A 114,064-nucleotide genomic window follows, 5' to 3' on the forward strand; every position below is an offset into this window, starting at 1 on the left:
GACGCCGTTGTGGTTCTCACCGGCGTAGGCGACGACGTCGAGCGTCGACATGACGAGTCCTGCACCGTTGCCGATGATTCCGACCTCGCCGTCGAGCTTGACGTAGTTCAGGCCGCTCTTCTTGGCCTTGGCCTCTAGCGGGTCGGCTGCGTCCTTGTCTTCGAGCGCCTCGTGCTCCGGGTGACGGATCTCGGAGGCGTTGTCGTCGAGCGTGACCTTGCCGTCGAGGGCGATGATGTCGCCCTCTTCGGTGCGGACCAGCGGGTTGACCTCGACGAGAGTCGCGTCTTCGCCCTTGTAGACGTCGAAGAGCTTGACGAAGACGTCGGAGACCTTCTCGATCAGGTCTTCGGGGAAGTTGGCGGCGCGAGCGATCTCGACCGCCTTCTGCTTGTCGATGCCCGTCAGCGGGTTGACCTCGACGCGCGCGAGCGCCTCGGGACGCTCGACCGCGAGCTCTTCGATCTCCATGCCGCCCTCGACCGAGCAGAGGCTCAGGTACGAACGGTTGGCGCGATCGAGCAGCACGGAGAAGTAGAACTCCTCGGCGATGCGCGCACCCTGCGCGACCATGACGCGCTTGACGATGTGGCCCTTGATGTCGAGACCGAGGATCGCCTTCGCGGCCTCGTATGCCTCTTCGGGGGTCTTCGCGACCTTGACGCCGCCGGCCTTGCCGCGACCACCGGTCTTGACCTGGGCCTTGACGACGACGACGCCGCCGATCTTCTCAGCGGCTGCCTTCACCTCCTCAGGGGTGTCGGCGACGATGCCGGCGAGGACCGGCACTCCGTACTTCTCGAAAACGTCTCGTGCCTGGTACTCGTACAGATCCACTGTGGTTCCTTCACTGGGCTGCTGTCTGGTAATTCTCTCGATGTCGAGACATCGACCAGTCGCCCAGCCTACTACCTCGAACTGAACGCTCCCGGCGGCCCAAGGGCCGCCGGGAGCGCATATCGGTATGGAGACGGGGTCAGCGCAGCGTGTCGCGGCTGCCCGCCTGGGCGGATCGCGACCGGGGCCCGGCTTCCTCGTCGTCTTCGAGCTTGGGGGCGATCGGGCCACCGAGACCGGAGCGGTCGCGACGCTTCTCGTCGTCTCCGGCTGCTCCGCCCATCATGCCCGGCGCCATCGAGCGGCCACCTGCACCTGCCGTCGTTCCACCGGCTGCGCCGGTCGCCGAGCCGGATGCCGAGCCCGCTGCTCCGAGACCGCCGGGTCCGGTCGCACCACCCATGCCGAGCAGTCCGCGTCCGGCCGTGGCCGCACCTGCACCGGCACCGCTTCCGCCACCGCCGAACAGACCGGCGCCGCCCGCGCCATTGAGCGACGCCGAGCGTGCACCCATGAGCGCCGCAGCTCCTGCGCCGCCCACGACCGCCGCGCCGAGCGTGCCCGAACCGCCGGATCCGCCGGCGAGCAGGCCTCCGCCGCCTCCGCCGCCACCGATGCCGGGGTATCCGGGCAGGGTGCCGCCGTTCGGCGAGTCGACGCTGGGGTTGGAGCCGCCGTTGCCGCCAGAACCACCGTTGTCACCGTTGTCCCAGCCGTTGTCTCCGATGGTGCCGGTGTTGCCGCCACCCGAGCCGCCGTTGCCGCCGTTGACCCAGCCGCCGTCGCCGCCACCGCCGGGAACCCACGTGCCGACCTGTGGCGGAGCCACGCTGCCAACGCCGGTTCCGCCCGGCGACGTGCCGGGACCGCCGGAGGGTCCGTTGCTGCCGACGGGAGGCACGCGCGAGTCGATGCCCTCGACATCGATCACGGGGAGCGGGACCGATGTCGTGTCCGCATCCTTGAGCTCAAGGTCGTCCACCCGGAAGTGATCGACGGCCTGGCCTGTGAGAGTCGATCGGATCTTCTTGAGCTCGTTCATCGCCGCAGTCTCGCGTTCGGCCGCCAACCTGGCTTCCTCTTGAGCGACCATCTCTCCGGTGTCCAGCACACCCCAGCCGTCGGTGACGTTCGAAAGGTTGCGGCCGGCATCAGCCAGGAAACCCTCGGCAGATGCGGACGGAAGACTGCTGAGGGCGGTGGCCGCGTCGCCGGAGACTGTCGATGTGGCGGCGTCCAACCGAACCCGCATGGCGTTGAGTTCCCTCTTGATCCGGTTGGCATTGTCTTCCATGCGGTCGAGGATGCTCTTCGCACTGCTCACCGACTCACCGCTCCAACCCGGAATCTCGCGCACAGCCTCGATCGCTTTGCGGAGCTCGATGACTGCCGCCTCGCGCCTGTCGAGATCAGGGTCGGAAAATCTCGCGCTCGTCAGCGCGCGGAGCTCGTCTTCGAACATCGTCGGCGTACACACATTGGGGTTATACAACTTCGTTCCCTCCACTCTTCTTACGGCTCGTAATGATGATGACGACGAGGACGCCTGCGACGAGCACCGCACCGCCACCGACGATCCAGGGGAGCATGACCGGCGTTTCACCGTTCACGTCCTCGGGAGTCTCGGTCGAAGGCGAGTCCATCGATGCATACACCTCGTCAAACGTCGGTACCTGCCCGTCTGTAAACAGTGGGTTTTCGTCCGGATATTGTGCCGGGTCCTCCTGAACAAGACGGGTCGCGTTGACGATTCCGTGGCCGAACGTGTCCGACCACTCCAGTTCGTGCGGGCTCGCCCCCGTGTTGCGGATGAGTGACTGCAGAAGCTGCGCAGGCGTTGCCTCAGGCCACTTCTCCTTCGCGAGCGCGAGCAGCCCGGAGACGATCGGCGTGGCCGCAGAGTTCCCCGACCATGTCGACATCCCCCAGCTGCCGTCGAATCCGACGCCCGCGACGTCGACACCGGGTGCAACGACATCGACGTCGCTATTGCGCATGTCCGAGCCGTCTCGCATTTTCGCCGCCTGCGCCGTGGCGTCCACGGAGGCGACGTTCACGACGCCGTTCACCTTGCCGAGTTCTGTATCCCATACCGTGTCGGCATTCGGAAGCGCGCCCACGATCAACACCCCCGCTCGCAGGGCGTCAGCCGCCGCCTCGGCGGTGGGTTGTGCCAGCTCTTCCGCCAGACGCGAGGACCCTCCCGACATCGAGACGATGTCAGCACCCTGAGCGACCGCGTCGTCGATCGCTGCAGCGAAGGAGTTGCCGTCGCAGTCAGCCTGCAACGAGCCGTAATAGAGGATCCGTACGTCGGGGGCGATCCCCGCAGGTCCAGCGCCACTATCCGATGTTCCGTTCCCGACGATTAGTGACGTGACGGAAGTACCGTGGCTCGACGCCTCGAACGCCGTCGGCACCGATGCGACCGGATCAGGGCACTGCTCAAGCTGCCGCACCTCTATGTCAGCGCCCCGAAGTGTCGCGACATCCGGGCTGATGCCACCATCGAGCACCGCGATCGTCACGCCCTCCCCCGTGATCCCGGCGTCATGGATGGCCGGAATCTTCATCGCATCCAGATACCAGAGCGGCCCACCGGCTGAGAAGTCCTGGGCCGAAGCCGCTGCAGGTGCAACCGCTCCAGCAAGGGCGAAAGACACCGCGAAGGCGGCAGCCGCCCACCGACGAACTGGCATCAGTAGCTGACCGAGTCGGTGTCGGCGTCCTCGGCGGCGACCGAAGAACTCTCCTCGCTGATCTGTCCGACTGGGGCGCCACCGGACTGCAACTGGGAACTCGGAGTGAGCGTGGGGTCGTCCACAATTCCCGCGACCTGAGCGAGTGTCGCCGAGAGGCTCTCTTCAGACTCCTGCTTCTGGTCAATCACAGCCTTGAGCGCATCACGGAATGCAGCCGCGTCTGCGCTGAGTTCAGCAATCATCTTCTCCAGGCCCGCTGTGTACAGCGTGGCGGACTCGAGATACGTCGAGGTCGTGTTCGTCCGCAGCCCTTCGATCTCCGTACCGCGCGACCCGACTCCGGCCGCTTCGATGCTCTTGACGAGCGTGTGGATGTTCTCGAGCATCTGCTCGAAGTCAGCACCGATCTGCGCTGCCATGATCTTCCCCTCCGTCAGGGACGCCAGCGCGTCCCACCCTCCGACGACCCATGATAGACGACGTCATGGACGGTGCACAGAACTCGTTGGCACCGAAGTGTTCTTCTCCCGGTCTCCTGGGTCGACAGCACCTCCGCGTCTTCTGCGGATGACGACGATGAGCGTCACCACAACGAGGCCCACGACCGCCCCACCACCTGCGAGCACCCACGGCAGTGCCCCCGGCCCCGTGCCCTTCTGCGCGTCCGCTGCGTCGGGCGCAGACGACTCCGGTGCCGAGTAGACCTCGTCGAACGTCGGCGCCTGGCCGTCTGTGAACAGCGGATTCTCGTCCGGATACTGCGCTGGATCCTCCTGCAGCACGCGCGTCGCGTTCACCGTCCCGTGTCCGAACGTGTTCGACCACTGCAACTCATGGGGAGCAGACCCCGTGTTGCGAATCAAGGACTGCAGGAGCTGTGACGCGGTCGCGTCCGGCCATTTCTCCTTCGCGAGCGCGAGGAGCCCCGCGACGATAGGCGTGGCCGCGGAGTTGCCAGACCAGGTGGACATCCCCCACGTGCGATCCCACCCCACGCCAGCAACGTCGACCCCCGGGGCCACGACATCGACATCGTCGTTCGTCATGTCCGAGCCGTCCCGTGACTTGGCCGGCTGTGCGGTGGCGTCCACGGAGGCCACGTTCACGACGCCGTTGATCTTCCCGAGCTCTCCTTCCCACGTCGAGTCCGCGTTGGGGAGACTCGCCACTACAACGACGCCGGCTCGCAGCGCGGCGGCTACTCCGTCTGCGGATTTCTGCGAGAGCTCTTCGACCAGTCGCCCGTTGCCGCCGGACATGGTGACGATGTCGGCTCCTTGAGCGAGGGCGTCAGCCAGAGCTGCGGGGAACGGATTACCCTCGCAGCCCTCCTGCAGCGAGCCGTAGTAGAGGATGCGGACGCCGGGGGCCAGCCCTACGGGACCCACGCCGCTGTCGGAGGTGCCGTTACCGACGATCAGCGATGTCACCGACGTGCCGTGCTGGAGTGCTTCGAAGTCCGATTCCGCCGCCGCAAGTGGATCCGGACACCCGTCGAGCTGCCGCACCTCAATGTCAGCACCCCGGAGTGTGGCGACGTCCGGGTTGAGCGCGCCGTCGAACACCGCGATCGTCACGCCCTCCCCCGTGATCCCCGCGTCGTGGATCGCCTGAATCTTCATCGCATCCATGTACCAGAGCGGCCCATCGCCCGAGAAGTCCTGCGCCGCCGCCGCACTCGGCACCAACACGACACCCAGCACACACACCATCGCGGCAACCCGAGCAGACCATCTACGCAGCACCATCGCCTCCCCCGTCCCCACGTCCACGCCCTCTCCGGAAAACGACGATGAGCGTCACCGCCACGACGACCACGACCGCCCCACCACCTGCAAGCACCCACGGCAGCACTCCCGGGCCCGCCCCGGCCTGCGCGTCCGGCGCCGCGGACGCAGACGGCTCCGGCGTCGAATAGACCGCGTCGAACGACGGCGACTGGCCGTCTGTGAACAGCGGGTTCTCGTCCGCATACTGCGACGGATCCTCCTCCACCAGGCGAGTCGCGTTGACGATCCCGTGGCCGAACTTGTTCGACCACTCCAGTTCGTGCGGCTTCGATCCCGTGTTACGGATCAACGACTGAATGAGCTGCGATGCAGTGGCGTCGGGCCACTTCTGCTTACCGAGAGCGAGAAGCCCCGAGACGATCGGGGTCGCCGCGGAGTTGCCCGACCACTCCGACATGCCCCATGTGCCGTCCCAGCCGACGCCTGCAACATCCACTCCGGGCGCAACGACATCGATATCGTCGTTCGTCATCTCGGATCCGTCCTGCCTCTTGGCTGCGTTCGCAGCGGAGTCCACCGAAGCCACGTTCACCACGCCGTTGATCTCGCCGAGTTCCCCCTCCCAAATCGAATCTGCATTGGGGACTCCGGCCACGACCAGGACGCCCGCTCGCAGGGCGTCTGCCACACTGTCGGCGGCTCCCTGCGAGAGCTCGTCAGTGAGACGTGCGGAGCCACCCGACATCGAGACGATGTCTGCTCCCTGTTCGACAGCATCGGCGATGGCCGCCGGGAACGCATCACCATCGCAGCTCGCCTGCAGCGAGCCGTAATAGAGGATCCTTGCTCCCGGGGCGATACCTGCCGGCCCCGAACCGCTGTCAGATGTTCCGTTGCCCACTATCAAGGAGGTCACGGACGTACCGTGTTGTGTCGCGGCGAATGCCGTCGGATCCGCAGACGCCGGGTCAGGGCACTGCTCGATCTGGCGCACCTCGATGTCGGCACCCTCCAGATTGACTATCTCCGTGTTCACTCCCGCGTCGAGCACCGCGATCGTCACGCCCTCTCCCGTGATCCCCGCGTCATGGATCGCCTGGATCTTCATCGCATCCATGTACCAGAGCGGCCCACCGCCCGCGAAGTCCTGCGCCACCGCCGCACTCGGCACCAACACGACACCCAGCGCACACACCACCCCGGCAACCCGAGCCGTCCATCTACGCAGCACCATCATCATTCATCCCCCCTGGACGCATACCCGCTCATCGTAGACGCAGCGTCTGCGGTGCTCGAAGCCGAGGTCTAGGCTCGTCCCATGCACGAATCCGCAGAACTGCGCACCGGCGTCGTGGCCGCTGCACTCGAGCTCTTCGCATCGCAGGGCTTCGACCAGACCTCCGTCGAGCAGATCGCGAAGGCCGCGGGGGTCTCGCGTTCGACGTTCTTCCGCCAGTTCGGCGGCAAGGAGGATGTCGTCTTCGCCGACCACGAGGTGCTGCTCGAGCAGCTGCGGTCATTCCTCGCCGAGGGACACGACGACCCCTGGGGCGCGGTGTGCGCGGCATCCGAGTCGGTCTTCGCCCACTTCGCGCACGACCCCGAGCTCGCGCGTCGCCGCTACCAGATCGTGCGCCAGGTGCCGGTGCTCCGTGAGCGCGAGATCATCACGGTGTTCCGCTACGAGCGGCTGTTCGACGACTATCTGCGCAGCTCGCTTCCCGGCATCGATCCTCTCGACGCGGTCGGGTTCTCGGCCGTCGTCACCGCCGTGCACAACCATGTTCTCCGCCAGCTGCTGCGCGGCAAGAAGAAGGTGCCACTCTCGACGCTGCAGACCGCTCTCGCCGACGTCCGCCGCCGATACGGTGTGCCCTCGGAAGCAGTCGCCGAGGCGCCGGATGACGTCGTCGTCGCCGTGTTCCCTCGTTCGATGCCGATCGCCGAGGTCACCCGGCGTCTGCGCACGCAGCTCGATTGAGCCGCACCGAACGGACTCGGAACCGGACGGAGGCGCAGCCTCTCCGACTCCGCGCGGGTTCCGACGCAACCGGAGTCGTGGAACCGAGTATCGAGGAGTACGATACTTGGTGCCACGAAGGAGTCACCATGAGCACCGCAGCCTCTCCCTTCCCCGGCGAGCGCGTCTCGTCGTATGACATCACCGGACGACAGGACAGCGACTATTACGCCGTCTTCGCCGACATCCCTGACGCCGACCGCTCGGCATGGGACCGCGCGAAGGCGTACATCGACGAGGTCGGCCCGCAGATGGCGGATGCTTGGGACCGCGCCGAGTACCCTCTCGACGCCGCGCGCCGCATGGGCGAGATGGATCTCGTCGTCGACGGCATCGAGCATCCGTCGCTCACCCGACTCTCGCCCCTCGCCGCCGGCCTCGTGAACATGGAGATCTCGCGCGGCGACGGATCGCTCGGCACCGTGCTCGCCGTGCAGGGCGGTCTGGCGCTGCGCACCCTCGCGCTCTTCGGTTCGGATGAGCAGCAGGAGAAGTGGCTGACATCTCTCGCCGACGGTTCAGTCTTCGGCTCCTTCGCCCTCACCGAGCCCGATCACGGGTCGGACTCCGTCTCGCTCGAGACGGTGGCCAGGCGCGACGGCGACGAATGGGTCATCCGCGGCGCGAAGAAGTGGATCGGCAACGGCGCCTCGGGCGGCATCACCTTCGTGTGGGCCCGCGTCGATGATGAGACCGCGCCAGAGCACGGCGCCGTTCGCTGCTTCCTCGTCGAGCAGGAGACCCCCGGATACACCGGCACCGCCATCCGCGGCAAGGCATCGCTGCGCGCCATCCACCAGGCGCACATCGTGTTCGACGACGTGCGCGTGCCGCTCGACGCCGTGCTGCCGGGGACGAAGAGCTTCAAGGATGCGTCGATCGTGCTCTACGCGACCCGCTCGGGCGTGGCCTGGTCAGCGCTCGGACACGCGACCGCCTGCTACGAGGCCGCCCTGGCCTACTCGAAGGAACGCATCCAGTTCGGCAAGCCGCTGGCGAAGTTCCAGATGGTGCAGGAGCGGCTCACCCACATGCTCGAGGACCTCACCGCGATGCAGCTCTACTGCCGCCGCCTCGCCGACCTCGAGACCGCGGGCGAGCTCCGCCCCACGCAGGCATCCCTCGCCAAGTTCCACAACACGCGTGCCGCGCGGCGGGTGGCGTCCATCGCCCGGGATCTACTGGGTGGCAACGGCATCCTGCTCGAGAACGGCGTGATGCAGCACATGGCCGATATTGAGGCGATCCACACCTACGAAGGCACCGAGAGCGTGCAGGCCCTGCTGCTCGGCCGCGACATCACCGGGATGAGCGCCTTCGCCTGACGCTCCGGGCAGGCACCCCGATCAGGTGTCGGGCTGCTCGGCGACCCCGACCGCATCGGACTCGGGCGTGAACCTCTGGGCACCGATCACCGAGAGCAGCCTCAGCTTCTGCGCACTCTCGCTTCCCGGTGCAGCCGTGTAGACGAGAAGCGCGTGCGACTGCTCCGGGTCGACGAGCGTCTGACACGAGAGGTCCAGACGCCCGAGCTCGGGGTGGATGAACCGCTTGGTGCCCGGCGGACGAAGCCCGACCTCGTGTCGCTCCCAGAGCGCTCTGAACTCCTCACTCCGGGAAAGCAGGAGCTCGACGTAGCGCGCGGCACGCGAGCCCTGTCCCCGAAGGGTGGCGATCTCTCGCAGTCCCGACACCCACAGTCGGGAGAGGAACTCGTGGTCGTCGGGGTCGTATCCCTGCCGCGTCGACGGGTCGGTGAACCACCGGTAGCCGATGCTGCGGGCTGGCCCCTGCAGACGGGTCAGATCCCCGACCAGAGCAATGCCGAGCGCGCTCTGCCGCAGTGTCTCCCCGAGTTCGGTGACCACCTCGGCAGGCGTGTCCTGCAGCCTGTCGAAGATCCGCAGCATCCCGGGGCTCACGTGGTCGCTCTCGGCACCTCTCGGCGGCGGCGTATGACCGGCGAGGGCGAAGAGGTGGTCCCGTTCGCCGAGCGAGAGATGCAGCCCCTGGGCGATCGCCGCGACCATCTGATCCGACGGGTGCGGCCCTCGCTCCTGTTCGAGTCGCGCGTAGTAGTCGGTCGACATGTGACTCAGCGCAGCTGCCTCCTCCCGGCGAAGCCCGCTCGTGCGCCGGCGCTCCCCTCGTGGCAGCCCGACGTCCTCGGGTTGCAGCGCCTCGCGGCGTCCGCGCAGGAACTCGGCCAGCCCCCGTCTGTCGATCGCCATGCGTCGCCTCCCCTGGTCGTATCCGTTGTACCAGTCGACCGGGGAATCGATCCACGGATCGACGATCCCTGGATGCCCAGCCATGCATCGCGAGAGCATCGACGTCGACAGAGAAGAGGGCAGACATGCCACGAAGGAACACAGACCTGGTCATCCCCGCGCAGCACGGCGCCCGAGCAGTGGTCACCGGAGCCAGCGATGGGATCGGCCTCGGCATCGCCAGCCGGCTCGCTGCTGCAGGCGCGGAGGTCATCCTGCCGGTGCGCAACCGGGAGAAGGGCGCAGCCGCGATCGCACGGATCCGCCGCGCGGTGCCGGAAGCGTCACTGTCGCTGCGCGATCTCGACCTCGCATCACTGGAATCGGTCGGCTCCCTCGCTGCGACTCTGCGCGAGGAGGGCACGCCGATCAGCATCCTCATCCTCAACGCCGGGGTGATGACGCCTCCCACCCGACGCACGACGGCCGATGGATTCGAGCTGCAGTTCGGCGCGAATCACCTGGGGCACTTCGCGCTCGTGGGTGGACTGCTGCCGCTGCTCATCGAGGGACAGACGCGTGTCGTCTCGCAGATCAGCGTCGCGGCCGACAGCGGCGCGATCAACTGGGACGATCTGCAGTGGGAGCGCTCGTACGACGGGATGCGCGCCTACAGCCAGTCGAAGATCGCGTTCGGGCTGTTCGGGCTCGAGTTCGATCGACGGAGCAGGGCTGCGGGATGGGGAATCCGCAGCCTGCTCTCGCACCCCGGTGTCGCGCCGACGAACCTGCTGGCCGCACAGCCGGAGCTCGGGCGCTCGACGCAGACGACGTCGCGTCGCGTCATCGACGCGCTGTCACGCCGCGGCGTCCTGTTCGGGACGGCCGAGACGGCAGGGCTGCCGGCCCTGTACGCCGCGACAGCTGCGGATGCCGTCGGCGGAGGGTTCTACGGCCCGTCGGGCCTCGGCCACCTGGGCGGCGGACCAGGGCTGCAGAAGCTCTACTCACGACTGCGGGACGACACCGCGGCCGCCCGCATCTGGCAGATCTCGGAGGAGCTCACCGGGGTGACGGCAGCCCACCCGTGATCAGTCGCAGCCGCAGCCGCCGGCCGGAGTCTTCACCATGAAGCAGACGTCGCACACGCCGTAGTCGCGCTCGATGAGCTTGGGGGCGCGCTGGACCTTCGGCGCCGCGGCGACGCGCGGGGTGGTCGATCGCTTGGCCTTGACGGGCGTGATCGGGCGGAACTCGCTCGGGTGCGTCACGTAGAAGAACGGTGCGCGGCCCTCGCTCGGGCGCAGACGCAGCGGCGTCGAGCCGACGACGACGACCTCGTCTTCCGTGAAGCCGTTGGTGTAGGTCTTGCCGATGTGCAGTGCGGCGCCCTCACCACGGCGGATCGCCTCGATGTACCGACCGCGGTCGATGAAGGAGGAGATGCCGACGGCATCCGTGATCGCTGCGATGAACTCGTGGTTCTCTTCGGCGATGCGGTGCGCGCGGAGTGCCTCCGCGAGGGTTCGGTACGGACGGGAGTTGCCTGTGGGGGTCGGGCCCTGAACTTCATTCATCTCTTCAAGGATCTCACGCCTGAGCATGGAAGACTGGCCGTATGGCTCGCGCGACGATCATCGGCTCCGGCCCGAACGGCCTCGCTGCCGCCGTGACGCTCGCTCGCGCCGGCTACGAGGTGCAGGTCCTCGAGGCCGCAGACACCATCGGCGGCGGTGTGCGCACCGCCGAATCCACGCTCCCCGGCTTCCGGCACGACGTGTGCGCCGCCGTGCATCCGGCCGCGCTGTCGTCGTCGTTCTTCCAGGCCTTCGGCCTCGCCGAGCGGATCGAGTGGATCACCCCCGACATCTCGTACGCGCATCCTCTCGACGACGGCCGTGCCGGCATCGCCTGGCGCGACATCGAGCACACGGCCGCCGGGCTCGGCGTCGACGAGCGCGCGTGGCTCTCGCTGCTGCGCCCGCTGAGCAGCCACGTCGAGGGAGTCGTCGACTTCACGGGCAACCAGATGCTGCGGATACCCCGCGAGCCGATCACGGCACTGCGCTTCGCACTGCGGATGCTCGACCAGGGCACACCGCTCGCCAACCGCTCATTCCGCACGGAGGAGGCCGCGTCGCTGATCGCGGGGGTCCTCGCCCACGCCAACACGCCACTCCCCTCGCTCGCGGGAGCCGCGGCGGGCCTGCTGCTGGCTGCGCAGGCGCATGCCGGCGGCTGGATGTACCCGCGCGGCGGAGCCCAGCGCATCGCCGACAGCATGGTCGCCGACATCGAGGCGCACGGGGGGTCCGTCGAGTCGGGTGTGCACGTCACCGACCTGAGTGCGCTCGACTGGGGCGACCCCGCGCGGGGCGACCTGCTGCTGCTGAACACGTCGCCGCGTCTGGCCCTCACCCACCCCGACATCCCCGCCGCGTACGCGCGCGCCATCCGCGGGTATCGCTACGGCCCCGCCGCCGCCAAGGTCGACTTCGCGCTCGACGGACCGATTCCCTGGACGAACCCGGATGTCGCGCAGTCGCCGACCGTGCACGTCGGCGGAACCGCGGCCGAGGTATGGGAGAGCGAGAACGCCGTCGCGCGAGGCCGGATCAGCGATCGACCGTACGCGCTCACCGTGCAGCCTTCGGTCTTCGACCCGACCAGGGCGCCGGAGGGCAAAGCCGTGCTGTGGGCCTACATCCACGTGCCGCAGAACTCCGACCTCGACGCCACCGAACTGATCACCCGTCAGGTCGAACGCTTCGCCCCCGGATTCCGCGACCTGATCCTGGCGCACCACTCGGTGCCGGCGTCGTCTCGGGAGGCGATCAACCCGTCGGAGATCGGCGGGGACATCCTGGGCGGCGCCTTCACGATCCCGCAGGCTCTGCGCAGGCCGGTGCTCGGCCCGGCACCGTGGCGTACGCCGATGCGCGGCGTGTACCTCGCCTCGGCCTCGACACCCCCCGGCCCCGGTGTGAACGGCATGGCCGGGTGGCATGCCGCCCGCACCGCACTGAAGGATGCCGGCACCCGCGTGACCCTCGACGACCTGTTCGACTGAGGCGCGTTCGCGAGCGACACCCCTTCTGCTGCAGCGCCACCCCCGCCAGGATGGACCCATGCGTTACGAGATCCCCTCCCCCATGCTGGCGAAGGCGGCAGCCTCCGTGCCCGACCCCGCGAAGACGACGGGCGGACTGCTGTTCGAGCCGAAGTGGGACGGCTTTCGCGGACTGATCTCGTGGGACGGAGAGACCGTCGAGATCGGATCGCGCGGGGCGAAGCCCCTGACCCGTTACTTTCCCGAACTCGTCGAGGCCATCCCCCGGGTGCTGCCCGGGCCCTGCCTGCTCGACGGCGAGATCGTCGTCGCCACCGGCCCCGACGGCGCACAGCGGCTCGACTGGGAGGCACTGAGCCAGCGCATCCACCCCGCAGTATCGCGCGTGGCCAAGCTCGCCGACGAGACTCCGGCGATGTTCATCGCCTTCGATCTGCTCGCCCTCGGCGACGAGGATCTGCTGAGCACGCCGTTCGCCGAGCGACGCGAGCGCCTCGAGTCGCTGATGGCCGACGTCGAGCATCCGCTGCACATCACCCGCACGACCCGTGACCGCGACGCCGCCGTGCGCTGGCTCGCAGAATTCGAAGGAGCAGGTCTCGACGGCGTCGTCGCGAAGCCCCTCGACCAGCCGTACGCCCCGGGCAAGCGCACACTCATCAAGATCAAGCACGCGCGCACCGCCGACGTCGTCGCCCTCGGCTACCGCATCCACAAGTCCGGCTCCGGCGTCGGGTCGCTGCTCGTCGGCCTGTACGACTCCGACGGCACGCTTCGCCAGGTCGGCGGTGTCGCGGCATGGAGCGACGTCCGGCGCAGACAGCTCGTCGACGAGCTCGCGCCGCTCGTCGAACGCGACGACGCCGGCGACGCCGTGACCGGTGCGGGAGAACGCTCGCGCTTCAGCGGTTCGAAGGACGTGTCCTTCGTGCGGCTGCGCCCCGAGCTCGTGCTCGAGGTGCGTTACGACCAGCTCGAAGGAGCGCGATTCCGCCACACCGTGCAGTTCGAGCGCTGGCGTCCCGACCGCGACGCGCGCTCGTGCACCTACGACCAGCTCGACACCGTCGCCGGATACGACCTCGCCGACGTCATCGGCTGACGGTCACTCGTCGACCGGTTCGCCGTTCTCGTCCCAGTTCGCGGCGACCTTCTTGCTGGGCTGCACGCGCGGGGGCTCGCCCGGCATCTTGGGGAACTCGGGCGGGAACGACAGCTCGCCGAGCCCGGCTTCCTTGTCGCGCTCCCACCATTCGAGCAGGGTGTCGATGCGCCCGGGCGCACTCTGCATTCCCGCCCACGGGTCGCCGACCTCCGCGAGCCGCTTCGGGATGCTGCGGACCGTGAACGTCTGGGGGTCGAGCCCGTCGAGCTCGTCCCAGTGCACGGGCGTCGACACCGTCGCCTCGGGGAGCGCTCGGGGGCTGTAGGCGCCGGCCATCGTGCGATCCCGATTCGCCTGGTTGAAGTCGATGAAGATGCGCTCTCCGCGCTCCTCCTTCCACCAGTTCATCGTGACCTGCTCGGGCATCCTCCTCTCCAGCTCGCGCCCGGCCGCGATCACCGCGTGGCGGACGTCGAGGAACTCGTGGGTCGGCTCGATCGGGGCGAAGACGTGCAATCCGCGGTTGCCGCTCGTCTTCACGAATGCGTTCAGCCCCACCTCGTGGAGCACCTCGCGCAGCGCGTGCGCAGCCGGGATCGCGTCGGCGAACTCGGTGCCCGGCTGGGGGTCGAGGTCGATCCGCAGCTCGACGGGGTTGTCGGGGTCTGAGGCGAGAGATGCCCACGGGTGGAACACGATCGTGTTCATCTGCGCCGCCCAGACGATCGCACTCGGCCGGTTCAGCACGATCTGCGGATGCCGCCGGCCGCTGTTGTACGTGACCGTCACCGCATCGACGTAGTCGGGCGTGCCCTTGGGCGGGTTCTTCGAGAAGAAGCCCTCGCTGCCCATGCCGTCGCGGAACCTCTCGAGAGAGACCGGTCGGTTGCCGTTGGCCTCGAGGAAAGGCTCACCGACGAGCTGGAAGTACTCCGCGAGCTCGGCCTTCGTGATGCCGACCTTTGGCCACACGACCTTGTTCGGACTCGAGAGCACGACCTCGCGCTCACCGTCCGGGTCGACGACGGTCAGGGTCACGCGTTCTGAGGCCATGCTCCGACCCTAGAGCGCACGTGCGGCGCGCGGAAGACCGTCAGGCGTCGAGGTCGACGGCCAGGATGAGCACCGACGCCAGCGCGTCGCGCTCGACCACCATGGTGGGTCCGGCCGGGTCGACGACCACACCTGCCATGTCGATGTGACTAGAGAGGAGCTTGGCGAGCTGCTCGGGCTCGAACGGCAGCGGGCGATCTCCGCGGCCGAGAGCGAGCACCTCCAGCGGGTGCGAGAACAGCTGCAGGAACCGCTTGCCGTCGGGGGTCTGCGCCTCGGCGATGCCGACCTGCCCGTTGGGGTTGCCCTCGTTGACGGCGACCCACATGCGCTTCGTGGCGAGCGCCTCGCCGAGCTTCGCTGCGGTGTCCTGCTCGCGCGGCGCAGCGACGATCGACTTGACGGTCATGTCGACGTCGGCCTGCTCGAGCGCCTTCTGCAGCAGCTCGGTCGGGAACACCACGCGGTGGGGAGCCGAGGCGTTGTCGACGATGAGGCCCGCGAACTCGCCCGAGACGACCTGCTGCAGCACCGAGGTCGTCGGCTGCGCGACAGCCGACGTCGCGGTCGGGTCCTTCTCGAGCTGCACCGAGTCACGCACGGCGGCGGCCGAGCTGAACGCGAGCATGAACTGACGGTCGCCGTCACGGACCACGGCGACGGCCAGGGGCTTGCCCTCGCTGATCTGGGCGCGGGCGTCGCCGTTCACCCGGATGTACAGGTGCCCCTGCAGGGCCTGGCGCAGAACGCCGAGGAGCTGATCGTTCGTGGCCCCCTGCTCGACCTGCTTGAGCGACTCGCGAAGCAGGACGTTGTCCTTCATGCCCGCGACCGTCTCTGTCTGCTCGGGCGGCAGTGCGGGTGCCAGCGGAAGACGCCGTTCGACTTCAGGAGCCGGAGTGGCAGTGGGAGCAGCGGAGGGCGCTGTCGGGGCCTGAGCAATGGTGGCTGCCGAAGATGCGGGAGCCGCGTCGGGGTCGGGGAGCGCGACCTCGGGGCCCGCCTGGGCTCCCACGCCGCGGAAGGCCTGCACGGAGATCCCGATGGTCGGGGCGGCCTCGGTCACCTCGGCGGCTGTGTCGGACTCTTCGGGAGCGTCGACGGCAGACTCCTCGGTCTCTGTCTGGGTCTCGATCTGGTCGGCGACGACGTCGTCAGCGGACTTCTTGCGGCGGGAGAACAGGGCCATATCAGCCAGCCTAACCCGCGAAACCGCTCAGATCTTCTCGATCGGCGCGACCTTGATCAGGAGCTTCTTCTGTCCGGCCGAATCGAAGCGCACATGCGCGATGCGCTTCGCGCCCTCCCCCGTGACCGCGTCGACCCGTCCCTCGCCGAAGTCGGAGTGACGGATGCGATCGCCCGCGGCCAGCTCGAGGTCGCCGTTGTCTCGCATCTTCGCCGTCACCCGGTTGGGGAACTTGTCCATCGCAGTCGACAGCGGCTTGAGCGAATCACGACCCGGCAGCTGCTTGACCGCGAAACGGTCGCCCGAACCAGAGCCGGATCCCGAACCGCCGAAGCCGCCGGCCCGACGGGCGTTGAGCGCACGCGACTGCATTCCGCCGCGCGAGTTCACATCACCCGGCGACTGGCGCCAGTCGATGAGACCCGCGGGGATCTCCTGCAGGAAGCGACTGGGCATCGCGACCGAGACCTCGCCGAACTGCGCGCGGGTCATCGCGAGAGAGAGATGCAGGCGCTTGCGTGCACGCGTGATGCCCACGTAGAAGAGTCGCCGCTCCTCCTGCGGACCGCCGGGCTCCCCGGCCGAGATGCGGTGCGGGATGAGATCCTCTTCGACACCCGTGACGAAGACGGCGTCGTACTCGAGGCCCTTCGCCGTGTGCATCGTCATCATCGAGACCGAACCGGACTCGTCGTCGAGGTCGTCGGCGTCGGAGACGAGTGCGACCTCGGTGAGGAAGTCGACGATCGTCCCGTCGGGGTTGTTGCGCGCGAAGTCGCGCGCGACCGCGACGAACTCGTCGAGGTTCTCGACCCTGGCCTCGTCCTGAGGGTCACGGCTCGCGCGCAGTGCGTCGAGGTACCCGCTCTTGGACAGCAGCACGCTCAGTCCGTCGGCGACCGTGGTCGGGGCGGGCACCTCGCCGGAGGCGGGGAGCATGATCTCGGTCGCCTCGGCGAGCACCGCGTCGAGCTGAGCGATCCCGGCCTGGATCTTCGGGCCGAAGCCGAGCTGGTCGGGCACCGACAGCGCCTGGCGGAACGTGATGCCGTGCTCCTCGGCGAAGCGCGCGATCGTGGTCTCGGTGACGTCGCCGATGCCGCGCTTCGGCTTGTTGAGGATGCGCCGCACAGCCATCTCGTCTGCGGGGTTCGCCACCGCGACGAGGTAGGCAAGTGCATCCTTGATCTCGGCGCGATCGTAGAACTTGGTGCCGCCCATGATCTTGTACGGCACGGCCGAGCGGATGAAGATCTCCTCCAGCGCGCGGGACTGCGAGTTGGTGCGATAGAACACGGCCATCTCGGAGTACGGCATGCCCGAACGACGCAGCGCCTCGACCTCGTCTGCGACGAACTGCGCCTCGTCGTGCTGCGAGTACCCGGTGAAGCCGACGATCATGTCGCCGGCTCCCTTGTCACTCCAGAGCTTCTTGTCTTTGCGGTCGAAGTTGTTGCCGATCACCGAGTTCGCGGCCGACAGGATGTTCTGGGTCGAACGGTAGTTCTGCTCGAGGAGCACGACGCGGGCTCCGGGGAAGTCCCGCTCGAACTCGCTGATGTTGCGGATGTCGGCGCCGCGGAAGGCGTAGATCGACTGATCGGAGTCGCCGACCACGGTGAGTGACGCCCCCTCGAGTTCGGGGCTGGTTTCGGGCTCGAAGATCATCATGCCGTTCGAGGCATACGGATCGGGGGCGTCGCCCGACACCGGCCGGGTGAGCTCGTGGATGAGCGCGTACTGGGCGTGGTTGGTGTCCTGATACTCGTCGACCAGGATGTGGCGGAAACGCCGGCGATACGTGTCGGCGACCTGCGGGAACGCGCGGAACAGGTAGACCGTCTGCCCGATGAGGTCGTCGAAGTCGAACGCGTTGGCCTTCTGCAGCTGTCGCTGGTAGTCGGCGAACAGCTCGACGAAGATCCGCTCCGCCGGATCGCTCATGTTGGCCTGGCGTGCGTACGCATCGGCATCAGACAGCTCGTTCTTGAGCTTCGAGATGCGGGACTGCACGGATGCGGGGGTCAACCCGTAGGCATCTGCCTCGTGCTCTTTGACGAGGCGCTTGAGCAGCGCGCGCGAGTCGCCGGAGTCGTAGATCGTGAACGATTTCGTGAACCCGAACTGCTGAGCCTCCCGCCGCAGGATGCGCACGCAGGCGGAGTGGAAGGTCGAGATCCACATGCCTCTGGCCGCGTCGCCGATGATCGCCTCGACGCGCTCGCGCATCTCGCCCGCTGCCTTGTTGGTGAAGGTGATGGCGAGGATCTGGCTCGGCCAGGCCTCGCGTGCCCGCAGCAGCGAGGCGATGCGGCGGGTGAGCACGCTCGTCTTGCCCGACCCTGCTCCCGCGACGATGAGCAGCGCGGGGCCGCGATAGGTCACGGCCTCGAGCTGCTGAGGGTTGAGGCCGGCGAGGAGATCGTCCTGCCCCTGCTCCCCTGTGGGGCGTGGGCCGACGGATCCGGGGACGATGAGGGGGGCTTCGGTCATGGCCTTATGAGTCTAAGCCGCGCCACCGACACCGACCGCGGGCGCGGGCGACAGCTCGGAGCGGGAGCTTGGCAACGCCGGGCGCCCGACCTATCGTGGAACCTGTCTGCTCGCCGCTCCGACGGGTGGACACGCAGATTTCGGGGGGAGCTCGACCGATGGCGGAGATCGAAGTCCACAGCGATGCCTACGAGGCCGCACGCAGCGCACTGACGGAGGCGGCAGCGAAGCTGGCATCGTCGCGCGGCAGCATCACCTCAGCCGTTCCAGGCATGGCGTTCGGTCCGATCGGGGCGTTCATCCCTCCGGTCCTCAACTCGATCGGCGCCGTCGTCGAGGGCGCAGCCGGATTCGTCGGGACGGTCTCGCAGCGCACCGCCGACGGTGTGCAGAAGGCCGTCGAGGGCTTCCGCACTGTCGACGACACCGGACGCGCCGACCTCGACCGCATCGCCGCGGAGGGATGACATGAGCACTGCCGTCCTCCCCGAAGCCGATGCCGCGGCATCCTCACTCGCCTCCGGCAGCTGGAGCAGCCAGCTCCCTCCGGCCGGAGGAGCCGGCGACGACTGCGGCGGCGGGCTGAGCGGGTTCGCGTCCGAGATCATGCAGTTCGTCCGCCCGTTGGAGCAATTGCTCGAGCAGGTGGCAGGAGATCCGGCCGGGCTCTATCAGGCGTCCCACGCCTGGGAGACCTATGCGGGCGACGTGCAATCGACCTCCGCCCTCTACCAGCAGGCGTTGACCCAGATCAGCGGCCACGTGCAGGGGATCACCGCGGTCGTCGTAGAGGGCTCGCTCCGAGTCCTCCAGTCGGCGACGCACTCGATCGCCGACTGGTCGAAGGTCATGAGCCAGGCCCTCCAGCTGTGCGTGCGCGCGGTCGAGATCATGCGCTCACTGGTGTGCGCCGGCTTCGAGCTGCTGTCCACCGTCGGCGGCAGCATCAAGGACTTCCTGTTCGGAAGCTGGCCGTGGGAGCTCGACAAGAAGGCTCAGGTCATCCGCGACTTCGCCGACAACTGCGCACAGGTGATCGCCGAGGTCACCTCCAACATCGATCGTGCACTGCAGGCGCTGCGGGAGATGGTTCGTCTGGCCACCGACCTCTACCGCGCAATCATCCCGTTCCACCAGCGTCTCGAAGACCTGCTCGGCGAACTCCTCGAGCAGTTCCCTCCCGGCAAGCTTCTCGGCCCTCTCGGCGGTCTGCCCGGAGCGATCCCGCCCGGCGGGATGGGCGACACCTACAACCCCGGCCCGACGCCGTACCCGGGCTCCGATCACGAGTTCGAAGGCGAGTACGACCTGGGCTATTCGCACCAGTTCGACCTCGGCGAGACCGACATGACCACCGAGCAGCTCAATCAGATGCTGCAGCAGGAGTTCGGCCACGTCTTCCTCCCCTCCCGCGAGGGCGACAACTCGCAGCTCAACATGCAGCTCACCGGAGAGGGGCAGACCATCCAGACTTCACTGTTCGGCATGGGCATCCCCGGCGTCACCGCGGGAGACATCACCGTTCAGCAGATCACCGACGACGGCTTCGTGATCGCCGCCCAACCCGGGCATCCGGAGTACCCGGGCGAGGTCGCCTTCCGCCTGCGCAACGTCGACGGCCGCGGAGTCTTCGAGGTCACGGGGGCCTACAACGAGACGATCCTCGAGGGCATGGGATTCTCCGGCAACACCAACCCCGCATACGCAGGTATCTCGGATGTCAGCATCTGGTCCGACATGCAGTACCGACTCGAGGACATGATGAACTATGGCCGCTAGGCGCTGGTCCGCACTCTCCGTCGTCGCCGTGGGCGTGCTCGCGCTCACGGGATGCTCCTTCGGGGGTGGCGGCTCTGACAGCGGGATTCCGCACGACGCCCCGTCGGGCGGGCAGACCCTGGCCGAGCTGCGCGAATCGTTCGACTCGATCCCCGGCATCGTGGTCTCCGACATCGCCGGCGGCGACAAGCCCAATGTGAAGGGCAACACCGGGTACGCGATCGGGCTCCAGGTCGAGCCCGGCTTCGCGATCGCCGATGGGGCCGCGCTGGTCGATTTCGTGGTGTCGTCGGTCTGGTCGGTGCGTGAGGGCTATATGCCGAATGCGCGCATCGACATCAGAGTGCGGACCTCGTCGAGCGGGGGCTTCGATGTGGGCGCCGCCGCGGCGCAGGCAGGTTGGGTGCGCGACTCCACCTCGTCGCCGAAGCCGTACAGCACGGCCGCCATCGACCTGACGGAGGACAAGGATCAGGGCGCCAGCAACCGCGAACGGCTCGGGTCGTGGCCGGGCGACGTGCCCGAGGTTCCGACCGGTGTGACAGTGCAGGAATGACGGAGGACGACATGAGCGACAACACATTCGGGATCGACGAGGGATTCGCCGCAGCCCGCAAACAGCTCGACGACATCAACCGGCAGGCGCAGCAGAACCAGGCACGCGCGCAGGCGCTGGCGACCGACGTCGAGACGCTCGTCGAGTCGGCTCGCAGCCCCAGAGGCGAGGTCACCGTTCGGGCGAAGGTCGGCGGAAAGCTCGCCGGACTCGAGTTCGGCCCCGCCGCCGAGGCGCTCACGCTGCAGGCTCTGGCCCAGGTGACGCTCGAGACGATCGCGCAGGCGCAGCACAACGCGATGTCGACCCTCGCCGATCGCAGCGCGGAGCTGTTCGGCGAGGAGTCCGACATCGCGGCGAGCCTGAAGTCGGATGCGCGACGCGGCTATCCGTCCCCCGGACTGGAGCGCTGACATGGATCTCAAGGTCGACCCCGACCGGCTCGCCGAAGCGGCCGCTAGCGGCGCAGCCTCCGCCGCCTCGATCGTCGAGTCGCTCGACTCCCTCGCAGGCACTTCGCAGGACCTCCGCAGCCGCTGGGAGGGTGCGGCCCAGAACGCCTACACGCGGCGTTCGTCGGCGCTCGACTCGCAGTGGCGCCTGCACGCGGGCACGCTGCGTCTCTCCGCCGAGCGGACCGCGCGCCTCGCCGAGGAGTACCGGCAGGCGGACTCCGACGGCGCCCGCGCCGTGCTGGGTCTCTGACGGAGCTTTCCCGCAGACCTCCCGCCCACGACACGACCCGCTGCGGGGCGTCCGGGTCGACGACGACATGACGACGGGGAGCGCACGCGGTCGTCCCGCGTGCACTCCCCGTCGTCATGCACGACGCGAGGGCGTCAGACGGTGCTCCGGCGACGGCGGACGATCACCGCACCGGCGACGATCAGCATCAGAGCCAGCGCGATCATCGCGACAGGCACCTCGGCGCCGGTCGCTGCGAGTCCGCTCGGGTCGGTGATGCGGATGTCCGCCCATCCGATCAGCTCGCCGGCTGCCGAGTAGACCGCGATGCGATGGGCGCCGAGCGCGGCATCCGTCGGAATCGTCACCGTGAGCGCACCGGACGCGGATGCCGCGCCCGAGGCCAGCTGCACGGGGTCGGAGTACATCCAGACCGAGATCCGGTCGCCGGCGGTGTCGCCGCCCGCCGTCACCGTCACCTGCGAGCCGCGTGCCGCGACCGCCGGGTTCACCGTGACGCCGTTGCGATTGGCATCGACGAGAGCTGTGCCGGGAAGCGGAGGGTTCTGCGCCCCGGGGGTGCCGCCAGGGTTCCCGCCCGGGTTCCCATCCGTCCCGGAAGGGAGCGTGCCGACTCGCAACGCCTCAGAGGCGAAGCCGTCGGCGAACCACCACACCGGCCGCTGGCCGTCGACCGACAGCGAGGCCGGAGCGGTGGCGAAGCCCTCGTTGTTGATGTCGGGCATGCCAGTGGGGCGCGCGAAGTGCGCTATCCCCGGCTGTGCGGTGCCGTTCAGCGTGATCTGCGCCGACTGCCCGTGGCATCCGTCGTCGCAGACGGCCCACAGCACATCGAGGACGCTGTCGTAGTCGAGTGCCATGACCCCCGCCAGACCGGGTGCGATCTCCGACACCAGCGTCGCCGTGCCGTCGGTGCCGAGCGCGAAGGCGTAGACGTGGCCGTCGTCCTCGACCGCGACGAAGAACAGGCCGTCGCCGTGACCCGCGTAGTCCGCGGGGTCGTAGGCAGCACCGGTGTTGGTGTCGAAGAGCGCGCCGTCGAGTGCGCTGTCGGGCACCCACTGCACGGCTTCCATGCCGAGGTTCGCGCCCACCGCGGGCAGCAGCGACGTGAGGTCCCACTCCTGCTGGGCGATGAGGTCGCCGTCGGCAGCCTCGGGGTCGACCTTCAGCACCGTGTTCTGATTCACGCCCTTGGCGCTGTTGTCTCGCTCCGAGGCGACGTAGACCGAGCCGGCGCCGTCGACCGTGATTCCCTCGGTGTCAGGACCCGCAGCACCCGGGTTCGCGGCATCCTTCTGGAACCGCACGCGTTTGCCGGATTCCCAGCCGTCGATCTGCGTGAACGAGCCGTCGGCGTGGGCCTCGAGCTTCCAGATGCGCCCCTCGCCGTTGTCGACGGCCCAGAGGAACGTGCCGTCGGCGGTCTCCTGCACGTCGAGACCGGAGCTGTCCTCGAGGAACGTCGGAACGGTGTCGAGCACGCGGACGTCGGCGGAACCGGGCCACGGCGCGACGGCGATCTCGCCGGCGCAGACGTTCGCCGCACCCTTCGTGCTCTCCGCAGTGACGGCGAAGGCGCCGGTGATGTCCGGGCATCGACCCCACGTGACCGCTGCGTGTCCTGTGCCCCAGGTGGTGGAGTCGATGAGGAGGTCACCGTCGAAGACCCGCACCGAATCGCCGTCACCGAGGCCGAAGCCGAGGTCGGCACCCTCGATGACGAGGTATCCGCCCGCGGCGATCGTGGTCGCGGCCGGGACGACGTAGGAATGGGTGTCGTCGTCGTCCTTCACGACGATGCCCGAGACGTCGAGGGCGGATGCCGTCGGGTTGACGAGTTCGATCCAGTCACCGGGCGATCCGCCGTCGGACTCGACCTCGTTGACGCGCACCGGATTGCCGCACGCGTTGCGCAGCCCCTTGGTCGAGACCGCGATGTCGACGAAGTCTCCGCTGCCGTCGGCACAGCGGGCGAGCACACCGGCCGCATGCGCCGCGTACACGTGCTCGTCGACGACGTTGAGGTTCGCATCGCGCAGCGTGACCATGTCGCCGTTGCCCAGACCGAACACGAAGTCCGTCGGCTGGTCGAAGACGAGGTGCGCGCCCGGCGCGAGCACCGTGCCTGCGGGCAGCGGCGTGACCTGCGCTGCGTGACCGACGGGGTCGCCGTCCATCACGGTCCAGCCGGCGAGGTCGACCGGGGTGCTGCCCGTGTTGACGACCTCGACCCAGTCGGTCGTGTCGCCGTTGGACTCGATCTCGTTGATCACGACGTCGGGCATGACGCACGAGTTGGCCGCCCCCGGGGTCGAGTATGCGAGCACGAAGTCGCCCTGGCCGTCGGGGCAGCGCGCGAGCGTCGCGGCGATGACGTCGCCGTCGATCGCGGCGTGGCCGCTCCACGGGAGCGTGTCGTCGATCAGGAGGCTGGCGTCGTCGAAGAGACGGATGCGGTCGGCACTGCCGATGCCGATCGGATCGCGGAACGCGGTCTCGACGCCGTTCACGAGGCCGATCGAGCCTTCCTCGACGACGAGGAACTCGCCGGCCGCGATCTCCGTTCCCGGCAGGAACTGCCAGCGGTGGTCGTCGGAGTTGTCGCGGATCTCGTAACCCGAGATGTCGAGAGGGGCATCGCCCGCGTTGTGGAACTCGACCCAGTCGGCCGGCTGCGAGTCGACCTCGTTGATGACGATGCTGCCGCCCAGAGGGTTGTCGGCCGCGAAGACGTTGACCGCGCCCTTCGTGGACTCGGAGGTGTCCGCCCATTCCACGGTGCCCGCGACGTCGCGCGCACCCCAGGTCGCTGCAGCGTGAGCCGCCCACGACGTCTCGTCGAGCAGCACGGCGCTCGGGTCGAACAGGCGCACCTGGTCTTCCTTGCCGAGCCCGAAGGTGAAGTCGCCGACGCCCGCAGCCACCTCGTCGATCAGGAGGTAGGCGCCGGGCTCGACGATCGTCCCCTCGGGGAACGTATAGGACTCGTCCTCGCCGTTGTCCTTGACGACGTAGCCGCTCAGATCGACGGCGACGGCGGACGTGTTGACGAACTCGATCCAGTCGCCGGGCACTCCCCCGCTGGATTCGACTTCGTTGATGCGGACACCGGATTCGGCGCCGGTGGCGGCGAGCGGAACGGCGAGCAGGGCGGCGGCGCTGAGGGCGCAGACCGTCGTGACCGCAGCCGCGGAGTGCAGGCGGGACATGGGGCTCCTGAGGGAATCAGACGGGTATCACCCCACATCACCGACATCGCATGGCTGACCGACGACCCACAGGTGCACGGATGGTGAACGGCCGGTGGCCATTCCCCCGACAGCAGCGAAGGGCGGATGCTCAGGCGTCGGTGCGAGGATCGTGTCGTGCGCACCATCCTCAACATCATCTGGCTGATCTTCGCCGGGCTCGCCCTGTTCCTCGGCTACATGCTTGCCGGAATCCTGCTGTGCATCCCGATCGTGACGATCCCCTGGGCAATCGCCTCGTTCCGCATCGCCCGGTACGCGATCTGGCCGTTCGGACGCGAGATCGTCAGCAAACCCACCTCGGGCGTCGGCTCGTTCCTCGGCAATGTGCTCTGGGTGATCCTCGCCGGCTGGTGGCTCGCCATCGGGCACATCGTCTCGGGTCTCGCGCTGTGCATCACGATCATCGGCATTCCGATGGGCATCGCCGACTTCAAGATGGTGCCCGTCTCGCTGATGCCGCTCGGCAAGGAGATCGTGTCGCGCAAGGGTGCATTCGATCGCACCCTCTGACGGATAGGCGCGTCCGATCTAGACTGACCGGGATGGATGCCGACCGCCTGATCGCCTGGGACGACGAGCTCCGCCGGGCGCACACCCGCCTCCGCGCGGCTCTGGATGCGACGCGAGCAGCGCTCGACGCCGACGCCGATGCCCCGGACGCCGCCTCGGAGCTCGCGCTGTTCTGCATCGGATTCTGCTCTGCGCTCGACGGACATCATCTGAGCGAGGACCGTGCACTGTTCCCCGCCCTCCGCGAGGAGCACCCCGAACTCGGGGAGGTGATCGACAAGCTCATGCAGGATCACTCGATGCTCGCGCACCTGCTCGGCGCGCTGCGCACCGCGGTCGAGAGTGGCGAGAGCGCCGAGACGATCGAACGGCACCTCGACGGCGTGGGGGCGATCATGGAGTCGCACTTCCGCTTCGAGGAGCGCGAGATCCTGGCGCCGCTGCGGGCGCTGCACCTGGATCGCGCCGTGCCGGACGTGCTCGGTCCGCTCTGAACCGGGTCAGCCGCGGAAGAAGCCGACCCCGAGGTCCGGGTGGTCCACGAACACTCCGTCGACGCCCGTGCGGGCGATGACGCCCCACTCGGCCTCGTAGTCGCCGTACGCGCCCTTGCCTCCGGAACCGCGGAACTCCGCGGAGAGGAACGCGTTCTCAGGACGACAGGTCCACGTGAACACCTTGAGCCCTCTGGCGTGGGCGTCGGGCACGATCGTGTTGCCTGCCTCGAGCAGCATCCGCTTGTTGACGCTGATTCCGTCGACCTGACCGACGAGACCGTCGAGCCCGGTCGGCGCGACCGTCGCCTTGTAGGTCAGCGCCTTCTTACCCTGCGCGACGAGCAGGTCGTAAGGGCGCCCCGACGCCTCGATCAGGTAGATGTACGAGGCTGCGATGCCACGAGCCTTCAGTTGCCCGAGGATGCTCGACTCGAAGCACTCGACGATCAGCGGCAGCTCGCCGTCGGCCCAGCCGGCCGCGCGCAGGTCGCGCTCGATCAGCGGTGCGAGATCGAGCCCGATGCTCGCGAAGTACGTCGCGTGCTTGACCTCGAGCACCACTCCGATCTCACGGCCGTGCTCGACCGAGCCGTCTCGCACGATGTCGAGCACGTCGGTCAGCCGGAGGATGGCCTGCGAGCCGCTGAAGCTCGCACTCGAGAGCCGCACCTCGGGGAGGCGCTCGCGGCTGCGCAGCGTCGTCAGCTCGTCCCACGTGAAGTCCTCGGTGAACCAGCCGGTCAGCGCCTGCCCGTCGACGCGCTTGGTCGTTTTGCGGTCGGCGAACTCCGGATGCTCTGCGACATCGGTCGTGCCCGAGATCTCGTTCTCGTGACGGACGATGAGCACACCGTCCTTCGTCGCGACGACGTCGGGTTCGACCGCATCCACCCCCATCGCGAGGGCGAGCTCGTACGAGGAGCGACTGTGTTCCGGACGGTAGCCGGGCGCACCGCGGTGCCCGATCACGAGAGGCGATTTCCTGGGCACGCTCTCAGCGTAGGACACCCTGATGGCCCGGCATTCCAGGTATCGTGGAGGAAAGCGACCCACAACCCACTTTGGAGTGAGGCCCACATGAGCAACTTCGCCTTCAACAATCCGGCGTTCCAGCAGCAGGATCCGCGCAACGTCGCGACCTACCCGGGTGCGCCGCAGGGCGCTCAGGGTGCACAGGCCGCGTCGTTCCAGCACGGCACGATGGATGCTGCCGCCAACGCGCAGCTCGAGGGAATGTACGCCGCTCCCCCGGCCGGCGCGATCGAGACCGACCGCATGTCGGTCGAGGACACCGTCTGGAAGACCGCCGGACTCTTCGGGATCCTCCTCGTCACCGCAGCCATCGGCTGGTTCGTGACGCTCGGCGGCGTCGCCGCACCCGAGCAGAACCCCTACGACCAGTTCCAGCCGAACATGCTGCCTTGGATCGTCGGCGCACTCGGCGGCTTCGTGCTCGCCATGGTGATCTCCTTCACCTCGCGCAAGAAGGTCCGCCCCGCGCTGATCTTCGCCTACGCCGCGTTCGAGGGTCTCTTCATCGGTGGCATCTCGGCGTTCTTCGAGGTGCTCTACCCCGGAATCGTGTTCCAGGCCACGCTCGCCACCGTCTCCGTGGTCGGCGTGACGCTCGCCCTCTTCGCCAGCGGCAAGATCCGCGCGTCGAAGAAGGCCACCAAGATCTTCATGATCGCCATGATCGGCTATCTCGTCTTCTCGCTGCTCAACGTGGTCCTCACGTGGACCGGCGTCCTGGGCGAGGGCGCGGCCTTCGGCCTGCTCAGCAAGGTCGAGATCCTCGGCATCCCGCTGGGGCTCATCATCGGCGTCCTGGTGGTCATCATGGCCGCATACTCGCTGGTGCTCGACTTCGACCAGATCCAGCAGGGCGTGCGCAACGGCGCTCCCCGCAAGTACGGCTGGCTCGGCGCCTTCGGCATCATGGTCACGGTCGTCTGGCTCTACGTCGAGATCCTGCGGATCATCGCGATCGCCCGCGGCAACAACTGACGCAGCGTCTCTCGAAGAGGCCCGTCTCCTTCCGGAGGCGGGCCTCTTTGCACACCCTGAGGCTCCGGCGCAAGGGGTTGGCTGATAATCAGCTGGGAGGGCACAGTGGTTCACACGAGCCCTGGCACCCCGGGGCTCACGATACAAAGGAGCTGAACATGAGCTTTCTCGGATTCCTTCTTCTCGGCCTCATCGCCGGTGCCATCGCGAAGCTGATCCTTCCCGGCAAGCAGGGCGGCGGATGGTTCATCACCCTCCTGCTCGGCGTCGTCGGCGCCTTCCTCGGCGGATGGCTCGGCAGCCTCATCCTGAACCGTCCTCTCACGGAGTTCTGGGACCTGGGCACGTGGCTCCTCGCCATCGGCGGCTCGATCATCGTGCTGCTGATCTACGGCCTGATCGTCGGTCGCGGCAGCAAGGCCCGCAGCTGACCACATCGCGCACCGCGCGGTGAACGGAACCGCCCCCGCCTGAAGCACTGCTTCGGACAGGGGCGGTTCTTCGTGCGGGTGTGCGTCAGCGCTCCGCGGCTCTGGCCTCGAGCAGCGCGCGCTCCCTGTCGTTTCTCGCGAGCGCGGCGGCGACGGCGAACTCGCTACGTGCCTCCTCATCACGGCCGAGACGCGACAGCAGCTCGGCACGTGTCGCGGGCAGCAGGTGGTAGCCGGCCAGAGCGCCCGATTCCGAGAGCCGGTCGATGATCTGCAAGGCGGACGCGGGTCCTGTCGCCATCGCCACGGCAGCCGCACGGTTGAGTTCGACCACGGGCGACGGCGCGATGCGGCCGAGCGCCTCGTAGAGCACCACGATGCGGTCCCAGTCGGTCTCGTCGACGCTCGCCGCGAGCGCATGGCACTCGGCGATCGCCGCCTGCAGACCGTATGGCCCGCGACCCGCGCCGAGCGCGTCAGCGGCTGCCAGCGCGGCACGTCCGCGCGAGATGCGCCCTCGATCCCAGCGATGCCGGTCCTGATCGGCGAGCAGCACTGGTTCGCCGTGCGCGTCGACCCTGGCCGGAAAACGTGCGGCCGTCAGCTCCATGAGCGCGAGGAGGCTGTGCACATCGCGCTCCCGCGGCATCAGCGCCGCCAGCACGCGTGTCAGCCGGATCGCCTCGAGGCTCAGCTCCGGTCGCATCCAGTCGGGGCCGCTGCTGGCCGCATGCCCCTCGTTGAAGATGAGATACAGCACGCCGAGGATCGCACCCAGTCGAGCCGGGTGCTCGTCGCGGGAAGGCATCTCGAACGGCACCTGCGCTGCGGCGAGGGTCTTCTTCGCGCGGACGATGCGCTGCTGCACCGTCGCCGTGGGAACGAGGAACGCCCTGGCGATCTCCTCGCTCGACAGACCGCCCACCACGCGCAATGTCAGAGCGACCTGCGCCTCTCGCGACAGCACGGGGTGGCAGGAGATGAAGATCAGCCGCAGCACGTCGTCGTCGACGGCATCCGGATCCCACGGCGGCGCATCCGCAGCCTCGGCCTGCTCACGCTCCAGGTCGTGCGCGAGCACCGCCATGCGGTCGTCCAGCCGCTCTCTTCGGCGCCATCCGTCTACGGCCTTGCGCTTCGCGACCGCCGTGAGCCACGCTCCGCCGTTGCGAGGGACACCGTCGATCGGCCACTGCCGCAGCGCATCCACCAGGGCCTCCTGCGCCAGATCTTCGGCGAGACCGAAGTCACCGACAGCCCGTGTCAACGTGCCGACGATCTTCGCGGATTCGATGCGCCACACGGCGGCGACGGCGCGCTCCGCGGCACCCGTGCCGGGTGAGGAACGCGCCGTCTCGCTGTGGTCGGTCATGTCACTGCTGGGCGCGACGCGCCTCTTCCTCTTCGCGCCAGCCCTTCTCCTTCTCGATCCACTCGTTGTCGGCCGGGAAGTCGGACTCGTCGGTCACGCGTCGCACCTCGAGGAAGGAGCCTGCGCCCAGAGGTGCACGGCTCGCCCACTCGGCAGCCTCCTCGCGCGTCGATGCCTCGATGATCCAGAAGCCGTTGAAGAGCTCCTTCGTCTCCCCGTAGGGGCCGTCGGTGATCAGGGGCTTCTCGGCGCTGAAGTCGACCACGAAGCCCTCCGAGGCGTCGCTGAGTCCCTCACCCGCGAGCAGGACGCCCGCCTTGATCATCGACTCGTTGTACGCACCCATGGCTGCGATGACCTGCTCGAACGGCATCTCCTTGTACGCCTCGACCGCGTCGTCGTTCGAGCGCATGATCAGCATGTACTTCATGATGTTCTCCTTGGTGGGTGGGGCCGTCTTTCGACCCTCTCATTGAAGACGTCGAACGGGAACGGCACGGATCGACACGCTCGACGAAGATTCTCGAGAATCTTTTTCCGAAGGGGTCAGCCGAGCTCGTCGATCGCCGCCCGGATCGCGTCGGCTGAGGCCCGCAGCAGGCTCAGCTCACGCTCGTTCATCGGCGTCTCGGCCAGCGGCACCGCACCCGCAGCGCCCACCACCGAGGGCACCGACAGCGCGACGCCGTGCAGCCCGTATTCGCCGTCGAGCACCGTCGCCACCGGAAGCACCGCCCGCTCGTCATGCAGCACCGCCTCGGCGATGCGGGCGCAGCTGACGCCGATCGCGAGGTTCGTGGCTCCCTTGCCTCGGATGACGGCGTAGGCCGCGTCGCGCACCTCGATCGCGATCCGGTCGAGCTCCTCGGCCGTGAACGGCTCCTCGGCAGGCCAATCGAGGATCGGCACGGATCCGATCGTCGCGTTCGACCACAGAGGGAACTCGGTGTCGCCGTGCTCGCCCACGATGTCGGCGTGGACGCTCGCCGTGCTCACCTGCGCCCGATGCGCGAGACGCCAGCGCAGACGTGAGGTGTCGAGAACCGTGCCGGATCCGAACACCCGGTGGGGCGGGAGGCCCGAGACGCGCTGCGCGACGACGGTCATCACGTCGGCCGGGTTGGTGACGATGATGAAGACGGCGTCCGGGGCACGCTCGACGAGCTGCGGCATGAGCTTCTCGAGCAGACGAGCGTTGATGCCCGAGAGCTCCATGCGGGTCTGTCCCGGCTGCTGCTTCGCGCCAGCCGTCACGACGATCACGTCGCTGCCGTCGACGACCGAGAGATCGGAGCCTCCGCTCACCGCGGCGGAGGTGAACTGCGTGCCGTGAGCGAGGTCGAGCACCTCGGCATCCACCTTGTCGGTGGCGATGTCGTAGAGAGCGACCTCGGCCGCGCTCCCCCGGATCAGCGCCGCATACGCGACGCTCACCCCCACACTGCCCGCACCGATAACCGTGATCTTCGTCCGCGCCTTGGTCATAGGCTCATCCTGCCCGAAATACCGCGAACGGGCACGGACCTGATGGCCCGTGCCCGTTCACCTGATCTGCGCGGGAGCGCCTACTCCCACTCGCCCGCTGGCGCGGTCGAGTGCCACCAGCGCCTATACGAGCGGGAGCTCCTGCGTCACTCCCACTCGATGGTCCCCGGCGGCTTCGACGTCACGTCGAGCACGACACGGTTGACGTCGCGGACGCCGTTGGTGATGCGGTTCGAGATCTTCGAGAGCACGTCGTAGGGCAGACGCGTCCAGTCGGCGGTCATGGCGTCTTCGCTCGAGACGGGGCGCAGCACGATCGGATGCCCGTAGGTACGGCCGTCGCCCTGGACGCCGACAGAACGGACGTCGGCGAGCAGCACGACGGGGCACTGCCAGATGTCCTGGTCGAGGCCCGCCTTGGTGAGCTCCTCGCGAGCGATCGCATCGGCCTCACGAAGGATCTCGAGGCGGTCCTGCGTGACCTCGCCGATGATGCGGATGCCGAGGCCGGGCCCGGGGAAGGGCTGACGGCCGACGATCGCCTCAGGGATGCCGAGCTCTCGACCGATCGCACGCACCTCGTCCTTGAACAGGGCGCGCAGCGGCTCGATGAGCTCGAAGTCGAGGTCGTCAGGGAGTCCGCCCACGTTGTGGTGAGACTTGATGTTGGCCGTGCCCGCACCACCACCGGACTCGACGACGTCGGGGTACAGCGTGCCCTGCACGAGGAACTTGACGGGTGCTCCGCCCGAAGCCTTCGCCTCGGCGACGAGGTCGAGCTGCACCTTCTCGAACGCGCGGATGAACTCGCGGCCGATGATCTTGCGCTTCTCCTCGGGGTCGGTCACGCCCTGGAGGTGACCGAGGAAGGTGTCGGCCGCATCGACCGTGATCAGTCGCACACCGGTGGACTCGACGTAGTCCTTCTCGACCTGCTCGCGCTCGCCCTTGCGGAGGAGCCCGTGGTCGACGAAGACCGCGGTGAGCTGGTCGCCGATCGCCTTGTGCACCAGAGCCGTCGAGACAGCCGAGTCGACACCGCCGGAGAGCGCGGAGATGACGCGAGCGTCACCGACCTGCTCGCGGATGCGCTCGATCTGCTCGGCGATCACGTTGCCGCTGTTCCAGTCGGACGCGAGCCCCGCACCCTTGTGCAGGAAGTTCTCGAGCACCTGCTGCCCGTGGTCGGAGTGCTTGACCTCGGGGTGCCACTGCACGCCGTAGAAACCTCGCTCCTCGTTCGCGAAGGCTGCGACCTTGGTGGCGTCGGTCGTGGCGAGCACGTCGAAGCCCTCCGGGGCCTTGGCGACCTGGTCGCCGTGGCTCATCCAGACGTTCTGCTCTGCCGGCTGGCCCCCGAGCAGAGTGCCGCCGTCACCCGAGATGACGGCATCCGTCGCACCGTACTCGCGCAGGCCGGTGTTCGCGACCTCGCCGCCGAGGGTCTGCGCCATGTACTGGAAGCCGTAGCAGATGCCGAGCGTCGGCACGCCGAGCTCGAAGACGGCAGGGTCGAGACGCGGGGCGCCCTCTTCGTAGACCGACGACGGACCACCCGAGAGGATGATCGCGACGGGGTTCTTCTCGGCGATCTCGGCGGCCGTGGCGGTGTGCGGCACGATCTCGCTGTAGACACCCGCCTCACGCACTCGACGGGCGATCAGCTGCGCGTACTGCGCGCCGAAGTCGACGACGAGCGCGGGGCGCTGCTGGGTCTCGGACTGTTCGGTCACCGGACACCTTCCGTGGCAGGGGCGGAGGCCGAGGCGGCCTCCCTCGAAGCGAGATAGGCCTTGACGTCGCGGGCGACGATGGCCTCCATGAAGAACGACAGGAGCGGGATGACGCCACCGAGCGCGAGCAGGATGAAGCGCAGGAACGGCCAGCGCATCAGGCTCCACATCCGGAAGCACGCGAAGAGGTACACGACGTAGAACCAGCCGTGTGCGACGAGGATCGAGAGCGAGATGTTGAGTCCGTCACCGGTCGACTCGAGGCCCTCGGGCCCCTCGACGACGGGAGCGAACCACAGCAGACCGCCGGATCCTCCCGCGAAGAGCTCGAGTCGGATCGGCGTGTACTTCAGCACCATCTCGGCGACCAGCAGGAGCAGCATGACTCCGGTGATGATCGACGCGACCTGGTAGAACTTCAGCGCACCACGGATCGCCGGAAAGCTGGCGACTTTCGGTTCGGGCATGACTCCAGTCTAGCCGGGCGCGTTACGCGTCGAATCCGGCGTCACGGTGCGGGTGGACGCGCCACGAGCAGTTCGCCCGTGCCTGTCGCCGCGAGCGCTCCGGCCGCGTGCGGCACGAGCAGGGTCGAGCCGATGCTCAGCCGCCGTCCGTCGATCTCGACCTCGCCGTCGTTCACGATCACGATCGAGAAGCCCTGATCGACGGTCGCTGCTCCGCGCACGGGAACCCGCTCGAGTCGGAAGTACTCGTCGGCGGCCTCGGGGAAGACTGACCCGGAATCGGGGGCTGCGGAGATGAGAACCGCGAGATCCGTGGCCGATCGTGCGGTCGAGGTGACCGCGGCGAGCGCGAGGTCGAAACCGAGGCCGAGATGACCGACCGCCGCGCCGTCGATCGCGAAGTCTCCCCACTCGAGAAGGATCGACAGGTCTTCCGGCTGCTGCAGCTCGAGCAGCAGGACGCCGGAGCCGATCGCGTGCAGCTCGCCCGGCGGCACCCAGACGACATCGCCCGCGGCGACCTCGACCTCATGCAGCAGACCGAGCAGCGTCGTCGCGTCCTGTCGCTCGACGAGAGCGGCCAGATCGGCTGCCTCGACGTCCTGCCGCAGGCCGACGTGCACAGTGCCGCCCTGCAGGATGTACCAGGCCTCGGCCTTGCCGTGCGCGCGGCCGAGATGCGTCGCCGCGAAGTCGTCGTGCGGGTGCGCGTGCACCGGCAGCCGCTGCCCGGCATCCAGCAGCTTCACGAGCAGGCGGGTGTCCGCGCCCCACCGCGCGACGTGATCGTCGCCGAGCCAGGCGACAGGGTCCTGCTCGATCGCGTCACGCAGCACGCGTCCGTCCGGGAGCGTGGTGAGACCGAGCGCGGGTTCGCCGTTGACCGTGGTCGTCGAGCCGATCCAGTCCTCGGGTTCCCGAGGAGCGGCGCCGTCTTCGCCGCGGAAGGCGCTGATGCGTGCGCCACCTCGATAGAAGCGCTCGGCGGGTCGATTCGACGGCAGCAGGACGGGATTCATACGTTCTCCTTCGATCGCACGGCTCCCGCGAGGAAGCCCCCGACGAACGTGTCTCCGAGGCCCACGGTGGTCGGGGTGGGGACGTCGAGCGAGAATGCCGCGACGCCCACGGCATCCGGCAGCGCCGCTTCCACCGCCGCGACGAGCGCATCTCCTCCGCCGTGGCGGGGCATCGCCGCGGTGTCGTCGACGTCTGCGGCCGTCACGCCGTCACCGACGCGATAGCGAGTGGCCGCGACGAGGACGGCACTGTCGAGGGCAGCACGGTGCCGAGCGGCATCGGGCCCTGTGGCGATCGCCCAGTAGCGGGTGTGCACCACGAGCGCGCGAGCGGGAATGATCATGTGCGCCTCGCGCAGGGCGCGGATGACGTCGGACTGGTCGAGCAGGTTCACTGACCGGCCGAGGTACTCCTGCAGCTCGTCCTCGTTCATGCCGTAGACGTCGATCTGCGGCAGCAGCCGGGCCCGAACGGTCTCGGCGAATCCTCGCGTGTAGAAGCCCGCGTCCTCGTAGTAGACGAGAGCGTCGCCCGGGAGGCTCGACATCGCGCGCTGCACCTCGATGAGCCGCTGCTCGAGCAGGTCGTGATCCTGCATCGTGTTGAAGCCCGAGACGAGGAAGACGCCGGCGTCCGACAGAGATGCCGGCAGATCGGCCGAGAGCAGCATCCGCCGGTTGGGCGGGTCGTTCGCGAAGATCAGCCGGTTGGGCGCGGGCGACAGCACCTCTCCGTCTACGAGGTGCACGTGCGCGCCGACCGGGTACTGCACGATCAGGTGCGGGTCGAGGGTGTCCTCGGTCGCCGAGCAGATGTACGAGATCGCCTCCGGGAGCAGCCGACGGACGTTGTCGTCGATGCTCACCAGGTGCTGCACGCTCGGGATGCCGAGGGCGTCGAGCACGAGTCCTGCCCGCACACCGGTGCCGCCGAGCGTGATCGCGTACTCGAAGTGCGACACGAAGTCCTCGATCACCTCGGACGAGGCGACGAATCGCTCAGCACCCGTTCCTGAGGCGACGAAGGCCAGCACTGCCACCAGCAGCGAGCGTTCGTCGGTGATCGGCGCCGTGGTCGTGAGCTCGTGGCGCCGCACGCCGTGCGCGTGCGCCAGCGTGTCGAACACCGATGAGTCCCACCTGAGCTCGTAGTCGACGGTGCCGCCTAGTCCGAGTACGAGCGTTCTGTCCACGTCGCCGATCATCCTCCCGAAGTCCGCAGTTCAGTACAGCGTCGCCTTGCCGTCTGCGCCGAACAGGTCGATCTTCTCAGCAGCCGTCACCTTCATGGCTTCGAGCGCCGCCGGCTGGATCGCGTTCGGCTCGCGCAGACGCTCGTCGGTGCCGAGCACCTCGCGCATGCGGTTGTGGTACGAGACCTTGATGTCGCTGGAGATGTTGATCTTGTTGACGCCCAGTTCGACCGCACGACGCAGTTCGGCGTCCGGGTTGGACGATCCGCCGTGCAGCACGAGCGGGATGCCGATCGCGGCCTTGATCTCCTCGAGCAGATCGTGACGCAGCTCGGGGTTCTTGTCGCTCGGGTAGAGGCCGTGCGAGGTGCCGATCGCGATCGCCAGGCTGTCGACCCCGGTCTCCTCGACGAAGCGCACGGCGTCGGCGGGATTCGTGTAGATGATCTCGGCCGCACCGGACTCGCCGTAGCTGTCGTTCGCGCCGATAGTGCCCAGCTCGCCCTCGACCTGGATGCCCACCGCGTGAGCCGCGTCGACGACCTTGCGGGTCAGCGCGACGTTCTCGTCGAACGGCAGCAGCGAGGCGTCGATCATGACCGAGGTGAAGCCCGCCTTGATGGCCGTGATGATCTGCTCGTAGCTTCCGCCGTGGTCCCAGTGGATCGCGACGGGAACGCTCGACCGGTGTGCGCGGGAGTGCATCGCCGCGATGAGGTCGGTCGTGATGTGAGACACCTCGTCGGGGTGGATGGCGATGATGACCGGAGCGGCCTTCTCTTCACTGATGTCCATGATCCCGTTGAACATCGCCCAGTCGCTGATGTTGAACGCCGGGATGGCGAAGTTGTTCTCATTGGCGACATCGAGGATGGATTTGCCGGTGTAGAGCACTTGATTCTCCTGTTTCGTGGTGGTCGTTGATCCGTCGGCACGACGTCAGCTCTTCACGGACCCCGCCGTGAGACCGCTGATGAAGTACCGCTGGAAGATGAGGAAGAGGATGAGCACGGGGATGGATCCGAGCACGCTCATCGCCATGATCTGGTTCCACTCGTACGAGTGCTGCCCCATGAGCAGCTGGATGCCGATGGGCACCGTGCGCATGTCGATCGTGCGGGTGAGCGTCAGCGCGAAGAGGTATTCGTTCCACGCGATCATGAAGGTGTAGATGCCGACGGACACGATGCCGGGGATCGAGATCGGCACCAGGATGCGCCACAGGGCGGTCATGGATCCGGCGCCGTCGACGCGGACGGCCTCGTCGAGCTCCTTGGGGAGGGTGTTGAAGTAGCCGGTCATCATGATGATCGCGTAGGGCAGCGTGAACACCATGTAGGTGAGGATCAGCCCGAGGTACGAGTTGTAGAGCCCGAGCGCCACCATCAGCCCGAAGTACGGGATCAGCAACGTGATCGGCGGCACGGCCTGCACACTGACGATCACGACGTTCAGGATGCGCTTGCCCCGGAAGTCGAAGCGGCTGAACGCGTACGCCGCCTGGATGGCCACGAGCAGCGTCAGGATCGTGACGGAGCCGGCGACGACGTAGCTGTTGAAGAAGAACCGCATCGTCTCGGGGTTCGTGAAGATCGCGATGTACGCGTCGAACGAGAACGTGTCGGTGACCAGCCGAGGCGGAAGCTCGAAGATCTGGGTGTTCGACTTGAACGAGCTCGAGAGCATCCACAGCACCGGGCCCGCCGCGAACACGGCACCGAGGATCAGCCCGATCATCACGCCGGTCTTGGCGACGCGACGCTGGTTCTGAACGGTGAGAGCCATGATCAGTCCCTCGCTTTCTGGTGACGGACGTAGAAGACGGCGAGCACCATCGACATGAGCAGGACCAGCACCGCGGAGGTCGCGGCGAGCGAGAAGTCGTACTTGGCGAAGGCGAGCTTGTAGGTGAAGGTGCTGAGCACCTCGGTCACGTCGATCGGTCCGCCGCCGGTGGTCATCCAGATGAGGGCGAACTGCTGAGAGGTCCAGATGAGATCGAGCAGCACGAGGCTGATGATGATCGGCCGGAGCTGCGGGATGGTGACGTTCCAGAAGCGCTGCACCGCACCCGCGCCGTCGACGGTCGCGGCCTCGTTCAGCTCGTTCGGGATGCCCTGGAGACCGGCCAGCAGACTGACCATGAAGAAGGGGTACCCGGCCCAGATGTTGATGAAGATGATGGTCCCGAGCGCGAGCTGCGGCGATGCGAGCCATTCGATGTCGGTGTTGAGCAGGAAGTTCACGACGCCGTTCGGGGCGAGGAGCATGCGCCACAGCACAGCGATCACGGCGACCGTGAAGAGCCACGGCAGCACGTAGAGGGCCCGGAAGAAGGAGCGCGAGAAGCGGCCGAGCAGCGGGCTGTTCAGCATCATCGCGAAGGCGAGACCGAGCACCAGGTGCGCGACCACACTGGTCACCGTGAAGAGGATCGTGTTGCCGGTGGCCTTCCAGAAGCGCGGGTCCGACAGGATCTCGACGTAGTTGCCGATGCCGACGAACTCGGGCGACTTGTTCAGGATCACGTTGTCCTGGAACGAATAGCCGATCACCATGACGATCGGCACGATCATCAGGACGAAGAGCAGGATGATCGTCGGCGAGAGGAAGGCGTACGACTCGGTGGTCTTGCGCAGCTGCCGCCGGCGACGCGACATCGCGACCCCGGTGACGATCACCTCGGTGTCGTCGGATGTTCTCAGACTCATGGGAAGCATGGCTCCTTGGTTGGTCGGGTGCCGCATCGCATCGGTCGCGATGCGGCACCCCGTTCATTCGGGAAGCGGGAGGTCAGAACTCCGCTTTCCAGCTCTCCTGCGCCTTCTTGAGCGCGTCGTCGATCGACTGCTGCCCGTCGAAGGCCGACTGCAGCTGCTCGCCGAGCTGACGCATCAGCTCCTCCGCGACGGGGAGTCCGGTGAACTCGTTCGCCGGGTATCCCGCCTGGTAGATGTCGAACGCCTGCTTGAACAGCTCGTCATCGTTCACGAAGTCGGGGACCGACTTCGAGTTGCCGGGGAAGGCCTTGGCCATGGTCGAGAGCTCCGAGTTGGTCTGCTCGCTCATCAGGAACTCGACCAGCTTGAACGCGGCGTCCTTGTGCTCAGAGTTCTCGGCCACGCCTATGCCCCAGGATGCGTAGGGGATGCCCCGTTCGCCGTTATAGCCGTCCTCGGCAGGAAGCGCCGAGATCGAGAACTTCAGGTCGGGGTTCGTCTCACGGATCAGGTTGATGTGCGCGAGCGAGTCGATCATCATGCCGACTCGGCCGTTGGTGAACTCCTCGACCTTGTCCTGCTCCTTCATGGTGAAGGATCCGGAGGCGATCGAGCCGTCATCCCACATGCCGCCGATGAAGTCGACCGCCGACGTGACATCGCCGTTGGTCAGATCGGGCTGACCGTCCTTCAGCATCGACCCTCCCGATGCCCATACCCACGACATGACGTCGTTCTGCACGCCGTTCGGCGCTTCGAGGGAGAGCGGGAGAACCCAACCCGAGACGTCGCCGCCGAGCGCCGAGACCTTCGATGCCGCATCCGCGAACTCCGTGCGTGTGGTCGGCGGGGCGGAGACGCCAGCGTCGGCCAGCAGCGTGTCGTTCGTGAACATCGGGTAGACGAAGTTCACGACCGGGATCATGTAGGTGCTGCCGTCGACCTGGATCTGGCTCGCCAGTTCGCTGTCGTCGTAGTCGTTCTCCTTCATCAGAGCGGTGAGGTCGGCGATGACGCCCTGCGAGGCGAAGTCGTTGACCCACGCGCCGTCGAGGCCGACCACGTCCGGCATGGTGCCGGAGGCCGCTCCGGCGAACAGCTGCTCCTTGGTCGATGCGTACGGCCCGCTCACGAGCTTGACCGTGATGCCCGGGTTGGCGTCTTCGAACTCGTCGATGAGCGCCCGGAACTCACCGTCGGGGAGCTCGGGCTCCCACCACTGTGCGAACTCGATGGTGACGTCTCCGCCATCGGATCCATCGGTGCCGCTGTCGCCTGCCGCGCAACCTGCCACGGCCAGGACTGTCACGGCTGCTGTCGCTGCGCCGGCGAGCTTCAGAATGCGTCGCCCTCGCCCCACTGTGATCATCACTTCTCCTCTTCGAGATCGTGCCGCACACGCGCTTCAATGCTTGTTCGTGCGGTTTTGAGCCATGTTATGCCGACATTTGCGGGAACGTCAAGCACTTATCTGCATTTGATCAGACATGTAACTACAGATTTCATGACTGTATCGCTGTTCTCCCCGGCGAAAACTCCGTTGGTCCCACCGGAATACAGGATGCCGTTATCTGCAGAAGTCTGCCGACTTATCTGCGTACATGTGCTAGAGATGTTGCATGGAAGCAACCGCACCGTCGCCGAAGCGCCGACTCCCCGCGGGTCGGAAGGCCGATCTCGCCGCCTACGTCGAGCAGATCGGAGAGGTCACCGTCGGAGGTCTCGCTGAGCACTTCCACGTGTCCATCGACACGATCCGGCGAGATCTCGACCAGCTCGATCGCGAGGGGGTCGTCATCCGCACGCACGGCGGAGCGGTCAGCGCCGAGGGCCAGCTGAAGGATCGCGCGCTCGATGTGCGCCTGCGAATGCAGACCGAGGAGAAGGAGAAGATCGCCCGCCTCGCGGCGGGCCTGATCGACGACGGCGCCGTCGTCATGCTCAACGCCGGGACCACGACCCTCGCTCTCGCCCGCGCCCTGCGGAACCACCGCGATCTCACGATCGCCACGAACAACCTGCGGATCCCTGCGGAGATCTCCCCCTCCGCTTTCCGCGACCTCTATGTCTTCGGCGGAGCGGTGCGGGCGATCACTCAGGCCACGACAGGGCCCGTCACGTTCACGATGACGCCGGGCGGGCCCGAGGTCGACATCCGGTGCGATCTCGCACTGATCGCCGTCGGAGCGATCGACGAAGCAGGATTCTCGACGTCGAACATGGGTGACGCGAACATGATGTCCGAGATGATCCAGCGCGCCGAACGCACCGCGATCCTCGCCGACTCCTCGAAGTTCGGCCGCCGCCTGTTCGCTCAGGTCACGACCCTCGATCGCGCGGACTACCTGGTGACCGACACTCCTCCGGAATCCTCCTTCGCGGCCGCTCTCGCACAGGCCGAGGTCGAGGTCATCTCCGCCTGACCGGGTCTGACCACTCGCACGCACGACGAAGGCCGCCGGGAGAGCTCCCGACGGCCTTCGCCTCTGTCATGCCTGCGTCACACGCCCGAGGGCTCAGAACCACCCGTTCAGGAGATCCCACAGCCAGTCGAGGATGTCGCCGATGATGCCGCCGATCCCGCCTGCGCGGTTCACGGTGACGGTGGCGGTGGCCTCGTCTCCGTCGGCCTGAGCGACCGCGACCGTGTACTTGCCCGGCTGCGTGCTCTTCGGCACGGTGACCGAGGTCGAGAACGTGCCGTCGTTCTTGACCAGGACGGTGCCGACCTCGGTGGCCGCACCCTTCTTGGGTCGCAGCTCGACCGTCACGGTCTCACCGGGCTCGTAGCCCTCACCGGTGATCTTCAGCTTCTTGCCTGCGGTCACCTTCGAGGATCCGAGGTCGATGGAACCCGCGAACTCCGCCGGTTCCTCACCCGCGATCGTGAACGGCACCTGCACAGTGGTGCCGGTACCTGCGACGGCGACGGTGAGCAGCTGCTCGCCGAAGACGCCCGAGGGAACCGTGAAGCTGAGCGACGCGCGCCCCGCCTCGTCGGTCGTGTCGACGATCGTCGGATCGACGGCCCCCGCGGCGAGCTGCGTGCCGCCGAGCGACAGGGTCACCTCACCGGGTGCCTGCTCGCCCGCACTGAACGCCAGCGACGAGAGCGCGACCGTCACCTGGTCGCCGGCGCTGTAGCCGTCGGCATCCGGCGCGCTGACCGAGACACCCACGGCACGCTGTGCGAGGTCGGGGGTCGCGGTCTTGTTGGCGTCGAACCAGTCGACCATGGACTGCAGGTCGATCTTGCCGGTGTCGCGCTTGCCCGCGCCCTCCTTGAAGGTGAAGAAATTGTCTCCACCCGCGGCGAGGAACGAGTTGGCTGCCACCGTGTAGTTCGCCGCCGGATCGATCGCGGTGCCGTTGAGCGTGATCGACGTGACCCGCGAGCCCTGCGCTGCGGCGGGGTCGTACGTGTAGACGAGCCCCTCCGAGACGCCGAGCTTGAGGAACGGGCGAGCAGAGCCCGCCGGCTGCCACTGCTCCTCGAGAACGCCCTTCAGCTGAGCGCCGGTGAGGGTCAGTGTCACCAGTGTGTTGGCGAACGGCTGCACCGTCGCCGCCTCACGGTAGGTCACGTTGCCGTTCGGGTCATTCGCGTTCGACGAGGCGTACGTCAGGTTGGCACGGATGCCGCCCGGGTTCATCAGCGCGATGTCCGCGCCGGTGGACCACTTCTGCACGTCGGCCACGAAGTTGCCGATGGTGGACTCGCCACCGCGGTTCTCCGACCCGTTCGTCTGGCGAGCGCGGTTGAAGTCGGCGGTGATGTCTCCGACCTTCACCGCACCGAGAACGTCCGCCTCGGCCTTCGCCTTCGCGACGATGTCGGCCACCTCCGGAACGGCCGGGTAGAGCGGCTGACCGGCGGCGGTGAGCGGCTTGATCTCATTCGTGATCGAGATCAGATCCTTGGTCTTCGGATCGACCTGCAGATTCATGAGACCCAGGTTCTCGCCGTACTGCCCAGCCGAGACGACCGGGCGGCCGTCGATGACGTGGTTGTACGCGAGGTGGGTGTGCGCCGACACGATCGCGTCGACGTCCTCATCGACCCCGTAGACGATCTCACCCAGGGGCGAGTCCGGAGTGATGCTCGACAGTTCCACGCTGGACGCGCCCTCGTGGACGAGGAGGATGACGACGTCCGCCTCACCGTTGGACGGATCCCCGTCGCGCAGGTCGTCGGCCACGGCGTTCACCGAGTCGACGATGCTGCGCACCTCGAGGTCAGCGATCCCCTCAGGGGAGACCAGCGAATCGAGGTCCTCGGTCACCGCTCCGACGAAGCCGACGCGCACGCCGTCGAGTTCCTTGACCCAGGCCGGGGCGAGCGCGGGCTCGCCGGTCTCGGTCACGAACACGTTCGACGAGATGTACTCCCAGTCCGCGCGGTCCTGCACACGGTCGCGCAGGTCCTCCCAGCCCTGGTCAAACTCGTGGTTTCCTGCCGCGCTGACGTCGAGCCCGGCAGCATTGAGCGCGTCGATCGTCGGGTTGTCGTCGTTAATGAACGAGGTGAACGTCGACGCGCCGATCAGGTCGCCGGCTCCGGCGAAGATGGTGTTCGGGTTCTCCTCACGGAACTGCTTGACGGCTCCGGCGACCACTGCGGCACCGGCGGCGGCGCCGTCGGCCTCGATCCGACCGTGGAAGTCGTTGATCGTGACGATGTCGATGCTCACCGGCGGGATCTCCGACGAAACTCCGACGATGATCGGGTCGTGGTCGCTCGAGCGGAACGGCGTACCCGCCTCGGTGGCGCCGAACGCGTACCCGCGGTCGCTCCACTCCGGAGAGTTGATGCTCCACACACCTGCACCCGTGATCGACGCGGCCAGCGACGGCGATGCCAGCACGTGGTCGAGCGATCCGAGCTCGCCGTCGAACGTGTAGGTGTGCTGGTCGGGGGCCTGCTCGCGAGCGACGTCACTCCACCCCGCCGTCGTGAAGACCTCGATCGGGTCTTCCTTGGCGTAGGCGTTGAAGTCACCGATCAGCAGGATGTCGCTGCTGCCGGTCGACTGCTCGATCTCCTCGGTGAAGCCCTTGAGCGAGTTCGCCTGCTTCACGCGGTCGGCGTTGAAGAAGCCCTGGCCGTCGGCCGGCTCCGCGCCACCGCCCTCGGGTGCAGACTTCGACTTGAAGTGGTTCGCCACGACCGTGACGACGCGGCCGTCGATGTCGAACGCCTGGGCGATCGGCTCGCGGGCGTTGCCCCACACGGTCTCGTCGGTCACGGTCAGGCTGTCGCCCACCGTCTCGACCGCATCCTTCTTGTAGATGATCGCGCTGGTGATGAAGTCCGTGGTGGCCGAATCGTTCAGCTCTTCGGGAGTGCGGACGTAGTCCCACTCGTCGCTGCCGAGCGCGTCGTTGAGCCCGTCGACCAGATCGGCCAGAGCCTCGTCGAGCGAGCCACCGAGCTTGATCGAGTTCTCGATCTCCATCAGCGACACGATCTCGGCGTCGAGTCCGTTGATCGCCGCGACGATCTTCGACTTCTGGATCTCGAACTGAGCCGCGTTCGCCGCACCCCGAGCGTTCGAGTTCTCGCTCTTGAGCGTCGTGAAGTAGTTGAAGACGTTGAACGACGCGACCTGCACGTCGCCGCCCACCGTCGGCGCCGTGTCGGAGCGCGGGTTCGTCGCCGTGAAGCCCACCTTCAGCTCGTCGGACGAGGTGTTGTCAATGGGCACGACCGGCTGCAGACGCCAGTCGTCGAAGCCGTACTGCAGCACGTATCCGTTGTCGCTGAAGTCGACGGTGTCGCCGTTGCGGACGACGAGGTCCTTCGTGAAGTAGGGCTGGTCGTTCGGGTGACCGCTGTTCGTGATCTGGATCGACCAGCCGTCGTCGAGGAGGATGCGGTTGGCGCGGTTAGCCGCGGCGATCGCCACCGCCTCGTCGCCGGGGCGGACGGTCTCGGTGCTCTTGACGTTGAGGTCGGCACCGGCGTTCAGCCAGAGCGCTCCGAAGTTGTAGAGCTGGTGGCTCGATGCGACGCGGTATGTGCCGGCGGGTGCGACGTACATGTTCTCGTACTGCTCGCGGTCGGCGCCCTCGACCGAGTCGGGAAGCGGCGTGAGCGCGGGAACCCCGACGCCCGCCTGCACCACGGAGATGCCGGACAGAGCCGCGGGGTTGATCTGCGTCTGGCCGAAGTACTCGCTGACCGATCCCGTGACCGAGACGAGGTCGCCGATCTCGAGGGTCGGAGCCAGCGCATTGAGGAAGACGAAGACGCCGTCGGACGCACCAGGCGTCGCGTCGGTCTCGCCGCCGGATCCCTCGGTCTGGATGACGATGCCCTTATAGCCGCCGGTGCGGTAGTCGGCCGTGACCACGCCCTCGACCGTGACGGTCTGACCGTTCAGCGGCGAGACGTCGGTCGTGCCCTGCACCTCGGCGATGGAGACCGCGGTCGGGTCGGGCTCAGGCTCCGGGTCGGGGTCGGGTACGGTGCCGGTGTTCTGCGGCGTGATGGTCGCGGACAGCGAGAAGTCCGCCCTGTTGTCGTCGGTGTCCTTGCCGTCGGTGCGGTTGAGCGACTTGACGTCGGTGTTACCGGTGGGCGGTGTCGCCGCCGTGGTCTCGAACGTGTTCGAGGTGCCGTAACCGAGAACGTCGATGACCCCGTCGACACCTGTGACCGAGCCCGGGGTCAGCGTGACCGCCGCAGTGCCGTTCACGAGGGCGAGCGTGCCGTTGGTGCCGCTCGGGTTGAGGGTGCTCACCGCGTCGGCCGTCGGCAGAGCCGCGCCGTTGGCACCGTTGCTGCCGGCCTGCACGAGGTAGTGCCCGCCTGCCGGGATGACTCCGGTCAGCGGCGCGACACCGTTGGAGCCACCCGTGCCCGTCGCAGATCGATACTGCAGCGAGAGTCCGTCGAGGGTGACGGGTGCCGCGGTCGGGTTGTAGAGCTCGACGAACTTGTTCGTGAAAGCCGCGCCTGCGCTGCCTCCCGAGAGGTACGCCTCGTTGATGACCACCCCCGTCCCTGCGACGTCGGCGGATGCGGGCGCTGCGATCAGGGCGCTGGCGCCGAGAGCTGCGACGCAGGTGGCGGCGAGGACGCCGAGACGCCCCCGACTTCTGCGATCTGACCCCGGAACCTCGCGGTTCACGGCGTCGGGAGCGGACATCATCTGTGTTGTCTCCTCGGGTATCGTCTGGCGACGGCTCTCGTGAAACCGTGGCTGCGCGCTCTCAGCTGACGCACATGTGAGCGAGCATACGGAGGCCCTCGGACAACCTCAACGGAGTTTTCCGATTGGTAACCAAGCCCTCACCGAACGTCGGAAACGACCCCTGACGAAGGTGGAATATCGCTTGCGTGCGCGCTCGGATGCGCAGGTGGCCGCGCGCAGAAGCGCGTCGGGATCAGACCGACTCGCCCGCCACGGCGTCTTCGAACTCCTCGACCTCGCGCTCCCAGGCATCCTTCGCGAGCCGGTACCAGAGGTAGAACGCGAAGCCCGCGAAGATCGCCCACTCGACCGCGTAGAACACGTTGAGCCAGTTCACGGGAGACTGCTCCTCCGGAGCCGGCGACGAGATGTCCGTCAGGCCGGCCGCAGCCGTCGTCGACGCGAGGTACGGCCGATACACGTCGAGCTGATCGATGTCGTGCCAGTGGCTGAGCAGTGCAGCCGTGGACATCTTGTCCATCCGCTGCGGATCGTTCTTGGGTGGCACCGACGGACCTTCGTCCGAGATGAGGCGTCCGGTGATCGTCGCCTCCGCCTCGCCCGCGTTCAGCTTCTCGACCGCGGCATCGGCGACGGCATGGTCGGCCGTCCAGCCGATCGCCACGGCGATCGAGGTGCGGTCGGCGACCCGCAGCTGACCGGTGACCCAGTAGCCCTCGACGTCGTCGTTGAAGCGGCTCGACACCACGAGGAAGTCATCCGGAACCCAGGTGCCCGACGTCTCGACCTTCTGCCCGACGAGCGGCTCGGGCAGGTAGACGCCCGGCTCGACCACGTCGGTCAGGGGACGCACCTCCTCGGTCGCTCCGGCGGGCGGCGGGTCGGTCTCGATCGCGCGCTCCAGCTGCCACTGACCGAGCCAGGCGAACACGCCGGCGACGACCAGGCACAGCACGAGCATCCCGATCCAGCGTCCCCGGAGCATGACCTCGCGAAGGGTCGGCGGGAACAGTGCGGGAGAAGTCACGGGACGAGCGGAGCCTCAGGCCTCGTAGGGGGCGAGGACGACCTCGACCCGCTGGAACTCCTTGAGGTCGGAGTATCCGGTGGTGGCCATCGACTTGCGGAGCGCACCGATCAGGTTCGCCGTGCCGTCGGCGACGGGTGCGGGACCGTAGAGGATCTCCTCCAGGGTGCCGATGCCGCCGACCTCGACGCGGCGACCGCGCGGGAGCTTCGGGTGGTGCGCTTCGGGGCCCCAGTGGAAGCCGCGGCCGGGTGCATCGGTGGCGCGAGCGAGCGCGACACCGAGCATGACGGCGTCCGCTCCCATCGCGAGCGCCTTGACGATGTCGCCGGACGTGCCGACCCCGCCGTCGGCGATCACGTGCACGTAGCGTCCGCCCGACTCGTCGAGGTAGTCGCGACGAGCGGCCGCGACGTCGGAGACGGCCGTCGCCATGGGCGCGTGGATGCCGAGCGTGGCGCGGGTGGTCGATGCCGCCCCCCCGCCGAAGCCGACGAGCACGCCGGCGGCGCCCGTGCGCATCAGGTGCAGCGCGGCCGTGTAGGTGGCGGCTCCGCCGACGATCACCGGCACGTCGAGGTCGTAGATGAACTTCTTGAGGTTCAGCGGCTCGTCGACGCTCGACACGTGCTCGGCCGAGACCGTCGTGCCGCGGATGACGAACAGATCGACGCCTGCAGCGGCGACGGTGTCGTAGAACTCCTGCGTGCGCTGCGGGGTCAGGGAGCCTGCGACGGTCACACCGGCCTCGCGGATCTCGGCGAGGCGCTGCGTGATGAGCGCGGGCTTGATCGGCTCGGCGTACAGCTCCTGCATCCGCACCGTCGCCTGGCCCTCGTCGAGGCCGGCGATCTCGGCGAGCAGCGGCTCGGGGTTCTCGTACCGGGTCCACAGGCCCTCGAGGTCGAGCACGCCCAGGCCGCCGAGCTGCCCCAGCATGATCGCCGTCTGCGGACTCACGACGGAGTCCATCGGGGCACCCAGCACCGGGATGCCGAAGCCGAAGGCGTCGATCGTCCAGGCGGTCGACACATCCTCGGGGTTGCGCGTGCGCCTCGACGGCACCACCGCGATGTCGTCGAACGTGTACGCGCGTCGCGCGCGCTTGCCTCGGCCGAGCTCGATCTCCATGGTCACCACGTAAGCCTACCGGGCGCGCGCGGAGGTGCCGACGGCTGGGACACTGGGACGAGGTCAGGAGGCAGTATGTCGGTGGATGCCGTGGAGATCGCCGTCGTCGGAGGCGGCGTGATGGGGCTCGCCACCGCGTGGGAGCTGACCAGACGCGGCCGTCGACCGGTGGTGTTCGAGCGCTTCGCTCGCGGGCACCGCGAAGGAGCCTCGCACGGGGCGACGCGCAACTTCAACAACGCCTACGACGAAGAGCACTACCTCGATCTGCTCGTCCGTTCGCGGAAAGGCTGGGATGCCCTCGGCCGTGTCGATGGCGAGCCTCTGCTGCGCCTGCACGGCCTGGTCACGCACGGCGATCTCGACGTGTCATCGGTCGAGCAGCGCCTGCGTGAGCGGGGCATCCACGCCGAGATCCTGTCCCCCGCCGAGGCGTCGTCCCGCTGGCCGGGCATGCGGTTCGCCGATCCGGTGCTGTTCTCCCGAGACGCGGGGGTGGCCCGCGCATGCGCCACTCTGCGGGAACTCGAGCGGCGCATCGTCGAGGCGGGCGGCGAGGTGCGCTGGGAGACCCCGGTCCTGCGGATCGACGAGACGGATGCCGGTGTCGAACTCGTGCTCGCAGACCGGCGGATCCGCGCCGAGGTCGCCGTCGTCACGCTGGGCGCCTGGACCGAGAGGATGCTCCCCGGCATCCGACTTCCTCGACTCGAGGTCACCGAGGAGACGCCCGCTCACTTCCGGCCCGCCGACGGATCGGCCTGGCCGTCGTTCAACCACTACGTCGCCCCCGACCGCTATCCGGCGACGGTGTACGGAATGCCGACTCCGGGCGAAGGCGTCAAGGTCGGCTTCCATCGGGTCGGCGATGTCGTCGACCCCGATGCGCGCCCGCACCTGACGACCCACGCCGGTGCGCTGGCCGACTACGTCCGCGAATGGATGCCCGGCCTCGACCCGGCATCCGCCGTCCCGATCAGCTGCACGTACACCTCGACGGACGACAGCGCCTTCGTGCTCGACCGACGGGGACGGCTCGTGGTGGGCGCAGGCTTCTCGGGTCACGGGTTCAAGTTCGCACCGGGAGTGGGGGCCACCCTGGCCGACCTCGCGCTCGACCCGACGGCACTCGCGGCCGAGCCTTTCCGCCTCCCCTGACCTGGGACTCAGCGGGAACGCGCGACGCGGCGCTCGTCCCACACGGGGGCGCCAGCCTCGTACACCTCCCCGTCCGAGCCGAACACGAGGAACCGATCGAACGACCGAGCGAACCAGCGGTCGTGCGTGACCGCGAGCACGGTGCCCTCGAAGCGCGCCAACGCGTCTTCGAGCGCCTCCGCCGACTCGATGTCGAGGTTGTCGGTCGGCTCGTCGAGCAGAAGCAGTGTCGCACCGGAGAGCTCGAGAAGCAGCACCTGGAACCGCGCCTGCTGCCCTCCCGACAGCGATTCGAAGGTCTGCTGCGCCTGACGCACGAGCCCGTAGCGGTCCAGCGCCGAGCTCGCGGCATCCCGCGGCATCCCTGCGCGCCGTTCGTCGCCGCGGTGCAGTATCTCGAGCAGCGTACGCCCCACGAACTCCGGGTGCGCGTGGGTCTGCGCGAACAGACCGGGAACCACCCGTGCACCCAGGGTCGCCCGGCCGGAGTGCGCCACCTCGGAGAGCTGCTCCCCCGTCGAGGTCACGTGGCCGAGTGTCGAGTCCGGGTCGCTTCCTCCTCGGGCCAGCAGGCGCAGGAAGTGCGACTTGCCCGAGCCGTTGGATCCCAGCACGGCGACGCGATCGCCGAACCAGACCTCGGCGTCGAAGGGTCGCATCAGCCCCGTGAGCTCCAACCGCTCCGTGACGACCGCGCGCTTGCCGGTGCGAGAACCGCGCAGGCGCATGTCGAACTCCTGGGCAGGAGGGCGCTCCTCCGGCGGCCCCGCCTCTTCGAACTTGCGCAGGCGGGTCTGGGCGGCCTGGTATCTCGAGGCGAACCCGTCGTTCGCCGAGGCCTTCACCTTGAGGTTGGCGACGAGGATTCGCAGCTTCTCGTGCTGCTCGTCCCACCGCCGACGCAGCTCGTCGAGACGATCCATCCGGTCGCTCCGCGCCTGGTGATACGTCGCGAAGCCGCCGCCGTGCACCCACGCAGACGCCCCGGCGCCTCCCGGTTCGAGAGTGACGAGCCGATCGACCGCGCGTGCGAGGAGTTCGCGGTCGTGCGACACGAGAAGCACGGTCTTCGGGGTCTGCCGCAGCTGCTCCTCGAGCCAGCGCTTGGTCGGCACGTCGAGATAGTTGTCGGGTTCGTCGAGAAGCAGCACCTCGTCGGGGCCGCGCAGCAGCGCCTCGAGCGCGAGCCGTTTCTGCTCACCTCCCGAGAGCGTGGTCAGCTCGCGGAAGCGCGCACGGTCGTAGGGCACGCCGAGTGCTGCCACCGTGCACTGATCCCAGATCGTCTCGTGCTCGTATCCGCCGGCGTCCGCGTACTCGGCGATCGCCGTCGCGTACGCCATCTGCGTGTCGTGTTCGTCGCGCTCGATCAGCGCGTTCTCGGCTGCTTCGAGCGCTTCCGCCGCCTGCCGGATCCGCCGAGGGGCGACGCGCACCAGCAGCTCGTGAACGGTCTGGCCCGCTTCGCCGTGTCCCACGAACTGATCCATGACTCCGAGGCCGCCGTCGATCGTGACGACGCCGGAATCGGCCGCCTGATCGCCGCGGATGATCCGGAGCAACGTCGTCTTGCCCGCACCGTTCGGTCCGATCAGAGCGCTCGTCGAACCGGCTCCGACGCGGAACGTCGCTTCGTCCAGCAGCGGTCTGCCGTCGGGGAGGGTCAGCGAGACCCCGGCTACATCGATATATCCCACCGTGCGTGGCCGTCCTTCCGCCCGCATGGCGAGCCGACCAGGATATCAGGAAGCAGGCCGGTCGATCGCACCTATCGGACGACCTGAATGGCTTCCGTGCGCGGGGCGGCGGGAAGGAGCATCCGGAACTCCGTGCCGACGCCCTCCTTGCTCGTCACGTCCATGGATCCGCCGTGGGCGAGCATGATCGCTCGGGTGATCGTGAGCCCTAGCCCCACCCCCGGGACCGCGTTCTGCGTCGCCGTCGATGCGCGGAAGAAACGAGTGAACAGCATTCCCTGCTCGTCTTCAGGGATCCCGACGCCGGTGTCCCTGACCGCGAGTTCGACCGCTCCGTCGAGCATCCGCAGGCTCGCTGTGACCCGCCCGCCGGTGCCGGTGAACTTGATCGCGTTCGAGAGGAGGTTGTCGAGAGCCTGACCGATCCGCCCCGAGTCGATCGACAGACGCACAGGAGCAGTCGGCACCTCGGCGACGATCTCGATCCCCTCGCGCTGCGCATGGGGTCCGGCGGACTCCACGGCATTGCGCACGAGCTCGACGACGTCGGCCTCTCGGCGCTCGAGTGGGAACCTGCCGGACTCGACCTGAGCGGTGAAGAGGAGGTCGCCGACGAGATTGAGCAGTCTCTGCGCGTTGCGCTCGATGATCCCGACGAACTCCTGCTGATCGGGCGTGAGCGGCTGCGCCGGGTCGTTCTGCAGCAGATCGAGGAATCCGATGATCGCGCTCAGCGGTGTGCGGAGCTCATGCGAGATCATGCCGACGAACTCGTCCTTCATGCGCGCGACCTCGACCGCCCGGGTCTCATCGGTGATCACGAGCAGGTAGCCATGTCTGGAGCCGTCCGAGTCCTGGTACGGGGTGACGGTCGCGCGGACTGGAACGGTTGATCCGCCCGCCGTCGCGACGTCGACGTGCGCATCCACCGGGAGACCGGCGTCGGCGTCGTCGAAGAGAGAGCGCAGGCCCGGGTGGAGTCCATCGACCTGTTCCGGTCGGCCTTCGGGCGCGAACTGCGCGAGCATGTGCGACGGGAAGAGACTGTCGACCCGCACCCCGGCGAGGGCGTCTTTCACGGGCATCCCGAGCAGACGCACGGCTCCGGGATTCCAGGCCGTGATGATGCCCCCGTTGTCGGTGGCGATGACAGCCTGGCCGGTGATCGAGTTCCACACGCTCGTGAACGACTCCGAGAGCGCACGGTACTGCTGCTCGCTGGCCTTCAGCTGCTCGAGGATCGCCTCGTTGGCAGCGAGGGCGGCTGTGCGCTCGACGACGTGCGCCTCGGCCTGGGAGGTACGAAGCCGCTGTTGACGCGACAGCTCGTTGACGATGGCGCCCACCGTGGCGAAGACCAGCGGACCGATCACCCCGCGAAGCCAGTCGGCGGCTTCCTCGGGCGGGTCGATGAGGTTCGGCATGATGAGGGCGATCGATGAGAAGACGGCCACGATGACGACCTGCCTGCGCCCCGGCGCCGCCGCGATCCAGATCACGGGCAGGAGGACGAAGGATGAGAAGAGAGATGCAGGGCCGCCGGTGCCGGCCCTGATGGCCCCCAGCCCGAGGATGTCGATCATCGGGACGAGCATCACGACCCAGCCCTCGTACACGCCGCGCACCGAGAGGACCGCGGCGAACGCCGTCGCCGCGGCGATGGTGGCGAGTCCGAAGATCGCGACCGCCGTATCCGTCACCGGGATCCCCGGAATCGTCCACATGAGCACGGCCGCGATGGCGACCGCGACCGCGGTCGGCCCCTGCTTCATGAGCGGAGTCGGGTTGTCGAAGTAGCGTCGCCAGCTGAGCTCCATCGACTGCTGCACGGTGTTCGTCGGGGTCACCGCGGCACGTCTCGCAGAAGGGCGCGCAGGTCGGCGCCGACGATCGGCTTGGGCAGTGCCCCGTCCGCCTCGGGGTAGTCGGCGACGTCGAGCACCGAACTCACGATCAGGAAGCAGTCGGGGAACCGGTCACGCACGCGACGAGAGCATTCCTCGCCGGTGACACCGGGCAGCAGGAGATCGATCACGGCGACCACAGGGCTGATGTCCGGGAAGGCGTCGATCGCGGTCTCGGCGTCGATCGCCGCGAACACGTCGAAGCCCTCCCGATCGAGGTACCGCTGCAGGAGGTCCCGCTGATCCGCACTGTCCTCGACCACCAGGGCCAGCGGCCGCCCGGTCATCGCAGGAACAGCTCTCGCACGATGACGATCACGACGACGATGCCGAGAGCGAGGAGCGCCTGCGGGATGAGGAGCTTCTCGCGGCGGGCGTCCGTCGCGATCTCCTCCTCTTCGCCGCTGCGCGAAGGTGCTTCGATCATGAGTCGACCCGTCCGATCTTCTCGGTCTTGATCCATGCGGCGTCGGCGTGACGCCATTCCTTGATGTACGAATCGACGGTGATTGCGCAGAGCAGAGAGCCGTATCCGCACACGTACAGCAGCAGCCCGGCGAAGAACCGTCCGCCGGGAAGAGGCTCGACGGTGCGCGCGAGCCAGATGCCGAGCATCGAGATCGGGCCCCAGAGGTAGAAGATGATCGCCCACGTGAATCGGGTCTGGTCGGTGACCGCGAGTCCGAGTTCGCTCAGCCCCGCCTCGAACAGCCCGGGGAAGAGCGCTATGGCCATCAGGATCAGTGCGCCGAGCCCCGGGAACATCAGAGCTTCACGCCACGACTGACGCCCGATCCGCGGATCCAGCTGCACCGCGTAGAGCATCGAGAAGAGGTAGATGCAGGCGGCGGCGATCCACATGAAGCGGAACACGAACTCGGCGATGTCGCTGTGCAGGAGCAGCAGGACGAGCAGGGCCGACGCCGCGAGGATCATGAAGACCGGGAGGAGCAGGATCGTGAACCACGCGAGCCCGAACGAGAAGCTCCCCAGGTTGTGCACCCGGCTGGGGCGGAACCACAGCGTGCGGTAGATCGAGGTCAGCTGCACATTGCCTCGCGCCCACCGGAGTCGCTGCTTCCAGAGGCTGTCGATCGTGCGGGGCTCCTCTGCGAGAACGACCGCGTGAGGTTCGAAGACCATCCGTCGGCCGGCGAGCTGCCCCTCGAACGTCGTCATGGTGTCCTCGGCGAGGGTGCCGGTCGGGATGCGACCGCCGATCGCCTCGAGGTTCGCGCGCGAGTGCAGCTGTGCGCCTCCCGCGAGGCAGGCGATCGCGCCGCCCACGTTCTGGGTCCGGCGCGCCGAGAGCTGGCCGATCACATACTCGATCGCGATGAAGCGCGTCAGATAGTTGCGGTCGCGGCTGCCCTCGGCGATGTACGCGGTGACCGCCCCGACCTTCTCGTCGGCGAGGTGCCGGCTCATCTTGCGCAGCGAGTCGCGCGCGAAGATGACGTCGGCGTCCATGATGAGCACCGCCTCGGTCCACTCGTCCGCGAGGACGATCTCGAGACCGTGGTTCAGCGTGTGCGCCTTGCCCTGGCCGCCCTGGTCGCGGCGCAGGTGCACGACGCGACCGGGGTACGCCTGAGCTTTTGCCGCCACGACCGCGGGGGTGTCGTCGGTCGATGCATCATCGATCACGAAGATCCGGAGTCGATCCGCCGGGTACTCCAGCTGTGTCAGACGATCGATCGCCTGGCCGAGCACGAGGCCCTCGTTCCAGGCGGGGATCAGCACGGCGATGCGCGGGTGATACGGAGCAGCCTTGCCGTAGTGATTGCGGAACGCGTGCAGGGGCAGCACGAGGAACTGCAGACCCGTGTTGATGACAGGCAGCGTGCCGACGAGCACGCAGAGCAGCAGGATGACGACCACGACGGTCTCGACCCAGGTGAGCTGCGGCATCAGCGCTGCGCCTCTCGCTCGCCCAGGAGTTCGGCGACGCGTGAATAGCGACCCACCTCGGACGCCTCGTGGCTGTCGGTGGAGGCCACGACGTCGGCTCCCGCATCGCGCAGTGCATCGAGCAGAGGGATGCCGGGGCAGCCCCACTTCTCGTTCACCTCGACCATCGTGTCGGTCTCGGCCGCGGCCCTCGCCCACGCGGTGACCCGCTCCGCGCCGAGGTCGTCTTCGGCCAACCCGATCTTCGGGAGGAGGGAGAAGCAGTGCGCCAGCTGGTTGCCCGGGTGGCGGCGCATGGCGGCGATCAGCGCGGACACCAGCTGGTCGAGTGCATCCTCCGCTCCCCACCCAGCGGCGATCCGCTCGCGGACGGCGCTCGGGCTGAGCGGCCCCTCAACCCCCGGGAACTGGTGGTCGGCGATCAGGATCCGATCGATCCCCGCGGGCAGCACGGGGATGTCGAGCTCGCCCGATGCATCCAGGATCTTCGCCTCCACGCCTGTCAGGACCGTGAGCCCCTCGGGGACGTGCAGGGCGCGAACCGCGCTGAGGTACTCGGGCACCCACGTGGTGGTGCGGCGGACGTGATCGACGAGGCGGAGCGTCTCGAGGCCCGCGGCGGACGCTGCTGCCACGTTCTCGGCGAGCGTCGAGACGGCGTCATCCGAGAACGTCGAGTGGACGTGGTGATCGCCTCGCAGCAGGGGGTGGGTCACTGCTCCTCCTGATGCCCGGCGTGCGCGGACACGAGCACCTCGCCGACCTCGACGATGATGTCTTCGAGGAAACGCACGGAGGCGACCTCACGGAAGGGGACGCTCGCGGGGATGTCGCGCCCGAGAAACAGATCCGCGACGAGCGAGGGGATGTCCACCCCTGCCGCGATGGTGAGCGGAAGCGCTCCGGGGAACCGCGGGTTGACCTCGAGCAGCACGGCCCGCCCCTCGCGGTCACGGCGCAGCTGCACGTTGGCGACGCCGACGAGACCGATGGCGCGCGCGATGGCGGCGGCGGTCTCCTCGAGTTCAGGGTCGTGCACGGTGCGGCCGGCGATGGCCACGCCCGAGTCGACTCTTGCGCGAGTGCGGGGCACGGCGGCGACCACGGTGCCTGCGGCATCCGCGATCACGTCGACCGAGTACTCCTCGCCCGGAAGGTAGTCCTGGACGATGAGTCCTTCGTCCAGCGGCAGCGACTCGAGCGCCGCGCGGTCGGCGACCAGGCGGATTCCCCGGCTGCCCGCGCCCTGACGGGGCTTGGCGAAGACCGGGAACACCCAGTCGACGGCGTCGGCGTCGGCCCCGGCGAGCACCGTGCGCGGAGTGAGACCGGTGGACTCGCAGCGTTCGGCGAGCAGCAGCTTGTCGAGCGCCACCGAGAGCGTCTCCTGGGACGGAGCTGCGAGCACGGCGGGCGCGAGCTCGTCGCGGCGACCGGCCAGCGCGATCAGCTCGACGTCGACCGTCGAGATCACGAGGTCGAGCCCGTCCTCGGCCACCATCCGTGAGATCGCGGGCACGAAGTCCTCGTCTCGCCCGGGCGGCACGAGACGACGATGCGTCGGGGGCACCAGATAGATGCCGCTCGCCCAGCCGTCCATGTCGGCGGCGAAGACCTCGAGGTCGGAGCGACGCAGGAGGGAGCGGATCACGGCGACCCCGGCGGGACCTCCCGCGCCGGTCACCAGTACGCGTGCAGACATCAGCTCTCCCGCCGCGCGAGTTCGTGGGCACCGATGAACTCGGCGGTCTCGCGCACGACCTCGAGCGGCTCCACGGCCACTCCCCCGCCGAAACGTGACCAGTATCGGGCGGTGGCGGTCACGAAGTCGGGCTCGAGGTAGTCCCGCATCGCGGTCTGCGAGGCGAAGCACTCGAGCAGCCGGAGCTTCTGAGGGAGATCCTGATCGATGCGGACGAAGCGTGTCGGCCGGAAGTCGATCGTCGAGGAGGGGCTCTGATAGCAGGCGACCGTACCGACCCGCCTGGTGGCGGCGACGGTCGCCTCGCTCACAGCCCGGTGGTCCTGGTGGCGGTCGTGACTGGAATGCGTGTAGACGATCGTCGGTCGCACCTCTTGCACCACTTCTTCGATGAGGCGCACCGTCGCGCCTCCACCGGAGATCTCGGTGTCGACGAGATCCTTGAGGAACAGGCGGGCGCCCAGCATGTCGGCAGAGGCCAGCGATTCGTGCTGACGGCTCTCCGCGTCTCCGCCGCGGGAGCCGCGAGAGAGAGTCAGCACCGTGATCGAGTCACCTGCGCGTGAGTGAGCTGCGAGGATGCCGCCGACGCCGATCTCGACGTCGTCCGGGTGGGCGCCGATCGCGAGAACCACCTCGCTGGAGCGGTTCGCCTCCCGACGAGCGCGGCCCTCCGCCGCGAGCCGTGTCACGGCCTCGACGAGTCGCGCATTGTCGAGCGGTTTGGTCAGGAACTCATCCGCCTGCGCTCGCAGCGCCGAGACCGCATACTCGACCGAGACGTGCGCGGTCATCACGATCACCGGTACGAGAGGGTCCTTGCGGCGCAGTTCCGCGAGAAGCTCGAGGCCGTCGAGGCCGGGCATCTCGATGTCGGTGACGACCACGTCCGGTGTGAAGACCGCCAGCCGTTCGACGGCGGAGAGTCCGTCCTCCGCGACCACGACTTCGCAGGCGGCGCGCCTCTCGAGCACGGTCTTGACGAGCAGGGCGACGTCAGGGTCGTCATCGACGACCAGGACGCGGGGTGCATCCTGAGGCATATCTTCAGCTCTCAATGGGGAGTTCCTCCCTGCCGGAAATGCTCGGCAGGCGGCTCGCGACGCCCTTCGCGTCAGGAGCCCGAGAAAAATCGAGCGGGTGTCCCTAAATACTGGCATACCGAGTCGTCACCGGACGCGACGAGATCCCTCCGGCATCCGGTCGCGTCAGGATGCGGTGCGCGCAGCCCGCTTCTCTTCCTGGAACACACGGATCGCCTCGTACCGCTCCGCCGAACGCGCGCGGCGTTTGGTCGCCTCGTCCTCACGATTCTTGCGCGGCGCGGTGGTCGTGAGCTCATCGACGAGCGCTCTGGTGGCGCGCGCGATCTCTTCGACGGCACGATCGAACACGTCCTGATTCGCCCGGGACGGGGTGGTGGTTCCGGCGATCTTGCGCACGAACTGCAAGGCGGCGTCGTGGCACTCGTGATCTGTGGCAGCGGGCTCGAGGTTGTTCAGCGGGACGATGTTGCGGCACATACCGGCACGGTACGCCGCCCTGCGGACATGCGGAAGACCCGGGGCGAGGGATGGCGCGCGCGGCGCGCGCCTCAGTACGCTCGGCTACGAGCGCGGCCACCCCAGCGACCGCCCACGCAGATCGGAGCGACCATGACGAACCCGCCCGGAGACCCTCAGTACACCCCGCCGGGATGGGACGGCACCGCCCCCGCCGCGGCCTCGTCCACGAATCCCGCCGCATACCCGGTCGCCAGCCCCGGCTACGCGACCCCGCCGCCCGCACCGGCCGGGAACGGACTCGCGATCGCCGGACTCGTTCTGGCGTTCGTGATCGCCCCGCTCGGCCTCATCCTCAGCATCGTCGCCGCCGTCAAGCTCAGCAAGGCGGGAGCCTCCAAGGGACTCGCCGTAGCGGGCATCATCGTCGGTGCCGTGATCACGATCCTGTGGATCATCGGCATCGTGCTGCTGGTGACGGTGTTCGCGAACCTGTTCTCGATGTGCGCCGAGCTCGGCCCGGGCGTCTGGCAGGTCGACGGAGTCACCTACACCTGCAGCTGAACGCGAGCATGGAAAGGGGCCGGATGCTCTCGCATCCGGCCCCTTCTCTTTCGTCTCAGCGCTTGTAGTTCGGCGCCTCGACCACGATCTGCACGTCGTGCGGGTGCGACTCCTTGAGTCCCGCAGCCGTGATGCGCACGAACTTGCCGCGCTGCTTGAGCTCTTCGATGGTGCGAGCGCCGACGTAGAACATCGACTGGCGCAGCCCGCCGACCAGCTGGTAGGCGACAGCTGCCACGGGGCCCCGGTAGGGCACCTGGCCCTCGATGCCCTCGGGGATCAGCTTGTCGTCGCTGGGCACGTCGGCCTGGAAGTAGCGGTCCTTCGAGTACGAGGTCTGCTTGCCACGGGTCTGCATCGCTCCGAGCGACCCCATACCGCGGTACTGCTTGAACTGCTTGCCCGACTGGAAGACGATCTCGCCCGGCGACTCGTCGGTGCCGGCCAGTAGCGAGCCGAGCATGACGGCATCGGCACCGGCGACGAGCGCCTTGGCGATGTCACCCGAGTACTGCAGACCTCCGTCGGCGATCACCGGAACGCCGGCGGGACGGGCGGCGAGCGACGCCTCGTACACGGCGGTGACCTGCGGCACACCGACTCCTGCGACGACGCGCGTCGTGCAGATCGAGCCCGGTCCGACACCCACCTTCACGGCGTCGACGCCGGCATCCACGAGCGCCTGAGCGCCCTCGCGGGTCGCGACGTTGCCGCCGATCACGTCGATGTGCGCGAAGCTCTCGTCGGCCTTGATGCGCTTGACCAGTTCGATCACGCCCTGGGACTGGCCGTTCGCAGTGTCGACCACGAGCACGTCGACGCCCGCGTCGCGCAGCGCCTCCGCGCGCTCCCATGCGTCGCCGAAGAAGCCGATCGCGGCGCCGACGCGCAGACGACCCTGGTCGTCCTTCGTGGCCAGCGGGTACTTCTCGCTCTTGTCGAAGTCCTTGATGGTGATGAGGCCCGCGAGCTTGCCGTCCTCGTCGATGAGCGGCAGCTTCTCGACGCGGTGATGCGCGAAGAGGGCGATGACCTCGCCTGCGGCGACGCCCACCGGTGCGGTGACGAGACCCTCGGAGGTCATGACGTCCTTCACGAACGTCGTCTGACGCTCGAAGCCCGAGACGAAACGCATGTCGCGGTTCGTGATGATGCCGACGAGGCGTCCGTCGGCATCGACCACCGGAAGCCCCGAGATGCGGTACTTGGCGCAGAGCGCGTCGACCTCTTCGACGGTCGCGTCCGGCGTCGTCGTGATCGGGTCGGTGATCATGCCCGACTCGCTGCGCTTGACGCGATCGACGTGGGCGGCCTGATCGGCGATCGACAGGTTGCGGTGGAGGATGCCGATTCCGCCCTCACGTGCCATCGCGATGGCCATGCGCGACTCCGTCACGGTGTCCATCGCGCTGGAGAGCAGCGGAGTCGCGACCGAGATACGGCGAGTGATCCGCGACGAGGTGTCGGCCTCGCTGGGGATGACGTCGGTGTGCCCCGGGAGGAGCAGCACATCGTCGTACGTGAGTCCGACGAAGCCGAAGGGGTCGTGCTGGTCCATGGATTGTCCTCCTGCGGGCGCGATCTGGGGCGAGGGTGTACCAATTCTAAGCGCGAGGCGGCTGAGGAAATTCCCGGGCCCGCCCCGACATCACCCTCAGGACGAGACCGCGCCCCATCCGGTATTTCGCAACTTCGTGATGGGATCGTTCTCACCGTGAGCAGATCGTGCCTTGGTTGAAACAGAGCCGACACATTACGCTCATACCGTCGTACATCAAGGCCGATGAACAACCCTGTCATGGCCTGTGTACTCGGCTGGAGGTTCTGTGCGTCCGACGATCTCGGCGAATCGAAGCGGAATGCGGTGGGTCATCATCCTTCTCGCGTCGCTGCTCGCCATCGCTTTCCTCTGGTTGCAGCCCCCGTCGGCAGCCTCCGCCGAAGAGACGGACGACGGCCAGGAGATCACCGACTTCTACTTCGCCGGCGTGATCACCTTCGACGACGACCCTGTCGAGGGCGTCGTGATGGCGATCAAGGGCAACGGCTTCGAGGGTGAGACCGAGACCGACGCCGAGGGCAAGTGGCGCCTGTACGTTCCCGAGAAGGAGACGTACACGCTCACCGTCGACGAAGAGACCCTCCCGGACGGCGTGATCGTCGATGCGGCGCAGTTGCCGGAGGGCACTCAGCCGATCGCGGGAACGACCGCGTCCTTCGAGGTCGAGTTCGGCCTGACTGGCACCAAGATCATGAACCTCTTCCTCGGTGAGGGAGAGCGCATGACGACGTCGTTCATCGATCAGCTCGCCTCACGACTCGTGGGTGGTCTCAACTTCGGCCTCCTGCTGGCCCTGGCCTCGATGGGTGCGGCGCTGATCTACGGCACGACCCGCCTGTCGAACTTCGCCCACGCCGAGATGGTCACCTGGGGCGGCCTGGTCGCCCTCGTGACGACGAGCTTCTGGCATCTCCCCCTGTGGCTCGGCATCATCGCCGCCGTGGTCGGCGGCGGCCTCTTCGGCTGGGCACTCGATGCCGGCATCTGGCGTCCGCTGCGGCGCCGAGGGCTCGGGGTCGTGCAGCTGATGATCGTCAGCATCGGTCTGTCGCTCGCTCTGCGCTACGCCTTCCAGTACATGATCGGCGGAGGCACCCGGCAGCTCCCAGGGGCAAGCCCCGAGCCGTTCCGATTCGGACCGATCTCGCTGTCGTACATCGATCTGATCGGCATGGGGGTGAGCATCGTCGTGATCATCGGCGTCGCGTTCTTCCTCACGCGCACCCGCATCGGCAAGGCCACCCGCGCCATCTCCGACAACCCGCAGCTCGCCGCGGCATCGGGCATCGACGTCGACAAGGTCGTCCGCTACGTCTGGATCCTCGCCGGCACGCTGGCTGCGATCTCGGGCATCCTGTGGGCGTACTTCCGCCCCGGCGTGAAGTGGGACATGGGCATGCAGATGCTGCTCCTCATCTTCGCCGCCATCACGCTCGGCGGACTCGGCACCGCATTCGGCGCCCTCGTCGGCTCGCTCATCGTCGGGATCGCGGTCGAGGTCTCGACCCTGTGGATCCCGTCCGACCTCAAGTACGCGAGCGCCCTCGTCGTGCTCATCGTGATCCTCCTGGTGAGGCCGCAAGGCCTGCTCGGACGCAAGGAAAGGTTGGGCTGACCATGGACTTCGGAAGCATCCTCTCCAACACCGCGGTCTATCTGCTCAGCCCGGTCACCATCGCCTATGCCCTCGCAGCAACGGGCCTCGCGGTGCACTTCGGCTATGCGGGACTCCTGAACTTCGGTATGGCCGCGTTCATGGCCGTCGGCGGTTACGGCTACGCCATCTCGGTGCTGACCTTCGGTCTCCCGTGGTGGATCGGCATGCTGATCGGCCTCGTCGGCGGCGCGTTCTTCGCCGTGCTCCTCGGCATCCCGACTCTGCGGCTGCGTGCCGACTACCTCGCGATCGCGACCATCGCGGCCGGTGAGATCGTGCGCCTGCTCTTCACGACGCAGATCTTCGACGAGTACACGAACTCGGCCGACGGACTCGCGCAGTTCAACGGCGGATTCCGTGACGCGAACCCGTTCCCCCCTGGCACATACGGCTTCGGTCCGTGGACGTTCAGCGCCAATGACCTGTGGAACCGCGTGTTCGGGATCATCGTCCTCGCGATCGCGATCCTCCTCGTGTGGGCGCTGATGCGCAGCCCGTGGGGTCGCGTCCTCAAGGGCATCCGCGAAGACGAGGACGCCGTGCGCTCGCTCGGCAAGAACGTCTTCGCCTACAAGATGCAGGCGCTCGTGGTCGGTGGAATCATCGGCGCGGCGGGTGGGATCGTGTTCGTCCTCCCCTCCGCCGTGGTCCCCGGCAGCTACACCACGTCGCTCACCTTCTTCCTGTGGACCGTGCTGCTCCTCGGCGGCGCCGCGACCGTCTTCGGCCCCACTCTCGGCGCGATCCTGTTCTGGGTCGTGTTCGCGTTCATGGCGAACCTGCTCCCGGCCCTGGCGAAGGCGGGCGTCCTTCCGATGTCCGACAGCCAGGCTTCGACGCTCGTGTTCATCTTCGTCGGCATCGCCCTGATGCTGCTCGTGATCTTCCGTCCTCAGGGCATCCTCGGAGACAAGAGGGAGATGACCTTTGTCAATTGAACCCACCCCCGACGAGAACGTCGAGGCGGCCCCCCAGACCGGGAGCATCCGTCGCCCCAAGACCACGGGGCTCGCCAAGGGACCTGCGGCCCCCGGAGTGCCGAAGGTCGACCCGATCCTCGTGGCAGACGCCGTGCAGCGACGCTTCGGCGGACTGACCGCCGTCGACGTCGACCACGTCGAGATCCCGCGCGGAGCGATCACCGCACTGATCGGTCCGAACGGTGCCGGCAAGACCACGCTGTTCAACCTGCTCTGCGGATTCGACAAGCCCAACAGTGGCACCTGGTCGTTCGATGGCAAGAACCTGTCGGGCGTCCCCTCCTTCAAGGTGGCGCGCATGGGACAGGTGCGCACGTTCCAGCTGACCAAGTCGCTGTCGCTGCTCACGGTGCTCGAGAACATGAAGCTCGGAGCCCCCGGCCAGCGCGGCGAGGGATTCTGGTCGAGCCTCTTCCCGTTCCTGTGGCGCAAGCAGGACCAGGAGATCGAGGTGAAGGCGCGCGAGCTGCTCGCCCGCTTCAAACTCGACGCCAAGGAGAAGGACTTCGCCGCATCGCTCTCGGGAGGCCAGCGCAAGCTCCTCGAGATGGCCAGGGCCCTCATGAGCGACCCGACTCTGGTCATGCTCGACGAGCCGATGGCCGGCGTCAACCCTGCTCTCACTCAGTCGCTTCTCGACCACATCCTCGATCTCAAGGGACTCGGGATGACGGTGCTGTTCGTCGAGCACGACATGCACATGGTCCGCCACATCGCCGACTGGGTCGTCGTGATGGCGGAGGGGCGCGTGGTCGCGGAGGGTCCGCCTGACGAGGTCATGGAAGACCCGGCAGTCGTCGACGCCTACCTCGGCGCCCACCAGGACGTCGACCTCGGCGCCGTGACCGGGCGCATCCCGGTGCTCGCCGATACGGCCGCCGTGAAGCTGCGCGAGCAGATCGAGGCTGAGGCAGAGGCAGAGCTCGCCGCCGAAGACACCGAGGAGGGACGCGCATGATCGATGACGCATCTGTGAAGACCGACGACATCGTCGTCGAGCTCAAGGACGTGCACGCCGGATACCTGCCGGGGGTGAACATCCTGAACGGTGCCAACCTCGTCGCACGCCAGGGCGAGCTGATCGGCATCATCGGGCCCAACGGCGCGGGCAAGTCGACGCTGCTGAAGTCGATCTTCGGCATGGTCAACGTGCGCAGCGGCGAGATCACCGTCAACGGCGAGAGCATCGTCGGGCTCAAGGCCGACAAGCTCGTCAAGCGCGGCGTGGCCTTCGTGCCGCAGACGAACAACGTCTTCCCGTCGCTCTCGATCGAGGAGAACCTGCAGATGGGGCTCTACCAGAACCCCAAGATCTACACGGAGCGTCTCGAGTTCGTCACCGGCATCTTCGCCGAGTTGGGCAAGCGGCTGAAGCAGCGCGCGGGCTCTCTCTCCGGCGGTGAGCGCCAGATGGTGGCGATGTCCCGGGCTCTCATGATGGATCCCTCGGTGCTGCTCCTCGACGAGCCCTCCGCGGGCCTGTCCCCCGTGCGTCAGGACGACGCCTTCATCCGCGTCTCGGACATCAACAAGGCGGGGGTCACCACGATCATGGTCGAGCAGAACGCGCGGCGCTGCCTGCAGATCTGCGACCGCGGCTATGTGCTCGACCAGGGCAAGGACGCCTACGAGGGCACCGGACGCGATCTGCTGAACGATCCGAAGGTCATCGGCCTGTACCTCGGAACGCTCGGTACCGACGCGGCCTGACCGCTCACCGCAGAAGGGGACGGATGCTTCGGCATCCGTCCCTTCTTTCGTCTCTGCGTGCGCCGGCTGCGCGCTCGGTCCCGGCTCGTCTGCGCGCCGACGTCGCCGGGCACGACGAAGGCCCCGGATGCACGGCACCCGGGGCCTTCGCTCGTGATCAGTTGGTGCGGGAGATCAGGTTGTCCGCGCCGTAGACGTACGTGCCGATCGAGGCGCCCTGCGGATCGCCGTTCTCGTCGAACGTGATCTCGCCGGAGTAGCCGTCGTAGTCGGCGGTGCCTCCGTCGTTGATGATCTTGGCGCAGTCGGCGAAGCTGGTGCACTTCTCACCGTCGCCGGAGCCACCCGAGACCTCGGCCATCTTGGCCGCGATGTCCGCGCCCTCGGTCGAACCTGCCGCGAGAGAGGCGAGTGCGACGAGCACGACGGCGTCATATGCCTCGGCCGCGTACGTGAAGTCGTTGACCTCGGGGTTGCCCTCACCCGTCCAGAACGTCTGCAGACGGTCGGTGAAGTCGTCCTCGAGCGCCGGCCCCGGCTTGGTGCCCTGTGCGCCCTCGAGCGAGAACGGGAAGTTCGTGTCGGGCGAGGAGCCGTAGTCCGACAGGTTGCCGTCGACGAGGTAGAACTTGTCGGGCGAGATGCCCGCGTTCACCAGCAGCGGCGCGATGGTCTTGAACTGGTCGAACGACACGATCGCGACGGCGTCGGGGTTCTGAGCCTTGATGGTCTCGACCTGTGCGTCGAACTGACCGTCACCGACGTTGTACGACGCGTCTGCGACGACCTCGCCGCCGGCGCCCTCGAACGTCGACTTGATGTTCTCGAACAGACCCGTGCCGTAGGCGTCGTTCTGGTAGATGACACCCAGCGTCTTGTGGCCGTCCTCGGCGATCAGGTTGCCGAGCACCTCGCCCTGCAGAAGGTCGCTGGGAGCGGTGCGGAAGTAGAGTCCGTTGTCGTCCCAGTCGGTGAAGTCGGGGCCGGTGTTGGAGGCCGAGATCTGCAGGATTCCTGCGGAGACGTTGCCGTCGAGGATCAGGCGCGAGACACCGGATGCGGCGGCGCCGACGATCGCGGTGACTCCTGCACCCTGGAGCTTGGTGATCGAGGTCTCGTACGCCTTGGTGTCGGTGTCGCCCTCGTCTTCTGCGGTCAGGTCGATCGTGACGCCTGCTGCAGCGTCGTTGACCTCCTTGACGGCGAGTCCGACGCCGGATTCCATGGGCGGGCCCAGGAACGACAGCGATCCGGTCTGCGGCAGCAGCGAACCCAGCTTGAGGGTGAGGTCGGCGGACGATCCGCCACCGTCGGACGGCTCGTCCGAGGGCGTGCTGCTGCAGCCTGCGACGACCATCGCCGAGACGCTCAGCAGCGCGACTCCGGCGAGGATCTTGGCGCTGCGCGAGCGCGTGAATGCGGTCATGATGCTCCCTTGCGTGACTGGCCGTGGATTGTGACCACGGTCGGGTGCTCTAACACTAGGACTGAAAGGTCTCGCGTAGGGGTCGCCGATGTTTCGGTGCGTTAACGATCCGACACCGGGTTTCGCAGTTGTTGATCCGCCGGTTCAGACGAGCTCGGGCTGCGCGCTCCTCCGCCCGCGGCGGGCGGCCAGGAGCAGGTCGATGATGAACACGGTGATCGCGATCCAGACGATGACGAAGCCGAGCCATCGCTCGAGCGGCATGGGCTCGCCCAGCACCGCTGCGCCGATGATGAACTGCATCACGGGAGTGACGAACTGGATCATCCCGATCACGGTGAGGTTGATGCGTCTCGTGCCCGCGGCGAACAGCAGGAGCGGCACGGCGGTGGCGATGCCCGCGAAGGCGAGCAGGACGGCGTGCCAGGCACCGTTGTTGCCCATCGTGATCCCGGTCGTCATCGCCACGACGATCAACTGCACGACCGCGATCGGGATCAGCCAGAACGACTCGAGGGTGAGTCCGCTGATCGCGTCGACCGCGGGGCCGATCTTCTTCTTGATGAGTCCGTAGACCCCGAACGACGCGGTGAGCGACAGCGCGATCCATGGGAATGACCCGTAGAAGAGGACGATCACGATCACCGCGACCGCGGCGATGCCGATCGCCGCCCACTGCAGCCTGCGGATGCGCTCCTTCAGCACGAACACACCGAGCAGCACCGTGGCGATCGGATTGATGAAGTAACCGAGGCTCGTCTCGATGACGTGCCCGTTGAGCGTGCCGATCAGGAAGACCTGCCAGTTGACGTAGATCAGGACTCCGGCGAGCGCAGTCCATCCCAGCAGCTGGGGCTGCCGGATGATCGCGCCGATCGCCTTCCATCCGCGCGTCACCGTCAGAAGAATGATGCAGAACACGAACGACAGCAGCACCCGCCAGGCCACGACCTCCCACGGCCCCGTCGGCACGAGCAACAGGAAGTAGAGGGGAAGCACGCCCCACAGCAGGTACGCCCCGCCGGCATACGCGACCCCGGCGGTCTGCGTCGCTCGGGCGGTGGCGGTGTTCGTCAGGGTCACCGCACAACCCTATTCCCGGCACGAAGCGGCTCCTCGCCGGGTGCCCGCCTCGGCCCGAGAATGGCAGGAATCGGTGGTCACGTGGCGGGATGCAGAAAGGGCCCGGATGCGAGAAGCATCCGGGCCCTTCCGAAGACGTTGTCTCAGCGGACGACGACTGCGAGCACGTCGCGCGCCGACAGGACGAGGAACTCGTCTGCGCCGAACTTCACCTCGGTGCCGCCGTACTTGCTGTACAGGACACGGTCGCCGACGGCGACGTCGAGCGGAACGCGGTTGCCGTTGTCATCGATGCGGCCGGGGCCCACGGCCACGACCTCGCCCTCCTGGGGCTTCTCCTTGGCGGTGTCGGGGATGACCAGGCCACTCGCGGTGGTCTGCTCGGCCTCGACCTGCTTGATGACGATGCGGTCCTCGAGCGGCTTGATGGAAACCGACACGGTCTACCTCTTCTTTCTTGACGCTGACAGGAAGACTTTTCGCACTCTCAACCCGAGAGTGCTAATCCAGTCTAGGCGCTTCGCTGGCACTCACGCAATGCGAGTGCCAATGCGCCGATCGGGCCGCCGCCTAAGCTGGACAGGTGGAGATCTCCGAGCTGCGCGCCCTGCTCACGCCCGAGGGCCTCGAACTGCTGGATGCGCTCGGCCCGGTCGATCAGGTCGCCGAGGTGGCCCGAGCCGTGTCGCGCCTGCGATCAGCCGGGCACTCCCCGGATCTCGTCTCGGCCGTGGTCGGGCAGGCGCACCTGCGGGCCAAGGCGAAAGCCAAGTTCGGAGACTTCGCGGCGAGGATGCTGTTCACCCGTGCGGGACTCGAGCAGGCGACGCGTCTCGGCGTCGCAGCCCGCCACGCGCAGCGGATGCGTCGGGCCGGAATCACGAGCGTCGCCGACCTCGGCTGCGGAATCGGCGGCGACGCCCTCGCCTTCGCCGGCGCGGGCCTCGACGTGCAGGCGGTGGACGCTGACGAGGTGACTGCCGCGATCGCGGCGTACAACCTCGCGCCCTTCGGCGAGAGCGCGGTCGTGACGCACGGCACGGCGCAGGAGAACGTGCCGTCCGAGGTGAGCGACACCGGCGCGATCTGGATGGACCCTGCTCGGCGCACCGCGGGGCACAGCGAGACGCGGCGGGTGTCGTCCGACGACTACTCGCCTCCGCTCGACTGGGCCTTCGACCTGGCATCCCGCCGACCGACGGGCATCAAGCTCGGCCCCGGACATGATCGTGATTCCCTGCCCGCCGACGCCGAGGCGCAGTGGGTGAGCGCCGACGGCAGCGTCGTCGAGCTGGTGCTGTGGACCGGAGCGCTCGCGCGTATGGGCGTCCACCGCGCGGCACTCGTCATCCGCGGCGAGCGCTCGCACGAGCTCACGGCCGGGGCTGACGCGGAGGACGTCGCGGTTCGCAGGCTCGGGGCCTTCCTGCACGAACCGGACGGAGCGGTCATCCGCGCACGGCTGATCGGAGACGTCGGGCGGAGCCTCGATGCGGGCATGCTCGATGAGCGCATCGCCTATCTGACCTCGGATGCCGCGCTGACGAGCCCGTTCGTGCAGTCGTTCCGGGTGCGCGAGACGATGCCGGCGAACCCCAAGGCGATCAGCTCCGTCCTGAAGGCGCACGACATAGGCACTCTCGAGATCAAGAAGCGCGGCATGGACGTCGATCCTGCGGCCTTCCGCAAGAAGCTCACTCTGAAGGGGAGTCAGCCGGCGACGCTGATCCTCACCAGGATCGGCGACCAGCGGCGGGCGATCCTCGCCGACAGGGTGCCGGCGGCGGACTGACCGCTCACCCTTCGGTGTCGTCGGACGGGATCTCCACCTGGATGGGGTCCTGGTACTCCCCACCCAGCTCCAGCGTCTCGCCGGGCTTCACAGTCGCCCCGGGTCTTGCTGTGTCAGCCGCCGACACGTCTCCCGCGATCACGAGGTACGGGGTCTGATTCGACGTGAAAGCCAGTGTGATGGTCCAGGACTCCTCGACGCTCCCCGAGACATCGGCCGTGATGCCGCCGAGGCTGAGGCCGGAGGACTGCGCCTCACCCAGAGGCCCGCACGCGATCCCATCGATCGCGTCGACCACCAGGCAGTCCTCGGCGGTCGCTCCCTCGAGACGCTGGCCGTACCAGATCGGCTCGTCGCGGAAATAGCCCACGACCGAGATGGAGTACTCCTGGAAGCCCTGCTGCAGGAGCTCCTCCGCCCGCACGCGCTCCTCACCCGGGAACTGCGACAGCCAGTCGTTCTCCGAGCTCGGCCACCGCTGGATGATCGCGACGAGCTCACCCTCTGTCGTCCGGACGGCAGACGCCCAGATCTGTTCGGCATCCCCGCTCTCGCCCTCTCCGGAATCGAGGTTCACCGAGACACCGACAGTGTTGCCGTTCTGGACGTCCTCGCTCCGCTGGCACTGCGTCGCGGAGTCCTGCGGGGTGTCGAGGATGAGGCAGACCATCTCGCCGTCCTCCTTGGTCGCATGCCAGACCAGGACGTCCTCCTCCTGTCCGATCGCCCGCAGGCTTCCGACGTCGTACCCGCCGTCGGCCTGGAGTTCGGCTCGACGTTCCTGTTGCTCCGCGGTGAGCTCGACTCCTCCCGCCCGACCGAACAGAACCCACCCGGCCGCGAGACCGACCACCAGCAATACGGCGGAGGTGGCGGTGATCGCCTTCCAGTGCCGTCGAAGGGCAGGGCGCAGAGCCGTCGTCTCGCGAGCCTGCACGTCGTCGGTCGGTGCGCTCGTGTCCGCCGCGTCCGCCGAGTCGCCGTCGACGACCTCCTCGGCGACGAGGCCACCGGTCGTCTCCGGTACGGCAGCACCCGATGACGCGGTCGCGGCCGGCTTCGACCCCCTGGTCGCCTCGAGTTCACGCAACCGCGCGGCATCCGCATCCGTCAGACCGCCGTCGCGTCCGTAGGCCTTCAGCTGCAGGGCGCGCAGCTCGTCGGCGTCACTCTCCTGGAGCATCGTCGGCACCCGGACCCTTCGTCACGGTGAGGTACTGCTGACCGTAGCTGAATCGATACTCGTAGCGCGTGATGTCGTCGTCATCGGCGCCGGTGACATCGAGCACCAGCGTGCGGTCGGCATCGGCGAGCATCAGGCTGTCATCGCACACCATCGGGGGATCCGGCATCGATCCGTCGTAGATGAGGCAGTAGCGCTGCGTCGACATGTCGATCCCTGTCCAGATCGGCACGTCGTCGTCGTAGCCGGCGACCATGATGCTGCGGCGGTCGAGACCGGTATTCTCGGCGAGGGTCGCCGCAGCCTCTGCCTCTGCCTGGCTGGCGAACATCGATGTCGACTGCGGAGACGTGATGAAACTGCGGGCGATGACCGCCGGTCGGCCGTCCGGGGTGAGGAACATCTGCGCCTGGATGTCGTAGCTCTGAGACGCGTCCACCGCCTTCGTGAGCGTCGCGTTCACACCCTGGATCGTCGCCTGCTCACGGGTGGTGCACGCGGGCGCGGTGGCATCGGCGCTGGCGAGCACGAGGCACACGTCTGCGCCGCTGTTCTTGGTCGCGAACGAGATGACGACGCCCTCCTCCTCCGCCATCGCGCGGAGAGAGCCCGAGTCGAAGTCGCCCGACGCGACGATCGTGCTCTGCCACTCCTGTTGCTCCGCCGTCAGCGGGACGGGGGCAGCACCTCGATCCGAGAACAGCAGCCAGCCGACCGCGACTCCGACGACGGCGAAGCCCACAGCGATCACGAGTGCGAGACGCCAATGTCGTCGCACGGTCGTGGCGAGGGGGTCTCCGTGCGCCTCCGCATCCGCGCCGGGACCATGACCCGACGGCGCGGCAGTATCAGTCCCGGCGAAGCGCGCGACGACCGAGGAGGCCGTCGCGGGCACCTTAGCCACCGTGGGCACCGTGGCCACCGACGGTGCCGTGACCGGGGCGATGACCTGCTCCGGCACCTGCGGCTGGGGCTTCTCCGTCGCCCGCAAGTCGCGCTCCGGCGTTCGCGCCGCCTCCAGCTCCCGCAGGCGCATCGCCTCGGCTTCACTCAGTGAACCGGCACGACCGTAGGCGCGTGTCTGCAGGGCACGCAGCTCGACGGCGTCCTCGGCGTCCTCGGCGTCGAGCATCCGCTAGCCGAGCCTCTCGAACTGCATGCCTGCCCACACCAGCCATCCGAGGCTGTACACGGTCGCGCACAGGCCGAGGACGAGCGCCCACCGCGCGATCGCGCGGCTCTCGACCGGCCGCCGCAACGACATGATCGCCGCGATCACCGCGACGACAGCGATCGGAACGCCCCAGCCGACGAAGAACGACGCCACCAGGGCCACGATCGCCGCCATCAGGGCCCACGGCGCGAGCCTGGTGTCGTCGACGGCTGCATCCGCGGTCGACGGCTGCCACTCGGAATCGTGTCCGATGTCGTCAGCGACCGGTCCGCTCACGACCACGGGCTCGATACCGACCGGTCCCGTGGGCAGCTTGGTGTAGCCGTCGCGCCGTGCACCCGGGATCCGCGCGGAGCCGGCCGGGTGCTCGACCTCACCGCTGGGCCCCTCGATCCTCGGACGAGGGAGGGCTGCTTCCGGCACGGCAGCGGGGTCGCCTCCGTGCGGGGCGGGGGTGCGGGGAACGTCGCTCATCACATCACCGAGACGCGCTCATCGACCTGGATCTCGGTGACGGGAAGGGTCGAGTCCGCGCCGAAGCCGAATGTCGAAGGGCGGTGCCCCGACGCGATCAGCTCGGCCGCGAGAGCGGCGATCATCGCCCCGTTGTCGGTGCACAGAGACAGCGGAGGGATGCGGACGGTGACCCCCGCGGCCTCGGCCCTGGCGAGCGCGACCTCGCGCAGTCGACGGTTGGCGATGACGCCGCCTCCGAGCAGCAGACGGGGGACGCCGAGGTCGGCACAGGCGGCGAGCGCCTTGGTCACCAGCACATCGACCACGGCCTCACGGAAGCTCGCAGCCACATCGGCGACCGGCACGGGCACGCCGTCTGCCTCGCAGCGCTCCACCCAGCGGGCGACAGCCGTCTTGAGGCCCGAGAACGAGAAGTCATAGCGATGCTTCGCCAGGTCCGACGCTCGGGAGAGACCCCGCGGGAATCGGATCGCTTTCGGATCGCCGTCAAGCGCTGCCCGATCGATCTCGGGCCCGCCCGGATACGGCAGCGAGAGGAGGCGAGCTACCTTATCGAACGCCTCACCGGCCGCGTCGTCCATGGTCTCGCCGAGCATCTCGACGTCGGTGGTGAGGTCCCGCACGTGGAGCAGCGACGTGTGTCCACCCGAGACGAGCAGCGCGATCGTCGGATATTCCAGAGGATCGGAGTCAGGGGTGAGGATGTCGGCCGCGATGTGACCCACGAGATGGTTCACCGCGTACAGCGGCTTGTCGAGCGCCACGGCGAGACCCTTGGCCGCCCCCACGCCGACCATGAGCGCGCCCGCGAGGCCGGGGCCGCTCGTCACGGCCACCGCATCGAGGTCGTCGAGTCGCACACCCGCATCGGCGAGAGCCGCGTCGATGGACGGTTGCAGCGCCTCGAGGTGCGCACGTGCCGCGACCTCCGGAACGACACCTCCGTATCGAGCATGCTCGTCCATGCTCGAGGCGATCGTGTTCGACAGCAGGGTGCGCCCACGCACGATCCCGATCCCGGTCTCGTCGCAGCTCGTCTCGATGCCCAGCACCAGCGGCTCGGTCATGCGGTTGCCTCCTTCTCGGCATCCGTGCTCGCCTCGTCCTGATGCGCGGAACGAGGGTGCTGCAGGGCGAGTCTCATCACGATCGCATCGACGTCATCGGGCTGGTAGTACCGCGGGCGGCGGCCGATCTCCTCGAACCCCTCTGACAGGTACAGCCCTTCGGCACTCGGGTTGTCGGCGCGGACCTCGAGGAAGACCTCACGGGCGCCTCTCTGCCCCGCGGCGTCGAGCAAGGCGCGCAGCAGCGCACGCCCTCGCCCCGCGCCTCGGTGGTCGGCGTCGAAGGCGATGGTCTGGATGTCGGCATCGCGAGAGCCCTCGAGGGCTCGGACTCCCCCGTAGCCGATGATCGCGCCGTCGAGCTCGTCGACCAGATAGCGCCCGTGCGGGCTGGAGAGCTCGAGAGCCATGGCCTGCGAGCTCCACGCGTCGGTGGGAAAGGAACGGTGCTCTATCGCCATGATCGCGTCGAGGTCGTCCGGCGTCGCTTCGCGCAGAGTCACCGGCCCACCTTCTTCGGAGCGCCGGGGACAGTCACATCGGGGTGTCGCAGATACAGCGGCTCGTCACCCGCGAGGGTGCGCCCCGCGGCCACGGCCCTGGCCCCCACCCGGGCGAGGTCCACGGCAGAGAGGGTCGCGACGTCGATGCGTCGGATGCCGTCGAGGTGCTCGTCCGCCTCCGCGCTGGGCACCAGCGTCGTATCGGCGGTCACGAGCGGGATGCCGTCGGCATCCGTCCCGTCGAACACGGTGATCGCGACCTCTCGACGTCGTGCGTCGGTGACGATCGCGAACGGCCCCGAGACGGCATCCCGTTCGATCGCGGTGAGCGCCGCGCCGAGATGGCTGGGCACGGGGACGACGGGAATCCCGCGTCCCAGGGCGAACGCGCGCGCAGCCGCGATACCGATGCGGAGTCCGGTGAAGGGCCCTGGGCCCATGCCCGCGACGACATGTCCGATCTCGCCGCCCCCGGTCTCGCTCAGCGCTCGGACCAGCAGATCTCCGATGACCTCGGCGTGACCGAGGGGGTCTGCGGCGGAGGCGTCGGACCGACGCGTGCCGTCGTCGTCGATGAGGGCGACGGCGGTGCCCAGGGAGGTGTCGACGGCGAGGATCACCTCTCCAGGGTAGTCGGCGATCAACCGACGATCGCTGAGCGTCCGCCGCGCGTGATCGTCACGTGCCGCGGAGCGTCGGCATCGAGCTCGGACGGGTCCAGATCGTCATCGCCGCCGACAGGGCGTTCGAGCTCGATGTCCCACCAGGTCTCGGCGAGGTCCTCGGCCAGCCCGCGCCCCCATTCGATCACGACGACCGAGCGGGCGAGGTCGAGATCGAGGTCGTCGAGCTCCGCTCCGGAGCCGAGACGGTAGGCGTCCACATGCACCAGCGGCGCACGTCCGACGAGTGAGGGGTGCGTCCGTGCGATCACGAAGGTCGGGCTCTGCACCGGACCGCGCACGCCGAGGCCTTCGGCGAGCCCTCGCGTGAACGTCGTCTTGCCGGCGCCGAGGGGGCCGGTGAGGATCAGCAGGTCTCCCGCTTCGAGCTGTTCGCCGATGCGGAAGCCAAGCTGCTCCATCGCCTCCGAGGTCTCGATGTCACGGCGTCCGAGGAAGCCCGGATCGACGCTCATGCCGACCGCCGGGCGACGCGTGCGCCTATGCGCGTCACGATCTCATAGTTGATCGTCGAGGCGGCGTTCGCCCATTCCGCCGCCGACGGGACTCCGAGGGTCGGGTCGCCGAACAGCACGACCTCGTCGCCGATCGACACGGGCGCGTCGCCCACGTCGACCACGAACTGATCCATCGCGATGCGGCCGACGTTGACGTGACGGCGTCCGCCGATCGACACGGGCAGCCGACCGGATGCGTGTCGGGGCACGCCGTCGGCATAGCCCAGGGGCACGAGGACCAGGGTCGTGTCATGCGGCGCGCGGTGGTCGTAGCCGTACGAGACTCCCGCGCCGGCCGGCACCCTGCGCACAGCGGCGATCGCACCACGCAGCGTCATGGCGGGGCGGAGTCCCAACTCGGCGGACGAGCGGTCCTCGAACGGCGAGAGTCCGTAGATGCCGACGCCGATGCGGACCGCATCCAGCCGCATCTCCGGCAGATCGATCGCGGCAGCCGTCGCCGCGATGTGGCGGATCTCCGGACGGATGCCGAAGGATGCCGCGGCCGTGACGCCCTCCTCGAACTTCGCCAGCGCGTCGCGGTCATCCTGCGCGGAGGTGTTCGACAGATGACTGAACAGCCCGATGATGCGAAGACGCCCGATGCGCTCGAGACGAGCCGCCTCCGCGAGCACACGACGCCAGTCGGCGGGCGCGATCCCGTTGCGAGACAGCCCCGTCTCGAACTTGAGGTGCACCCCCACCGGACGGTCGACGGATGCCGCGGCCCCCGCGGCCTCGAGCTGGTCGAACGACGAGATGCCGACCTCGATGTCCTGCTCGGCGGCCTGCTCGAACCGCTCGCCCGGCGCGTGCAGCCACGCCACGATCGGCGCGGTGATGCCCTGTCGTCGCAGCTCGAGGGCCTCGGGGATCTCGGCGACGCCGAGACGCGTGGCACCGCCGGCGAGCGCTGCGACAGCCGCCGCGGCGGCGCCGTGGCCGTAGGCGTTCGCCTTGACGACGGCGATGACCTGAACGCCGGTGAGCCGACGGAAGTGGCGGACGTTGTCAGTGATGGCATCCAGGTCGATGCGCGCTTCACGGAACGGAACGGTCACAGCGGCTCTCCTTCGGCGACGACGAATGCGGCGGCGAGCCCCGCGTCGTGAGTGAGTGTCAGATGCAGTCGGGTGATGCCACGCTCGGCGACCACCTCGGCTGTGGTTCCCGTCAACACGAAATGCGGTCGCCCTGAGGCCTCGGAGGCGATCTCGATCTCGATCCAGTGGACCCCGTCAGACCCACCGAGGGTCTTGATCAGGGCCTCCTTCGCGGCATACCGAGCGGCGAGGGACGCAAGGCGCAGCGTCCGCTCCCCCGGTGCGAAGAGTCGCTCCAGAAGCCGCGGCGTGCGCTCGAGTGTGCGCTCGAACCGCGGGATGTCCACGAGGTCGATGCCGGTCCCGATGATCACCAGTTCAGCCTAGTCGCGGCATCCGTCGGCGGCTGTCGTCACGGTCTGCTGACCGAGCAAGGGCCCACCGAGGACTACTCGACGGTGACGGACTTCGCGAGGTTGCGGGGCTGGTCGACGTCGAGTCCCTTCGCGGTGGCGAGCGCCATGGCGAAGATCTGCAGCGGCACCACAGCGAGAAGCGGCTCGAACATCGCACCCGCGAGCGGGATACGGATGACCTCGTCGGCGAACGGCAGCACCGCCACGTCGCCCTCTTCGGCGACCGCGATCACACGAGCACCGCGCGCGCGGATCTCCTGGATGTTGGAGACGACCTTCGAGTGCACCACAGCCGAGTGACGCGGCGAGGGCACGAGGACGAAGACGGGCTGTCCCGGCTCGATCAGCGCGATCGGACCGTGCTTGAGCTCGCCCGCGGCGAAGCCCTCGGCGTGGATGTACGAGATCTCCTTGAGCTTGAGCGCGCCCTCGAGAGCGATCGGGAAGCCCACGTGGCGACCGAGGAACAGCACGGAGCGGGTGTCTGCCATCCAACCGGCGAGCTGAGTGACGTGCTCCTGCTCGCTCGAGAGGACCTTCGCGATCTTCTCGGGGAGCGCCGTGAGCTCGGCGACGTCGACGGTGGCATCCTCGACGGATCCGCGTACGCGCCCCATGTGCAGGCCGAGCAGGAGCAGAGCGGTGATCTGCGCCGAGAACGCCTTGGTGGATGCGACAGCGACCTCGGGGCCGGCGTGCGTGTAGACCACGGCATCCGACTCACGCGGGATCGTGGCGCCCTGGGTGTTGCAGATCGAGAGCGTGCGCGCACCGCGCTCGCTCGCGTACTTCACGGCCATCAGGGTGTCCATCGTCTCGCCCGACTGGCTGATCGAGACCACGAGGGTGTCGTCGCCGATCACCGGGTCGCGGTAGCGGAACTCGTGGGCGAGCTCGACGTCGACGGGGATGCGGGCCCACTGCTCGATCGCGTACTTGCCGACGAGCGCGGAGTACGCGGCGGTTCCGCACGCGGTGATGATGATGCGGTTGATGCCGAGGAACAACTCGTCGAGACCCTCGAGCTCGGGGATGACGACCTGGTCGCCCTGGATGCGACCGCGGATCGTGTTGGCGACGGCCTCGGGCTGCTCGGAGACCTCCTTGGCCATGAAGCTCGACCATCCGCCCTTCTCGGCAGCGGCCGCGTCCCACGAGACGTCGAACGGCTCGGCCTCGACCGGCGTTCCGGCGAAGTCGATGACGGTCACGGCGTCAGGGGTGATCGAGACGATCTGATCCTGGCCGATGGCGAGCGCCTTGCGGGTGTGCTCGATGAACGCGGCGACGTCGGATCCGAGGAAGTTCTCCCCCTCGCCGAGGCCGATGACCAGAGGCGAGTTGCGGCGGGCGCCGACCACGAGACCAGGGTAGTCCTGGTGCATCGCAAGCAGGGTGAATGCACCCTCGAGACGGTTGACCACGGCGCGGAAGGCGCCCTGCAGGTCACCGCCGTTGTTGCGGTACTCACGCCCGAGGAGCGCAGCGGCGACCTCGGTGTCGGTCTCGCTGCGGAAGCTGATCCCGTCGGCGAGCAGCTCGTCACGCAGCGCGGCGAAGTTCTCGATGATGCCGTTGTGGATGAGCGCGAGCTTGTCGTCGTCCGCGAGATGCGGGTGCGCGTTCTCGTCGGTGGGGCCGCCGTGGGTGGCCCAGCGGGTGTGCCCGATGCCCGTGTTGCCGTCCGGCAGGGCGGCGTCCTTCAACGAGTCGCGCAGCATGGCGAGCTTGCCCGCCTTCTTGCGCATGCCTAGCGCGCCCTCGCCGTCGATGACGGCGACACCCGCGGAGTCATAGCCGCGGTACTCGAGCCTGGCGAGGCCGGCGAGCAGGATGTCCTGGCTGGGCCGCGGGCCCACGTATCCGACGATTCCACACATGTGGTCAAGAGTAAGCCGGGCTTTTTGCGAAGGTTCCGAACGAAACCCTCCGTCGGTCAGAGCTTGCGGAGCAGCACGCTCTCGACACTGTGATCGACGCCCTTGTTGAGCACCAGACGGGCGCGGTGCTTGGTCGGCATGACGTTCTCGACCAGGTTCGGCATGTTGATCTCGTTCCAGTAGCCGAGAGCCGTGGTGATCGCCTCATCATCGGTGAGATGCGCGAAGACGTTGAAGTACGAAGACGGGTTCGAGAACGCTCCCTGCCGCAGCGCGAGGAAACGATCCACGTACCACTTCTCGATGTGCGACGTGTCGGCGTCGACGAAGATCGAGAAGTCGAAGAGGTCGCTGACCGCGACGTCGTTGGGCGCGGGCGGGGGCTGGAGGACGTTCAGGCCCTCGACGATGACGACGTCGGGACGACGCACGACCACACGGGCGTCGGGAACGATGTCGTAGCGCATGTGAGAGTAGAAGGGTGCTCGCACCTCGGCGGCCCCGCTCTTCACCTCGGTGAGGAACTCGAGCAGCGCCCGCCGGTCGTACGACTCGGGGAAGCCTTTGCGCTCCATGAGTCCCCTGCGCTCGAGTTCGGCGTTCGGGTAGAGAAAACCATCGGTCGTCACGAGCTCGACGCGTGGTGTGCCCGGCCACCGGCTCATCAGCTCGCGCAGCAGACGGGCGATCGTCGACTTGCCGACCGCGACGGAGCCTGCCACTCCGACCACGAACGGGGTGGTCGAGTCGTCTTCCTGCAGGAAGGAGCTCGTGGCGGCACCCAGCCGCTTCGTCGCGGTCGCGTAGAGGCTCAGCAGACGACTCAGCGGCAGATAGACCTCCCGGACCTCGGTGAGGTCGAGGCGGTCTCCGATCCCCCGAAGCTCCACGACCTCGGTCTCGGTGAGTGGCTGGTCGAGCCCCGCCGCCAACCTCGCCCATTCACCACGACCGATCTCTCGATACGGAGACAGCGGCAGCGTGGGGTCGGCGGTGGTCACGCATACATCGTAACGGCGCGCGAGTAGTCTCTATCCGTGCGCCTCGGAGTCCTCGACATCGGTTCCAACACCGTCCATATGCTCGCAGCCGACGTGCGCCCCGGCGGTCGCCCTCTGGCGACGACCAGCGATCGCACGGTTCTGCGTCTGATGAGATACCTCACCGACGACGGGGCCATCTCCGAAGAGGGCGTGGCCGCGCTCGAGTCCGCTGTCGTGCAGGCACGGCGGGTCGCCGACGCCGAGCGGGTGGACGAGCTGCTCGCCACCGCCACGAGTGCGGTGCGCGACGCCCGCAACGGTGCCGATGTCATCGCCCGGATCGAGGCGGCCCTCGGGCAGCCATTGCAGGTTCTCGACGGCGAGACCGAGGCGGAGCTGACGTTCCTCGCGGTCCGCCGCTGGTTCGGCTGGTCGGCCGGCCAACTGCTGCTCCTCGACATCGGTGGCGGTTCGCTCGAGGTCGCGGCCGGCGGAGACGAGATGCCGGATGCCGCGGCATCCGTCCCGCTGGGCGCCGGACGCATGACCGTGCAGTTCCTCCCGCACGATCCTCCCGGCGAGGACGACGTCGAGCGCCTCCGCGAACACGCGACCGCGACCCTTTCCGAGATCCTGCCCCGTTTCACGGCGCTCCCCCGTCCGGATCACGTCGTGGGGTCATCCAAGGCGATCCGTTCGCTGGCGAGGCTCGCCGGCTACCCGGTGCCCGGCTGGTCGGGCATCCAGCGCATGGTCCTTCCGCGCGCGTCGCTCGGATCCTGGATCCCACGGCTCGCTCGTCTTCCCGCATCCGCGCGGCAGGAGCTTCCCGGGATCACCGCCGACCGCACGTTCCAGATCGTCGCCGCTGCGGTCTCACTGCACACCGCGATGACCGCGCTGGACGTCGACGAGCTGGAGGTCTCTCCCTGGGCGCTGCGTGAGGGCGTGCTGCTGCGTTACATCGAGCAGCTGAACTGGAACGCGCCGCGCGGCTGACCGTTCGACGGTGCCGCGCGGCGCGCTCGACTGTTCAGTAGGAGTGGCGCTTCAGAGCGAGAGACGCTCCCGCACGACGTCGACCAGACGATCGGCATACGCCTGAGCCGAATCGGCATCCGCCGCCTCGACCATGACGCGGACGAGCGGCTCGGTGCCGGACTTGCGCAGCAGCACCCGACCGGTCTCGCCGAGCTCCGCCACGACCTCGCGGACCGCATCCTGCACGACCTCGTCGGAGTCGACCGCGTCCTTATCGACATCGCGGACGTTGATGAGGACCTGCGGGTAGACCTTCATCACGCTCGCGAGCTCGGCGATCGTCTTGTTCTGGCGCGCCATCTCGGCGACCAGGTGGAGTCCGGTCAGCAGGCCGTCACCCGTGGTCGCGTACTCGCTCATGATCACATGGCCGGACTGCTCACCACCGAGGGCGTAACCGCCCGCGTTCATGTCCTCGAGCACGTAACGGTCGCCGACAGAGGTCTGACGGACCGTGATTCCCTGCTCGCGCATCGCGACGTGCAGGCCGAGGTTGCTCATCACTGTCGCGACCAGGGTGTCGTCGGTGAGGTGACCGCGCTGCTTCATCGAGACCGCGAGGATCGCCATGATCTGATCGCCGTCGATGACGTTGCCCTGCGCATCGACGGCCAGGCAGCGATCGGCGTCGCCGTCATGGGCGATTCCGATGTCCGCACCGAGCCTGACGACGGCTTCTGCGAGCTGACCGAGGTGGGTGGAGCCCACACCGTCGTTGATGTTCCAGCCATCGGGGTCGGCACCGATCACGGTGACATCGGCTCCCGCGTCGCGGAAGGTCTCGGGAGACACTCCAGAGGCCGCGCCGTGCGCGCAGTCGAGGACGACCTTGATGCCGTTGAGGCGGTTCGGCAGTGAGCCGAGGAGGTGCACGACATAGCGGTCCTCCGCGTCGGAGAACCGGTCGATCCTGCCTACGCCGGCGCCGGTCGGGCGGAGTTTCTCTCCTGCCATCGCATCTTCGATGCGCTGCTCGACCACATCGGGGAGCTTCACGCCGCCACGCGCGAAGATCTTGATGCCGTTGTCGGGCGCGGCATTATGCGACGCCGAGATCATCACGCCGAAGTCGGCGTCACGGTCGGCGACGAGGAAGGCGAGCGCCGGCGTCGGGATGACACCGGCCTCGAGCACGTCGACGCCGGAGGACGCGAGTCCTGCCGAGACCGCAGCGGTCAGGAAGTGACCGGAGACCCGAGGGTCGCGGGCCACGACTGCGGTGAGGCGCTTGCCTTCGGCTTTGCGAGCCTCCGCAGTACGGCCCTGGCCCAGGACGACAGCAGTCGCCTGGGCCAGGGTGAGCGCGAGGTCGGCGGTGAGGATGCCATTGGCAAGCCCTCGCACGCCGTCCGTGCCAAAGATCGGCATCGGAGCGGTGGACCTTAACGCTTCGAGTACTGAGGCGCCTTACGGGCCTTCTTGAGTCCAGCCTTCTTGCGCTCCTTGACGCGAGCGTCGCGCGACAGGAAGCCGGCCTTCTTCAGGGTCGGACGGTTGTTCTCCTCGTCGATCCCGTTGAGGGAGCGAGCGATGCCGAGGCGCAGTGCGCCGGCCTGGCCCGAGGGGCCACCACCGGAGATGCGCGCGATGACGTCGTAGCCACCGGCGAGGTTGAGGATCGTGAACGGGTCGTTGATCAGCTGCTGGTGCAGCTTGTTCGGGAAGTAGTCCTCGAGCGTGCGGCCGTTGACCGTGATCGTTCCCGAGCCGGGGACGAGACGCACGCGGGCGATGGCCTGCTTGCGACGGCCGACAGCGGCACCCGGGACGCTCAGCACGGGGCGGGGAGCCGCCTCGACTGCGTCGGTCTCGGGAGTCGACGTCGAGAAGTTCTGGGGGTTTTCGGTGGTGTCCTGGATGTCAGCCACGAGTATGTCCTTAAGTCTTTACGGCGCTTACTGGGCGACCTGGTCGAGGGTGTACGTCTTCGGCTGCTGAGCGGCGTGCGGGTGCTCTCCACCGACGTAGACCTTGAGCTTCGACAGCTGCTGACGGCCGATGCTGTTCTTGGGGAGCATGCCACGGATGGCCTTCTCCACAGCGCGGACCGGGTTCTTCTCCATGAGCTCGGCGTAGGTGACCGACTTGAGGCCGCCCGGGTAACCCGAGTGGCGGTAAGCCAGCTTCTTCTGGAGCTTCTGACCGGTGAGCGCGACCTTGTCGGCGTTCACGATGATGACGAAGTCACCCGAGTCGATGTGGTTGGCGAAGGTGGGCTTGTGCTTGCCACGCAGGAGCGTAGCGGCGTGCGAAGCCAGGCGGCCGAGAACGACGTCAGTGGCGTCGATGACGACCCAGTCACGCTGGACCTCGCCGGCCTTCGGAGTGTAAGTGCGCGTCACGATAGTGCTGCTTTCTTGTTCGAACGGAGAAGTTCGTGAATCCCACTCCGGGGTGGTTCTTCCCTACAGGGAGGAACACGCCAGTGGAGGGCTCACGTTCGCGGCACTCGGCAGTCGAGTACCAAAGTGACAGCTTACGTCATCACGCGCGGGATTCCCAATCCGAGCACCCGCCGTCAGTCGAACCGTGTCGTCACGAGGATCGGGCGGTGGTCGCTCAGCCCCTGGGGCAGCGTCGTGACGCGTTGGATCTCGAAGCCGACAGACGTCGCGAAGTCGTAGTGACCGCGGAAGACCCGATAGCGCGTGTAGGTGTGGTCGTCGCTCATCGTGAGCGCGTAGCCGTGCTCGCGCACCGTCTTGCCGAGGTTCTCCTTGAACACCGGATAGTTGTAGTCCCCGACCATCAGCTGCGGCAGTCCCTCGCCGAGGGTCGCGAGTTCCGTGAGAGCTGCGCGGATCTGATGGCGCCTGAGCGAGTTCAGCGCGGTGAGCGGCGCCGCGTGGAACGATGCCGCGATGAAGTCCCTGCCCGCGTCGATGTCCCGGAGCCGTGCGCCGAGCACCCGCTCGTGCGCGGGTTTCGCGATCCGGTCGTGCAGCGACTTCTTCAACTCGATCGTCCGGATGCCCTGGAGGTGGAACTCGCTCGCGCGGTAGAACATCGCGAGGCCGAGCCGGTTGCCCTGCGTCGCATCCGCGAGCGCGAGGTCGCCGATGGTCGCGGGCAGATCAGCGACATCGCACTCCTGGAGGCAGAGGATGTCGGGGTCGTGCTCCGATGCCAGCGCGGCGAGTTCTCCGACGGCGCGGTGCTTCTGCAGGTTGTACGAGATGACCTTCATCGCACCTCACGGTAGTCCGTCAGGCTTGGATTCCGGTGGAAATCGCCGATCCTCGGCATGGGTGTCAGCTCCGCCTCACTCGTCATAGCCCCAGCGGATGCCGAGCACGCCCGGACCGAACCCGTGCCGCACGAGATGGACGGACCCGCCGTGCACCGACCGCATCGATGACGAGTACTCATCATCCGTCTCGATGTATTCTTCGCACCAGCTCGGCAGCGCCTCGGGGTCGAAGCGCACCCAGACGAGGCTCTCGCGAGCCGGCCTCGAGGTGGCGTGCCAGGCGGACTGCCGCGGCGGGTAGCCAGCGGGAAAGGTCTCGGTGAATTCGAACAACGTGGTCGCTCCCGTCGAGATCGGCTCGTCGAGCGCGATCACCACACCGGAGAGCAGTCGTCCGGGGTGCAGGTACTCGCGGTCGACGCGTCCACCGACGACGTCCGAGATCACTGACATCACATCGGTCTCGATCGGCGCGACGTCGATCAGCGGCACCTCCGAGATCGTCCCCTTCGTCGACTGCACGAGACAGCGCATGACTATCCTCTCGACCGCCCCCGAAGCCCCCACGAACGCGGTGACATGCGTGGAGAGGTCGCGGAGCGCATCCTGCGGCGCGGCGCGCAATTCTTTCAGGGTCTCCTCGGTCTCACGCTGTTCCCGCTCCTCGTCGAACGGCAGCCGCGGCGGAGCCACCGGACCCAGACGTGCCGTCGCGCGCAGCAGACCGCCCAGATGACCGCGATGCAGACCGAGGCGGTCCTCGATGCCGTCGACGACGCTCAGCGACTGCGCTCCTTCAGGCTGCCGATCGCCGGAGCGCCAGTAGCTCAACGTCGCCATGGAGATGGGATTGCCGTCGTCGATCAGGTGGCTCCGCAGACGTGCGAGGGTGATGCCCCGTTCGGAGATCGCCGCGCGGAGCGCAGCGGCGAACGCGCCGCCCTGATCATCGATCCGCTCCGTCACAGTTCCCCCGCCGCAGTGTGAAGACGCCGTCCGTAATATCAGCATACGGTTCAGCTGCGCCACACCCCTCGGCCTGCTCGAGCCGTCACCGCCGCGGACGGACTGGGGCCTGCCGCGGTGGCTCCCGCATCGTGGCCGCCTTCGGGGAGGCAGCCACGAATCGGTCCTCGGCACCATCGGCGCGCCCGTGCCGCCTGGCGCATATCGTCGCCACCGACCACCAGCCGGCTTATGCGCTCGTACTGTCGCGGCGAGCGCGCGTCTGCTCCGCCCTGGTCGAGAGCAGGTCGTCAGTGGGATAGCCGACCTCGGTGAGCGTCAGCCCCCTGGCGGCCAGCACCTTGAACTCGCTGGTCCTCGTGAGCTCGTCGCGCAGCACGACCAGATCGGCCACGTCGAGGCGACCTTCTCCTACTGCCGCGCACGCGCCGACCAGGGCACGCACCATGCTGTGGCAGAAGGCGTCGGCCTTGACCTCCGCGATGAGCACGCCTTCGGCATCTCTGGCCCAGCGGTAGTCCAACAGCGTCCGAATGGTCGTCGCCTCTTCGCGCGGTTTGCAGTAGGCCGCGAAGTCGTGGAGTCCGATCAACGTGCGCGCCGCGGCATCCATCGCCTGCTCGTCGAGAACTCCGCGATGCGTCGTCGTATCGTGCCGGCGTGCGGGGTCGTATCCAGAGGCCTCATCGGCGAGCCGGTACCGGTACCGGCGCCAGACGGCCGAGAAGCGGGCGTCGAATCCCTCGGGGGCGATCGAGCTGCGCGTGACCGTCGCATCGGGGTAAGCACCCAGGACCCCGCGCATGCGGCGGGCGATCGACGCCGCAGGATCCTGCGGCGTACGGCCCTGTCGCGATTCGATGCGCGACCACTGCTCGTCGTCGAGATCGACGTGAGCGACCTGCCCCTGCGCATGCACTCCCGCATCAGTGCGCCCGGCAACGACGAACCGCACGTCGGAGCCGACGATGCGAGCGAGCGCCGCTTCGAGAGTCCCCTGCACGGTGCGCAGGGTCGGCTGCTTCGCCCACCCGCGGAAGTGGGTGCCGTCGTAGGCGATGTCGAGCCGGATGCGCACGGATAAAGCCTAGGGCGTCCCCGTGCGCCTGCCGGAGACGATCAGATGCCGCCGTCGATCGAGCGGATCAGGTCGCCAGGCTCGTCCGGCACCATGACCTGAGTGTCGCGATTGAGGCTCTCGCCGCGGAAGAAGCGCTTGGAGCGCGGGAACAGATACCAGACGAACATGAGCACCACACCGAACGCGAGCGAGCCGATGCCGATCACGAAGGTGCCGCCGATGCCGAAGAGCACGGTGTATCCGTAATCGACGTCCCACATGTCGATCGCGGACTGCACGAACGCCCCGGTGAGCATGAGGCCGCCGATCAGCGGGAAGAGCCCCTTGAAGAAGAAGTCCCTCGCCGAGGTCGTGAGGTCCTTGCGGAAGTACCAGACGCAGGCGAAGCCGGTGATCGCGTAGTAGAACGCGATGGCGAGTCCCAGCGACAAGATCGAGTCCTGCAGGATGTTGTCGCTGATCAGGGTCATGCCGACGTAATACGCCGACGCCACGACACCCATGACGATCGTCGAGAACGACGGCGTCTTGAAGGTGGGGTGCACGTCCTTGAACTTCGCGGGAAGAGCACGGTAGACGCCCATCGCCAGGGTGCCGCGCGCCGTCGGGAGGATCGTGGTCTGCGTCGAAGAGACGGCCGAGATGATCACGGCGACGACCAGCATCCAGCCGAACGGGCCGAGCAGGCCGTCCTTGATGGCGAGGAAGAAGTCATCGGCGTTGGCCTCGTTGCCGAGACCCGTTCCGGTGTCGCCGAGCCCCGCGTACATCATGGCCGCGATCGTGACGCCGACGTAGGTGAACAGCAGGATGACGGTGGTGAGGAGAGCTGCGCGACCCGGGATCTTCTTCGGGTCCCTCGTCTCCTCGTTCAGGGCGAGGCAGGTGTCCCAGCCCCAGTAGATGAACAGGGCCAGCAGGATCGATTCGGTGAAGCCCGACCAGGACGTGAATCCGAACGGGTTGAGCCATTCGAGATCGAACGGAGTCGGGTTCGGCGCTGTGCCGGCGAAGAACTGCCACAGGGCCGCCACCACGAAGATCGCGAGGGCCAGGTACTGGATGCCGAGCAGGATGTTCTGGATGCGCTCCCCGATCTCGACACCGCGCCAGCTCACCCACGTCATGGAGGCGATGAAGAGCACCGCGACGAGGATGATCCGCCAGTCGTTGTTCTCGAGATCGAACCCGATAAGCGACCAGAAGTACACGGATGCGATCTGGGCGAGGTTGGCGAGCACGACCATGCCGGCGACCGCGACGCCCCAGCCGCCCATCCAGCCCACCCACGGACCGAAAGCCTTCGTGCCCCACGTGAAGGTGGTGCCGCAGTCGGGCACGGCGTTGTTCAGCTCGCGGTAGGCGAAGGCGATCAGCAGCATCGGCACGAACGCGATGATGAAGGCGATCGGCGCCTGCGCCCCCACTGCGAGCACCACGAATCCGAGCGTCGCGACGAGCGAATACACCGGCGCAGTGGACGCGAGTCCGATGACCGTGGAGCCCCACAACCCCAGCGAACCGGTGGCGAGCCCCTTGCCGTCGGGGCGTTCGAGATGGATCGGCGTCGTAGCTGACATGTTCAGAACATACGGCTACTGCGGTTATCGCGTCAATCGTTTTCTCAGACCGATGGATTTCGTTGAAAGTGCTGCATCAGACCGATGCAATCCGTTGCGCTATCGTCGACCCGTCATGCCGTCTGCGTGATCCGCCACCCACTCGACGAGCGGCAGCATCCGCTCCATCAGATCCCGACCGAGCGGCGTCAGGCTGTACTCCACGTGCGGGGGCACGGTCGGGAAGGATTCCCGATGCACGAGCCCGTCGTCGGCGAGGGTGCGCAGCGTCGAGGCGAGCATCTTCTCGCTGATGCCGCCGACCTCGCGCCGCAGCTCGCCCCAGCGTCGGGTCCCGTCGGACAGCGAAGAGAGCACGAGCACGCCCCACTTGCTCATCACATGATCGAGGATCACGCGAGTGCTGCAGCCGGGTTCGAAGATCTGCGGTGTGGACTCCCGGATCTGCGCATAACTAACCGTCATGTGCGTACCTTACTTCAAAGTGGGTACCCACGTTCTGGAATGTTCCGCTTCCGCCCCGCGGTTATCGGTGATGTCACCTACGAAAGGACACCCCATGACCATCCTCGTCACCGGCGCGACCGGCAACCTCGGACGCCTCGTCATCGCCAGCCTCCTTGAGCGCGGTGCGGACCCTCAGTCGATCATCGCCGGTGCCCGCGACGTCACCAAGGCAGAGAACCTGGGCGTGCGAGTCGCCCGTCTCGACTACACCGACCCCTCCTCGATCGCAGCGGCGGTCGAGGGCGTCGACGCCGTCCTGCTGATCTCGGGCTCCGAGGTCGGACAGCGCGTCGCGCAACACGAGGCCGTCATCGACGCCGCCAAGGATGCCGGGATCACGAAGTTCGTCTACACCAGCGCTCCGAAGGCGACGACGAGCGACCTCGTGCTCGCCCCCGAGCACAAGGCGACAGAGGAGCTCATCCAGGCTTCGGGCCTCCCCGCCGTGATCCTGCGCAACAACTGGTACACCGAGAACTACGCCGCAGACCTGACGCGCGCGGCCGAGACGGGCGTTCTCGCAGCCGGTGTCGGCGACGGACGAGTCGCCTCTGCGAGCCGCAAGGACTTCGCGGACGCCGCAGCAGCCGTCCTGCTCGAGGACGGCCACATCGGCCAGGTGTATGAGCTCGGCGGCGACGTCGCGTGGAACTACGACGACCTCGCGGCGGCGATCGCAGAGATCTCCGGGCGCGAAGTGACCTACCAGCCTCTGACCGCGGACGACCAGCGGGCCGGCCTCCTGGCAGCGGGCCTCGACGAGGGCACGGTCGGATTCGTGGTCGCCCTGGACGCCGGCATCGGCTCCGGCGCACTCGCCGACACCGACGGCACTCTCGCGCGTCTCATCGGCCGGCCCACCACACCGCTCATCGACGGCCTGCGCGCGATCGTCTGACTCCGAGGCGCGACCCGCGGACCGCGTCCCGGAACACCGAGAGGCGCCGATCTTCACCCAAGATCGGCGCCTCCCCGTACTCACGCGGACTCAGTCCGACGATGCCTCCCGAGGATGGACATACGCGATCGTGAGCACGATGTCGGCGAGCGCCAGGCCGTCAGCGGTGAGGGTCCGCTCGACCACTGCACGCACCTCGCGGAGCGTGTCGATGGCGCCCGCCGAGTATTCGATCCCGAGCGACGCTTCGACCCGCGCGGCGTCGTCTGAGATCCGCACCGCGACGAGAGGTTCGTCGGAGCGGCTGATTCCGAGCGCGACCGCGCTCGTGCCGACGAGATTCGAGATCAGCGAACCGGCACGGTAGAGACTGCGCACGCCCGGTGTGGCGAGCACCGCTGCCTCCACACGCTCCGCGAGATCCTCGTGCCGCGCTGTGGTCGTCATGACTTCTCCTCCGTCGGGTCGCTGACCCTCTGGACATCACGCACCGTGATGTCGATACCGGTCAGCACGAGGTCGGTGTGCCTGTGCACTCGCTCTCCCACCTCCTGGCGCAGCCGTTCGACAGCCGCCGGGATCGACTCGCCGTACAGGGCGTTCACCTCGATGGCGATCCGAATCGGCGCACCCACGACCGTGACGTCGCCGTCGAGGGTCGAGTGACCGACGAGGATTCCGGGGACGGCGTTCTCGGCAGAGCGGATCAGGCCACGGACGGCTCCCTCGGTGATCCCGAAGTCGACACCCGCCTCCGGCTCGTCGAACGGGATGCGGCGACCGGCACGGGCATCGAGAGCGATCCCGCTGAGGATGCGGTCGACCCAGCTGTCGTCGACCTCCGGCATCGCCGCGGCATCCGCCTCCATCAGCTGTCCGCCCAACCCGCGCAGACGCTCGAGCGCGTCGAGCGCCAGCTGACATCCGGGCGAGCCCTCGATGTCGGGGTCGGCAGGCAGCCGCCCCGCCTCGAGGTAGTCGGTCAGCTCTTCGAGCGTGTGTCCGTCGAGATCGCTCGGCTCGAGACCGAGCTGACGCACGTCGGGAGTCTCCTGCTCTTCAGTCATCGCCACGCCTCCATCCGCACGATCATGAACTTTCGAGCTCTGGCAAGAAGGCCACGGGCGGTCGAGACCGAGATCCCCAGCTCCGCGGCGATCTCGTCGTAGGAATATCCGCCCATCTCTCGGAGCACCCAGCACTCGCGCTGCGCTGCGGGGAGCTCCTGCAAGGCGACCCCCAGCGCCGCCACGCCCTCGCGCGCCTCCACGACCCGCGCAGGCGAGTCCTTCGAGGGGGCCGCCTGCTCCATGTCATCCACGTCGAGTGTCGGCCGCAGCGCACGGATGCGGTCCACCGCCTTGCGGCTCACGATCCTCATCAGCCAGCTCTTGACCTTCGCCGGGTCGTCGAGCTCCGAGAACCGCTGCCACGCGGTCACGAACGTCTCCTGCACGATGTCGTCGACGTCGGCGGAGGCGTTCAGCATCCGGTGCGTGTATGCGCGCATCATCGGCGTGTACCTGCGGACGAGCACCGCGAACGCGGCGACATCGCCGTCCATCGCGCGTCCGGCGACGATTCGATCGTCAGCCTGCTCGAGAGCAGAGCGAAATCGTTCCCCAGCCACTTGGCCACTCCCTCGTTCAGTCCCATTGGGAGGTTCGGAACCGACCCGTCATCGGATGGGATCGACGTTCCCCCGACGACGAGGCCACGACGTTCCGATTCGGTCATGGTCACCCCCCTCCGTGCGAGGACTACTGGACTCGGGTCTCGTCGGACTGGACACTGTCGGCGTCGTCGTCGTCGGCCGGGATGTGCACATCGTTGATCGTCACGTTGACCTCGACTGCCTGCTTGCCGACATATTCGGCCATGGCGACGGAGATCGCCGCGCGCACGTCGTCGGCGACCTTGTGCAGGGCGGACGGGTACTCGGCGACGATGGTGACATCGACGGCGACCTGAGTCTCTCCTACCTCGACGCTGATGCCCTGCGAGAGGTCGGTGGAGTTGAGCGCGTCACGGATGGCGCCGACCGCACGCGCCGCTCCCCCGCCGAGAGCATGGACGCCCGGAACCTCGCGAGCGGCGATGCCCGCGATCTTCGCGACGACACCGTTCTCGATGACGGTCTGGCCTGTCGACGGCGCGCCAGTCGCGGCCGGCACGACCTGGACCTTCGACCGGGTGCTGTTCGTCACGTTCGCCATGATGCGCTCCTTCATCCGAGTGTCCGCCTCCTCGAGGACGCGGGTCGCACTGCCGCGACACCTCTAAGACGGATGCTACGAACGATTCGTCACAAAATGCCCCTGAGAGTTCTTCAACGTGCACTCTTAGAGTAAAAGTGCAAGAATGCACTCTATGAGCGAGAGTGCAGATTCATTGCGGGAGCAGCGCAAGCGCGAGACCTCGCGCGCACTGACCGACGCCGCCCGACGACTGACCGCCGAGCAGGGTTTCGCCGGGTTCACGATCGAAGAGCTGTGCGCGGAGGTCGGCGTCTCGCGGCGGACGTTCTTCAACTACTTCGAGAGCAAGGAGAACGCGGTCTTCGGCTTCGCTGCGATCGACGCTCGGCAGGAGGCGCTCGAAGAGGACTTCGTGGCGCGCACCGGCGATCTGCTCGACGACTTCATCGCGCTGACGACCACCCGGTTCGATCTCTTCAATCCGCTCGACGACGCCCCCGCACTCTTCGCCGTGATCGAGCAGGAGCCGCGGCTCATCAAGGCCGCGTTCGAGCAGATCGCCAAGAACGAGCGACGTGACATGGAGCTCGTCGTGAGGCGCACGGGCGAAGGCGACGATGCCGAGCTGCGCGCCGAGGTCCTCGTCCACTCGGTCGGCGCACTGGTGCGGCTGAGCATGGACCAGCTGCTCCACCACCACTCGACCGACTCTTTCAGCGACCTCGTCAGCCGTCGGCTCGTGGTCGCCCGCACCGTGTACGCACCATCACAGAAAGCCGACTGAATGTCCGCCACCGCCACCAAGGATGCGCCCTTCCTGCTCACCAAGCGCCGCATCTGGATCATCTTCAGCGCCCTGATCGCGGGGATGCTGCTCTCGAGCCTCGACCAGACGATCGTCTCGACCGCGATGCCGACGATCGTCGGCCAACTCGGCGGGGTCGACCACCAGGTGTGGATCACCACCGCCTATCTGCTGGCGACCACCATCGTCATGCCCATCTACGGCAAGTTCGGCGACGTCCTCGGTCGCCGCAACCTCTTCCTCGTCGCGATCGCCCTGTTCACGCTCGCCTCCGTCGGCTGTGCGTTCGCCACGGACTTCTGGATGTTCGTCATCTTCCGCGCCCTTCAGGGACTCGGCGGCGGCGGTCTGATGATCCTGTCGCAGGCGATCATCGCCGACATCGTCCCGGCGAACGAGCGCGGCAAGTACATGGGACCGCTCGGTGCCGTTTTCGGGCTGTCCGCCGTGGCCGGCCCCCTTCTCGGAGGCTTCTTCGTCGACCACCTCACCTGGCAGTGGGCCTTCTACATCAACATCCCGGTCGGAATCGCAGCCTTCATCATCGCTCTCGTGGCCTTGAAGCTGCCCAGCAAGAAGGCTCAGAAGCCGATCGACATCTTCGGCGTGATCTTCCTCTCGATCGCCACCACCTGCCTGATCTTCTTCACGGACTTCGGTGGCGACAAGGAGTTCGGCTGGGACTCGCTGGCGACCTGGGCGTGGGGTGCAGGGCTCATCGTGGCGGCCACCGCGTTCGTCATCACCGAGGCGAAGGTGCAGGACCCGATCATCCCGCTGAGCCTGTTCCGCAACCCGATCTTCGTGAACGCGACCGCAATCGGCCTCGTGCTCGGAATCGGCATGTTCGCGGCGATCGGCTTCGTGCCCACGTTCCTGCAGATGTCGTCCGGAACATCGGCAGCGGCCTCCGGCCTGCTGATGATCCCGATGATGGTGGGCCTTATCGGAACCTCGATCTTCTCGGGCATCGCGATCTCGAAGACCGGCAAGTACAAGATCTATCCGATCGTCGGCACCATTCTCACCGGCATCGCTATGGTCTCGATGACCACGCTGTCGGCCGAGACGCCGATCTGGCTCATCTGCACGTTCCTCTTCGTGTTCGGCGCCGGACTCGGCCTGATCATGCAGGTCGTCGTCCTGGTCGTGCAGAACGCGGTCCCCGCCGGCGAGATCGGCACCGCGACCAGCACGAACAACTACTTCCGTGAGGTGGGCGCGTCGCTCGGCACCGCGGTGTTCGGAACGATCTTCACCACGCGGCTGACCGAGAACCTCCTCGGGGTCTTCGCCGATGCCGGGGCATCACCGGGCGATGCGTCCCAGGCGGCGTCGACCATCGATCCGGCCACGCTGAACGCGCTGCCGGACGAGGTGCGAGACGGCATCGTGACGGCATACGCGGATGCTCTCGCACCGGTGTTCTGGTACCTCGTGCCCTTCATCGTGCTCGCCCTCGTGCTCTCGCTCTTCCTCAAGCAGATCCCTCTCTCGGATCAGGCGGGACTCGTCGCCCGCGGCGAGGCGATCAGCGGCGAGGAGGCTGAGCGCCTGGAAGCCGAACAGCGCGGCGGCTTCGGCCGGAGCAGCGCCACCAGCGGCGAGGAGACCCGCATGGCGGCCGGCCGAAGCGAGACCCCACCCGCCGCTCGCTGAACCGCATGAACGCACCACGGGCCCGTTCCTCGCATGAGGAGCGGGCCCGTGGTCTGCGCGCGGTCAGGGGAGGTCGCCGACCTCGAGTTCGTCAGGGTGATCGGCGTTGTCGCCGTCCGCCTTCTGGTCCTCACCGGGAGTCGCCGGGTCGATCTCGGGATCAGGATCGTTCGTCACGAAATCGGCGTCCACGCCGGTCGCATCGATCTCGGCGCCTTCATCGGGCGCTGCCTGAGGGTCTGACATGTTCGCTCCTGTCGTCTGTTGCGGCAAAGGACCCTCAGTCTCGCCGCCGCGCGGATCGGGCGGCATCCCCTTGACAGGGGATCGACCTTGCGGGGTTCTCGCCGCGTCGACGATGACCATGCGACCATCGGAGCATGAACGACACGTCGCTGGTCCTCCCGACCCTCCTCGGAGAACGGACGCGACTCCGAGAGTGGCGCGCCGACGACGTCGCCGTCGTGAAGGAGGCATCCGGCGACTCCCTCATCCCGCTCGTCACGACTGTCCCTCGCACGGCAGGCGAACCGGAGGCTCTGGCATTCATCCGTCGCCAACGCGATCGACTCGACTCCGGGGTCGGCTACGCGTTCGCGGTCGCAGACCTCGACGACCGCGCGGTCGGGCACATCGGTCTCTTCTTCGCAGGCGGCACGCGTGCGAGCGTCGGCTATTGGATCGCATCCTCGCATCGCCGACGCGGGTACGCGCTCGACGCACTGCTCACGGTGACGACATGGGCGACAGGACTCGAGAGCCTCGATCGAATCGAGCTCTACATCGAGCCGGGGAACCACGGATCCTGGCGAGTCGCAGAGCAGGCCGGCTACGAGCGCGAGGCGCTTCTGCGAGCCTGGAAGCGCATCGACGGCGAACCCCGCGACATGTACATGTACACCCGGCTCACCGACCGCGCCCTGGTCCACTCAGGCCGGTCCTGACCCCGGATACGCAAAAACCCCCGGGAATCCCGGGGGTTTTCATCTGTAGCAGGAGCGGGGCTTGAACCCGCGACCTCACGATTATGAGTCGTGCGCTCTGACCAGCTGAGCTACCCTGCCACACCGCATCCGCATCGCAGATACGAACGCTGTGAGCCCCGAGTCAGGATTGAACTGACGACCCCTTCCTTACCATGGAAGTGCTCTGCCACTGAGCTATCGGGGCGTGCTGCCCCTCGCGGGGCAACCACACGAGAATACCATCACTGTGGCGTCCTCATGAAATCGAGGCGGGTCAGTACGAGTACCGGCCCGCGTTCTCGCGCAACCACGGCAGCGGATCGATGGTGCTGCCGTTGATGATGATCTCGAAATGCAGGTGGGCACCGTACGAACGACCGGTGTTGCCGGTGTGCCCGACGATATCGCCGACCTTCACGGTCTGCCCGGCCTTGACCTGGAGCGAGCCGTACTGCATGTGCGAGTAGTGACTCGTGATGACCTGTCCGTCGATGACGTGATCGATGTAGACGGTGACACCGTAGGCGCCACCCTGCTCGGTCGCGATGCGCACGACGCCGTCGGCGACCGCCTGGATGGGCGCGCCCTCACCGGGCACGAAGTCGATGCCCTCGTGCAGCCGGCCCCAGCGCATGCCGTAGCCCGAGCTCATGCCCACGCCGACCTTGAAGGGCCACTGGATGGCCGCCTCGGGGTCGTTGGTGAAGACCTCGTTGGAGTAGTTGATGCCCTCTTCCGACGCCACCTGGATCAGGGACACCGTCGAGAAGCTGTCGGAGCGCGCGAGCGACTCGTTCTGCACGTCGGACGACGTGACGAATGCCTGGATCTCGTCATCGGCTGCGCCTGCGGTCGATGAACCAGAAGCGGCGACGAGCGACGTGGCGCCGAGCGACTGCGAGCCCTGGACCGCAGCGACAGCCTCGGCGGGAAGAGTCATGCCGACAGCGAGGAGACCTGCGAGGCTCATCACGCCGACGGTGGCACCGACCGCGAGGAACTTGCGCATGGGCGGGCGACGACGAGCGACGTGCTCAGCGGGCACCTCTTCGGCCGGAGCGGCCTCGGAGGCCTCATCGGCGGAAGCCTGAGCGGTCTTGGGAGCGACGGAGCGGAAAGCACGGGATGCGGACGCGAAGGCGTCTTCGTCGGACTCACCGTTCGACGCGGGGGTCTTGTCATCGACATCCGCCGGCGCGGTGTCCACGTGCTCCTCCTGAGCGGCTTCGGCGAGCGGCTCGACGACGATCTCGGGAGCCTCGGCTTCGGCCTCGGCGATCTCGGTCGAGTCGGCACCCGCGGATGCGGCGGCGACGGCGGTCGCGGCGAGGAAGACCTCGGCGGTGTTGAGCCGCTCACGAGCGGCGCGACGGGAAACGGGAGCGTCCGAGGCGAGGGGGGCGGCTTCGGAGACGGCTTCCGTCACTCCTGCCGCAGAGGCCTCGAAGGCCGCAGTGCGGGGACGGCTGGAGCGGCGCGTGGGCGCAGAGGCAGCCTGTGAATTCTCGAAGGGCAAATCAGATTCTCTCGGGTCAAACGTCAAGCTCGGGGGCGCTTACAACGTTCATCGATTCGGGCCGATGAAAGTAACGATCGGATAAACCCTAGCCTGGTCCACCTGGGAATGCCATGAATTCGTCACGTTTCATCTCGAAGAATATCGAGGACACGGTCGTGGACCTGGGTTCCACCCGCGACGAGCATCGGTCTCAGCGACGTCGTGTCGGTCAGCGAGACGCGACCGCCGGCTTCAGCCACCAGCAGCGCTCCAGCCGCGTGATCCCAGGGCTTGAGCCCACGCTCGAAGTATCCGTCGAGCCGGCCGGCCGCGACGAAAGCCAGGTCCAGGGCAGCGGATCCGGCGCGTCGGAGATCCCGGGCGATCGTCATGACCTTGCGGACGGTGGCGAGGTCGCCGTCATGTGTGGCCGGGTCGTAGCCGAAACCGGTCGCCAGAAGCGCTCCCGCCGGCGTCTCGGTCGTGACCGAGAGTCGGAGGTCTCCGAGAAACGCTCCCTCACCACGCGCGGCCGTGAACATCTCACCGGAGGCGGGTGCATGGACGGCCGCTGCGAGGGCCTCCCACTCCCCTGGGATCGCGCTGCCCCGCACCGCGGCGATGCTCACCGCGTAGGAGGGGATGCCGTAGGCGTAGTTCACCGTGCCGTCGATCGGATCGACGACCCACGTGATGCCCGTCTCTCCGCGCTCGGCCTCGGACTCCTCACCGAGGAACCCGTCTCCCGGGCGGACCGCCCGGAGACGTTCACGGATCAGCACCTCGACCTCGCGGTCGGCGTCGGTCACGATGTCGGCGAGGCTGGACTTGGTGGCGGCGAGGTGCACGCCCTCCGCGCGACGCGTGCGCGCGAGTTCCCCGGCCTCGAAGGCGATGCTCGTGGCGAGGGCGGTCAGGTCGAGTTCGAGGCTCACTGCGGTGGGTACGGCGGAGCCGGCGGGTAGGCACCGGGCGCGTCAGGCGCCTGCGGCACCGGCGGGACCGCAGGTGCCTGCGTGTGAGGCTCCGGCGCGGCCGGGAACCGCTGCGGGGCAGGAGCAGCCGGGAACTGCTGCGGAGCCGGCGCGACCGGGAATCCCTGCGGAGCGGGAGCGATCGGCAGCGCCGCCTGCTGCTGCTGCTGCTGAGCCGACGGATAGCCCGTGTAATACGCGTTCCAGTCCGGCGACCCATCGGGCAGGACGGGCAGCGGCGTGACACCGTCGGCGTACGACGGCCAGGCCGGCGCGGCGGCGATGCCGTGTCCTGCAACGGCGGCCGCCGCGGGCTTGCGCGGTGCGAACAGCGCGTTCAGCAGCGGGATCAGCGTCGTGCCGACCGCGGCGAGGATCGTGAGGGCGACGACGATGCGCCAGTACAGCTCGCCGTACTCGAAGGTGTGCGGGAACGTCAGGAAGAAGACGAGCATGCCGACGAGACCGGCGAGGAACGCGATCGTCGCGAAGTAGATGATGCGGGTGAAGGTCGTCACGTGTCGCTGCGCCGCCGGAGTGAACAGACGCACGTGCAGCAGCGCGAGCTGGAGGATGCCGACGACCAGGAGGAGCTGGAAGAACCGCTCCGCGCCGGTGAAGTACTGGTCGTCCTCAGGCAGCCAGATCTTGACGGCTCCGACCAGCAGAGCGACGATCCAGGTGACCATGCTCGACAGAGCGAGCCAGTCAGGACGGTTCGGAGCGAGTCCCGCCTCGAGGATCGCGATCCCGGCGAACGCGGCCAGCAGGAGGATCGTCAGGAACGCGCGACCGATGAGGCCGTCCTGGTCCCCGATCAGCACCCATACGACGCAGACCAGCGCAGCGGCGATGAGCGCACCGATGGCGATCCAGATCGCTCCTCGGATGAGGAGGGACATGTTCTTCTTCTCGACCAGCGCAGGGGCCTGCGGGGCGATCTCCGGCTGCGACATCGCGTTCCTCTCGTTGAGCGGCGTTGCGTTCATCCTTGCATGCGCCGACGCCCGACCAGGAGCGACAGCGCGATCGGGGACGACTTCGCGCTCGAGGCGCTCGCCCGGACTCAGCCGCCCTTGCGAGCCGACGAGGCCGCGAAGGCGGTGATCCTGGCCTGCGCATCGGCCGTCGCCATGGACGCGCCGATGGAACGCGCCTCCTCGCTCAGCTGCTCCGCGAACGTGCGCTCGGGTTGCGAACGCACGAGCCTCTTGGCGTGGCCGTATGCCTCTGCGGCGCCCGCGAGCCAGAACCGGGCTACCTCCTCGGCACGCGCCCGCACCTGCTCGGCCTCGTCCCGCGAATCGCTCCCCTCGACGGCCTCGGCGACGAGCCCCCACTCCACTGCCTCGGCGGCGGAGAGCAGGCGATCCTGCAGCACGAGCTGAAGCGCACGGCGCTGCCCGATCGCGTGAGCGAGTTGCGCCGACACGGAGAGATCGGGGGTGAGCCCGATGTTCGCGTACAGACTGCCCAGACGCGAGCGCGAGCCGACGACGGCGTAGTCGCTGCTGAGCAGGATGCCGAGTCCGCCGCCGGCCGTCGTACCGTGGGCCGCCGCGACCACGGGCACCGCAGACTCGGTCAGCGAGCGGATGCCGCTGTTGATCACCTCGGCGAGTGCGGTGATCTCGCCACCGGAGCCCATCGTCGTCGCCATCTCGATGACGTCGCCGCCCGCGCAGAACGCGGGACCTGCGGCATCGACCAGGATCGCCTTCACGTCCGTGCGCGACGTCGCCTCAGCCGTCGCATCCCGCCAGGCGTGCGCGAGATCTGCATTGAAGGCGTTGAGTCGCGCGGGGCGGTTCAGCGTGAGCCGAGCCAGCCCTTCATCGACCGAGAACAGGATGGCATCGCTCATGGCTTCTCCTTCGAGCACAGGACGTGGGCCCCCAGGCTAATCGCGATCAGCGCGGTTCCTGCACGCGTTCGGTGAAAGCCTCCATACGGCGCCTGGTGCCGTCGAGACGGAGGTCCACCTGCCCCGGCGCCAGTACCTCACTGGGAGCGAGGGGGTGCGCGAGTCTCACATTCTCGTGGCAGGACAGGTCGGCGCACATGTAGGTTCCCACCGAATCACCTCTCGCGCCGGCCTCACCGACGCGTCGCGCCGCGAACAGGGCGACCTGGTTGCCCGGTTGCATCGTGTGGCAGATGTTGCACATCCCGGAACGATGACGACCGGGGTCGGATGCCCGGAGCACGACGCCTGAGACCCGTCCGTCCCGCTGAGTGAGGACGTACCCCCGACGGCCGGCGCCCGGATCGCGCCAAGCGAAGAAGTCCAGGTAGTCCCAGTCGATCAGAAGGAGGTCGTGCGGCATCTCCATGACCCGCAACTCGTCCTCGTCCGCGTTGACGAAGGACGCGCGGATGTCTGCCTCGGTGAGCGCTCGCATCCGTCCAGTCTATGAAGACGCTCGGGTACCGGCACCGATCCGCTCGCTCCGCACGCTCATCCGGGCGGCCGGGGTGAGTTCCGGGGTGAAATAAGGCACGGACCGGTCGCCCGCTCGGGGCGACCGCCGGCTCCCACCTATCGTGAACACAGGTCGACGAGAACTCGAACCCCCGGGTTCGGCCTCCCACACGCTCCCGACCTCGAGGCGCACTCCGCGTTCCCCAGACGCGAGGTGCGCCTCGACCGACCGGCGCGATCACTCGTCGAGCAGGCCCAGTTCGGCGGCGCGCAGGAGAGCCTGCTCTCTGTTCGATGCCCCGAGCTTGCGGTAGGCGCTGCGCCGTTGGACCTTCACCGTGTTCGGCGAGACGAAGAGGGCCGCGGCGAGCGCATCCGTCGATGACGTCCTCCGAAGCTCGCGCATGACGGCGAGCTCCCTCGACGTGAGCCGGACCGGAGGAGGCAACGCGGGAAAGAGGCTTCCGGGGGATGCCTGTGCGAGGTACGCGTCGAGGAAGTGCTGCTCGACCGGAGCGCAGAGCTCACGGACGTCGCGCAGCACTTCACTGTCGAACAGCGCCAAAGGAGCCGCCGATCCTTCCTCTCGCATCACGGCGACCCCGCGCGCCATCGCGCGCGCGGACGCCTCGTGCATGCCCAGATGTGCCGCCGCCGCTGCGGAGGCCACGGCGGCGAGGCAGAATCGATCCAGATCCGGATCACGTTCCGACAGGGCGACCTCCGCTGCCGAGAACGAGCTCGCGTCTTCATGGTTGAGCAGCGCGGTGAAGGCCTCGATGGCGTTCCGGGCCGGATCGCCCGCTGCCAGCGCGGCCAGGTCACGGCGCGCGGCCGTCTGATCGCCGAGCGCCAGGGAAGCCATCGCCTTGGCCAGCGTCAGCCTGAACGAACCATACTCGGAGACGGCCGAGTTGACGCCCCTGCCGAGTGCGCGGGTGATAGCGCGTGCTGCCTCGGCCGTGCGCCCGTCACGCAGATCGATCTCGCTCCGGACGCCGACGAGATACGGCCAGAGGTCGGTCGTGCCCAGGTGGTGCTCGATCGAGTCCATGCGGCGACGTGCGTCATCGAGGTCCAGCGCCCCCACCGCGACGAGCGCGTGGGCGATCTGCTCCATGATCCCGAACAGATCAGTGCGCCACGCCGGAGGCGGGTCGGCATGCGCGATCTCCGCGAGGACCCGTCGAGCGTCCGAGAGACGGCCCCGCAGGGCGTACACCCCGGCCAGCGTCGCCGCACAGTGATACCAGCCGCCGTCGTCATCGGGCATTCGCAGACCGACGCCGTCCTCGAGGATCACGACAGAGTGCGCGACCCGAATCGTCATGCCGAGTTCCAGAACGTCTATCGCGTCCGAGATACGGCCGAGGTGCAGAAAGCTCAGACCGCAATTGCTGAGCAGAAGCGCCGCGAACCCGTTGCACTCTGCGCGCTGCTCGGCATCCATCGCTCCGAAGGCCTTCACGACGACGTCCGCGGTCTTGCCGGATCGTCGGAACTGTCCGGCGAAACGTTCAGCCAGCGTCTTCGCGCTGAGCATCCAGAACCGCTCGACGGGATCATCGTCCAGTCCGCGTCGACGGAGCGACAGCGCGGCGCCTTGGAAATAGGCGAAGGCACGCAACCGCTGGCCGAGGCGCAGCAGGACCAGTGCCAGCAGCATCCCCAACAGCGGGAATCGTGCGAGGACGAGAGGGTTCTCTCGCCGCAGCAGCGACTCGACCTCGCGCGGATTCGATCGGGAGAGGATGAACCACGACTTGCGGCCGAGACGCGAAGCGAGGACGTAGTCCTTCGCCCTCATCGCATTCGTCAATGCCTCGAGATGCCGACCATGCTCGGATGCCCAGAGCGCGACGGTTCTCCTGATCGGTGCCACGTCGTCGGCCGTCCGCTGATCGACTCTGCGCAGAAGCGCTTCGCGCAGGAGCGGGGTGTAGACGAAGGCGTGACCTTCGTCGCCCGGCTCCCACATGCCGAGGCCCCACAGCTCGGCACGGTCGAGATGGTCGCGCCCGCCGTCGACCCATCCCAGTCTCCCGGCGATCTCGAAGGTCACGCCGCCGGGCACGGACGTGCGGAGAAGGAACTCCTGAAAATCAGCCGGTGCATCCGCGCTGATGAGGCTCGACATGAGCGCGTCGGCGAGCGCCTCGACTTCGACTGCGGCGATCTCGACGGGAACGCGATGCGTCGCGAGCGCGAGGCCCAGTGCTCGAGCGGCGAGCGGCAGCGCGCTCTCCTCTCCGAGCGCGTCAGGGGATATCGCCTGCCCCGATATCCGCTGCACCACATCGCGGGCTTCCTCAGGTGTGAAGAAGAGATGTGCGGGGCCGATGACGCAGACGTCCGCTGAGGCGAGCAGCTGCAGCGTTCGTGAGACGGTCGAGCGACGCGTGGCCAGGACGACCCGCAACAGCGGCGCGGCCTCGAGAAGGTCGAGAATCAGGCTCAGGAACGATCTCTCGTCGACTCGCTCCGCGTTGTCGACCAGGATCGCGCACGGTCGGTGGAGATCGCCGAGGAGCCGTCCGAGCTCGCCAGCCGGATCCCGGATGCTGTCGAACCCGCGCAGCACCGCGCGCGCATCCTCCCGGTCGTCGATCAGATCCTGGATGACGATCTGCGCGAGTATCTCGCGAAGCATGAGGCGCTCGTTCGTGATGCTCTCGTCGAAGCCGAACCTCACCGATGAGGCCTCGCCGGACTCCTGCACTGTCGCCCACTGGCCGAGCAGCACCGACTTCCCTCCGCCCGCGGGGGCGGTGACCACAGTCAGCGCATGCCCCCGATCGAGGATCTCGGTCAGCCGAGGGCGGTCGAGCATGTGCAGGGGAACACGTGCACCACGCGCGCGCCCGCCGGACCCATGCCTCATCGACCGCCTCCTCCGAGCGCGCGGAACCACCCGCGCTCCGATCGTAGAACCGGGGAGGCGCCGGGACTGCGGTACGAGAGGTACGTATACCGAGATACCAGTGGCGTGGTGAGTGCCGGCCTACTCGGCGGCGCGCTGCATCGCCTCGTCCGCCTCCGAGACGATGTTCCGCATGGCGGCTGCCGCGGCATCCGCGTCGCCGCTCGCCACCGCGAACGCCACATCCCGATGCCATTGCACCGCGCTCTGGTTCGCCACGTGCGGCATCAGGTCGTGCGCTGTCCGCCCCCTCAGCACAGCTTCGACCGTGCCTCCGAGAGCGGCGAGCATCCCGTTGCCTGAGGACTCCAACAGCAGCCGGTGGAAGCGGATGTCGGCGGTGAGATATCGCTCACGATCCGCTTCGTGATCCTCCTGCCCCATCGCCACGACCAGCGAGACGAGATCGACCTTCTGCTCGGAGGTCGCCGATCCCGCCGCCAACTGCGCAGCCAGGGGTTCGATCACCGAGCGGAGCTGACTCAGCTCGCGGAGCTGCTCGTCACGCCCAGGACCCGCCAGCCTCCAGGCGATGACCTCAGGGGCGTAGACGTTCCAATCCGCGCGAGGTCGCACCTCGACGCCCGATTTGCGACGCACCCAGACCAGGCCGAACGACTCGAGGACGCGCACGGCCTCGCGTGCGGCGGAGCGTGAGACGCCGCGCGCCTGCGCGACGTCGACCGTGAGCATCCTCGAGCCGGGAGCGTGCACTCCGTCGACGATCGCGCGACCGAGTTCAGCGACGAGAGAGTCGTGCACAGGGCTTGCGGCGCGGGAGACGGTCATATGACGAGTATGGCCGCATCGAGGTCGTCACGTGGTTCATCTCACACTCATGTTTCGATTATGTTGCGCATGACGTGGTATGCGTGCTTATTATGTACGGCATAAGGTCGTAAACAACGCCCGGATCAAGGAAGCTCATGGCACTCTTCACCCCCGCCGCTGACGCGCTCATGACAGCCGCCACCGACACCGCAGGCGCCGCTCAGCCGGCTGGCCAGCTCATCACCGCCGCCGTGATCGGCATCGCGATCATCATCGTGCTGATCACCTGGGTGAAGCTGCACCCGTTCCTGTCGCTCACCATCGGCGCACTCGCCACCGGCGCGATCGCCGGCATGGACATCGCCGCCTCCGTCACCAGCTTCTCGACCGGGTTCGGCACGACCATGGGCGGCGTCGGCATCCTGATCGCCCTCGGTGCGATCTACGGCAAGCTCCTCGCCGACTCAGGCGGCGCCGATCGCATCGTCGACACTCTCGTCAGTCGGGCGAGCGCCCGCTCCCTCCCCTGGGTCATGGGCCTCATCGGCGCCGTCATCGGTCTGCCGATGTTCTTCGAGGTCGGCCTCGTGCTCCTCGTACCGGTGATTATCCTCGTCGCCCGTCGCTCCGGCGCTCCGCTGATGCGCATCGCGATCCCCACGCTCGCGGGTCTCTCGGCGATGCACGGACTCGTCCCGCCGCACCCTGGCCCGCTCGCCGCCATCGACGCGCTCGGCGCCAACCTCGGCCTCACGCTCGCCTTCGGTGTCATCGTCGCGATCCCCGCGGTGATCATCTCCGGCCCCCTGTTCGCGCGCTTCGCCGAGCGGTGGGTCGACGTCCCCGTCCCTGAGCTCTTCGTGACCGAAGAGGACGAGGGCGTCGAGCAGCGTCGCCGCCCGTCGTTCGGCGCCACGCTGTTCAGCATCCTGCTCCCCGTCTTCCTCATGCTCGCCAAGGCCGTCGCCGACATCTCTGCCGCGGGCTCCGACGCCCCGTGGAAGCTCGCGCTCGACTTCCTCGGAACACCGGTCATCGCGCTGCTCATCGCCGTGCTCGCCGGATTCTTCATCCTCGGTCGCGGCGCAGGCTTCGACCGCACCAAGATCAACGACATCGTCGGTTCGTCGCTCGGCCCGATCGCCGGCATCCTCCTGATCGTCGGCGCCGGTGGCGGTTTCAAGCAGGTGCTGGTCGACACCGGTATCGGCGAGGTCATCGCACAGTTCGTGTCGGGATCCTCGGTGTCGGTGCTGATTCTCGCCTGGCTCGTCGCCGTCGTCATCCGCATCGCCACCGGTTCCGCGACCGTGGCGACCATCACCGCCGCGGGCATCCTGCAGCCGCTCACCGAGACGCTCGACTCTCCGATGGTCGCGTTGCTCGTGTTGGCGATCGGATCCGGCTCGGTCTTCCTCTCGCACGTCAACGACGCGGGGTTCTGGCTCATCAAGGAGTACTTCGGCCTCAGCATCCCGCAGACTCTGAAGTCATGGACTGTTCTCGAATGCCTCATCTCGGTCACCGGCCTCGCCGGCGTGCTCGTCCTGAGCATCTTCGTCTGAGCGCGCCATGATGTCCGTCAACGCTCCCGTCCTCGTCTTCATGGGCGTCGCCAGCACCGGCAAGTCCACCGTCGCCGCGATGCTCGCCGGTCGCCTCGGCTGGGCCTTCGAAGAGGGCGACGACCTGCACCCCGAGGCGAACGTCGCCAAGATGGCGGCGGGGCACCCGCTCGACGACGACGACCGGTGGCCGTGGCTCGACCTCATCGCCGAGTGGATCGACGAACGCATCGAGGCGGGCGAGCCCGGCATCGTCACCTGCTCTGCGCTGAAGCGCAGCTACCGCGACGTGCTGCGCCGAGATGCGGTCACGTTCGTGCACTTCGCGGGCGAGCGCCAACTCATCCTCGACCGGATGTTGCGACGTGAAGGGCACTTCATGCCGACGACGCTGCTCGACTCGCAGTTCGCGACGCTGGAAGCGCTGGAGGACGACGAGAGGTCGATCGAGATCGACATCGCTCTGACGCCCGCCGAACAGGCGGCGCAGATCGCTTCACGGCTGCGGTTGCACCCGGACTACTGACCCGCGCGCATCTCGCCCCCACGGCTATGCGAAGGCCCCGGAACACTCCGCGTGTTCCGGGGCTTTCTGCATTCAGACGAGCAGTCCGAGACTCCGGATCCCGGACACCACCAGGTCGTGGTCATCCGCCGACGGAAGGCCGGATACCGTGGCGACCGCGACGACACCCACACCGTCGACGCGGATGGGCACTGCGCCTCCCGCAACCGCGTACACGACGGGGTCGAGCCATCCGGGCTCATACATGTCGCGCCCGCCGTTCTCGATTCGTGCCTCGAGCAGAGCGGTGCTCGTCTCGAACCGCAGGGCGGTCGCCGCCTTCTTCGCGGCCCACACGTCGTTGTCGCCGGTCGCGCCAGGCAAGGACGCATGGAACAGGATGCCCGACGACGTGCGCACATCCACCGCGACCGGGAACCCCTCGCTTAACGCCCTCTCCGCGATGAAGCGCCCGAGCTGCCAGGCATCCGTGCGATCGAACCGGCGCAGTACGAGCTCGACGTGCTCCGCCTCCAGCTTCGCGAGCCTCGCGTGATCACTCATCGGCATGCCTCTCTCGCGTCGACTCTCGCGTCGACGACTCGCCTCAGACTGTAGCCCGCCTACTCGCGGAGCGCCCGCCGAACCCGGAGAACCCCGAGGACGAGCAGCAGGACCGCTGTCAGAATGGCGCTCAGAATCGCGCTGTTCGCCGCGAACATCCACCAGTCGTATGAGGTCTCGATGGGATCGTGCCACGCCCGCTGATACTCGAACTCGATCGTCGCGGGGTATCCCGCGGGCTCGTAGCGCGAGAGATCCTGCGTCACCCACCCGAACGGCCACCCGAACACCGCGTGCTGAAGCTGAGCGTGCGCGGCCACCCTCACGCTGTCCGCCACGACGAAGAACACCGCGGCAGCCGCACCGAGAGGCAGCAGGCAAACGAAGTACTGCAGGGCTCCCCTCGCCCATCTGCGCAGCGCTCGCCGCTCGTCGTCGTCCACAGCGCTCCCCCGGATGATCTGTCGTCGCATCCATGATGCCCGCTCAACCGGAAGACGACGAAAGCCCCGGATGCCTGAGCCTGTCCGGAGCTTTTCGATCGTGGGGTGTTCTCGGTTCTGCGGAAGCCCTTTAGGCTACAGGGGTCATACGCACCATGTACGCGGGCGAATCCTCCGACGCGAGAACGCTATTCCTCCCGACCATCGCGCGCCTCGGAAAAATTGTCTTTTGATCTGGCCTTTCCATTCGTCCAGGACCACCGCTTTCCGTGGTTGGGCGGGCGCGGGGCGCGATTGGGCAGCAAGCCACACCTCGGCCACGCTGGAACGTCGCGCCCGATCGGCCGCCCACCAGATTGCAACGAGGGTGAGGAAGACAAGGGTCAGGAGCGCGAACGGCATCGCTTCGGCGAGACCAAAGCTGAGGTCAAGCGACTCGACCGCGAGTTCGCGCGCTTCGAGCGCCAGCTCGCTCTGCCCACGCTCATCGGCGAGATCGGCAAGTTCCACGGCGGAGCTCCGCTGCATCGCAACGCTCTGGGCTTGCAGCCCCAGCGCAGTTGCATACGCACCAACGAGGCCGACTCCTGCCGCAATCAGGAGCGCCGCGATTGTCGCTGCTGAAGTACCGGAGTGCTGCGCCTGACGCCTAGTGAGCTCTGCGATGGCACCAAGTTTCTCTGACTCAGAGGCTCTACGGAAGGCAACGGTCGTGGACCGTTCAAGATCGGAGGTCACGACTTCCATCACCTCGGATGCCTCCGCCCCGAACATGCGACGCGTTTCGCGCCAGCGAGTTTACGTGGACACCCTCAGACCCATCGCCAGCTGCACGGTCGGGACAAGCGGCGGCACGTGCACCATCTCATCCGGCAAAACCGTCACCCGAATTGTGGGGGCAACGTTCGGGGTCGACGTCTGTTTCGTGAAGGCACAGCTGTCCATCAGCCGCGCCGATTCCGAAGTGACGTCCGTGAGTCGCACGTCCCCTGTGCTGTCAGCCGGTCAGACCTGGGCCGCGTGGGGCATGGGAAACAAGTTCGAATACAAATTTATGCGGTGGTACGCAACGCCCATCGGCGAAACCATCCCCAAGATCAGCACCGAAGAGCGCGCGTTCGATCCCGACGGCACCCAGATCTACTGCGGCCTGCTCTAGTCCGCCCCGGGCGCGAGTGAGACATTGCCGCTCGCGCCCCTCTGATGCACCATGCTGAGACACATGACCCAGGAGACGGCCGCGGACAAGACCCCTACACCTGACCCCAAGGCCCAGTCTGGGCGGCCATCGTGGATGACGGACGAGTCGAACGCCACCGTCGCGCCCCGGTTCGGTCGAGCCGACTTCCTCCTCCGCGCCTGGGAGATCATCGACGAAGCACGGACCGAGGAAGACTCCTCGGTCTTCGGCCTCGTTGGCCCCTGGGGATCCGGCAAGACCTCCATGCTCGACTGGTTGCGAGCCAAGGCTGACACAGAACCCGCCCGGGCGGGCGTCTCTCCGTGGACCGTCCTGACGTTCAACCCGTGGGACTACCCGGATGCCAGCACTCTGCAACTTGGATTCTTTGCCTCGCTTAACACGAGTTTCGGTTCCTCCAAGGTCACGAACGTGCGCGACTTCATCAGCGATCTCGGCGTCGCCGTCGCTCCGCTCACTGCTGTCGCCTCCGCATGGGGGATCTTTGATGCCAGCAAAGTCGTGGAGGGTGCCGCGAAGCTCCTCGGCAGCAATCGCAGCGCCGACGCTGCGCGTCGCAAACTCGTGAAAATACTCCAGGAAGCAAAGACGCCCGTCCTCATCGTCATCGACGACCTCGACCGAATCTCCGCCGATGAGCTCCTCCTCACTCTGAAGCTCGTCCGCCAGTTGGGCCGGCTCCCCTACGTTCACTACCTCCTGTCATACGACGAGTCCACAATCCTCGATGTCCTCACCCGCACCAACCTCATCGGCGACGGCCACATCGCTCGTGCGCGGGACTATATGGAGAAGGTCGTACAGATCCGGTTCGACGTGCCTCAGCTTCGCCCGAGCGACGTCTTCGAACTCACGAACGAAGCCCTGCGGGACTTGGAGGAGGACACCGGTCACGTCATCGACGATCTCGCCCGCCCACGGTTCCAGGAAGCATATGAGCGCTTCATCTCCAAGCGACTAGTCACCCCTCGAGCTCTCCGGCGCTACTTCGCTCAGGCACGCATCCTCAGTCCCCGCTTCGTAGGCGAAGTCGACCTTGTCGACTTCCTCATCGTCACGTGGATTCGGACCTTCGAGCCAGGGGTGTACGCGCTGCTGCAGACTCGGCGGGATCATCTCATCGGTAGCGTGCCGGGGAACGCCGACCCGCAAGACACTCGAAGCCCCGAAACGATCCGAAACGACTGGGCGAAAGCATTCGTAGACGCCGGTACAAGACCGTCCGAAACCCCGAGCGTGGTCTTTGCCGTCGCATCGTTGTTCCCCCGCTTCGCCCACGCAACCGGCATGCCAAGCGGCGGCAGCTCTCACCTTGGCCCGCACATCGCGTCGGAGGACTACTTCGACCGCTACTTCACTGCTGGAGTGCCCGACGGCGACCTCCGCGACTCCGTTGTTCGTCAGGCGATTCAAGACCTTGAGAGCGGCGTCGGGGCCACGTCTGATGCCGCTGAGCGTTGCCTCAAGAGCCTCCAGGAGAACCCGGGTCGCACTGCACCGAAGGTCGCCATGGCGGCCGGAGACGCGAAGATCACGGCACCTGACACCTTCGCGTGGCTGGCAGACATCGTCATCCAAGACTTCGACCGGGTCCACACTCTGGATTGGACTCTTCAAATTCAGCGCGAGATCGCCCGGCGACTGCGAGAGCTCCCGCGAGACAGCATCGAAACCGTCCTTCGCAGGATGTCTGGTGGACGCCGGGGCGCTGTTGTCGCAACCAGCGCGTGGTGGGCCACGGAATCAGGAGCCGACGGCACCCTACCTCTCGAACTCACCCTCGGAGCGAAACAGGCAGTCACTGAGGCGCTTCGCGACTTGCTGGCCATAGAAGGTGCGACGGTCGTGAACATGCGTTGGCGCATTCGGGAGGCTCTGAACGGATGGGACGAGATCCACCCGAAGGGGTTCGCGGCCTGGATCGACGAGGAGAAGAAACTTCGCGGCGAACTGGAGACCTTGTCCTGGTTTGTACGGCTATCGGCGTCATTCGAGCATGGCGTGGAGCACACACGCATCGAGGGATTTCAGACCGAAAAGGCGCGCAAGTTCTTCGACCTTGAGGACATCGCAAACAAGTACGCCGACGAACTGCCAGACAGCTACATGCGCATGACTGACACACCTGAGAACCGGCGTACCGCGGCGCTCGGCGCGGTTGCGGAAGCCACGTCGACGAACTAACTCCGCTAGTTATGACTGCATCGCTCGCCTGCCGACAGCAGTTTGAGTGGCGGTGTCCGGGACGCTCCGTTCCTACACTCAGGACAGGGACGCTGACACAGTGCAGCATCCTGCGCACTGATATGCGAGCGAGGCCTGATTCGCGTTCGTATCCTCAATGAGTGGCGACGGCTCGTCGGTTGCGTCGTACACCTGCTCGTACGTCACAGACGCTGCCAGCACAGCTCGCGAGCCGTCGTCCTTCCCCTCGCTACACAGGAGCATCGTGGACCCCAACACACTCGATTAGCCTGACCTCCCAGAGATCAGCCTGCGTGACGCCGCCGGTCGGCTGTCATCTATCGCGGAGCAATCCCAGGCACGCGCGACCTACCTCACCCGTCGCGGTCGCCCTGTCGCTGCTTTGGTCAGCCCACAGGTTCTCGCGCGACAGGTCGCAGACGCCGAGGAACTTGCCGACATGCGTGCCGCGGACACTGCGACGGAGGACGCCCTCTGGACCACTCTCGTCAGCTGGGAGGACGCGAGAGCGACCCTCGGCCTGCCCGCATGAAGCCCGTCAAGCTGGCCCCGACGCCGGCCGCGGCGCTCACACGGTCCCCCGCCGACATCGTCAGTGGACTCGACGACCTTGCTGCCGGCCGTCAGCCGATCCCAGCCGAGAAGGTACCTGGACGCCCGATCCATCGCGCCTACGTGAATGGCCATCGGATCCTCTACCGGGAGACCAAGCGAGAGATCACAGTCCTCTGCGTGAGACCGACTGTGAGACGGCGGTGGGAAGCAGTGTTGTAGTGACGGTCCGGCGTATGTGCGCTGGTGCATGACCGCGTGACCTGCACTCCGCGAATCATGGGTTGAATGACACGACGCACTTGGCCCCTCGCTCTTGCACTCGCCGGGCTCCTCGCAGTCGGATCCATCAGCGGGTGTGCAGCACCGGAAGCCGACCAGCGAGCCGTGGGCCCCACGCTCAGTGGCGTCGCCGAAAGCTCCGACGCAGTGAACTTCGACGACGGCTATATCGCCTTTGGATCCGGGGAGCACACGGCCGATCTGTAGATCGACCCCCTATGCCCGTACACAGCAGCCGTAACACCAGCAGTATTGTATTGATCCCCGAAAGCACGAAACGCCCGCAGCGAGGAGTTCTGAGGCATCTTGGGTGTCTCGGTCATGGGTCGTCTATGCGCGGTCGCGATGACCTCATCGTTCAGCCCTACGAAACAAGCCGGATCTTTGCGCGGCGACGCGGTGGATGCCACGCTGAACGCGGCGAACGCGGAAGGGCCTCGTGGCGGTCGCTGGGGCTGGCGCCACCTTCAGCGTCCGACTGGTCGCCCTCGCGTTCTCCCCCGCCGAGGGCAACCAGCAGGGTCCATCAGATGGCGGCTTCAATGCCTGCGACATGCGCCAGGATGAGGCCATGTCGGAGGACGATGACGCACGGTTTCAACAGGCCGGATACGCGATGCGGCGGCTCGTATCGCAGTGCACTGCTCACGTGCGCACGGCCGGGGCGAAGCTTCCCGAGCGCATGACCAAGGCGCCGCCTGCAACCGACTACGCGACCGACTACGCCGCCGCCCTCTCCGGAACCCACGACATCGCGTACGGGCATCGTCTGAAGCAGGTCGAGTCGTCGTGCAACGCGCTTCTCTCACACCTGGAAGGCCTTCGCGGGCTCGTTCACCTCGAGACGCTTCATACGCTGCCTGCTATCACCATCGCTCGGTCCATCGCCGAGCTTTCTGCGTCGAGCTGCTGGCTACTTCGATCCGGGTTGAGCGCCGACGAACGCGCGGCACGTGCCTATGCGGCGCTGTTCCGGTCATTCGACTCCAACAGGGCCTCCTTTGACGATTCCAGTCGGCAGTTTCGGAGCCGGCTGATTGCGCAGCTCGAGGAGTCGCACGTTCGAGTCACGATGGCTCTCGACAAGAAGAATCGGCCGACCGATGAGGTGGCTCAGGTGTTCGTGGGCCGCTCACACGCCAAGACTCGGTTCAATTACTCGCAGAGAATCACGGAAGAGATTCCGTCGATGGGCACCTTGTACAGCGGCCTGTCCGGCGTTGCCCACGGAGAGCATCTTCACGTGTCCACGTCGTGGGCAACTCCCGACACCTACGTGCGGCTCATCGGGATTGTGGCCTACCGATCCATCGAAGCGTGGTCCCGGAGCCTCCATGCGTGGGTGGGCGTGACAGCCGCACCTTTCCTCAATCCGAACGACGTCGAGGACCTCATCCAATCGATCCCCGCGGACCTCATCGCGGAGTTTGATGCGGAGGCGGCCAGCGCTCCATAGCTCCTCGTCCGCGCAGCCGCACAACGTTCCTCCCCACCAGGCGCTCAGAGCTGTACGCTGTCCACTCTGGCGACACGAGCTCGCGCGATGTCCCGTCATGGTGGAATGTCTTCGTGACAGTCAAGAACTCTGAGCGCGAGCGAGTTGGACGGCTCGCTGTCTCCTTCGTCGAGCAACAGGTCATCGGGTCGCTGAAGTGGCTGTTTCGCGCTCAGGAAGTGAGCGACCACGGGATTGACGCGCACATCGAAACGATGGATGCCGACGACAAGCCCACTGGCAAACTCGTCGCCGCTCAGATCAAGGGCGGAGACTCCGCGTTCAAGTCTCCGACTTCCGGTGGATGGCATTTCCCTGTGAAGCCTCGTCACGCCAAGTACTGGTTGGCGAGCTCCCTTCCCGTCGTCCTCATCCTCGTGGACGTGAGAACAGGGTCGTGCTACTGGCAGATCGTCAACAAAACGACGCTGACCAGCACCGGCAAGGGCTTCAAAGTACTGGTGCCTGAGGCACACGACCTTCGCGAGGCTGGACATGCCTGGGAGTCATTCACAATCGAGTACTCCAAGGTTGTCGAGCAGCAGTTCGAGTATCACGGGGCCCGGCTGTCACCCGAGGTGCGAAAGCATCTGCAGGCGCTTCGAGAGCAGCACTATTACGCGGCTGGCGCCCTCGCGTCGGATCTCGTCGCTGGCAGGGAGGACCCGACCGCCGCGATTCGTGAGCTTCTGCGATCCCGTTCCGAGTGGCTCGACGCGCACGGACGAAACGCTTGGCTCGCGGTTCTCACTTTCTGTCTTGAGCATGAGAACCATGACGCCGCCTCGACCGTGCTCCAGCGCCTCGCCGACGTCGACCCCGATTCACGGGGCGCGTATCTCGCGAACGCCGCCATACAGGTCATGGATTCCGACCCGGACCTGGCACACCGACTGAGTCATCAGGCCCGCGAGATCAGCCCCGATGACACCGCGGTTCACGTGGCGAATGCTCTGCTCGGGTACGACGTCGAGCACGCAGAGCAACGACTCACGGGTCGCAGCGACGTGCTGTCGCATAGCTACTTCGCGACCAAGGCGCTACACAACGGTGACGACACCGAAGCGATTCGCCGCCTCGAGCTCGTCGTCGGTGAGCGACCTGAGTCTGTCAACGGCTACGTTCGTCTCGCTCAAGCGCTCCTCAGACGATCCCACACCCCACACGCAGAGACGTCCGACCAAACCCTCGCAGAAAGTCACCTGCGAACAGCTCTGAGCTTGCACCGTTCGTGGAGCGACCACACCGCCGACACCCTTGAGGTGCTGCTCGTCGCCCTCGCCTCCCAGAGCAAGTACGCGGACCTCATCAAGGAAGCGTCGCTTCCGCCGATGGGGACGGCGACACCACCCGAGGCAACAGACCCAACGATTCGATATCTCGCACGTCAAGCCGCGCTGCGAGTCGGCCGCCCAGATATCGTGCCCGCCGACGACCAAGACCGTCCCCGCGAGTCGCGTGAAGACCAGATCGCTGCATACCGTCATCAGGTCACTCAGGGGCGAGAATCGGGAGACAACCAGCGCGTCTTCGAGGCGGTCCTGCAACTCGCGGTTCTCGGGGTCGATGCAGTCGCTGACGTCCAGGAAGTCCCAACGATCTCCGACGAGCAGCGCAACCTACTCTCCGCAGTCGCGCAGGCTGGCGACCGTGATGACAAGTCACTCCCGGCACTGCGGGGCCTTGCTCGTACGCACATGCTGGCCGCCGAAATCGTTCTCGATATTCTCCGCCGGCGGGACACCAGCACTGCCGCGATTGCTGCCGCTGACCAGTACTTTGGGATCTACAAGTCGGCATCGTTCCTCATGACGAAGGCGTGGATCCATCTCAACTTCAACGAGCGCGAGGACGCGATAGCGGTCCTCACCAGCGCCCTCATTGAAGGTCGACTCGCAGGGGAAGACAAGCGATCCGCGCACCTTCTTCTCGGCGAATACCACGCTGAAGAGTCGCGCTGGAAGCAAGCTATCGAGCACTTTCGTGCGGCCGTCGACGAGAATCCATTCACCACTGAACGGCCGGTATGGTCGCTTGCCCAGTGCTACACCGCGACCGGGGAGACGACGCTCGCGCGCAGGCTCCTCGACACGCACCAACACGTGCCCGACAACGAGAACGACATGGAGCTCTGGGCACTGATCCATTCCCAGACCGGGTGGGACGAGGTAACAGCTACGCAGGCGATTACCTTCGCTGAGGCCGAGGAGCGCACACCGGCGCTCGCCTTCCGACTCGCCGGCAACGTCTTCGGTGCCACGAGCTCACCTCGTGCCCAATCCGAGGAAGACGAATCCGATCCAGAGATGGATGAGCTTCTGAGCCCTACAGATGACCTCAGGCCGCTCGTTTCCGGCGATCTACATTCCAGGGCGCTACGTCTGATGACGTCGCTGCAAGAGAATTACGGGGAGATGTTCGGGCGAACGATCTCCGGCACGACCGAGGAGGCAGTTGAGCAAATCGTGTCAGTTCTCGCCGAGAGCCGCGATCCCGAACGCGACCGCATTGCACGAGAGGTCGTCACCGGCAACGCGCCCCAGGGATTGCTCTGCGAACTGAAATCTGATCCCTACGGGCTGATACTCGCGTCGCGCTACGAAAACCTTCGCATAGCCTCATACGCGGACGGCGAACGTCACGCGCTGGAAACTGCGGCCGCGCAGCGGAGCATCGGCGGGGACATCATCATTGATCTCTCGGCCATCGACCTCGCCCTCGAGCTCGGCGTGTGGGACAGCATCTACGCCGATTTCAATGTCATCACCATCCCGTCACGGATCAAGCGAGACGCAATCGCCTCCGCCGCCCAAGCACGTCGGGAGACGGCGCCGGGCGGCTCAATACACATGGACGCGGACGGCAAGATGTGGGGCGTTAGCTCGGATGTTGCGCGCGCGAGAGCCATCTTCGAACGATGCGAAGAAATGGTGCAGGTTGTCGACACCCTGCAGACCTCTCGATCCTCACCCTCTCACCTGCCGGAAGAGATCCAGAGCTTCGGGGACAGCGCCTGGACAACCGCCCTAGCGCTCTCGATTGAAACGGGCCGCCCATTGTGGGCTGACGACCTCGCACTCCGCCAGGTTGCGGCGGAGGCGGGCGTAGAGACGTTCGGGACCGTGAACATCCTGGAGGCACGCAACCTTGCACAACTCGAGAACGCGTCCTCGCCCGAACAAGTCAATGAGGCGATAGCCACGCAAGCCCAGCTCATCGCAACCCTGGTCGAGCATCGAGTCGCAGACCAACCAGTTAGCGTCGAGGAAGTCATCGCGAGCATCCGACGCCACCCGAACGTGCTCGCGCCTGCAGCGGACATTCTCCGGCGCGGCCCCTGGTGGCAGGACGCGGGCAGCATCGAGCCATGGGAGCAGATCATCGAGGAGGTGCGCGCGCACTCACCTTCGATGGTCAGGGAATGGCAAGCACGCGCAATCATCGGCATCTGTGAAGCGATGCCCGGAGAAACAGCCGTCCCTGTCGTGACAACACTCGTCGCTCTCGGCACCGCAGCGTCGCCTTCGGTTGACGATGCCATCGAAGGGATTCAACTCGCCGATGCAATCGCCCGAAGTCGAAAACTCCCTCTCCGCCCTTCCACAGCGCTCCCCGTCGTCGCGAAACACCTCGAACTCTGCGAAGAGGGCGGCACCACAGAACAGTTCGTTCACGCAATCATCGAGCGTCTAAAGGAGGACCGCTCCGACGCCGAGGACCAGCCACCCACGGCAACGGAAAGCGAGGACGACGCACCCGTCGAGCCCTCGGA

107 protein-coding genes and 2 tRNA genes (2 of these 109 cut by a window edge) are annotated in these 114,064 nt (G+C 67.3%); 34 read left to right on the top strand and 75 right to left on the bottom strand.

Features of this window, described 5'->3' with window-relative positions; translation table 11 throughout:
- The 6 genes from sucC to ACQ4LY_RS00510 all read right to left on the bottom strand — a co-directional run.
- Positions 1-837, bottom strand: partial view of an ADP-forming succinate--CoA ligase subunit beta gene (gene sucC, locus ACQ4LY_RS00485; protein WP_056309122.1) — the 5' portion only. It extends 330 nt beyond the left edge of the window; only the first 837 of its 1,167 coding nucleotides appear in the window; its start codon is at positions 835-837; its stop codon lies beyond the left edge, outside the window.
- A 139-nt stretch (positions 838-976) separates the two neighbouring features.
- Positions 977-2,314 (bottom strand): hypothetical protein, encoded by a 1,338-nt coding sequence (locus ACQ4LY_RS00490; protein ID WP_431074059.1) that lies wholly within the window; start codon positions 2,312-2,314, stop codon positions 977-979.
- 7 nt (positions 2,315-2,321) lie between these two features.
- The gene (locus ACQ4LY_RS00495) at positions 2,322-3,410 is read right to left on the bottom strand and encodes a S8 family peptidase (RefSeq protein WP_431074060.1); all 1,089 of its coding nucleotides are present in this window, start codon (positions 3,408-3,410) and stop codon (positions 2,322-2,324) included.
- Between the two features lie 125 nt (positions 3,411-3,535).
- A complete protein-coding gene (locus ACQ4LY_RS00500; RefSeq protein ID WP_431074061.1) occupies positions 3,536-3,958 on the bottom strand; it encodes a hypothetical protein in 423 nt (140 codons plus the stop codon).
- Positions 3,959-4,021: 63 nt separating this feature from the next.
- Positions 4,022-5,251, bottom strand: coding sequence for a S8 family peptidase (locus ACQ4LY_RS00505; protein WP_431074062.1), 1,230 nt, complete (start codon positions 5,249-5,251; stop codon positions 4,022-4,024).
- Positions 5,252-5,273: 22 nt separating this feature from the next.
- Positions 5,274-6,509 carry a S8 family peptidase gene (locus ACQ4LY_RS00510; protein ID WP_431074063.1) on the bottom strand — a complete coding sequence of 412 codons (1,236 nt, stop codon included), beginning with the start codon at positions 6,507-6,509 and terminating at the stop codon, positions 5,274-5,276.
- Positions 6,510-6,587: 78 nt separating this feature from the next.
- Between ACQ4LY_RS00510 and ACQ4LY_RS00515 the strand changes: the two genes are divergently transcribed.
- Together ACQ4LY_RS00515 and ACQ4LY_RS00520 are read left to right on the top strand one after the other, a co-directional pair.
- Positions 6,588-7,250 carry a TetR/AcrR family transcriptional regulator gene (locus tag ACQ4LY_RS00515; RefSeq protein WP_431074064.1) on the top strand — a complete coding sequence of 221 codons (663 nt, stop codon included), beginning with the start codon at positions 6,588-6,590 and terminating at the stop codon, positions 7,248-7,250.
- 128 nt (positions 7,251-7,378) lie between these two features.
- Entirely contained in the window at positions 7,379-8,614 is a 1,236-nt protein-coding gene (locus ACQ4LY_RS00520) for an acyl-CoA dehydrogenase family protein (RefSeq protein WP_431074066.1), read from the top strand.
- A gap of 21 nt (positions 8,615-8,635) precedes the next feature.
- Here ACQ4LY_RS00520 and ACQ4LY_RS00525 read toward each other — a convergent pair whose 3' ends face one another.
- Positions 8,636-9,520 (bottom strand): helix-turn-helix transcriptional regulator, encoded by an 885-nt coding sequence (locus ACQ4LY_RS00525; protein ID WP_431075729.1) that lies wholly within the window; start codon positions 9,518-9,520, stop codon positions 8,636-8,638.
- A 125-nt stretch (positions 9,521-9,645) separates the two neighbouring features.
- On the opposite strand from ACQ4LY_RS00525, the gene ACQ4LY_RS00530 reads away from it, so the two are divergent.
- Positions 9,646-10,590 (top strand): SDR family oxidoreductase, encoded by a 945-nt coding sequence (locus ACQ4LY_RS00530; RefSeq protein WP_431074067.1) that lies wholly within the window; start codon positions 9,646-9,648, stop codon positions 10,588-10,590.
- Here ACQ4LY_RS00530 and ACQ4LY_RS00535 read toward each other — a convergent pair whose 3' ends face one another.
- Complete coding sequence (locus tag ACQ4LY_RS00535; RefSeq protein ID WP_431074068.1) at positions 10,591-11,076, bottom strand: hypothetical protein; 486 nt, start codon at positions 11,074-11,076, stop codon at positions 10,591-10,593.
- A gap of 41 nt (positions 11,077-11,117) precedes the next feature.
- Between ACQ4LY_RS00535 and ACQ4LY_RS00540 the strand changes: the two genes are divergently transcribed.
- Positions 11,118-12,569 (top strand): phytoene desaturase family protein, encoded by a 1,452-nt coding sequence (locus tag ACQ4LY_RS00540; protein ID WP_431074069.1) that lies wholly within the window; start codon positions 11,118-11,120, stop codon positions 12,567-12,569.
- Positions 12,570-12,627: 58 nt separating this feature from the next.
- The gene (locus ACQ4LY_RS00545; protein WP_431074070.1) at positions 12,628-13,671 is read left to right on the top strand and encodes an ATP-dependent DNA ligase; all 1,044 of its coding nucleotides are present in this window, start codon (positions 12,628-12,630) and stop codon (positions 13,669-13,671) included.
- Between the two features lie 3 nt (positions 13,672-13,674).
- On the opposite strand, the gene ligD is transcribed toward ACQ4LY_RS00545, so the two are convergent.
- The 3 genes from ligD to ACQ4LY_RS00560 are packed head-to-tail and all read right to left on the bottom strand — an operon-like array spanning position 13,675 to position 18,409.
- Complete coding sequence (gene ligD, locus ACQ4LY_RS00550; protein ID WP_431074071.1) at positions 13,675-14,727, bottom strand: non-homologous end-joining DNA ligase; 1,053 nt, start codon at positions 14,725-14,727, stop codon at positions 13,675-13,677.
- Between the two features lie 40 nt (positions 14,728-14,767).
- Entirely contained in the window at positions 14,768-15,916 is a 1,149-nt protein-coding gene (locus ACQ4LY_RS00555; protein ID WP_431074072.1) for an SseB family protein, read from the bottom strand.
- Between the two features lie 27 nt (positions 15,917-15,943).
- Positions 15,944-18,409 (bottom strand): ATP-dependent helicase, encoded by a 2,466-nt coding sequence (locus tag ACQ4LY_RS00560; RefSeq protein WP_431074073.1) that lies wholly within the window; start codon positions 18,407-18,409, stop codon positions 15,944-15,946.
- A 158-nt stretch (positions 18,410-18,567) separates the two neighbouring features.
- Here ACQ4LY_RS00560 and ACQ4LY_RS00565 point away from each other — a divergent pair, with 158 nt between their 5' ends.
- Genes ACQ4LY_RS00565 through ACQ4LY_RS00585 form a run of 5 tightly spaced genes read left to right on the top strand, consistent with a single transcriptional unit; the run spans position 18,568 to position 21,449 of the window.
- Positions 18,568-18,876 (top strand): hypothetical protein, encoded by a 309-nt coding sequence (locus tag ACQ4LY_RS00565; RefSeq protein WP_431074074.1) that lies wholly within the window; start codon positions 18,568-18,570, stop codon positions 18,874-18,876.
- A 1-nt stretch (position 18,877) separates the two neighbouring features.
- Complete coding sequence (locus ACQ4LY_RS00570; protein ID WP_431074075.1) at positions 18,878-20,188, top strand: hypothetical protein; 1,311 nt, start codon at positions 18,878-18,880, stop codon at positions 20,186-20,188.
- Positions 20,178-20,744 (top strand): hypothetical protein, encoded by a 567-nt coding sequence (locus ACQ4LY_RS00575; protein WP_431074076.1) that lies wholly within the window; start codon positions 20,178-20,180, stop codon positions 20,742-20,744. The genes ACQ4LY_RS00570 and ACQ4LY_RS00575 overlap by 11 nt, the downstream gene beginning before the upstream one ends.
- 11 nt (positions 20,745-20,755) lie before the next feature.
- Complete coding sequence (locus tag ACQ4LY_RS00580) at positions 20,756-21,157, top strand: YbaB/EbfC family nucleoid-associated protein (RefSeq protein ID WP_431074077.1); 402 nt, start codon at positions 20,756-20,758, stop codon at positions 21,155-21,157.
- A gap of 1 nt (position 21,158) precedes the next feature.
- The gene (locus tag ACQ4LY_RS00585) at positions 21,159-21,449 is read left to right on the top strand and encodes a WXG100 family type VII secretion target (protein ID WP_431074078.1); all 291 of its coding nucleotides are present in this window, start codon (positions 21,159-21,161) and stop codon (positions 21,447-21,449) included.
- A gap of 134 nt (positions 21,450-21,583) precedes the next feature.
- Here ACQ4LY_RS00585 and ACQ4LY_RS00590 read toward each other — a convergent pair whose 3' ends face one another.
- Positions 21,584-24,661: a lamin tail domain-containing protein gene (locus ACQ4LY_RS00590; protein ID WP_431074079.1), complete on the bottom strand. Its 3,078-nt coding sequence runs from the start codon at positions 24,659-24,661 to the stop codon at positions 21,584-21,586.
- A gap of 156 nt (positions 24,662-24,817) precedes the next feature.
- Between ACQ4LY_RS00590 and ACQ4LY_RS00595 the strand changes: the two genes are divergently transcribed.
- Together ACQ4LY_RS00595 and ACQ4LY_RS00600 are read left to right on the top strand one after the other, a co-directional pair.
- Positions 24,818-25,213 (top strand): YccF domain-containing protein, encoded by a 396-nt coding sequence (locus tag ACQ4LY_RS00595; protein WP_056311882.1) that lies wholly within the window; start codon positions 24,818-24,820, stop codon positions 25,211-25,213.
- A gap of 32 nt (positions 25,214-25,245) precedes the next feature.
- Entirely contained in the window at positions 25,246-25,707 is a 462-nt protein-coding gene (locus ACQ4LY_RS00600) for a hemerythrin domain-containing protein (protein WP_431074080.1), read from the top strand.
- 6 nt (positions 25,708-25,713) lie between these two features.
- Here ACQ4LY_RS00600 and ACQ4LY_RS00605 read toward each other — a convergent pair whose 3' ends face one another.
- The gene (locus tag ACQ4LY_RS00605; protein WP_431074081.1) at positions 25,714-26,700 is read right to left on the bottom strand and encodes a glycerophosphodiester phosphodiesterase family protein; all 987 of its coding nucleotides are present in this window, start codon (positions 26,698-26,700) and stop codon (positions 25,714-25,716) included.
- Positions 26,701-26,787: 87 nt separating this feature from the next.
- Between ACQ4LY_RS00605 and ACQ4LY_RS00610 the strand changes: the two genes are divergently transcribed.
- Together ACQ4LY_RS00610 and ACQ4LY_RS00615 are read left to right on the top strand one after the other, a co-directional pair.
- Positions 26,788-27,717 (top strand): Bax inhibitor-1/YccA family protein, encoded by a 930-nt coding sequence (locus tag ACQ4LY_RS00610; protein ID WP_056309164.1) that lies wholly within the window; start codon positions 26,788-26,790, stop codon positions 27,715-27,717.
- A gap of 158 nt (positions 27,718-27,875) precedes the next feature.
- A complete protein-coding gene (locus tag ACQ4LY_RS00615) occupies positions 27,876-28,148 on the top strand; it encodes a GlsB/YeaQ/YmgE family stress response membrane protein (protein WP_056508391.1) in 273 nt (90 codons plus the stop codon).
- Between the two features lie 85 nt (positions 28,149-28,233).
- On the opposite strand, the gene ACQ4LY_RS00620 is transcribed toward ACQ4LY_RS00615, so the two are convergent.
- The 11 genes from ACQ4LY_RS00620 to ACQ4LY_RS00670 all read right to left on the bottom strand — a co-directional run bounded on the left by ACQ4LY_RS00620 (position 28,234) and on the right by ACQ4LY_RS00670 (position 39,506).
- On the bottom strand, positions 28,234-29,520 hold the full coding sequence (locus ACQ4LY_RS00620) for an RNA polymerase sigma factor (protein WP_431074082.1): 1,287 nt from the start codon (positions 29,518-29,520) through the stop codon (positions 28,234-28,236).
- Between the two features lies 1 nt (position 29,521).
- Entirely contained in the window at positions 29,522-29,950 is a 429-nt protein-coding gene (locus tag ACQ4LY_RS00625) for a YciI family protein (protein ID WP_431074083.1), read from the bottom strand.
- Positions 29,951-30,066: 116 nt separating this feature from the next.
- Positions 30,067-31,005, bottom strand: coding sequence for an L-lactate dehydrogenase (locus ACQ4LY_RS00630; RefSeq protein ID WP_431074084.1), 939 nt, complete (start codon positions 31,003-31,005; stop codon positions 30,067-30,069).
- A 146-nt stretch (positions 31,006-31,151) separates the two neighbouring features.
- Positions 31,152-32,738, bottom strand: coding sequence for a glutamine-hydrolyzing GMP synthase (gene guaA, locus ACQ4LY_RS00635; protein ID WP_431074085.1), 1,587 nt, complete (start codon positions 32,736-32,738; stop codon positions 31,152-31,154).
- Positions 32,735-33,205, bottom strand: coding sequence for a DUF3817 domain-containing protein (locus ACQ4LY_RS00640; RefSeq protein WP_056309179.1), 471 nt, complete (start codon positions 33,203-33,205; stop codon positions 32,735-32,737). Before ACQ4LY_RS00640 ends, guaA begins: the two co-directional genes overlap by 4 nt.
- Positions 33,206-33,246: 41 nt before the next feature.
- Complete coding sequence (locus ACQ4LY_RS00645) at positions 33,247-34,224, bottom strand: class I mannose-6-phosphate isomerase (RefSeq protein ID WP_431074086.1); 978 nt, start codon at positions 34,222-34,224, stop codon at positions 33,247-33,249.
- Positions 34,221-35,417, bottom strand: coding sequence for an ADP-dependent glucokinase/phosphofructokinase (locus ACQ4LY_RS00650; RefSeq protein ID WP_431074087.1), 1,197 nt, complete (start codon positions 35,415-35,417; stop codon positions 34,221-34,223). The genes ACQ4LY_RS00645 and ACQ4LY_RS00650 overlap by 4 nt, the downstream gene beginning before the upstream one ends.
- Positions 35,418-35,447: 30 nt before the next feature.
- Positions 35,448-36,311 carry a ketose-bisphosphate aldolase gene (locus tag ACQ4LY_RS00655; RefSeq protein ID WP_056309186.1) on the bottom strand — a complete coding sequence of 288 codons (864 nt, stop codon included), beginning with the start codon at positions 36,309-36,311 and terminating at the stop codon, positions 35,448-35,450.
- A 45-nt stretch (positions 36,312-36,356) separates the two neighbouring features.
- Positions 36,357-37,202, bottom strand: coding sequence for a carbohydrate ABC transporter permease (locus ACQ4LY_RS00660; protein WP_053098978.1), 846 nt, complete (start codon positions 37,200-37,202; stop codon positions 36,357-36,359).
- Positions 37,203-37,204: 2 nt separating this feature from the next.
- Entirely contained in the window at positions 37,205-38,128 is a 924-nt protein-coding gene (locus tag ACQ4LY_RS00665) for a carbohydrate ABC transporter permease (protein WP_431074088.1), read from the bottom strand.
- A gap of 82 nt (positions 38,129-38,210) precedes the next feature.
- The gene (locus ACQ4LY_RS00670) at positions 38,211-39,506 is read right to left on the bottom strand and encodes an ABC transporter substrate-binding protein (protein ID WP_431074089.1); all 1,296 of its coding nucleotides are present in this window, start codon (positions 39,504-39,506) and stop codon (positions 38,211-38,213) included.
- A gap of 250 nt (positions 39,507-39,756) precedes the next feature.
- On the opposite strand from ACQ4LY_RS00670, the gene ACQ4LY_RS00675 reads away from it, so the two are divergent.
- Positions 39,757-40,560, top strand: a complete 804-nt coding sequence (locus ACQ4LY_RS00675; RefSeq protein WP_056309192.1) for a DeoR/GlpR family DNA-binding transcription regulator — start codon at positions 39,757-39,759, stop codon at positions 40,558-40,560.
- 93 nt (positions 40,561-40,653) lie between these two features.
- Here ACQ4LY_RS00675 and ACQ4LY_RS00680 read toward each other — a convergent pair whose 3' ends face one another.
- From ACQ4LY_RS00680 to ACQ4LY_RS00690, 3 genes are all read right to left on the bottom strand, one after another.
- On the bottom strand, positions 40,654-45,291 hold the full coding sequence (locus ACQ4LY_RS00680; protein WP_431074090.1) for an ExeM/NucH family extracellular endonuclease: 4,638 nt from the start codon (positions 45,289-45,291) through the stop codon (positions 40,654-40,656).
- A gap of 235 nt (positions 45,292-45,526) precedes the next feature.
- The gene (locus ACQ4LY_RS00685) at positions 45,527-46,279 is read right to left on the bottom strand and encodes an SURF1 family protein (protein ID WP_431075730.1); all 753 of its coding nucleotides are present in this window, start codon (positions 46,277-46,279) and stop codon (positions 45,527-45,529) included.
- Positions 46,280-46,336: 57 nt separating this feature from the next.
- On the bottom strand, positions 46,337-47,452 hold the full coding sequence (locus tag ACQ4LY_RS00690; protein WP_056309199.1) for a GuaB3 family IMP dehydrogenase-related protein: 1,116 nt from the start codon (positions 47,450-47,452) through the stop codon (positions 46,337-46,339).
- Positions 47,453-47,527: 75 nt separating this feature from the next.
- Between ACQ4LY_RS00690 and ACQ4LY_RS00695 the strand changes: the two genes are divergently transcribed.
- On the top strand, positions 47,528-48,610 hold the full coding sequence (locus ACQ4LY_RS00695; protein WP_431074091.1) for an FAD-dependent oxidoreductase: 1,083 nt from the start codon (positions 47,528-47,530) through the stop codon (positions 48,608-48,610).
- Positions 48,611-48,618: 8 nt separating this feature from the next.
- On the opposite strand, the gene ACQ4LY_RS00700 is transcribed toward ACQ4LY_RS00695, so the two are convergent.
- The 9 genes from ACQ4LY_RS00700 to ACQ4LY_RS00740 form a co-directional block, all read right to left on the bottom strand.
- Entirely contained in the window at positions 48,619-50,307 is a 1,689-nt protein-coding gene (locus ACQ4LY_RS00700) for an ABC-F family ATP-binding cassette domain-containing protein (RefSeq protein ID WP_431074092.1), read from the bottom strand.
- A 71-nt stretch (positions 50,308-50,378) separates the two neighbouring features.
- A complete protein-coding gene (locus ACQ4LY_RS00705; RefSeq protein WP_431074093.1) occupies positions 50,379-52,154 on the bottom strand; it encodes an ATP-binding protein in 1,776 nt (591 codons plus the stop codon).
- Positions 52,151-52,498: a response regulator gene (locus tag ACQ4LY_RS00710; protein WP_431074094.1), complete on the bottom strand. Its 348-nt coding sequence runs from the start codon at positions 52,496-52,498 to the stop codon at positions 52,151-52,153. Before ACQ4LY_RS00710 ends, ACQ4LY_RS00705 begins: the two co-directional genes overlap by 4 nt.
- Positions 52,495-52,638 (bottom strand): hypothetical protein, encoded by a 144-nt coding sequence (locus ACQ4LY_RS00715; RefSeq protein WP_431074095.1) that lies wholly within the window; start codon positions 52,636-52,638, stop codon positions 52,495-52,497. The genes ACQ4LY_RS00710 and ACQ4LY_RS00715 overlap by 4 nt, the downstream gene beginning before the upstream one ends.
- Complete coding sequence (locus tag ACQ4LY_RS00720; RefSeq protein ID WP_431074096.1) at positions 52,635-54,122, bottom strand: glycosyltransferase family 2 protein; 1,488 nt, start codon at positions 54,120-54,122, stop codon at positions 52,635-52,637. The genes ACQ4LY_RS00715 and ACQ4LY_RS00720 overlap by 4 nt, the downstream gene beginning before the upstream one ends.
- The gene (locus tag ACQ4LY_RS00725) at positions 54,122-54,838 is read right to left on the bottom strand and encodes a PHP domain-containing protein (RefSeq protein ID WP_431074097.1); all 717 of its coding nucleotides are present in this window, start codon (positions 54,836-54,838) and stop codon (positions 54,122-54,124) included. Before ACQ4LY_RS00725 ends, ACQ4LY_RS00720 begins: the two co-directional genes overlap by 1 nt.
- Entirely contained in the window at positions 54,835-55,824 is a 990-nt protein-coding gene (locus ACQ4LY_RS00730; protein WP_431074098.1) for an ATP-grasp domain-containing protein, read from the bottom strand. Before ACQ4LY_RS00730 ends, ACQ4LY_RS00725 begins: the two co-directional genes overlap by 4 nt.
- Complete coding sequence (locus ACQ4LY_RS00735; protein ID WP_431074099.1) at positions 55,824-56,867, bottom strand: response regulator; 1,044 nt, start codon at positions 56,865-56,867, stop codon at positions 55,824-55,826. The genes ACQ4LY_RS00730 and ACQ4LY_RS00735 overlap by 1 nt, the downstream gene beginning before the upstream one ends.
- Before the next feature lie 165 nt (positions 56,868-57,032).
- A complete protein-coding gene (locus ACQ4LY_RS00740; RefSeq protein ID WP_431074100.1) occupies positions 57,033-57,347 on the bottom strand; it encodes a DUF2277 domain-containing protein in 315 nt (104 codons plus the stop codon).
- A 132-nt stretch (positions 57,348-57,479) separates the two neighbouring features.
- Here ACQ4LY_RS00740 and ACQ4LY_RS00745 point away from each other — a divergent pair, with 132 nt between their 5' ends.
- Complete coding sequence (locus ACQ4LY_RS00745; protein WP_431074101.1) at positions 57,480-57,890, top strand: DUF4190 domain-containing protein; 411 nt, start codon at positions 57,480-57,482, stop codon at positions 57,888-57,890.
- A 55-nt stretch (positions 57,891-57,945) separates the two neighbouring features.
- Here the strand turns inward: ACQ4LY_RS00745 and guaB are convergent, their stop codons facing one another.
- Complete coding sequence (gene guaB, locus ACQ4LY_RS00750) at positions 57,946-59,448, bottom strand: IMP dehydrogenase (protein WP_056309221.1); 1,503 nt, start codon at positions 59,446-59,448, stop codon at positions 57,946-57,948.
- A 301-nt stretch (positions 59,449-59,749) separates the two neighbouring features.
- Here guaB and ACQ4LY_RS00755 point away from each other — a divergent pair, with 301 nt between their 5' ends.
- Genes ACQ4LY_RS00755 through ACQ4LY_RS00770 form a run of 4 tightly spaced genes read left to right on the top strand, consistent with a single transcriptional unit; the run spans position 59,750 to position 63,798 of the window.
- Entirely contained in the window at positions 59,750-61,066 is a 1,317-nt protein-coding gene (locus tag ACQ4LY_RS00755; RefSeq protein WP_431074102.1) for a branched-chain amino acid ABC transporter permease, read from the top strand.
- 2 nt (positions 61,067-61,068) lie between these two features.
- The gene (locus tag ACQ4LY_RS00760) at positions 61,069-62,046 is read left to right on the top strand and encodes a branched-chain amino acid ABC transporter permease (protein ID WP_431074103.1); all 978 of its coding nucleotides are present in this window, start codon (positions 61,069-61,071) and stop codon (positions 62,044-62,046) included.
- 46 nt (positions 62,047-62,092) lie between these two features.
- Positions 62,093-63,046 (top strand): ABC transporter ATP-binding protein, encoded by a 954-nt coding sequence (locus ACQ4LY_RS00765; RefSeq protein WP_056311887.1) that lies wholly within the window; start codon positions 62,093-62,095, stop codon positions 63,044-63,046.
- Entirely contained in the window at positions 63,043-63,798 is a 756-nt protein-coding gene (locus ACQ4LY_RS00770; protein ID WP_431074104.1) for an ABC transporter ATP-binding protein, read from the top strand. Before ACQ4LY_RS00765 ends, ACQ4LY_RS00770 begins: the two co-directional genes overlap by 4 nt.
- Before the next feature lie 157 nt (positions 63,799-63,955).
- On the opposite strand, the gene ACQ4LY_RS00775 is transcribed toward ACQ4LY_RS00770, so the two are convergent.
- The 3 genes from ACQ4LY_RS00775 to groES form a co-directional block, all read right to left on the bottom strand.
- Entirely contained in the window at positions 63,956-65,224 is a 1,269-nt protein-coding gene (locus ACQ4LY_RS00775) for an ABC transporter substrate-binding protein (RefSeq protein WP_431074105.1), read from the bottom strand.
- Positions 65,225-65,368: 144 nt separating this feature from the next.
- Entirely contained in the window at positions 65,369-66,301 is a 933-nt protein-coding gene (rarD, locus tag ACQ4LY_RS00780) for an EamA family transporter RarD (RefSeq protein WP_431075731.1), read from the bottom strand.
- 149 nt (positions 66,302-66,450) lie between these two features.
- Complete coding sequence (gene groES, locus ACQ4LY_RS00785; RefSeq protein ID WP_017203655.1) at positions 66,451-66,747, bottom strand: co-chaperone GroES; 297 nt, start codon at positions 66,745-66,747, stop codon at positions 66,451-66,453.
- A gap of 143 nt (positions 66,748-66,890) precedes the next feature.
- Here groES and ACQ4LY_RS00790 point away from each other — a divergent pair, with 143 nt between their 5' ends.
- Entirely contained in the window at positions 66,891-68,099 is a 1,209-nt protein-coding gene (locus ACQ4LY_RS00790; RefSeq protein WP_431074106.1) for a THUMP-like domain-containing protein, read from the top strand.
- A gap of 4 nt (positions 68,100-68,103) precedes the next feature.
- Here ACQ4LY_RS00790 and ACQ4LY_RS00795 read toward each other — a convergent pair whose 3' ends face one another.
- The 11 genes from ACQ4LY_RS00795 to coaA form a co-directional block, all read right to left on the bottom strand.
- Positions 68,104-69,291, bottom strand: coding sequence for a hypothetical protein (locus ACQ4LY_RS00795; protein WP_431074107.1), 1,188 nt, complete (start codon positions 69,289-69,291; stop codon positions 68,104-68,106).
- Complete coding sequence (locus tag ACQ4LY_RS00800) at positions 69,266-70,414, bottom strand: hypothetical protein (protein ID WP_431074108.1); 1,149 nt, start codon at positions 70,412-70,414, stop codon at positions 69,266-69,268. Before ACQ4LY_RS00800 ends, ACQ4LY_RS00795 begins: the two co-directional genes overlap by 26 nt.
- Before the next feature lie 3 nt (positions 70,415-70,417).
- Positions 70,418-70,930, bottom strand: a complete 513-nt coding sequence (locus ACQ4LY_RS00805) for a hypothetical protein (RefSeq protein ID WP_431074109.1) — start codon at positions 70,928-70,930, stop codon at positions 70,418-70,420.
- Positions 70,930-72,000, bottom strand: a complete 1,071-nt coding sequence (gene tsaD / locus ACQ4LY_RS00810) for a tRNA (adenosine(37)-N6)-threonylcarbamoyltransferase complex transferase subunit TsaD (RefSeq protein ID WP_431074110.1) — start codon at positions 71,998-72,000, stop codon at positions 70,930-70,932. Before tsaD ends, ACQ4LY_RS00805 begins: the two co-directional genes overlap by 1 nt.
- Positions 71,997-72,503: a ribosomal protein S18-alanine N-acetyltransferase gene (rimI, locus tag ACQ4LY_RS00815; protein WP_431074111.1), complete on the bottom strand. Its 507-nt coding sequence runs from the start codon at positions 72,501-72,503 to the stop codon at positions 71,997-71,999. Before rimI ends, tsaD begins: the two co-directional genes overlap by 4 nt.
- Positions 72,500-73,123 carry a tRNA (adenosine(37)-N6)-threonylcarbamoyltransferase complex dimerization subunit type 1 TsaB gene (gene tsaB / locus ACQ4LY_RS00820; RefSeq protein WP_431074112.1) on the bottom strand — a complete coding sequence of 208 codons (624 nt, stop codon included), beginning with the start codon at positions 73,121-73,123 and terminating at the stop codon, positions 72,500-72,502. Before tsaB ends, rimI begins: the two co-directional genes overlap by 4 nt.
- 20 nt (positions 73,124-73,143) lie before the next feature.
- Positions 73,144-73,641, bottom strand: a complete 498-nt coding sequence (tsaE, locus tag ACQ4LY_RS00825) for a tRNA (adenosine(37)-N6)-threonylcarbamoyltransferase complex ATPase subunit type 1 TsaE (protein WP_431074113.1) — start codon at positions 73,639-73,641, stop codon at positions 73,144-73,146.
- Positions 73,638-74,744, bottom strand: a complete 1,107-nt coding sequence (gene alr, locus ACQ4LY_RS00830; RefSeq protein WP_431074114.1) for an alanine racemase — start codon at positions 74,742-74,744, stop codon at positions 73,638-73,640. The genes tsaE and alr overlap by 4 nt, the downstream gene beginning before the upstream one ends.
- The gene (locus ACQ4LY_RS00835) at positions 74,741-75,100 is read right to left on the bottom strand and encodes a holo-ACP synthase (protein ID WP_431074115.1); all 360 of its coding nucleotides are present in this window, start codon (positions 75,098-75,100) and stop codon (positions 74,741-74,743) included. Before ACQ4LY_RS00835 ends, alr begins: the two co-directional genes overlap by 4 nt.
- Before the next feature lie 74 nt (positions 75,101-75,174).
- Positions 75,175-77,022: a glutamine--fructose-6-phosphate transaminase (isomerizing) gene (gene glmS / locus ACQ4LY_RS00840; protein ID WP_431074116.1), complete on the bottom strand. Its 1,848-nt coding sequence runs from the start codon at positions 77,020-77,022 to the stop codon at positions 75,175-75,177.
- A 56-nt stretch (positions 77,023-77,078) separates the two neighbouring features.
- Positions 77,079-78,023, bottom strand: coding sequence for a type I pantothenate kinase (coaA, locus tag ACQ4LY_RS00845; RefSeq protein ID WP_431074117.1), 945 nt, complete (start codon positions 78,021-78,023; stop codon positions 77,079-77,081).
- A gap of 36 nt (positions 78,024-78,059) precedes the next feature.
- Here coaA and ACQ4LY_RS00850 point away from each other — a divergent pair, with 36 nt between their 5' ends.
- On the top strand, positions 78,060-79,004 hold the full coding sequence (locus tag ACQ4LY_RS00850) for a Ppx/GppA phosphatase family protein (RefSeq protein WP_431074118.1): 945 nt from the start codon (positions 78,060-78,062) through the stop codon (positions 79,002-79,004).
- A gap of 51 nt (positions 79,005-79,055) precedes the next feature.
- Here the strand turns inward: ACQ4LY_RS00850 and glmM are convergent, their stop codons facing one another.
- From glmM to ACQ4LY_RS00890, 8 genes are all read right to left on the bottom strand, one after another.
- The gene (gene glmM / locus ACQ4LY_RS00855) at positions 79,056-80,414 is read right to left on the bottom strand and encodes a phosphoglucosamine mutase (protein ID WP_431074119.1); all 1,359 of its coding nucleotides are present in this window, start codon (positions 80,412-80,414) and stop codon (positions 79,056-79,058) included.
- Between the two features lie 14 nt (positions 80,415-80,428).
- The gene (rpsI, locus tag ACQ4LY_RS00860) at positions 80,429-80,914 is read right to left on the bottom strand and encodes a 30S ribosomal protein S9 (protein WP_042539158.1); all 486 of its coding nucleotides are present in this window, start codon (positions 80,912-80,914) and stop codon (positions 80,429-80,431) included.
- A 27-nt stretch (positions 80,915-80,941) separates the two neighbouring features.
- Positions 80,942-81,388: a 50S ribosomal protein L13 gene (rplM, locus tag ACQ4LY_RS00865; RefSeq protein ID WP_045253410.1), complete on the bottom strand. Its 447-nt coding sequence runs from the start codon at positions 81,386-81,388 to the stop codon at positions 80,942-80,944.
- Between the two features lie 176 nt (positions 81,389-81,564).
- Complete coding sequence (locus tag ACQ4LY_RS00870) at positions 81,565-82,233, bottom strand: endonuclease/exonuclease/phosphatase family protein (protein ID WP_431074120.1); 669 nt, start codon at positions 82,231-82,233, stop codon at positions 81,565-81,567.
- A gap of 75 nt (positions 82,234-82,308) precedes the next feature.
- Positions 82,309-83,265 (bottom strand): hypothetical protein, encoded by a 957-nt coding sequence (locus tag ACQ4LY_RS00875; protein WP_431074121.1) that lies wholly within the window; start codon positions 83,263-83,265, stop codon positions 82,309-82,311.
- A 166-nt stretch (positions 83,266-83,431) separates the two neighbouring features.
- On the bottom strand, positions 83,432-84,280 hold the full coding sequence (gene truA, locus ACQ4LY_RS00880) for a tRNA pseudouridine(38-40) synthase TruA (protein ID WP_431074122.1): 849 nt from the start codon (positions 84,278-84,280) through the stop codon (positions 83,432-83,434).
- A gap of 41 nt (positions 84,281-84,321) precedes the next feature.
- Positions 84,322-85,863 (bottom strand): APC family permease, encoded by a 1,542-nt coding sequence (locus ACQ4LY_RS00885; RefSeq protein ID WP_431074123.1) that lies wholly within the window; start codon positions 85,861-85,863, stop codon positions 84,322-84,324.
- A 99-nt stretch (positions 85,864-85,962) separates the two neighbouring features.
- Positions 85,963-86,328 carry a winged helix-turn-helix transcriptional regulator gene (locus ACQ4LY_RS00890; protein ID WP_431074124.1) on the bottom strand — a complete coding sequence of 122 codons (366 nt, stop codon included), beginning with the start codon at positions 86,326-86,328 and terminating at the stop codon, positions 85,963-85,965.
- Positions 86,329-86,422: 94 nt separating this feature from the next.
- Here ACQ4LY_RS00890 and ACQ4LY_RS00895 point away from each other — a divergent pair, with 94 nt between their 5' ends.
- Complete coding sequence (locus tag ACQ4LY_RS00895) at positions 86,423-87,268, top strand: SDR family oxidoreductase (protein ID WP_431074125.1); 846 nt, start codon at positions 86,423-86,425, stop codon at positions 87,266-87,268.
- A gap of 90 nt (positions 87,269-87,358) precedes the next feature.
- Here ACQ4LY_RS00895 and ACQ4LY_RS00900 read toward each other — a convergent pair whose 3' ends face one another.
- The 4 genes from ACQ4LY_RS00900 to ACQ4LY_RS00915 form a co-directional block, all read right to left on the bottom strand.
- Positions 87,359-87,715 (bottom strand): hypothetical protein, encoded by a 357-nt coding sequence (locus tag ACQ4LY_RS00900; RefSeq protein ID WP_431074126.1) that lies wholly within the window; start codon positions 87,713-87,715, stop codon positions 87,359-87,361.
- Positions 87,712-88,335, bottom strand: coding sequence for an Asp23/Gls24 family envelope stress response protein (locus ACQ4LY_RS00905; RefSeq protein ID WP_431074127.1), 624 nt, complete (start codon positions 88,333-88,335; stop codon positions 87,712-87,714). The genes ACQ4LY_RS00900 and ACQ4LY_RS00905 overlap by 4 nt, the downstream gene beginning before the upstream one ends.
- Positions 88,332-88,898, bottom strand: coding sequence for an RNA polymerase sigma factor (locus ACQ4LY_RS00910; RefSeq protein WP_431074128.1), 567 nt, complete (start codon positions 88,896-88,898; stop codon positions 88,332-88,334). The genes ACQ4LY_RS00905 and ACQ4LY_RS00910 overlap by 4 nt, the downstream gene beginning before the upstream one ends.
- A gap of 130 nt (positions 88,899-89,028) precedes the next feature.
- A complete protein-coding gene (locus tag ACQ4LY_RS00915; RefSeq protein ID WP_431074129.1) occupies positions 89,029-89,484 on the bottom strand; it encodes an Asp23/Gls24 family envelope stress response protein in 456 nt (151 codons plus the stop codon).
- Between the two features lie 154 nt (positions 89,485-89,638).
- Between ACQ4LY_RS00915 and ACQ4LY_RS00920 the strand changes: the two genes are divergently transcribed.
- Together ACQ4LY_RS00920 and ACQ4LY_RS00925 are read left to right on the top strand one after the other, a co-directional pair.
- Complete coding sequence (locus ACQ4LY_RS00920) at positions 89,639-90,250, top strand: TetR/AcrR family transcriptional regulator (RefSeq protein ID WP_431074130.1); 612 nt, start codon at positions 89,639-89,641, stop codon at positions 90,248-90,250.
- Positions 90,251-91,930, top strand: a complete 1,680-nt coding sequence (locus ACQ4LY_RS00925; protein WP_431074131.1) for an MDR family MFS transporter — start codon at positions 90,251-90,253, stop codon at positions 91,928-91,930.
- A 63-nt stretch (positions 91,931-91,993) separates the two neighbouring features.
- On the opposite strand, the gene ACQ4LY_RS00930 is transcribed toward ACQ4LY_RS00925, so the two are convergent.
- Positions 91,994-92,176 carry a hypothetical protein gene (locus ACQ4LY_RS00930; protein ID WP_431074132.1) on the bottom strand — a complete coding sequence of 61 codons (183 nt, stop codon included), beginning with the start codon at positions 92,174-92,176 and terminating at the stop codon, positions 91,994-91,996.
- A gap of 134 nt (positions 92,177-92,310) precedes the next feature.
- On the opposite strand from ACQ4LY_RS00930, the gene ACQ4LY_RS00935 reads away from it, so the two are divergent.
- The gene (locus tag ACQ4LY_RS00935; protein ID WP_431074133.1) at positions 92,311-92,874 is read left to right on the top strand and encodes a GNAT family N-acetyltransferase; all 564 of its coding nucleotides are present in this window, start codon (positions 92,311-92,313) and stop codon (positions 92,872-92,874) included.
- A gap of 46 nt (positions 92,875-92,920) precedes the next feature.
- Here ACQ4LY_RS00935 and ACQ4LY_RS00940 read toward each other — a convergent pair.
- The 9 genes from ACQ4LY_RS00940 to ACQ4LY_RS00980 all read right to left on the bottom strand — a co-directional run bounded on the left by ACQ4LY_RS00940 (position 92,921) and on the right by ACQ4LY_RS00980 (position 101,498).
- Positions 92,921-92,994, bottom strand: a tRNA-Met gene (locus ACQ4LY_RS00940).
- Positions 92,995-93,028: 34 nt separating this feature from the next.
- Positions 93,029-93,100, bottom strand: a tRNA-Thr gene (locus ACQ4LY_RS00945).
- A 69-nt stretch (positions 93,101-93,169) separates the two neighbouring features.
- Complete coding sequence (locus ACQ4LY_RS00950; protein ID WP_431074134.1) at positions 93,170-94,411, bottom strand: M23 family metallopeptidase; 1,242 nt, start codon at positions 94,409-94,411, stop codon at positions 93,170-93,172.
- Positions 94,412-94,533: 122 nt separating this feature from the next.
- Positions 94,534-95,328, bottom strand: coding sequence for an inositol monophosphatase family protein (locus ACQ4LY_RS00955; RefSeq protein ID WP_431074135.1), 795 nt, complete (start codon positions 95,326-95,328; stop codon positions 94,534-94,536).
- Positions 95,325-96,323, bottom strand: coding sequence for a hypothetical protein (locus ACQ4LY_RS00960; RefSeq protein ID WP_431074136.1), 999 nt, complete (start codon positions 96,321-96,323; stop codon positions 95,325-95,327). Before ACQ4LY_RS00960 ends, ACQ4LY_RS00955 begins: the two co-directional genes overlap by 4 nt.
- Before the next feature lie 110 nt (positions 96,324-96,433).
- Complete coding sequence (locus tag ACQ4LY_RS00965) at positions 96,434-97,231, bottom strand: enoyl-CoA hydratase/isomerase family protein (protein WP_431074137.1); 798 nt, start codon at positions 97,229-97,231, stop codon at positions 96,434-96,436.
- A 46-nt stretch (positions 97,232-97,277) separates the two neighbouring features.
- On the bottom strand, positions 97,278-97,769 hold the full coding sequence (locus ACQ4LY_RS00970; RefSeq protein ID WP_431074138.1) for an FBP domain-containing protein: 492 nt from the start codon (positions 97,767-97,769) through the stop codon (positions 97,278-97,280).
- A 258-nt stretch (positions 97,770-98,027) separates the two neighbouring features.
- A complete protein-coding gene (locus tag ACQ4LY_RS00975) occupies positions 98,028-100,670 on the bottom strand; it encodes a LuxR C-terminal-related transcriptional regulator (RefSeq protein ID WP_431074139.1) in 2,643 nt (880 codons plus the stop codon).
- A 120-nt stretch (positions 100,671-100,790) separates the two neighbouring features.
- On the bottom strand, positions 100,791-101,498 hold the full coding sequence (locus tag ACQ4LY_RS00980) for a FadR/GntR family transcriptional regulator (RefSeq protein ID WP_431074140.1): 708 nt from the start codon (positions 101,496-101,498) through the stop codon (positions 100,791-100,793).
- 137 nt (positions 101,499-101,635) lie between these two features.
- On the opposite strand from ACQ4LY_RS00980, the gene ACQ4LY_RS00985 reads away from it, so the two are divergent.
- Both ACQ4LY_RS00985 and ACQ4LY_RS00990 read left to right on the top strand, forming a co-directional pair.
- Positions 101,636-103,045, top strand: a complete 1,410-nt coding sequence (locus ACQ4LY_RS00985) for a GntP family permease (protein ID WP_431074141.1) — start codon at positions 101,636-101,638, stop codon at positions 103,043-103,045.
- Positions 103,046-103,052: 7 nt separating this feature from the next.
- The gene (locus ACQ4LY_RS00990; protein ID WP_431074142.1) at positions 103,053-103,571 is read left to right on the top strand and encodes a gluconokinase; all 519 of its coding nucleotides are present in this window, start codon (positions 103,053-103,055) and stop codon (positions 103,569-103,571) included.
- A gap of 72 nt (positions 103,572-103,643) precedes the next feature.
- Here the strand turns inward: ACQ4LY_RS00990 and ACQ4LY_RS00995 are convergent, their stop codons facing one another.
- Complete coding sequence (locus ACQ4LY_RS00995) at positions 103,644-104,114, bottom strand: heme-binding protein (RefSeq protein ID WP_431074144.1); 471 nt, start codon at positions 104,112-104,114, stop codon at positions 103,644-103,646.
- A gap of 59 nt (positions 104,115-104,173) precedes the next feature.
- Positions 104,174-104,587 (bottom strand): hypothetical protein, encoded by a 414-nt coding sequence (locus ACQ4LY_RS01000; RefSeq protein WP_431074145.1) that lies wholly within the window; start codon positions 104,585-104,587, stop codon positions 104,174-104,176.
- 264 nt (positions 104,588-104,851) lie between these two features.
- On the opposite strand from ACQ4LY_RS01000, the gene ACQ4LY_RS01005 reads away from it, so the two are divergent.
- From ACQ4LY_RS01005 to ACQ4LY_RS01025, 5 genes are all read left to right on the top strand, one after another.
- Positions 104,852-105,181: a hypothetical protein gene (locus ACQ4LY_RS01005; protein WP_431074146.1), complete on the top strand. Its 330-nt coding sequence runs from the start codon at positions 104,852-104,854 to the stop codon at positions 105,179-105,181.
- Positions 105,182-105,359: 178 nt separating this feature from the next.
- A complete protein-coding gene (locus tag ACQ4LY_RS01010) occupies positions 105,360-105,716 on the top strand; it encodes a hypothetical protein (RefSeq protein ID WP_431074147.1) in 357 nt (118 codons plus the stop codon).
- A 63-nt stretch (positions 105,717-105,779) separates the two neighbouring features.
- On the top strand, positions 105,780-107,942 hold the full coding sequence (locus ACQ4LY_RS01015) for a KAP family P-loop NTPase fold protein (RefSeq protein ID WP_431074148.1): 2,163 nt from the start codon (positions 105,780-105,782) through the stop codon (positions 107,940-107,942).
- A gap of 1,294 nt (positions 107,943-109,236) precedes the next feature.
- A complete protein-coding gene (locus tag ACQ4LY_RS01020) occupies positions 109,237-110,253 on the top strand; it encodes a hypothetical protein (protein ID WP_431074149.1) in 1,017 nt (338 codons plus the stop codon).
- A gap of 113 nt (positions 110,254-110,366) precedes the next feature.
- Positions 110,367-114,064, top strand: partial view of a DUF4365 domain-containing protein gene (locus ACQ4LY_RS01025; protein WP_431074150.1) — the 5' portion only. Its footprint extends 10 nt past the window's final position; only the first 3,698 of its 3,708 coding nucleotides appear in the window; it begins with the start codon at positions 110,367-110,369; the stop codon falls past the right edge of the window.

The sequence above is a fragment of the Microbacterium phyllosphaerae genome, from assembly GCF_050628115.1.
Lineage (GTDB): Bacteria > Actinomycetota > Actinomycetes > Actinomycetales > Microbacteriaceae > Microbacterium > Microbacterium phyllosphaerae_A.

Bases quoted from the DNA above. Each gene is read 5' to 3' on its own strand.
- ACQ4LY_RS00530 (WP_431074067.1), top strand. From the start codon at position 9,646: ATGCCACGAAGGAACACAGACCTGGTCATCCCCGCGCAGCACGGCGCC.
- ACQ4LY_RS00520 (WP_431074066.1), top strand. From the start codon at position 7,379: ATGAGCACCGCAGCCTCTCCCTTCCCCGGCGAGCGCGTCTCGTCGTAT.
- ACQ4LY_RS00900 (WP_431074126.1), bottom strand. From the start codon at position 87,715: ATGACGACCACAGCGCGGCACGAGGATCTCGCGGAGCGTGTGGAGGCA.
- ACQ4LY_RS00805 (WP_431074109.1), bottom strand. From the start codon at position 70,930: ATGAGCGACGTTCCCCGCACCCCCGCCCCGCACGGAGGCGACCCCGCT.
- ACQ4LY_RS00970 (WP_431074138.1), bottom strand. From the start codon at position 97,769: ATGCGAGCGCTCACCGAGGCAGACATCCGCGCGTCCTTCGTCAACGCG.
- guaB (WP_056309221.1), bottom strand. From the start codon at position 59,448: ATGGACCAGCACGACCCCTTCGGCTTCGTCGGACTCACGTACGACGAT.
- ACQ4LY_RS00665 (WP_431074088.1), bottom strand. From the start codon at position 38,128: ATGAGTCTGAGAACATCCGACGACACCGAGGTGATCGTCACCGGGGTC.
- ACQ4LY_RS00585 (WP_431074078.1), top strand. From the start codon at position 21,159: ATGGATCTCAAGGTCGACCCCGACCGGCTCGCCGAAGCGGCCGCTAGC.
- glmS (WP_431074116.1), bottom strand. From the start codon at position 77,022: ATGTGTGGAATCGTCGGATACGTGGGCCCGCGGCCCAGCCAGGACATC.
- ACQ4LY_RS00570 (WP_431074075.1), top strand. From the start codon at position 18,878: ATGAGCACTGCCGTCCTCCCCGAAGCCGATGCCGCGGCATCCTCACTC.
- ACQ4LY_RS00935 (WP_431074133.1), top strand. From the start codon at position 92,311: ATGAACGACACGTCGCTGGTCCTCCCGACCCTCCTCGGAGAACGGACG.
- ACQ4LY_RS00610 (WP_056309164.1), top strand. From the start codon at position 26,788: ATGAGCAACTTCGCCTTCAACAATCCGGCGTTCCAGCAGCAGGATCCG.
- ACQ4LY_RS00680 (WP_431074090.1), bottom strand. From the start codon at position 45,291: ATGATGTCCGCTCCCGACGCCGTGAACCGCGAGGTTCCGGGGTCAGAT.
- ACQ4LY_RS00620 (WP_431074082.1), bottom strand. From the start codon at position 29,520: ATGACCGACCACAGCGAGACGGCGCGTTCCTCACCCGGCACGGGTGCC.
- ACQ4LY_RS00735 (WP_431074099.1), bottom strand. From the start codon at position 56,867: ATGCCTCAGGATGCACCCCGCGTCCTGGTCGTCGATGACGACCCTGAC.
- ACQ4LY_RS00755 (WP_431074102.1), top strand. From the start codon at position 59,750: ATGCGGTGGGTCATCATCCTTCTCGCGTCGCTGCTCGCCATCGCTTTC.
- ACQ4LY_RS00740 (WP_431074100.1), bottom strand. From the start codon at position 57,347: ATGTGCCGCAACATCGTCCCGCTGAACAACCTCGAGCCCGCTGCCACA.
- glmM (WP_431074119.1), bottom strand. From the start codon at position 80,414: ATGCCGATCTTTGGCACGGACGGCGTGCGAGGGCTTGCCAATGGCATC.
- ACQ4LY_RS00515 (WP_431074064.1), top strand. From the start codon at position 6,588: ATGCACGAATCCGCAGAACTGCGCACCGGCGTCGTGGCCGCTGCACTC.
- ACQ4LY_RS00555 (WP_431074072.1), bottom strand. From the start codon at position 15,916: ATGGCCCTGTTCTCCCGCCGCAAGAAGTCCGCTGACGACGTCGTCGCC.
- ACQ4LY_RS00710 (WP_431074094.1), bottom strand. From the start codon at position 52,498: ATGACCGGGCGGCCGCTGGCCCTGGTGGTCGAGGACAGTGCGGATCAG.
- ACQ4LY_RS00965 (WP_431074137.1), bottom strand. From the start codon at position 97,231: ATGAGCGATGCCATCCTGTTCTCGGTCGATGAAGGGCTGGCTCGGCTC.
- ACQ4LY_RS00730 (WP_431074098.1), bottom strand. From the start codon at position 55,824: ATGTCTGCACGCGTACTGGTGACCGGCGCGGGAGGTCCCGCCGGGGTC.
- ligD (WP_431074071.1), bottom strand. From the start codon at position 14,727: ATGGCCTCAGAACGCGTGACCCTGACCGTCGTCGACCCGGACGGTGAG.
- ACQ4LY_RS00760 (WP_431074103.1), top strand. From the start codon at position 61,069: ATGGACTTCGGAAGCATCCTCTCCAACACCGCGGTCTATCTGCTCAGC.
- ACQ4LY_RS00505 (WP_431074062.1), bottom strand. From the start codon at position 5,251: ATGGTGTGTGTGCTGGGTGTCGTGTTGGTGCCGAGTGCGGCGGCGGCG.
- ACQ4LY_RS00640 (WP_056309179.1), bottom strand. From the start codon at position 33,205: ATGCCCGAACCGAAAGTCGCCAGCTTTCCGGCGATCCGTGGTGCGCTG.
- ACQ4LY_RS00660 (WP_053098978.1), bottom strand. From the start codon at position 37,202: ATGGCTCTCACCGTTCAGAACCAGCGTCGCGTCGCCAAGACCGGCGTG.
- ACQ4LY_RS00685 (WP_431075730.1), bottom strand. From the start codon at position 46,279: ATGCTCCGGGGACGCTGGATCGGGATGCTCGTGCTGTGCCTGGTCGTC.
- ACQ4LY_RS00625 (WP_431074083.1), bottom strand. From the start codon at position 29,950: ATGAAGTACATGCTGATCATGCGCTCGAACGACGACGCGGTCGAGGCG.
- ACQ4LY_RS00590 (WP_431074079.1), bottom strand. From the start codon at position 24,661: ATGTCCCGCCTGCACTCCGCGGCTGCGGTCACGACGGTCTGCGCCCTC.
- ACQ4LY_RS00890 (WP_431074124.1), bottom strand. From the start codon at position 86,328: ATGACGGTTAGTTATGCGCAGATCCGGGAGTCCACACCGCAGATCTTC.
- ACQ4LY_RS00510 (WP_431074063.1), bottom strand. From the start codon at position 6,509: ATGATGATGGTGCTGCGTAGATGGACGGCTCGGGTTGCCGGGGTGGTG.
- ACQ4LY_RS00800 (WP_431074108.1), bottom strand. From the start codon at position 70,414: ATGCTCGACGCCGAGGACGCCGAGGACGCCGTCGAGCTGCGTGCCCTG.
- ACQ4LY_RS00980 (WP_431074140.1), bottom strand. From the start codon at position 101,498: ATGACCGTCTCCCGCGCCGCAAGCCCTGTGCACGACTCTCTCGTCGCT.
- ACQ4LY_RS00905 (WP_431074127.1), bottom strand. From the start codon at position 88,335: ATGACTGAAGAGCAGGAGACTCCCGACGTGCGTCAGCTCGGTCTCGAG.
- ACQ4LY_RS01015 (WP_431074148.1), top strand. From the start codon at position 105,780: ATGACCCAGGAGACGGCCGCGGACAAGACCCCTACACCTGACCCCAAG.
- ACQ4LY_RS00870 (WP_431074120.1), bottom strand. From the start codon at position 82,233: ATGAAGGTCATCTCGTACAACCTGCAGAAGCACCGCGCCGTCGGAGAA.
- ACQ4LY_RS00500 (WP_431074061.1), bottom strand. From the start codon at position 3,958: ATGGCAGCGCAGATCGGTGCTGACTTCGAGCAGATGCTCGAGAACATC.
- ACQ4LY_RS00990 (WP_431074142.1), top strand. From the start codon at position 103,053: ATGATGTCCGTCAACGCTCCCGTCCTCGTCTTCATGGGCGTCGCCAGC.
- ACQ4LY_RS00885 (WP_431074123.1), bottom strand. From the start codon at position 85,863: ATGTCAGCTACGACGCCGATCCATCTCGAACGCCCCGACGGCAAGGGG.
- tsaE (WP_431074113.1), bottom strand. From the start codon at position 73,641: ATGAGCGTCGATCCGGGCTTCCTCGGACGCCGTGACATCGAGACCTCG.
- ACQ4LY_RS00745 (WP_431074101.1), top strand. From the start codon at position 57,480: ATGACGAACCCGCCCGGAGACCCTCAGTACACCCCGCCGGGATGGGAC.
- ACQ4LY_RS00895 (WP_431074125.1), top strand. From the start codon at position 86,423: ATGACCATCCTCGTCACCGGCGCGACCGGCAACCTCGGACGCCTCGTC.
- ACQ4LY_RS00930 (WP_431074132.1), bottom strand. From the start codon at position 92,176: ATGTCAGACCCTCAGGCAGCGCCCGATGAAGGCGCCGAGATCGATGCG.
- ACQ4LY_RS00915 (WP_431074129.1), bottom strand. From the start codon at position 89,484: ATGGCGAACGTGACGAACAGCACCCGGTCGAAGGTCCAGGTCGTGCCG.
- ACQ4LY_RS00560 (WP_431074073.1), bottom strand. From the start codon at position 18,409: ATGACCGAAGCCCCCCTCATCGTCCCCGGATCCGTCGGCCCACGCCCC.
- ACQ4LY_RS00540 (WP_431074069.1), top strand. From the start codon at position 11,118: ATGGCTCGCGCGACGATCATCGGCTCCGGCCCGAACGGCCTCGCTGCC.
- ACQ4LY_RS00695 (WP_431074091.1), top strand. From the start codon at position 47,528: ATGTCGGTGGATGCCGTGGAGATCGCCGTCGTCGGAGGCGGCGTGATG.
- ACQ4LY_RS00565 (WP_431074074.1), top strand. From the start codon at position 18,568: ATGGCGGAGATCGAAGTCCACAGCGATGCCTACGAGGCCGCACGCAGC.
- ACQ4LY_RS00600 (WP_431074080.1), top strand. From the start codon at position 25,246: ATGGATGCCGACCGCCTGATCGCCTGGGACGACGAGCTCCGCCGGGCG.
- ACQ4LY_RS00525 (WP_431075729.1), bottom strand. From the start codon at position 9,520: ATGGCGATCGACAGACGGGGGCTGGCCGAGTTCCTGCGCGGACGCCGC.
- ACQ4LY_RS00975 (WP_431074139.1), bottom strand. From the start codon at position 100,670: ATGAGGCATGGGTCCGGCGGGCGCGCGCGTGGTGCACGTGTTCCCCTG.
- ACQ4LY_RS00690 (WP_056309199.1), bottom strand. From the start codon at position 47,452: ATGGAGATCGAGCTCGGCCGAGGCAAGCGCGCGCGACGCGCGTACACG.
- ACQ4LY_RS00670 (WP_431074089.1), bottom strand. From the start codon at position 39,506: ATGATCACAGTGGGGCGAGGGCGACGCATTCTGAAGCTCGCCGGCGCA.
- ACQ4LY_RS00770 (WP_431074104.1), top strand. From the start codon at position 63,043: ATGATCGATGACGCATCTGTGAAGACCGACGACATCGTCGTCGAGCTC.
- ACQ4LY_RS00535 (WP_431074068.1), bottom strand. From the start codon at position 11,076: ATGAATGAAGTTCAGGGCCCGACCCCCACAGGCAACTCCCGTCCGTAC.
- ACQ4LY_RS00615 (WP_056508391.1), top strand. From the start codon at position 27,876: ATGAGCTTTCTCGGATTCCTTCTTCTCGGCCTCATCGCCGGTGCCATC.
- ACQ4LY_RS00960 (WP_431074136.1), bottom strand. From the start codon at position 96,323: ATGTCGCAGCCGGAGATCGCCCCGCAGGCCCCTGCGCTGGTCGAGAAG.
- ACQ4LY_RS00995 (WP_431074144.1), bottom strand. From the start codon at position 104,114: ATGAGTGATCACGCGAGGCTCGCGAAGCTGGAGGCGGAGCACGTCGAG.
- ACQ4LY_RS01000 (WP_431074145.1), bottom strand. From the start codon at position 104,587: ATGCGACGACAGATCATCCGGGGGAGCGCTGTGGACGACGACGAGCGG.
- tsaD (WP_431074110.1), bottom strand. From the start codon at position 72,000: ATGACCGAGCCGCTGGTGCTGGGCATCGAGACGAGCTGCGACGAGACC.
- ACQ4LY_RS00920 (WP_431074130.1), top strand. From the start codon at position 89,639: ATGAGCGAGAGTGCAGATTCATTGCGGGAGCAGCGCAAGCGCGAGACC.
- ACQ4LY_RS00575 (WP_431074076.1), top strand. From the start codon at position 20,178: ATGGCCGCTAGGCGCTGGTCCGCACTCTCCGTCGTCGCCGTGGGCGTG.
- ACQ4LY_RS00495 (WP_431074060.1), bottom strand. From the start codon at position 3,410: ATGAAGATTCCGGCCATCCATGACGCCGGGATCACGGGGGAGGGCGTG.
- ACQ4LY_RS00985 (WP_431074141.1), top strand. From the start codon at position 101,636: ATGGCACTCTTCACCCCCGCCGCTGACGCGCTCATGACAGCCGCCACC.
- ACQ4LY_RS00545 (WP_431074070.1), top strand. From the start codon at position 12,628: ATGCGTTACGAGATCCCCTCCCCCATGCTGGCGAAGGCGGCAGCCTCC.
- ACQ4LY_RS00925 (WP_431074131.1), top strand. From the start codon at position 90,251: ATGTCCGCCACCGCCACCAAGGATGCGCCCTTCCTGCTCACCAAGCGC.
- ACQ4LY_RS00775 (WP_431074105.1), bottom strand. From the start codon at position 65,224: ATGACCGCATTCACGCGCTCGCGCAGCGCCAAGATCCTCGCCGGAGTC.
- ACQ4LY_RS00580 (WP_431074077.1), top strand. From the start codon at position 20,756: ATGAGCGACAACACATTCGGGATCGACGAGGGATTCGCCGCAGCCCGC.
- ACQ4LY_RS00645 (WP_431074086.1), bottom strand. From the start codon at position 34,224: ATGAATCCCGTCCTGCTGCCGTCGAATCGACCCGCCGAGCGCTTCTAT.
- ACQ4LY_RS00675 (WP_056309192.1), top strand. From the start codon at position 39,757: ATGGAAGCAACCGCACCGTCGCCGAAGCGCCGACTCCCCGCGGGTCGG.
- ACQ4LY_RS00630 (WP_431074084.1), bottom strand. From the start codon at position 31,005: ATGACCAAGGCGCGGACGAAGATCACGGTTATCGGTGCGGGCAGTGTG.
- ACQ4LY_RS00715 (WP_431074095.1), bottom strand. From the start codon at position 52,638: ATGATCGAAGCACCTTCGCGCAGCGGCGAAGAGGAGGAGATCGCGACG.
- ACQ4LY_RS00720 (WP_431074096.1), bottom strand. From the start codon at position 54,122: ATGCCGCAGCTCACCTGGGTCGAGACCGTCGTGGTCGTCATCCTGCTG.